Raw genomic sequence first — 115,343 nt, forward strand, 5'->3', positions numbered from 1 at the left:
GCGGGCGCGAGTACCGTTGATCTCATACTCGCTGGCACCGTCACGGAACATGCGTCGGGTGACGGAAACCTCGCGGTAGTCGATTGGCAGCGCGCCGTCAGAATTATCGATAGTGAGCGTGACCTCAGCGCGGCCAAGTGGCTTTCGCTCACCCGCACCGGCGAAGATGACGTCCTCCATCTTGCCACCACGCAAAGTCTTGGCGCCCTGCTCGCCCATCACCCACGCCAGCGCATCGACCACATTGGACTTACCAGACCCATTGGGGCCCACCACCGCGCAGATTCCTGGCTCAAATTTTAGGGTCGTCGCAGACGCAAAGGACTTAAAACCTTTAAGCGTGAGAGACTTCAAATACACAGAGTGGAAGTTTAGCAAACCCCACCGTGAATCTATTGCTGACGAAAACCCTCGATACCCTTTGGCTCGCCCCACAGCTCAACCACGGCGTCAACTCGCCCAGGCCTTGATGCATTGGAGGGATCCCCCAACCGGTGAAGCAACTGCTCGCAACTGGCCTTATCGCCTTCCGCAACCACCTCTACTCTGCCATCAGCCTTATTGGTGGCTCTGCCATGAAGACCAAGCTCCTTGGCCTGCTTGGTGGTCCACCACCGAAACCCAACGCCCTGCACGTGGCCGTGAACAAACGCAGTAAGACGCACACTATCGCCCATCAAATCGATCCTTCCCCCACACAGAACTGAAAACCGATGCGGCCGAACCGCCTGGATGCCTCTAGAGTGTAGCTGCTCAGCCGGCGCCCAGCCGTTCGCAGGCGGTAGAAAGTGGAAAGAATCCACATTGACCTAGGCCAAAAACTTGATTGGGCCCAAGCCGACAGGGACAGTAGCGGGAAATCAATGAAGACCCGCACACCATATTTCAGGTGTGCGGGTCTGGCAAAGTACGTTCACGTTCCTTTAAGTAACGCTGCGTTACTTAAAGCAACGTGAACGATGAGTTGTTTTTCGGGAACTGGGCGTCGCTTATACTTCGCGAACGACCTGGCCGCCGCGTCGAGTTACTGGGTCGCTACCGTCCCAGCACTCAATGTTCTTCAGCTCAGGGAGCATATCGCGGTGGAAAACAGGATCAAGTCCCTTAGCTTTCTGCTGGGAGTAGTTCTTCAGCAGTTTCACGGCAACGCCGCCCAATGGGACGATCGCTATCAGGTTGATGAATACCATGGTTGCTGCCATGGTGTCGCCTAGTGCCCAAACCAGTGGGACGGAGCCGATAGCTCCACCGAAGACGCACAGCATCACGAAGATGCGGAATAGGGTCATGACGCCCTTGTTTTCGGTGAAGTACTCCAGGTTGGCTTGCGCCAAGTAGTAGTTGCCGATCACGGAGGAGAACGCCAGGAAGAAGAGAATGATGGTGACGAAGTGGATGCCCCATTCGCCCACCTCACCGGCGAGGGATTGCTGGGTCAGGGATACGCCTTGAACCTCTTCACCGTACTTAGGTGGCTCGAGCAGGATGATGAACGCGGTCACACTGCAAACGATGATGGTATCGAAGTATACGCCCAGGGTCTGAACCAAGCCCTGCTTCACTGGGTGGGAGACCTGTGCAGTTGCTGCGGCATTAGGAACGGAGCCCTGACCAGCCTCGTTGGAGAACAGGCCACGTCGCATGCCATGCGTGAAGGCAGCGCCCAAGGTAGCGCCAGCGATTTCCTTGAAGCCTAAAGCGTGGGAGAAGATTTCCGCAATCATGCCTGGAACCTGATCAATGCGCAGGATGATGACGAGGATACCTACGCCGATGTACAAGACAGCCATCACAGGCACGATGACCTGAGTGAAGTTAGAAATGCGCTTCAGCCCACCGAAGATGATGATACCGGTCAGTAGTGCCAGTACGCCACCGGTGATTGCCTTCACTTGGAAGGAGTCCGCGGAGTCAAGGGAGGTTCCCATTGCTTCGACGATGGAGTTCGCCTGAATGGCGTTGTACACAAAGCCGTACGTTAACGTGATGGCGATACCGAAGATGACGGCGAGCCACGGAGCGTTGAGGCCACGGGTCATGTAGTAGGCAGGGCCACCACGGTAGGCGCCGTCAGAGTCCTTGGTCTTGTACAGCTGGCCCAAGGTGGATTCGACGAAGGCTGTGGCGCCACCGAGGATAGCGATCATCCACATCCAGAACACGGCGCCTGGGCCGCCCATGGTAATGGCCACCGCCACACCGGCGACGTTACCGGTACCCACGCGAGATGCCGCGGAGATGGTGAAAGCCTTGAACGCAGAGATACCGTCTGCATCGGTCTTTCCGTTTTCTGGCTTCTCGCCTTTTTCCACGACGGAACGGAACATGTCAGGCAGCAAGCGTAGCTGCACTACCACGGTGCGGACACCGAAGTACACGCCGGCGCCAATCAATAGGAATGGGATTACCATCCAAAGATTGTCATTAATCGTCGACGTTACAAACGTTTCGATACTTTCCATGTGCATGAGACTACAGTCGCACTTTATGTAACTCCGAATAGGCTGGCCCTCCGCGAGTGATATCTACCCCCTGTTTGCACCGCCTTAGATCCGCTTCACACTAACTTGTGGCCTTGTGCGAGAGATGGTGACGTCCGTTTTTACCTCGCTGAGGCGTTGGCGCGTTAGGACCGCCATCAAAGATTGACTCCGGCAATAGGCCCGATGATCTCAGCATCCTTGTCGCACTCGGCAAGTTGGGGCTTTCCGACGCCATCAGCGTCCCGCCTTAAGCGACGCACGCTGCGCGGCAACCGGTTCGGAGGCAACGCCATCTGCGATGGCGTTTTCAGCTGTAGGCTCCAGCTTCTCAATTTTGCTTATACGGCCTGGTTCATCAAGGACGCGATCATCGGCGAGAACGGCTTGCTCCGTGGCAAAGCTACCGGAAAAGGAGAACAGAAGGGCCGTAACTCCCTAAGGGGGTTACGGCCACAGGCTAGCGCGGTGTGGCTTATCTAGCTTTCTGGCACTGCGGGCAGAAGTGGCTAGAACGGTTGTGGAACTTCTCCCGCCTTATCTCCGTGCCACAGCGTGGGCAGGGCTTACCGTGCTGACCGTAGGCATTGAGCGAGCGATCGAAGTATCCGGACTGACCGTTGACGTTGACGTACAAATCATCAAAACTCGTGCCACCTTGCGCAAGCGCGCGGTGCATGACTTCCTGGCCTGCGATGAGAAGGTCATGGATCCTCGTCACTGCTACCCTATCGGCACGCTGACGGGGATGGATTCGTGCCTGCCAGAGCATCTCATCGGCGTAGATGTTTCCTATGCCAGACACTATTTCCTGATTAAGCAGCAGCGTTTTCATTGCTAGTTTCTTGGACTTGATCCGGCGAGCTAGGACGTCGAGGTCCAGCGCAGGATCGATCAGGTCCACCGCAATATGGGCTACATGTTCCGGAACCCAGTGGCCTAAGGATTCCACTAGTTCGCATGGCCACCAGTAACCAAAAGTGCGCTGATCCACGAACCACAGCTCGCTGAGATCATCCAAACTCGCATGGATACGTAGGTGGGTGAGGTTCTTGTCAGTGCAGTCAGGGCCAAAACGTTGCGCACCGGATTTGATGAGCATTTGCCCACTCATCCCTAGATGAACAAGCAATGCTTGATCATCGTCTAACAGCAGCCACATGAACTTGCCGCGGCGATCAGTGCCGACAATCCGGCGCCCTTCCAACCTCCCGATCACCTCATGCTCTCCGCCCGGCACGTTGCGAATAGCGCGAGCATGGTGAACGCCCACGGTGGTGATTTTCTTTCCCACCACGTGGGCGTCGAGGCCTGTGCGGACCGTTTCTACTTCTGGTAGCTCAGGCACTGTGACCTAACCACGGAAGGTACGGTTCTCGGAGAGGAACTGCACCGCAATTCGGGCTGCAGCCTGCTCAGCAATTTTCTTGTTAGAGCCCACGCCCTGGCCAAGCAGCTTCTCCCCCACATGCACCTGCGCGGTGAACGTTTGCGCGTGCTCAGGGCCAGTGGAGGTTGCCGTGTACTGTGGCATGGACAACTTGCGTTCTGCTAGCCGTTCCTGCAGGGTGGTTTTCCAGTCTTGGTGAAGGCCACTTGCAGAAGCAATGTCGATCTTGTGTTGGAACAATCGCAGCACCGTGTCGCGGGCAACCTCAAAGCCGTGTGCCAGATACACCGCACCCAAGAGAGCCTCGGTGGTGTCTGCGAGAATTGAGTCCTTATCGGCTCCGTCGGTAGCCTTCTCTCCCCGGCCCAAAAGGATGTATTTACCTAGGCCGATTTCACGAGCGATGTCACTTAAGCCATAACGAGACACAATGGACGCGCGCATCTTCGAGATGTCGGATTCTGGACGGGTGGGGTACTGCTCGTACAGCTTCCCCGCCACAGAGAGCCCCAGCACGGCGTCGCCCAGAAACTCAAGGCGCTCATTATTGGGAAGGTTGCCGTTCTCGTTGGCAAAGGAACGGTGAGTTAATGCGAGAACTAAGAGCTCTCGCGGGATTTCAACACCAAATGCTTCCTGCAGAGGGGCGGTGTCAAGACTGTCGAAGGCAGCTTTGAGGGCTTCAGTACCGGTGATCCGCTTCTTTTTGCTCACAGGAACTTCTCCAGTCCTGCCCAACGAGGATCCACCTTTTCTTCCTCCCCGGAAATACCGTCCGGTGAAGGTACGTGATCGCCGTCATCACCAGCATTCTCGCACTCACCTTCACAGGTGGGGTTAAAAGGAAGATTCAGGCCGGCCTCATCGATGACGGACTGAGTTAGATCAGCCATGTCATCCTCGATCGTTGGCAGTTCGTCTTCTTCTGAATCTGCTTCGTCGCCGGTGATGAAGTCCTCACTCACCGCAAAGATTTGGTTGATCTGAATCTGAGTTGGACGCTCGAGTGGTGCCAAGCAACGGACGCACTCGCCCGTAAGCGTCGCCTTGATTGTGGCATCAACCATGACGGCTTCGCCGAGAGGAGTCAAGCTGGCGTCAACTTCAACTTCACTGCCCTCTGCGATGGCGATCATCTCAGGGCCAATTCGTACCGGTGACGCACCGGTTTTGCTCACATAGTCAGCAGCGCCGGTGCGCACAACGTTTCCTACATCAAAGACGAATGGATTCGCCTCGTTATCGATATTCTTCACGAGGCAAATACTACTAGTTTTTGCTAGTCCCTGTCATAGTCGCGGCCCTCGCCGCGATCAGCGTGCGCACTGGAACCACCTTGGGCGCCGGCGCCGCGTCGCAAAGCATTGCGATCACGGGAAATCATGCGAAGCGTCTGAGACAGGGATTCCTCGAACTCGGCAAGTTTGGTGTCCACGAACCTGTCGCACTCCGAGCGCAGACGGTTCGAATCCGCATGGGCGGAGTCCACAACGCGGTGGGCTTCCTCGTTCGCACGGCGAACTACCTCAGACTCAGAAACGAGGCGATCCTGCTCGGCCTGACCTTCCTCAATGCTGCGCTGGTACTGATCATTTCCAGACGCTATCAGACGATCAGATTCGCTCTTGGCGCGCTCAACAGTCTGGGTTGCTTCGCGGCGGGCATCCTCCACAATGCGGTGTGCCTCATCTTGCGCCTTAGCAACGGTGGCGTTGGCTCGGTTCTCACTATCACGCAGCATATTGTCTGCATCCTCACGAGAACGATCAGAAAGCTCTTTAGCTTCGCGCTCCGCCTCATCCACGATCTCATAAGCGCGGTCTTCAGCGCCGCGGATAATCAGGTCGCGCTTGTCAAGCACATCCTGAGCGTCATCCATTTCAGTGGGCAGAGCATTACGCACGTCATCCAAAAGCGCCAGCATTTCCTGGCGTGGGACCATGCAGTTGGAGGTCATTGGCACACCATAGGCCTGTTCTACGTGGGTAATGAGTTCATCTAGGGCTTCAAAAACGCGGTACATGGCACTCAAGGATACTGGCATTTCACATTTGTGCGATTGTGCCCCTCCGATCACAGGAATAACTTTGCACGAAAAAGGCGCTGCATGTTCGTCGCGAACATGCAGCGCCCTAGTATGCGACTAAGGAGGTTTTAGATGACACCCTGTGCCAGCATTGCGTCGGCAACCTTCTTGAAGCCGGCGATGTTAGCACCTACAACGTAGTCACCCTCGTGACCATATTCCTTTGCGGTCTTCTCGCAGGTCTTGAAGATGTTGATCATGATCTCCTGCAGACGCTCGTCGGTGTACTCGAAGGTCCAAGAATCACGAGAGGCATTCTGCTGCATTTCCAGTGCGGAGGTAGCAACGCCACCTGCATTGGAAGCCTTGCCCGGCGCGAAATGAATGCCTTCCTTCTTGAACACTTCAATAGCGCTTGGAGTAGATGGCATGTTCGCACCCTCAGCAACGAAGCGGCAGCCATTGCTTGCCAGGGTCTTGGCGTGGTCGCCGTCCAGCTCGTTTTGGGTAGCACATGGAAGAGCAACATCACACTTGAGGTCCCAGATGGAGCCATCGGTGTGGAACTGCGCTCCCTCTACTTCCTCTGCATAGACGGATACGCGCTCGCGGCGGACTTCCTTGATGTCCTTGAGCTTGTCCACATCAACACCATCAGGGGTAGATACCCAACCGGAAGAGTCAGAGAAACCGACAACGGTTGCGCCTAGTTCCTGGGCCTTCTGGATTGCGTAGATAGCAACATTGCCGGAACCGGAAACAATTACCTTGGCGCCCTCTAGGGTCTCCCCATGGGCCTTCATCATTTCCTGGGTGAAGTAGACAGTGCCGTAGCCGGTTGCCTCAGTACGGACCAAGGAGCCGCCCCAGGTCAGACCCTTACCAGTCAAGACACCAGACTCGTGCTGGTTGGCAAGGCGACGGTACTGACCAAACAGGTAACCGATCTCGCGACCGCCAACGCCAATGTCACCCGCTGGAACGTCGCGGTACTCGCCGATGTGGCGGTGCAGTTCCGTCATGAAGGACTGGCAGAAGCGCATGATTTCAGCGTCAGACTTGCCCTTAGGATCAAAGTCAGAGCCGCCCTTACCGCCACCAATAGGCAGACCGGTCAGCGAGTTCTTGAAGATCTGCTCGAAGCCGAGGAACTTGATGATGCCCACATTGACGGATGGGTGGAAGCGCAGACCGCCCTTGTAAGGACCGAGCGCTGAGTTGAACTGAACGCGGAAACCACGGTTGACGTGGACTACGCCGTTATCATCGGTCCATGGAACACGGAAGATGAGCTGACGCTCAGGCTCACACAGACGCTGGATCAGGCCCTGATCCGCGTAGTGGGAGTCCTTTTCCAGAACAATCTTTAGGGAGTCTAGAACCTCAGCAACTGCCTGGTGAAACTCTGGCTCGCCAGCATTACGCTGCAAAACGAGGTCATAGTAGCCAGCTACCTGCTCTTCAATAGTGGTCATGGGAACCCTTCCTGGACACATAGATCAGACACCGCAACCCCGAGCGCGCTCCACTGGTTTAAGCACTAAACCTGGTGCCGCTGTGCGGTTAAGGTGCGTAGGCACTCTTCGGGGTATTGATTTACCGAAGCGATTGTACGGCTTCTTGCCATCAAAGGATATGGTGCGTTGTATATTCCACAACCTAGCAACCCCCTTAATCGGGGTGAGTACATAACCGCAGCACAAGTGCAGTAGGACTGTTCTAGCTCTGCCCTGCGCTTCTCCACCCAAGGAACTCCGCATATTTTCTAGTTCCTTCAATACTTTCCAAATATGAGCGGCCTGCGGGTTTACCCCAAGGACCACACTCAGCCCCCTTGATCCCCACCCTTATAGCAGGAAACAAACGCTAGGGTGAAGAATGTGATTTAGCCCACCCCCATGCATTAAATTACCTGCCACCCCTAGAGTTCGGATCGCGCACGCATTCAAAACACACCGGCTTGGCATGAAATAATGAACCCCACACTAGTTTCGCGACAACTACCCTAAAGGACCATCCACGCCCATGCGCATTGTTATTGCACCAGATTCTTTTAAAGGCACAGCCACCAACAAGGAGGCTGCACAGTACTTGGGCAACGGCGTGATGAGGGCACTCAAGGAGCGCGGTATTGCCGACACCGCCGACATCTCCCTTGTTCCCATGGCCGACGGCGGCGAAGGCACCGCTGCCACCTTCACAGGCCAGATGATAACCCTGCCTACGGTGAACGCGAACGGTGGACTCACCAACGCGGAGTACATCTACGACCCCGCAACCACCACCGCTTACATTGATGTGGCCGCCGCATCCGGGCTGCCCGCGGTGGCAGACAACCTCCAGCCTCTAACCGCCGATACCTACGGCACCGGCGTTCTCATTGCCGACGCACAGACCCGCGGCGCCACCCGCGTGGTTCTTTGTCTGGGCGGTTCCGCAACCTTCGACGGAGGCACCGGAATTCTTGTGGCACTGGGTGCCACCCCCATGGACCAGGCTGGCCTCCCACTGCGCCAGGGTGGCGCAGCACTTAAGGACGTTGCGAACATCGATACCGCGCAGTTGAACATCCCCGCTGCTGCCGTTGAGTGGGTACTGCTGTGCGACGTGACCACATCAGCGTTAGACGCGGCCGAGGTATTTGGCCCGCAGAAGGGTGCGAGCGAGTTGGATGTCAAGGCGCTGAGTAACGGCATTTCCGCACTGGTGGAGGTCACCGGTGTGGACCCTCAACTAAGTGGCATGGGTGCGGCGGGCGCGCTGCCAGTGTCGATCGTGTGGCTATCGACCATGCTGCACGGCAACGCTGACCACGTACATTTGCTCCCCGGCGCGCAGGTGGTGGCGCAAAGCATGGGACTGCCGGATTTAGTGGCGGAGGCTGACCTTGTGATCACTGGCGAGGGATCGTTTGATTCTCAGTCACTGAGCGGCAAGGTTGTGGGCCATGTTTTGGAACTCGCGGGAAACAGCACCAGCGTTGTGGTGGTTGCGGGAGCACTCTCCGGTGACCTACCGAGCAACGCGGTGGGCCTTGAACTGGAAAAGTTTGACAACCCTAAGGCCAACGTCCAACAGGCGCTGGAGGATGCCGGCTACCGCGCGATCATGGACGTAACTAACTAGCGCAGAATCTCCACTGTCCACGGGAATGGAGACGTAATCTCAAATGCTTCCTCGTTTTCCATAGCCACGTGATCATTGGGAAGCTTCGCCGGCGGAGTGAGTAGGCGCGCGTAGGTCATGGTGATCTCATTGATGGACTTGGTAGCGCCGTCTACCTGTACATCCCACCGGTTCATGGCGTAGGCCTTCACCAGTTCCTCGGCGTTTACGTCATCTTCCTCGCGCTCATCCACAAACACCTTGCGCAGCTCGCCTTCGATACTAGGGTCCACTGCGGGGGCGTCGTGCCATGTTGTGTCTGCGGAAGACATGACACCGTCGCGTATCATGAGGGCGCTGAGCTGGTCAAAGCGCTCAGTCATCTTGGCTGCGTGCGCTGCATCGATCAGGACGTCAAAACGAATAATAGGCATAGTGCAACCTTAGCTAATAACCTAGAAAGTTATGAGCCAGTCTATTTACTCCCGCCCCACTCCTATCCAGATTCAGGCCGACGGAACAGTTAAACAGGTAAACCCGTTCTCCGGCACTGAGGTGTGGACTGTGCCGGGCAGAGGTAATCGCCCACTGTCTACACCTGCGGAAGACGTAAAACCAATCAGTGCAGCAGATCATGCGAATACATGTTCCTTCTGTTCCGCCCGCACACTGGAGACACCTCCGGAGAAAGCTCGCGTTGTGCATGCCAGTGGGCCGGTCGACAGCGAATTTGATCGCCTGGGTGACAACTACGCTATCAAGCGTCGCGTTCTCTTGGAAGATCAGGGCGTCGAAGTCCCTGAGTTTCGCCGCGTAGCTAATCTGTTTGAGATCCTCTCCTACGATTTCTGGGAGAAGAACTTCGATTTCCGCATGGATGCGGAAGTAGAGCAGTGGCGCCAGCAGTATCTTGCTTCCGATGAGGGCCGCGAGCACGTGCTCAAGACCATTCGAACTAAGCGCAAAGCTGCGGGCAAGACGGATGAGGCCCCAGAGGACGAGCTCATCGAGCAGGCCAAAGCCTTCTTCGGTGGCGGCCACGACCTCATCATTGGCCGCAGGCACTTTGTGGACGGCGCCACGCAGTCAAACCAACTAGCCAGCTCCGGTACACTCACCCCTGACGAGCACGCCGCACTGATCGGTTTCACCGCTGATTCCATCCGTATGCTGTACTCGCGAAATCGCTACGCCCGCTACGTCGCTGTGTTCCAAAACTGGCTGAAACCTGCCGGCGCGTCCTTTGATCACCTGCACAAACAACTCGTAGCCATCGATGACCGCGGCGTGCAAAACGAGTCTGAGATCGCGCTTGTACGTAAGAATCCCAACATTTATAACGAGTGGGCCGTGGACTACGCCTCGCGACGCAATTTGATCATTGCGGAGAATGATCACGCTATCTGCTTCGCGGGATTTGGCCACCGGTACCCAACGCTGGAGATCTTCTCCAAGTCTCCTACCCCCGAACCGTGGTTGCAGACCGCGGAAGAAATCCGTGGCATGAGTGACATCCTTCATGCCTGCCACGCCGCCACCGGCCCAGAGGTCCCATGCAACGAGGAATGGCACCACAAGCCCATCGACGTGGACACGCCTATGCCGTGGCGCATCATGATCAAATGGCGCATCTCCAACCTCGCCGGATTTGAAGGGGGTACCAAGATCTACATCAACACTCTGTCACCGTGGGATATTCGGGACAAGGTAGTGACCGCCATGTACTCGCTGCGCGACGCCGGTAAAATCGCCCCATCCATCCGCATCGCCACCGAATGCCAAGCGGAACGCAACTCGTTGAAGTACAACCCACTTCTCCAGAAGTAACCTCGTCAAGGCGTTTTGTTCTATCCTATTGAGCATGAGTATCGCCGAATTAATGTCCCAGTCACCTGTCGACCTGTCATGGCAGTGGGACATTTACCGGCATCTTCACGCCCATCCGGAACTCTCCGGCCGGGAGGTCAAGACGGCCCAGTTTATCAAGCGCCAACTGGGCCGATTCGACTGTGAAGTCACAACCGGTATAGGTGGCCACGGCATCGTGGCCATCTTCCGCAACGGCGATGGCCCCACAGCCCTATTCCGCGCAGATTTCGACGGCCTCCCCGTCAAGGAACTATCCAACGTGGACTTCGCCTCCAAGGAAATTGTGGAGATCGACGACATCAAGACGCATGTCATGCACGCCTGTGGCCACGACATGCACGTCACTGGCGCGCTGGGTGCATGCGCAATCATGGATGCCCACCGAGACGCGTGGTCTGGCACCTTCGTTGCCTTGTTCCAGCCGTCAGAGGAAAACGGCACCGGCGCGCAGGCCATGGTGGAAGACGGTCTCATGCGACTTATCCCCTGCCCCGACGTCTGCTTCGGCCAGCACATCGTTGCCGGACCTGCCGGCGCCGTGATGTCTAAGCCTGGCCCTGCTCTGGCCGCGTGTGACTCCATTGAGATCATGGTGACCGGACAATCCGCCCACGGATCCATGCCCCACAACTCAATCGACCCCACCTACGCGGCTGCCATGATTGTCATCCGCCTACAGGGCATCGTGGGCCGTGAAATCTCCCCGCAGGACTTTGCGGTGGTGTCTGTAGGCACACTGCAATCAGGTAAGTCCAACAACACCATTCCCGGCGAGGCACGCATCGTGATCAACTGCCGAACCTACTCGGAAAAGGTAAAGACCAAACTCTACTCCGCCATCGAACGCGTGGCTCGCGCCGAATGCCAGGCCTCAAACATGCGCATCGAGCCAAAATTTACCTACTTTGCCCCAGGCCCGCTCACCTTTAACACCCCTGAAGTGTTCTCACGAGTACGCCCCCGCTTCGATGATGTGTTTGGTAAAGACTCTCTAGACGCGAAGCCATGGACTGCCTCGGAAGACTTCTCCAACATCCCTGAAGCTTTCCGTGCACCTTACTTGTTCTGGACTGTTGGTTGCACCCCGCGTGAACGCTGGGAGCGAGCAGTCCAGCAAGACACTGTGGAAAAGACCATTCCCGTCAACCATGGCGGTGACTTCATCCCCGATTACGAGCCAACTGTACGGTCCTGCACCTGGGCGCCGGTAGCGGCGCTGCTAACCTACCTGGGCAATGAGGGTTACCGTGACTAAGGGTTTGTGAGGCCTTGCCTTAGAGTGACTTTTCCTCGTATTTCTTCATCAGTTTGGACACCAGCTCATCGGTGAGTTTCTCGTCCGCCAAGATCAGGTCGAGCATCTTGCGGTGATCCTCAACTTGTACGTCAGTCGTGGTTTCGAGGCGGGACTCGTCATAATCATCGTAAGAGTCACCTGTCAGGTCCACACCAATTCCGGATTCTTCTTCCTTGCGTGCTTCAACCTCGGCCGCAGCGTTTTCTGCCTTCGCAATCTCCGCGAGCTCCACGCTGAACTCTTCCAAGAACTCGTCCGCGTCTGCCATCGCCTCGCTGCGGCGTTTACCTGCGCGAACTTCCGCCTCAATACGGCGCTGCAGCGCTTTCTCCATCTGACGGTGACGCCACGAACGGATTTTCATAGGTTCTAGTTTCCGTCCCACATTCCGGGACTTAGCCTCGGCCTTCTTGGCCAGTACTGCCAGCTGGGCCGCGGTATCGTTTACTGGCGCCCAATCCTCGCGGGCATCCACGCGCCAACCGGCCCAGTATCCCAACAAGGTGAGGAAGATACTGGCGATCGGTCCGAATACCATGCCCCAAGCAAGGACATCCATCTGCTGAGCACCCAGCACAATGAGCGCACACGCTACTGCTGGAATAACAATGGGCTGATTTCCACCAAAGATTTGCGGGACGCGCCCAGTGACAACGTCACGGATCATCGAGCCGCCGGTTGCTGTGAACACACCCATCATCACGCACGGAATGAAGGGCAGACCGTAACTCAATGCCTTCACGGTTCCCGTTGCAGCCCATAGGCCGGAGACGATGGCATCACCATGTGCTTGGAAGTGCTCCCATATTTTTCCCTTGAAGTACACAAAGCGGGCGATCAGCGCACCGGCGAAGGCCAGGTACAGGTATTCCGGCGAACTCATTGCCGCCACGGTGCCTCGGTTGATCAAAACATCGCGGATCATGCCACCACCAAGTGCGGAAAACATAGCGATGAAGAAAAAGCCCACTATGTCATATCCACGGTGGCGCGCTATGGTGCCGCCGATCACGCCCATCAGAAGCACACCTGATACATCTGACCAGCGGTAGAGGTTTTCGATTACGGGATCAAGATCAGCTACGAGCACGCGGTCGAGTATAGGAACTTGCACCTGTTAAGTGCCAACTGTCCACTTTCAGCCCGTCGATTGAACGCATCACCCCAAAGCGTGACGTAAAAAACGATTGCGGACAGAATCCCAACGTGAACAGGCGCAATTGGCTTTACAACCACAGGATTTGGGCTTTTGGGTGCCGGTAAAGGTGTTTTCCCTGTGTAATTACTATCAAGTGCCAGTATGCTGGGCAGGTACGAAATTAACCTCGCAATTACTTCACCGAACGTCAGGAGACACTTTCACCGATGAGTAATTCCTCTAACCTCCCAGCGCTCGGCGTTACTGTAGGCGGTCACGTTCGTGCCGCCGCTGGTTCCGCCCCAGAGAGCGCTACTGATCGTAAATTCTGGTTCGGCCTTTCCTCTGCAGTTATGGAACAGCTGGCTGACAATTGGGAAAAGACCACCAAGGCATACAATGCCACCCGTCAGCAGCATTACTTCTCCGCCGAGTTTCTGATGGGCCGCGCCCTGTTGAACAACCTCACCAACCTAAACTTGGTGTCTGAGGCTGAAGACGCCGTGCGCGCCAATGGCAATGAGCTTGCCGACGTCCTCGAGGCCGAAAACGATGCGGCGCTCGGCAACGGCGGCCTCGGCCGCCTCGCGGCCTGCTTCCTCGACTCCGCTGTCACCCATGACTACCCAGTCACCGGCTACGGCCTCCTGTACCGTTATGGCCTGTTCCGCCAGTCTTTCGACAACGGATTCCAGTCCGAGTCCCCTGACGCATGGAAGGAGGACGGCTACCCATTCACCGTTCGCCGCGAGCAGGAGCAGCGCATCGTCCGCTTTGACGACATGGTTGTGCGCGCTATTCCTTATGACATGCCGATCACCGGTTACGGCACCGGCAACGTAGGCACCCTACGCCTGTGGAAGGCGGAACCACTGGAAGAGTTCGACTACGAGGCATTCAACTCCCAGCGCTTTACCGACGCCATTATTGAGCGCGAACGCGTCATGGATATTTGCCGCGTTCTGTACCCGAACGACACTACTTACGCTGGCAAGGTTTTGCGTGTTCGCCAGCAGTACTTCTTCGTCTCCGCCTCTTTGCAGGGCATGATCGATAACTACATCGCCCACCATGGCAAGGATCTAACGGACTTCCACAAGTACAACTGCATCCAGCTCAATGACACTCACCCTGTTCTGGCTATCCCAGAGCTGATGCGTCTGCTGCTCGACGAGCACGGCATGGGTTGGGATGACGCTTGGAACATCGTGTCCAAGACCTTCGCCTACACGAACCACACCGTCTTGGCTGAAGCGCTTGAACAGTGGCAGTGCTCGATTTTCCAGCAGCTGTTCGGTCGCGTCTTCGAGATCGTGGTGGAAATCGACCGCCGCTTCCGCGAAGAGATGCGCGAAAAGGGTCTGGATGAAAACCGCATCAACTACATGGCGCCAGTCCAGGACGGCACCGTACGCATGGCATGGATCGCCTGCTACGCTGCCTACTCCATCAACGGCGTTGCAGCGCTGCACACTGAGATCATCAAGGCTGACACGCTCTCCGAGTGGCACGAACTGTGGCCTGAGAAGTTCAACAACAAGACCAACGGCGTGACCCCACGTCGCTGGCTAAAGATGTGCAATCCGCGCCTGTCCGATCTTCTCACCGAACTCTCCGGTGACGACGAGTGGGTAACCAACCTGGATAAGCTCAAGGAGCTGCGCACTTATGCTGATGACGACACAGTGATGCAGAAGCTGCTGGACATCAAGGATGCCAACAAGGCTGACTTTGCAACGTGGATCAAGGACCGCCAGGGCCTAGAGGTCGACCCAGAGTCCATCTACGACGTCCAGATCAAGCGACTGCACGAGTACAAACGCCAGCTGATGAACGCGCTCTACATCCTGGACCTGTACTTCCGCATTAAGGAAGACGGCTACACCGACGTTCCAAAGCGCACCTTCATCTTCGGCGCCAAGGCAGCACCAGGCTATGTCCGTGCGAAGGCCATCATTAAGCTGATCAACGCTATTGGAGACCTGGTCAACAATGACCCAGAGGTATCCAAGTACATCACCGTAGTCTTCGTGGAGAACTACAACGTCTCCCCTGCCGAGCGCATCATTCCAGCAGCAGACGTCTCTGAGCAGATCTCCACCGCAGGCAAGGAGGCTTCTGGTACCTCCAATATGAAGTTCATGATGAACGGCGCCCTCACCCTGGGCACCCTAGACGGTGCGAACGTTGAGATCTTGGACTCTGTTGGTGATGAAAACGCCTACATCTTCGGTGCGAAGAACGAGGAGCTCCCAGAGCTCAAGGCGCACTACAACCCAACTCAGACCATGGAGTCCACCCCGGGCCTCAAGCGCGTTATGGACGCCTTGGTTAACGGCACTGTGGATGACAATAACACCGGTCTGTTCCATGACCTCCGCTCCTCCCTTCTGGACGGCGGCGGTTGGGAAACCCCAGATGTCTACTATGTCTTGGGAGATTTCGCGGCATACCGCGAAGCCCGCGATAAGATGGCCGAGGACTTCTATGCCGATCGCCTGCACTGGGCACGCATGTGCTGGGTCAACATCTGCGAGTCCGGTCGCTTCTCCTCTGACCGCACCATTGGCGACTACGCCCGTGAGGTTTGGAAGTTGGAAGCCACCAAGGTTGACTAGCCTCTAGCCACTAAAAAGGCGCTGATCCCCCTGGGAATCAGCGCCTTTTTTACTACCAGCCTGTGGGCCACGCAGCCCGCTTTACTGCTGACTTGTCTCAATCACCGAGACTAAGCAGACCAGTGGGATCGTGGGAACGAGAAAACAGCTCTCACCTCAAATAGGAGCACACCCAGACTTAGGCCTTCAGGCAGCTGGAACGTACTTGCACGACAGCTCGCAGGCAAGCTAAGCCATTGGCGCTGGTGGCAGAAGTTCTCCATCAAGGAGCGCCACCGTCTCATTAATGCACGGGGCTAGTACCCACAGTTCGAGCAGCAGCGCATGAGTGAAGTTCCAGTTTTCTGGGGACCGCGGAAAGCTAATGGCCGGTGCACACTGACGAGCAAGCGAGTCCATGGGAGGAATCAGCCTGCAGGCCTGGGTAACAGCCGCAATGCTTGGCTGAAGATCATCGCGGTGCACACTACCAGCAATCTGGTAGTGCTAAGGATGAGGGCTCGCCGCAGCGTTTTCTTAACACTTCCAGCTCCCAGGGACGCAAAAACCCTAGGCACCGTTCAATGTGCCTAGGGTTTTGGTGTGGTTACCCGACTACTTCGGCTGAGAAGTATCCTCACCAAGCAGGTGGACATGGATCATGTTGGTGTTGCCGGAAACACCTGGAGGGGTACCAGCAACGATAACTACCATGTCATCGCGGTGGTAGCCATCGGCGTCGAGGAGGTACTCATCAATCTGGACGTTAATCTCATCCGTGTTGTGCACCTGATCCACCAGGAAGGTCTCACAACCCCAAGTCAGGGCCAACTGGGAGCGGACTTCCTGGTTCGGGGTGAATGCCAGAAGTGGAAGATAGGAGTGCAGGCGGGCGAGGCGCTTAGCAGTGTCACCAGAAGTGGTGTACGCCACTAGTGCCTTGGCGTTGAGACGCTCAGCAATGTCGCGCGCGGAGTACGAAATCACGCCACGCTTGGTGCGTGGGATGTGGGCTAGGTCTGGTACCTCGCCGTCGGTCTCGGCGTAGGACACGATGCGGCTCATGGTTCGCACAACGTTGTGAGGATCTACGCCCACGGAGGTCTCACCGGAGAGCATGACAGCGTCAGCTCCGTCGAGCACAGCGTTGGCCACGTCGGAAGCCTCCGCGCGGGTTGGGCGAGAATTCTCAATCATGGAGTCCAACATCTGGGTTGCCACGATTACTGGCTTTGCATTCTCACGTGCGATCTGGATTGCGCGCTTCTGAACCAGTGGGACTTGCTCCAGTGGCAGCTCCACGCCTAGGTCACCACGAGCGACCATGATGCCGTCGAATGCCAACACGATGGACTCTAGTGCGTCCACTGCCTCTGGCTTCTCTAGCTTTGCAATGACAGGAACGCGACGGCCTTCCTCATCCATGATGGCTCGCACAAGTTCAACGTCCTGTGGGGAGCGCACGAAGGACAGCGCGATGAAATCGACGCCCAAGTTGAGGGCGAAGCGGAGGTCACGAATATCCTTCTCACTCAGCGCTGGGACGGAGATGTCCATGCCCGGCAGGGACACACCCTTGTTGTTGGAGACTGGGCCGCCTTCAACAACCTCACATACAACGTCATTGCCGTCAACCTCTACGCAGATGAGGGCTACCTTGCCGTCATCGACCAAGAGGCGGTCACCCGGCTTGGCGTCCTTTGCCAAGTTCTTGTAGGTGGTAGATACGCGGTCGTGGGTACCTTCGATATCGTCAACAGTGATGCGGACGGTCTCGCCGTTCTCCCACACCGTTGCGCCGTCAATAAAGCGCCCCAGGCGAATCTTTGGCCCCTGCAAGTCCGCCAGAATGCCTACGGCTTTGCCCGTGCGATCGGTAGCTTCACGAACCCAACGGTAGTTCTGCTCATGGTCTGCGTGATCACCGTGAGACATGTTGAGGCGAGCAACGTTCATGCCGTCCATGACCAAGCGCTGGATGGCGTCTTGGCTAGCCACAGCTGGGCCAAGAGTACAAACAATCTTTGTGCGACGATTCATGGCTTCCACCCTAACCGCATTAGACGCATCCTGCTACTCCAACGTGCCCGAAAACACCGTCTGCAAACGATGGCAGCACCAACGATAACCACATAAAGCGACATAAACAGACAAAAACGGGCATGATTCAACAATCTGAATCACAACCCGTTTTCCCACGCGTTTTTGGTCACACTATTCTTGACGACGATTTCCTAGACCGTTTGAGGCTACCTGCTCCTGCGTCTCAAGGCCCTCAGACTCGTTGGTCGCCCGTGCTCCGCCACGCACCTGCGTGGCGTCTTCGCGCCCCTTTGGGAGCGCGAAGAAGGTAATGACAGCAGCAATGAACACGACCACCGCGACGATGGCGTTGATACGGAAGCCAAAGACCATCGTGGCCTCGTCGGTACGCATGTTCTCAATAAAGAAACGACCCAAGGTGTAACCCGCCACGTACAAAGCGAACACGCGTCCATGTCCCAAGCGCAGCTTCTTGTCCACGAGGATGATGATCGCAAAAATGGCAACGTTCCACACCAGCTCATAGAGGAAGGTCGGGTGAACCACATCCAAGACCTCTCCAGTGGATACACCGTTTACTGGGGAGAGACGGCCATCCTCGTTAACGCGGCGGTAGATCTCCAACCCCCACGGGACGGTGGTGGTCTCACCATAGAGCTCCTGGTTAAAGTAGTTGCCCAGGCGTCCGATACCCTGGGCTAGGATCACACCCGGCGCCATAGCGTCCGCGAACGGCGCAAATGGGATCTTCTTAAACTTCAGGTACGCATACACCGCCAGTGTGCCCAAGACCACCGCGCCCCAGATGCCCAGACCACCATTGGTGATCTTCAGCGCGTCTACCGGATTGCAGTCCTCGCAGAAATACTTCTGGTTGTCCGTGATTACGTGGTAAATGCGGCCGCCAATGATGCCGGCTGGCACCGCGATAATGGCTGCGTCCAGCACTACCTCGTTATCGCCTCCGCGGGCCTGGTAGCGCTTAGATCCAACCCAGATCGCGGCGAGGATACCGGCAATAATGCACAACGCATAGGCGCGGATAGGGATAGGGCCAAGGTGCCACACGCCCTGCGGCGGCGACGGAATGTAAGCCAAGGTAGAGACAGTCATGCACTACAGACTAGCCCACGCAGGCGACCTAATCACGTGATGGGCACGACGGGTGCTGCCCTGCTGCCACCAGTGCGCGGGTTGACAGACGCGGAGAGGCCGCGGTTACCAGCGATTCCCCCACCACCACGGCGTCTGCGCCCACGGACGCGTAGTTGATCAAATCGCGCCCGGAGCGCACGCCGGACAACGCCACCTTAATGATTTCCGAAGGTAGCCCAGGAGCAATCTGGCCAAAGATCTCACGGTCGAGTTCCATCGTGTCGAAGTCACGCGCATTCACACCAATGATGCGCGCACCAGCCTTCACCGCCAACGTAGCCTCCTCCGGTGTGCGCACCTCAACCAAGGCCGCCATTCCCAGCGATTCCACACGGTCAATGAGCGCACTCAGACGGTCGTAGCCCAAGATGGCCACGCGCAGTGGCAACATGTCTGCGCCAAAGCAGCGAGCTTCATGGATTTGGTAGGGATCTACAATGAAGTCAGAACACATCACCGGTACCGAGACGGAATGCTTTACCTCATCCATCTCTTCCAGCGAACCCCGAAAGTTGCGGTGGTCTGAGTGACAGGCCACAATGTCCGCACCGCCCGCCTCGAACTCGCGAGCCAAGTACTGCGGGGAGGAAATATCAGCAATCGCGCGACCGTCAGTATCCGCACGCTTGAGTTCAGCTACTACGGAACAGCCCGGTTTGAGCAGAGCCGCCATAGCATCACGCGGCGGATCACACTGTCGCGAGCGGGCCTTGATGTCTTGAAAAGGCACAATGGCTTCGCGCGCAGCGACGTCCTCCTTGACGCCGGCGACGAGTGTGTCGAAAACTGAAGCCATGTGCAGACAATCCCAATTGCTAGTGCGAATGTTAGCTTGTGCTTAAGGCTAGTCAACCCGACGCACGATGCGAAAACCGCGAGCTAACCCTGCTGCCTATCCGTGGGGTCAATATCAGCATCAATCGCGTCCCAGAGTACACGGCCAGAATCCGGCTCATGGTCCAGATCTTCAATGATGGTGGCCTCGCGCTCCTGCTTACGCTGGTATTTGGTTTTTACTTCCGGGTCTTTGCCAGGGTTCTTAGCCACAATCACCGCGCCGAACAGGGCTAGCGCACACCCCAGCAGCGCAACTACACCCGCGGGGATCTGAATGCTCATCTCCGTTATCTGTGCCCACGAAGATAGCAGAGCTCCCTCAGATTGCTTGGAAGATGCGTTGTCAGAACTTAAAAGACTGAGCGCGCGAGCTGCATCTGGCTCGGAGGTCATGAGCTTCAGCGGCGCCCACTCTCCCCAAGCGGCCACAATGGCGGCCAAAATTGCTACGATCCTGCGACCAAGGCGCTTGAGAACAAGGCATGCCAGGCACGACACAGCCAACACCAGTGCAACAGCAGTTGTCTCGTTAGACCACAGAGCACCCACCACGTCCACGGCCTTCTCACCAGACTTATCATCAAAGGCGGTGACCTTCAGCCACGCCATGCGAGAGGATGCCCACACCATGAGCGCACCCGCGCCCACCATGAGGCTGCCAACTACGTGTGGTTTCGCCATAATCTGCTGCTCGCTTTCGTTGCTTAAAGTAATACGTCTGCGTCAAAGCAGGTGCGGTCACCGGTATGACAGGCGCCGCCTTCTTGGATCACGGTAACTAAAACGGTGTCACCATCGCAGTCCAGTGCCACACCCGTGACCTGTTGGGTGTGCCCAGAAGTAAGGCCCTTGATCCAATACTCGCTCCGAGAACGAGAGTAATAGGTGCCGCGCTTTTCAGCCAACGTGTACGCCAGTGCGTGGGAGTCCATCCACGCCATCATAAGGACCTCGCCGTGCTCGCTCTGAACCACAGCGGGTACAAGTCCAGCGTCATTAAACTTGACGCGGGCTTCAATGTCAGGGTCGAGATTGTAGGTTGATGGATCGTTCTTCTCGCTCATGACAGGCGCACTTCCTGTCCTGCATCCGCCATGGCCTTTTTCACTTCAGCTATGGACACCTCCCCAAAGTGGAAGATTGATGCCGCAAGCACAGCGTTAGCACCAGCCTCAACAGCTGGTGGGAAATGGTCAGCCTGCCCGGCACCGCCGGAGGCGATTACTGGAATGGACACGGCCTCGCGCACTTTTTCGATGAGTTCGATGTCGAAGCCCGCCTTGGTACCGTCACCGTCCATGGAGTTCAAAAGGATTTCTCCTACTCCTAGCTCCTCGCCCTTCTTTGCCCACTCGATGGCATCAATGCCGGCTGATTTAGTACCGCCGTGTGTGGTGACCTCAAAGCCGGAAGGCTGCGGTTGGCCGCCTTCTGGTACGCGACGCGCATCCACCGAAAGAACAATGCACTGCGCACCGAAGCGCTGGGACAGCTCACGTAGCAGCTCCGGGCGTGCGATGGCTGAGGTATTGACGCTTACCTTGTCCGCGCCTGCGCGCAAAAGCTGGTCCACATCCTCCTCGCTACGCACGCCACCGCCCACGGTCAACGGGATGAATACTTGCTCAGCCGTACGGCGCACGACCTCCAACATGGTGCCGCGGCCATCCTTGGACGCGGAGACGTCCAGGAACGTCAGCTCATCGGCGCCCTCGGCGTCGTAACGCGCCGCCAATTCCACTGGGTCACCGGCGTCACGTAAGCCGAGGAAGTTGACTCCCTTGACCACTCGGCCTTGATCAACGTCTAGGCAGGGGATAACACGAATAGCTACAGGCATTTTTCTTCCTTTTCTAGACGCCCATCTTTTTCAAGGTTTCCACGGTATTACGGATAGTGGTGTGCGATACCGGCGCCCCCACTACTACTCCACCGGAATCAATGGCCCAGTCGTTGCCGTTGAGATCAGTTACCGTAGCTCCTGCGGCTCGGCACAAAACTACGCCCGCAGCGTTGTCCCATAGGTATGGGCTGAAGCTGATTGCACCACCAAAAATTCCAGCAGCAGTGTACGCAAGATCCACACCCACAGATCCCGTGATACGCGGGCGCAGGTTTGTCTTCGTCAGCTCATTGAGCAGGCCCTGCCTGATCCTAGAGGAACCAGGTGCAGACACGGATGAGAATCCAACGTGCGAGGCAACGCGCGGGCGCTCCTTCACCGGTGGCTGCGCCTTACCGTTGACAAACAGCGGCGAACCCTTGAAGGCACCAAAACGCTGGCGAGTCACCGGCACGGACGTCAAACCTATGACAGGTTCACCATCCAGAATCAGCGACATCAGAATGGAACTCATTGGGTTACCAGCGGCAAAGTTGGTGGTGCCGTCAATAGGATCCACGATCCAGTACATGCGCCCCTTATCGCCACCGTACTCCTCCCCGATCACAGGGATATCTGTGACGGTGAGCAGCGCTTCACGGAAGAAACGCTCAATCTCCAGATCTACCGCGGTAGCGAAGTCACGCTGGGACTTCATATGCGCAGGATCAGCACCTAAGCCTTCGAGAAACATGGCTTCTGCGGTGTCCATCACCGCCTCGGCCATGTTGTAGAGTTCGCGCAGATCACTCATAGTGCAGCGAGCGCCTCAGTCAGGGTGAAGCGACCTTCGTACAGGGCCTTACCAATAATCACGGAGTCAATGCCCTCGTCCTGGTACTTGGCCACCTCGATCACATCCTCCAGCGTAGATATACCACCAGACGCCGTCACCGCCGCATCTGTAGCCGCGGAGACGTCGCGCAGCAGCTCAATGTTAGGGCCCGCCAGTGTGCCGTCCTTGGATACATCCGTAACCACGAAACGCTTGCACCCCTGGGAATCAAGGCGCTCCAGTACTTCCCAGAGATCTCCGCCATCGGATACCCATCCATTGCCGCGAGTGCGCCACTCACCATCGATTTCCTTGACCGCAATATCCACCGCGATCTGGTCACCATATTGGGCTAGGACCTTGCCAATCCACTCTGGATTCTCCAGTGCAGCAGTACCAATGTTGACGCGCTTCGCGCCCGTAGCCAACGCACGCTCAAGAGAAGCATCATCGCGAATACCACCGGTAAGCTCAACATTGATGTCTAGCTTCTTGGTGATCTCCGCCATCACCTCATGGTTAGAGCCACGACCAAAAGCAGCGTCTAAGTCTACGAAGTGCAGCCACGTGGCGCCCTGCTCCTGCCACTGCAGCGCGGCCTCCAGCGGGGAGCCGTAGGACTTCTCCGTGCCAGCCTCGCCCTTATCTAGGCGGACGGCTTGTCCGTCAACAACATCTACTGCGGGAAGAAGAGTGAAAGTCATAGTTTCCTACCTTATACACTTTTGTGGTTGTTAAAGCTGCTTCAACCAGTTTTCCAACAAGTGCAGGCCTGCATCACCAGACTTCTCAGGGTGGAACTGGGTAGCCCACAGTGCACCGTTTTCCACGGCTGCAACGAAACGGTCGTTTTCATGCTGCGCCCACGTCACGGCCGGCGGGGTGGTCAGCCCGTCTGGCTCGAATTCCCACTGACGAACGGCGTAGGAGTGGACGAAGTAGAAACGAGTATCACTATCGAGGCCAGCAAACATCTCGCTTTCCGCTGGGGAATCCACGGTGTTCCAGCCCATGTGTGGCAAGACGTTGGTCTGCAGCTTCTCCACAACACCAGGCCACTGACCACAACCCTGGGTATCAATGCCGTGTTCTACGCCTCGCTCGAACATGATTTGCTGCCCCACGCAAATGCCCATAACTGGCCGCGATCCCGCGAGCCGCTGCCCGATCATTCGATCCCCCATGACCTTCTTCAGGCCGCGCATGCAGGCATCGTATGCGCCCACGCCCGGCACCAACATGCCATCCGCGTTGGTACAAATCTCGGGGTCGTTAGTCACAGTCACCTCCGCACCCACGCGCTCCAAAGCGCGGTGGGCAGAGCGGAGATTACCGGAGCCATAGTCAAGCAGCGCTACTGTCTTCATGAGGAATAATCCTAGCGCCGTTACATAAAATAATGAACGCGCTACCCCTATCCTCTATCGTTCGTGCTGCTTCTTGGTCACGCGTTCGTAGACTTCCGCAAGCAGACCAATGATGAGAAGCGCCGCGCCTCCGATGAAAGCACCCACGAAGCCAAAGCTCGTGGCCACCACACCCAGCACCATGGAACCGATACCGGTACCCGAATCGATCGACGCATTCCAGATCGTGGATGCGCTGGCAACCTTGTCACGTGGCACGCGCAGGAACATCTCCAGCATAGAGTCGTTCTGAATCATGCCGAATCCTGCGCCAAACAGGATCGCGCCCGTCACTAGGGCGATAACCACAGGAAGGCTCAGACCACCAACAGTAATGGCGGCAACGAATAGAGCCATGCCCACCATGGCCGATACCACTCCGGGGATCATGAACACACCAATGCGGCCCAACTTGTCAGAGATCTGCCCAATCACGAAGCGCACCAGCATCTGAGCACCACCGACGATCGACAGCATCACACCCGCCAGTGTCGCGCCCAGCGCCGCGTCGGCCTCGCGGACCGACGCCGGCAGGAAGCTCGACACCGCACCGTAAGCCATGGCACCGGAGCACAGCACGAGCGCTGGGATTACTGTGACAACGAGGCCGTCGGGACGCGGTCTACGGTAGATACGTTTAACCACACGGCCTGGACGGATCTGCTGAGCTTTCTGCGCAGTCTTTAGTGGCGCACGTACTACCCCGCGGGCCACCTTCTTGGCTGTCGCAACCGGGTGCAGCGCTGAGTCCTTCGCCTTGGCCGACAGACGTGCGCCCTTGATACGCGCTACCTGCTTGGGCGTAAGCTCCTTACCGGTAGCGACATCCACGTGCACACGAACCTCATCCTGCGGGTTCATCTCCACGTCCTCGTCCAACGCCGTTGGCTTGGGATCAGGACAAAACAACGCCATTACGCAGCCAACCACAGCCAGCACCGCGCACAGCACGTAGGCGCCCGCAAAACCCATGGATGAATCTGTGATCGCCAATCCAGCTGGCAGCAAAACCATCTGCGCAGCACCAGTGCCCAGCCCAATCATTCCTGATACTCGGCCCAGTGTGCCCTCCGGCGCCAACTGTCCAGCAAGCGCATACTGCGCCACACAGATAGCCCCGAAACCGACGCCACGAATTGCCGAAATGACCAGCGTGCTCGTGGGATCTGTTAACCAGATATGCCCAAGCGCCGGAACTCCCAACAGTAAGGACGCTGCGAAGATGGTCACCCGGTAGCCCACCGCGCGCACCACCGTCGCCGTTGAAATTTGCGACAGCACACACGCCGCCATGAACACCGCCGTGGCGGTACCCGCCAATGACTGCGAGCCGCCAGCGGCGATAACCCCCAGCGGCACCACCGGCAGCAGGACCGCGTACGTGCCAATGCCCAGCGCGGCACCAATCATTAACGCCTTCATACCGGGGACGTCAAAGATGCTGATTTTCTCACGGTCCACCGGAGGCTTGAAGTCTTCCTCCGTTGCCGTACCCAGCCCCGTTGTCTTGGCCGCGTTGTGTTCCATGAAATCACCAACCCTTCATCATCGTCGCTCACATATGAAAGCCAGCCGCCAGAAAGTGGCCAGACCAACCAACGTAACAGCTCACAGGCAATATTTCAGCCAGCACTAGCCAAAGGTGAGGAACGCTACAAAACCGCGTACAATTCAGGCTTCTCACGCGTGGGTGGACAGCGTACACCCACGCGTGGGTCCAATGGCTGACTTCTGCGCTGAAAGCCCGAATCTGTGGATAAGTTTCGCTCCCAGTTTGGGTTATCCACAGGGTTTTTAAGCCCTAGTTTTCTTCACGCATTTTTGTGTTTAGCGTTGGTGCCATGACCGATGAACACGCAGCACTCAAGGATTACCTCACCGCCATGGGAAGCGGTGCCATCCTGCTGCGCTCATTCCACGGCCGCAAACACTGGCACTTCGACACCATCGCCCCACGCGACGCAAAAGAGTTGATTGGTACCGCCTCTTGGTTGTATGGCAAGACTCGGTACACGATGCAGCAACGCAAGACACGGGAAGCCGCCATTGCCCACGGGTTCTCCCTGTCCGTACTCACCATGATCCGCCGGCACGTAGAAAAACTTTCTTCTGAACGCGAACAATGGGTACTCTGGCGCGAACTCACCAACAAGAAACGCCCTGCCGCGGTGATCAACACACTCGCCCTGAAGCGGGTGAAAGAACTCACACAAACGCCCGCTAAGAGAACAACAGCGATGCGCACCGTCCGTGGTGCAGACGGCATGGGCACCCTCTATTTCACCGCACCACAAGCACAACTCGCCGACATCAACCGTTCACTGGATAAAGCTGTTGCCAGCATCATGGAACACGACTCCGACAAAACGAAGAATCAGGCCCGTGGTGAAGCCTTCGCCGAACTCCTCCGTGGCGACGCCAATGTGCCCCAGGGTGGTTACACACCACTGGTGGTTGTTCCCGTAGAAGAACACGCCAAGATCATCCGCGGCGAGGGTGACGGCATCAAGGTGGTGTGTTCTGATGGCACCGTCCTATCGGATAAAGAATACCTAGAACGCCTACTTATGGACTATGGGCTGGTTGCTCTGGTGGATGAAGAAGAAGGCACACTGAATATGTTCCGCACACAGCGGTTTGCCAACCAGAAACAACGGTTTGCGGCGTTCGCGGAAAACCCCACCTGTGTCGCACCAGGCTGCACGGTAGCGTTCGATGACTGCCAGTTGCACCACGTAGTGGCATGGAAAAACGGAGGCGACACCAACATCACCAACCTGGTGCCGCTGTGTGCCTACCACAATGGGATCAATGATGATGACTGGTGGAACACAATCCACGGCCATATTGAAAAACGTGGGCCGTTTGCCTACTGGGTATCCGCTTACGGGTTACCGGATCGAAGAAACCAACACCCGCTCGCCATGCTCGGTGGCTGCAGAAAAATCTTCGGATAAAGCCCACCAAAAACACACAACAGCCGTAACACCACAAGGTGCTACGGCTACAGGCACGCGCCTAGTAGGCTTCTAGCCCACTAGGCCAACGATCCATGCAACGCCGGCCATGAGCGCGATGGCAGTCAGCGCACCCAGGATGATCACGCCAATGGTGCTGCCGTTCTTGTACATAGACCAGGTACCACCGGCGAAAAGGCCAGCGAAGATGAAGATCAAGTACACCAGCCAGAAGCCAGAGGTGTCAGTGGCCTTGTCTTGGGCGAGGATGAGTGCTTCGGTCATGGCTTACAGGGCTCCCTTGGTAGATGGGATGCCGGTGAGCTTGTCGTCTGCTGACACTGCCTCACGGATGGCACGAGCCACGGCCTTGTATTCGGCCTCAGTGATGTGGTGCGGATCGCGGCCATAGCGGCAGTTCACGTGCAACGTGGTGCGAGAGTTGTACGCCAAAGTTTCAAAGAAGTGCTCATTGATCACGGTGGCGTAATGTCCGCCAATTACGGATGTAACCATGTGGTCAGGCTCGCCATTCATGACAAAGTATGGGCGACCAGAGAAATCGATGACTGCCTCCACGAGGGTCTCGTCCATAGGCAGAAGGAATGACCCGAAGCGCTTGATGCCCTTCTTGTCTCCCACTGCCTGCAGCAGAGCCTGACCCATCACAATCGCGGTGTCCTCCACCGTGTGGTGTGCGTCAATCTGGATGTCACCCTTGGCGTGCACCTTTAGATCAAACGCGCCATGGACGCCAAACGCTGTAAGCATGTGGTCAAAGAATGGTAGACCAGTGTTAATGTCTACCTGGCCGGTGCCGTCCAAGTTGATCTCAACGGTGATGTCTGACTCGCTGGTAGTGCGGGTTACTCTGCCAATGCGATCTGTGTTGCTCACGTACATTCCCTACTTACACAATGCTAGTTTCTGCCAGCTTAGCGGCCGCAGCCACGAAAGCGTCATTTTCATCTGGTAGGCCAATGGTGACACGGAGGTAGCCCGGCACACCCACATCACGAATCAGCACTCCCTCGTCCAAGAACTTCTGCCACGTCACCGCCTGATCGGCGAACTTGCCAAAGAATAGGAAGTTCGACTCAGAATCCACCACGTAGTAGCCCAGTTTCTCCAGCTGTGCTTGGACGCGCTTGCGCTCAGCGATGAGTGTGTCCACGGTGGCTAGGGTGTCGTGGGAGTGCTGCAGCGCAACGATCGCGGCGGTCTGGGACAGGACGGACAAGTGATACGGCAGGCGAACGAGCATGACCGCTTCGATGAAAGCAGGATCCGCCACGAAGTAACCAAGACGGCCACCGGCAAAGTCGAACGCCTTGCTCATGGTGCGAGAGACCACCAACTTGGTTGGGTAATCTGCAAGCAGTTCCACAGCAGATGGGGACTCGGAGAACTCCGCGTAAGCCTCGTCTACGATCACGATGCCTGGCGCGGCCTCAATAAGGCGCTTGATGTTTTCGAGTGGGGTGACATCGCCAGTCGGGTTGTTGGGGGTAGTCACAAAGATGACGTCTGGGGTGTGCTCGTCAATCGCGGCTAGTGCTGCATCCATGTCGATGCGAAAGTCTTCACCGCGCGGGCAGTTAATGAACTCAGTCTGGGTCCCCTTAGACAGGATTGGGTGCATCGAGTAGGAAGGCTGGAAGCCCAGCACCTTGCGCCCAGGCCCGCCAAAGGCCTGCAACAGCTGCTGAAGGACTTCGTTAGAGCCATTAGCTGCCCAGAGATTGTCCTTGGTCAGTTGCACGCCAGTTTGCTTGGTCATGTACTTGGCCAGTGCCTCGCGCAGTTCTACGCAGTCGCGCTCTGGGTATCGATTGAGGTTGAGCGCCTCCTGTGCCACGCGGTGTGCGAGTTCTTCCACCAGTGCGTTTGATGGTGGGTAGGGGTTTTCGTTGGTGTTCAGGCGTACGGCTACGTCAAGTTGTGGCGCGCCGTAGGCGTGTTCACCGCGCAGTTCGTCGCGCAGCGGGAGGTCATTTAGTGAGATATTGCTCATTGGGGTTCTTTGTTCGTTTCCTTGCAGCTAGGCGCCTGCACCGAGGTCTTCAAAGCGGGCACGGATGGCTTCACCGTGGGCTGGGAGGTCTTCTGCATCAGCGAGTGCTATGACGGTGCCGGAGATCTCCTTGAGTGCCGCCTCGTCGTAGTTGATGAGGTTAACGGCACGCAGGAAGGTGTGGGTGGACAGTCCAGAAGAGTAGCGGGCGGAGCCGGAGGTTGGCAGCACGTGGTTGGATCCTGCGGAGTAGTCACCCAGTGGGACTGGGGAGAAACCGCCCACGAAGATGGCGCCGGCGTGGCGGATGCGCTCGGCGACAGCCGGTGCGTTCTCGGTGTGGATCTCAAGGTGCTCGGCTGCGTAAGCGTCAGCGACCTTGATGGCTACCTCTAGGTCGTCGACAAGCACAATGCCGGACTGTTGTCCGGTGAGTGCCTGGGCCACACGGTCAGCGTTACGGGTCACGGCGTACCGCGCCTCCACTTCGCGATTGACGGCCGTAGCAAGTTCTTCCGAATCGGTGATGAGCACGGATGCTGCCATAACATCGTGCTCCGCCTGAGAGATCAGGTCATAGGCAACCCAGACTGGATCCGCGGTGTTATCAGCGAGGATTGCGATTTCAGTAGGCCCCGCCTCAGAGTCGATGCCCACCACGGAGCGCACTAGGCGCTTGGCGGCGGTGACGTAAATGTTGCCTGGGCCAGTGATCATATCAACCGGCTCTAGGCCCGCCTCATCATCACCGTAGGCCATGAGAGCAATTGCTTGGCCTCCACCCACGGCCCAAACCTCGTCTACTCCCAGCAGGTAACATGCAGCAAGGATGGTTGGGTGCGGCCAACCGCCAAAGTTTTTCTGCGGTGGCGACGCCACCACGAGCGTATCCACGCCCGCTTCCTGCGCCGGAACCACGTTCATGATCACGCTGGACGGATATACGGCATTACCGCCTGGCACGTACAGGCCCACGCGCTCCACCGGCAGGAACTTTTCGGTGACTGTGCCACCCGCGGTGAGTTCGGTGGTGTGGGTCTTCGGTAGCTGATCCGCATGAACCTTACGCACGCGGCTAATCGACTCCTCCAAGGCCGCACGAACCTCAGGATCCAGGCCGTCTACGGCCTCCTTGATCACATCAGCCGGCACCTTGATGGAATCAGGCGTGCAGCCGTCAAACTTGGAACCATAGTCCAAGGCTGCTGATGCGCCATGGATACGAATGGTCTCCACCAGCGGAGCAACTACAGGCAGCACGGAGTCAATATCCGTGCCACCGCGTGGCAACTTCCGGCGCAGCTCACTCGTGGTGGCATCATGCCCGCGGAGGTCAATCACATTTAACATAAAATTCCCACATCCTGGCTTAAAAATTTCGTCTGAACTCAGGCCGAATTACAGCACCCAAACAGTATAGAGCCCCAATCGCACCTGCGATAGCCAAACGCGGATGTTTATGAGGCACATGGAATTAAATGCACCCTTGGTTTCACTGAGTGCGAAACCACGTAGGATGATTGAGGTACCAGCAGCACAGGCAGGAAAGGACGGCGCTAGGTAAACGTGGGCAAGGATTACCCAGACTTTGAGAACACCACCCCGCTGGCTGTCGACCACAACCTGCTTGTGACATGCTTAGGCGAGCTGGACTACGCGTTCAGGGTCACGAACTCTAAGCAGGGTGACCGCATCGAGCTTACCTTCGCAACGTACGACACACTCGTGTCCTTCCAGGACGGCTTCTCCCGAAACTTAACGGTGGAGTCTACTATGGCTGGATCCACGGACTTGTCTCGAATTAACGAGCTGGCGGAGAAAGTTTCCGAATGGAACAACGGTTACGTCCGCCCCGGCGCGTACCTCAACTTCAACGGTGACGGCGCCATCCGTTTGAACTTCTTCTGTGCTTTGTCAGTAGATCGCGGCGCCACACAGAAGCAGATTGGCGATTTTCTGTCTGACTCCTTTGGTAGCACCGCAAGAGCTTCGGCGTTCTTCGGGGAATCGTTCCCCGAGCTGCAACGACCGAAAAAGGCAGAAACCATTAACTTTGATGACAATGAAATGGTGATCACCAAGCAGGCGCCAGAAAAACTCACGCTAGAGCGGATTCGGGCAGGCTTAGCCGAACTAGGCATCAACGAGCCAGATCAGATCGGTGACGGATTCGTGCTCAACCTCAACAACGTTCGTTTTAGTTTCGCGGTTGAGTCTGGACAGAGCTTGGAAGTAGCGGGCTACTGGGATACAGACCTAGATCCTGCCACCATGTTCATGCGCACATTCTTAGTGTGCAATGAATTCAACGAAAAACACCAAGAATCAAAAGCGGTGTGTCGAACTATCGCTGATGACATCCTGCAGGTGTACGTCACCCACGATGCCAACTGTGCACCGGGCATTAACGACGAGCAGATCATTCACAATTTGTCCCTTGGCATCCATCGTGTGCTCACCGCAATAGAGCACATAAGCCAGGAACTGACGGGCACCTCAGTTGTACGGTGGCCTAGCTAGTGGCCACGGAGGTGTCTTCTTCCCTTTCGGTGTCGTTGCCTGAGCCTGTATGCATGTCTTCCGCGTCCGAACCGACCACTATGCAGCACCAGTAAACCAAGACTGCCCAAAAAGGCGCCACCGCATGGGCCACAATCCCCGGCGTGAAAGCAGGCACATAAGAGACGGATTCGCCATCTGCGAGTGAGCCTGTCTCGCTGACATCGTTCACAAGGCGCGAAACCCACTCACCGGCGTAGATGAACAGCTGCGCACCCAAAAATACCCAGAGCCCAACCCATAGCAGCATCCACAGGCTACGCGTATGCGGCGCGCGTACGTACGCCATCACAGCCACAGCGCACCCAATGACAAAGCTCGCGATGACAAAAAGGCCGTAAGCGGTGAACTCAACGTTTGCCTCCGTGCCCAACTCGATCTGAGTCCCCTGTTCAACCACCGTCGCGGTGTAGGCAGGGCGCAACAGGGCCCATATAATGCCTGCGCCTAGGAATGAAAGCAGCGATGCCAGCACGACACCTGCGTACGACCCCACTGTGGGGCTGAAACGAGGCAGGGTGACAGATCGCGCCATGAGCTTGGGTCTCCTTATTCCGTTGTCACGAGGTTGAGCAATACACAAAGACAACCAAAAGGCTACCGCGATGGGCGGTAGCCTAAAAGTTTGTCCAATCTAAAGACTAGTCACAGAATGTCCAGCGGTCGCCTTCACGCAAGAAGCGCTGCACACCAGTCTCAGATACGCCATTGTGGCTGGTGGTCACGCTTGCTGAAGCCTGATCACCATTGACCACGATGTTATCGACCGAATCGATGGATGCCTTAGCATTCTGGAACTCTGGGAAGTCAGCCAAGTTGATGTCTGGGATCTGGTTGATATCCAGGTCCTGTGCATTTGCCATCGCTCGGGAGCAGGCATGGTTTGGAATGTAGCCCATGAAACCACGGAGTGTTGTTTCATCGTTAATGCCGTTGATCAACGCGGTAATTGCCTCCGCGTCTTCAGGAGACGCGGCTTGACCACCCTCAATTGGTGTCTGCACGAAAGTCTCCATTGGTAGCTGCTCGGCCTGCGCCGCAATGTCTGATTCAGCATCCTGTGCGCCTGCTTCCGGCTGCTCCTGCGCTGGCTCCTCAACAGGCGCAGGTGCAGGTGCAGCAGTAGGTTCTTCGGTTTCCACCGTGGTGGAGCTGGTTGACGTTACAGAAGACGATGCCACCGTGGAAGAAGACGAGGCGGAGCTAGTAACAGTTTCTGCAGTAGAGTTACCTTCCTCCTCAGAGCCGCAAGCTGCAAGAGCAAGCACAGAAGCGGATACAACTGCAACTGCAGCCTTCCTGTAGTCAGCGCGACGGCGGGTCAGGCTCATGATGGGAATTCTCCTCAGGTTTTCTTTCATTCTCAACGTGTTCAAGACAGCTATTGTCTTTCGAGCTCTGTCGAAGACAGAGCTCGTAACGAGCTCAATTCTTACACACTTTAATTGTGAAGTTAATGCACTAGTTATAGCACTATCCTGTGAATTATCTGAAAGGGGCTCCCAGCTTCCTACGGCAAGTGGGCTAGTGACCCAAAAGCGCTAGAGTAATCCATGTGCAGTTATCTCGTGACGCCATCGTGTCCGCCAGCCTTGAGATTCTCAACGAGTTTGGGCTTGGCGACGTCTCCATGCGACGGCTTGCCACGAAGCTCCAGGTCGCGCCGGGCGCCCTGTACTGGCACATCAAGAACAAGCAGGCCCTGATTCAGGCGATGGCCGGGGCCATCGCTGAGGAATTCTTAAGCCGCGCCGAGGGCGCGGATCTTACCCGAGCCGCAGCCCTATTCCGCGAGGTGGTGCTTTCCTACAGGGACGGCGCTGAGGTGGTAACGGCGGGGTTGTCGTCGGAAAGCCTGAGAAACACCCTAGTGCACCGCTTCGGCGCGGACGACGTGGCGTATGTGCTGCTGCATTTCATGGTGGGAGCGCTAGCAACAGAGCAGGCAAGCACGCAGCTACGCGAGATCGAAGGGCTCGACACAGTTGATGAGAGCGCTCAATTCTATGCAGGTGTAAGGCTGATTTCGAGCGTCAAACCCACAAAGTGACCTAGCACTTGATCTTTTCTAGTCGATCATTGAAACTCCGCAGCTTTGCCTACAACAAAGCAAAAACATGAGGACCCTCTTACCCACAGCATCTAGGCCGGCTCCTTGATATGCGCGCTCACCAGCTCATATTCGTAACTTGAAGGCTCAGCCGAAGACTCCCGCGCACGCCTTCCACCTCGCCAGAAATCTGAATATTTCCCGTGCCGTGAGGTTTAGATTGCGCCCTATTAAGTTCTGATTGACTAAGATGCCTAACCATGACTCATTCTTCTTCGAACTCCCGCATGGTGTGGCCTGGTGAGGCTTACCCACTGGGTTCCACCTACGATGGCGCAGGTACCAACTTCGCTATCTTCTCCTACGTCGCTGACAAGATTGAACTCTGCTTGATTGACGCCGACGGCAATGAGGAGCGCGTCGAACTCACCGAGGTCGATCACCACATCTGGCACGCCTACCTTCCAGGTGTTTTACCTGGCCAGCGTTACGGCTACCGCGTACACGGACCATACGATCCCCACAATGGCAAACGCTGTGACCCATCCAATCTGCTCGTAGACCCATACGCACGCGCCTTTGACGGCGAATTCGATGGCCACGCCTCACTGTTCAGCTACGACATCAACAACCCAGAGGACCCTGACGGTCGCAACACTGAGGACTCCCTGGGGCACACCATGCTATCTGTTGTGGTCAACCCATTCTTTGACTGGGGTTCTGACCGCCCACCACACGTTCCTTACAACGAGACCGTCATCTACGAGGCTCACGTTAAGGGCATGACCATGACCCACCCGGACGTGCCGGAATCCCTCCGTGGCACCTACGCAGGTTTGGCGCATCCGTCCATCATTAACTACCTGAAGGACCTGGGCGTCACCGCGATCGAGCTTCTTCCGGTACACCAGTTCCTGCAGGATGACCGCCTGCGCGATCTGGGTCTGCGCAACTACTGGGGATACAACACCTTCGGTTTCTTCGCACCTCAGGCTGACTACGCCGCTGCCACTGAACCGGATGGCGCCGTCGCCGAATTCAAGGGCATGGTGCGCGCATTCCATGAGGCTGGCATCGAAGTCATCTTGGATGTTGTGTACAACCACACCGCTGAGGGTAACCACATGGGCCCAACCATCGCCTTCCGCGGCATTGACAATGAGGCGTACTACCGCTTGGTCGATGACGACAAGGTCCACTACATGGACTACACCGGCACCGGTAACTCCCTGAACGTGCGCGACCCACACCCACTGCAGATGATCATGGACTCCCTGCGCTACTGGGTAACAGAGATGCACGTGGACGGCTTCCGCTTCGACCTCGCATCCACCTTGGCACGCGAGTTCCACGACGTCGACCGCCTTGCTACCTTCTTCGACCTGGTCCAGCAGGACCCAGTGGTATCACAAGTCAAGCTCATTGCCGAGCCATGGGATATCGGCGAAGGCGGCTACCAGGTGGGCAACTTCCCACCACTGTGGTCCGAGTGGAACGGCAAGTACCGCGACACCGTCCGCGACTTCTGGCGTGGAGAGCCTGCAACCTTGGGCGAATTCGCATCCCGCCTCACCGGATCTTCCGACCTGTACTCCAACAACGGTCGTCGCCCAACCGCGTCGATCAACTTCATCACTGCACACGACGGCTTCACCCTGAACGACCTCGTCTCCTACAACGAGAAGCACAACGAGGAGAATCAGGAAGGCTCTCGCGACGGCGAATCTCATAACCGCTCGTGGAACTGTGGCGTCGAAGGCCCAACCGACGACCCCGAAGTACTGCGCCTGCGTGCACGTCAGCGACGCAACTTCCTCACCACCCTTCTCCTTTCCCAGGGCACCCCAATGATCGCCCACGGTGATGAAATCGCCCGTACCCAAAACGGCAACAACAATGTCTACTGCCAGGACAACGAACTGTCCTGGATGGACTGGAACGATGCCGCGGAGCACACTGACCTGCTTGAGTTCACCAAGCGCTTGATCCGCATCCGCCGCAACCACCCAGTATTCCGCCGACGCCGCTTCCTGGCTGGTGGCCCACTGGGTGCGGACGAAAAGGACCGCGACATCGCGTGGCTGGTTCCATCCGGCACCGTGATGACCCAGGATGACTGGGACTTCGCCTTTGGCAAGGCCCTCATGGTCTACCTGAATGGACACGCCATTGTTGAGCCGGACTCCCGCGGCCAGCGCATTGAGGACGACTCCTTCCTCCTCATGTTCAACGCGCACCACGAGGACATCGAGTTCACCCTACCAACCGCTACTTTCGGCCACGCATGGAAGCTCATCGTTGATACCGACGAGCCAACCGGCTACCCAAAGGAAGAGCAGGTCATCCAGGCAGAGGGCACCATTACCGTCCCTGCACGCGCCGTTTTGATCCTCCGACAGATCGACCAGCCGACCGATTCTGACGAGGACACCAAGGACACAACCGGCTCAGATGACTACGCATCCAGCGAGTACAATAAGTAAAAGCAACGATGCGTTCCTTATACCCCTTCGCGCGGATGTGCGAAGGGGTATTTCTCTGCCTGGCGGGTGGTCAAGGTAGGCTAGAACACGTTTTACGCATCCCCATTGTGAAAGGACACCGTTCCAATGCCAGTAGGTTCCATCGGCGCACATGGAGCAACCCTTGATGTCAACGCGGATTCCGTGACGATCACCCCTACCCTGCTCGCAGGCGCATTGGGCAAGGATGTCACAACAATAAGCGTTGGTGACATCACCGGCGTGTCTACGGTATCCAAACCCACCTCATACCTTCCTGGCGTAAGTACCCTGTCCCTGATCGATGGAAACACCGTCACCATATCTTTCAGCCCCAACAACGCCGACACCCAGCGCAGCTTCGTTTCCCAAATAGAGGCTGCACTGCGCGGCGAGGCACCTGTGGCTCCAACAATTCTCGGCATGAACTTCGTGGCCGTGGACGTGGAAACAGCTAACGATGACTGGGGCTCCATTTGCCAAATAGGCATCACTCACGTGGTTGACGGTAACTGCACCGAAACGAAGACGTGGCTGTGCCAACCACCTGAGCCGATTGAGCATTTTGACGAGTTCAACATCTCAATCCACGGCATCACCGCGCAAGACGTGGCCAACAGCCCCCGCTTTGCTGATGTCCTGCCCGAGGTAGTTGCAGAAATCGGAAGCCAGCCAGTGGTAGCCCACAACGCACAGTTCGACATGACCGCTTTCCTTCGCGCCTGCCTCGCCAGCAACATCAGCCCACCATCGTTCGTCTTCGGCTGCTCCCTAGCGCTAGCACGAGCCGCGAAGCTAGGTATTGACAATCACCGCCTGCCCACCGTTGCACGGCACTTCGGCTATGAGGTGACCAAGCACCACGACGCCGGCGCCGACGCGGAGGCGTGCGCCAAAATCATCGTAGGTTTGGCCAAGTCCGCACAGTTCACTGGTAGTTTCACCGACTTCTTTGACGACCGAGGCTTCGCCACGGGTGAGCTCCGCGAGGATCGGGTATACCCTGTGCTCAAGAAGCCAAGCGCGACCACCGCAGAGGTGACCGAGCCAGAGCCCAAGGGCGAACAAAGTAAAAAACGCACCAGCAACGCCCCATGGGCTAAAGTAGCTACCCCAGATGTGGCGCCGGAAGCGAACCATGACGCCGACCCACAGGGCATGTTCTTCGAACAAAACGTCACACTCACCGGTGACTTCGAGCCGTTTGATAAAGGCATGCTGTGGAAGATGATGGCCGAACGCGGAGCCACCATCGGCAAAAACGTAACCAAGAAAACCACCATGCTCGTAATCGGCCCCTGGACCAGTGTGACCAGCAAGCAAAAGCGCGCCGAAGAGCTGCGTGAAAAAGGACAAGAAATCACCTTCCTCACTGCCGATGAGCTCTTCAGTGTTCTCGGCTTAGACAAGGACGAGCAACCGCCTTTTTAAAGTTATTGGGAACCGCTCATGCGTTTTACCCGTCCAATAGTAAGTGAAGAACGTATTTCACTTACTGGACAGGGTTAGTATCCATGACCAACAGCATCCCTTTTGACACCAACCTCCTCACCCCCACTCTCAAGCCCATGACATGGGCGAGCACACGGGGGCTTAGTTCACCTGACTTCGGGCACGCGAACGCCCACATCGCGTTGTCCAAAGATCTCTGCGTAGGCCTACGCTACGGCAACGTCACCATGACGCACACCGCCGTTGCTCTCTCAGGACTGAGTCTGCGCGAGGCATGGAACTACGCCGCGGATAATCTCCTCAACCGCGCTCATACCGCGCAGGGTATTGCTATTGACATTCGCCCCAGCTCGCACGCCACCCGGCGCGCAGACACCCGTGGGTACCAAATCCGCATTGGCAACGACGTTCCCGCCACCGCGTGGCTGGCGCACCCCGCCACCTTCCGGGCGCTCAATGAGCATTTTGAAAAGCTGTTCTCGAGACCTGTTCACTTCCACGCTCCTACAGAAAACCTCCTCTTTGTCCACCAAGACACCCCTCACCCCACGGCGTTAGATAGATGGGTCTATGATCACTTCATCAAACACCCCAACGTCCAGGTTCTTAGTCCACAGCCGGTAGTTTTCGACAAAGGATTCCCCATTCCACGCCTCATCACACGCCCTGTTTCTGCGCGCCATATGTCAACCCGCAGGGACGTGCTGGGCGCTGCTGCATAGGGCCCCTGGGCGGGGCTATGATGGTTGAGGATTGTCCTCAAGATGGCTGAAAGGATCCCGCGTGCAACAAGCCCCCATCTCCAAGCTGAACAAGCTTTACCGGGAATTCGCAGCACTGCATCCGGAAGTCGAAGATGATTTTTCCGAAGCAATCGAGGACGTACTTGCTGATGCCGGCTTGACTTTTGACCGCGTCAGCGTGCGATTGAAGCGCTGGCAGTCTTTCAAAGCCAAGGCCAAGAAGCGCACCGCTGACGGCGAGCTCATGTACCCCAACCCATGGACCGATATTCACGACCTCATGGGCGTTAGGATCACCACCTTTCACTCCACGGAAATCCCGCAAATCGTGGACGCATTAGATGATGTTTTCAAGATCATCCGATCCGTGGACAAGGCGCAGGAAACGCGCGTGTCCGGTGGCTTCGGCTACGGTTCACTCCACCTCATTTTGGAAGTTGACGAACGCACACCGGAGCTCGATGAGTACGTGGGCTTCCAATTCGAGGTGCAGATCCGCACCGTCCTGCAGCATGCGTGGGCTGAGTTTGAGCACGACATTCGTTACAAACGTTCCCAAGGGCGCCTAGATCCACGGATAGACCGTGCATTCACACTCGCAGCGGGATTAATTGAGCTAGCTGACCAGCAGTTTGACATGATCGCCGCCATTCAGGAGCCCCACCCCGAAGATGATGACGAAATCACCATCACCCCAGAAACCCTCCCCGGCATCATCGCCATGCTGGCTGGCAACCAATTCCCACAGTCTCGAACCGAAGACTACGCATTTCTGCACGAGCTGCTCAATGCCCACGACATCACAAAAGCTGAAACCCTGCGCATGATCTTAAACCCAGAGGACATTGAGTTCATCCGCAAGGCGTTCAATTACAGATTCCCACCGGGGCAGGTGCGCATTGTGGATGATCTGCTCCTCCACCGCTACCGTGGAGCGCACATAGGAAAGACCAAGCGTCTAGGAACGCGCTCGCGCCAGCGCCCCTACAAGCTCAAGCGCAGGTTAGAGCAGATTGTGAAGGCCGAAGAACAGGGGCTCTAAACGTGCGCTAACGGCGCCGGCCCTGCAGACGGTCGATTTCGCGCCGCTCCTTCTTTGTAGGGCGGCCTGCACCACGGTCACGCCGTGGCATGGACATGAGGATTTCTTTGGGCGGAGGTGGCGGCGAGTGGTCCACGTAGCAAGTGCGCGCAATGGCTGCGCCCACACGCTTGCGAATGGTGGCCACCACTTCAACATCTCGTTCATGGTGGTCGACCCACACCCGTACTCGGTCTCCTGGAACCACTTGCTGAGACGGCTTAACAGCTTGGCCGTTGAGTTTGACGTGGCCAGCCTTGCAGCCCTCTGCCGCTAGACTACGGGTTTTCATCAGCCGAACAGCCCATACCCACGCGTCAATACGTACGGGACCAGTGGACTGATCGACAATGTTGTGCTGGCTCATAGCCTTAGTAGTTGTCCTTGTGGTTCACAATCTTTTGAACCTTGGACCAGTAATAGCCGCCGCCAGCAACGGCAATGACCAATCCAAGAATTAACCATGAGAATGACCCGGCAATGATTGACAGTAAGGCCCCGCCTACTACACCACCGCCAGCGCAGATGGCTGCGTTGCGGGTGTACTTGCGGACGTCTTGCTTACGCTGTTCAATCGGGTTACGAGGGCGAGGTTGCATTGTCATAGTGGCTTATTCTACCCAATTAATCCCAGCCTCTTTAACCTGCGCTGCGCCGGCTGTTAGTACGGCGACAGTATCCTCCAATTGAGCACGTTCCCCAGGATCCACCGCGAGGGTGTAGGTCACCTGCTGACCGTAGGCAGTGTCCACTACATCGATGCCACGAGCGCGCATGTCTGCCTCAATCCTTCCGGCATCTGCGTGGGAGAGGTCCACCGTGTATAGCTCCTTGCGCGAACGCGTGACGGTCTCTACGACTTCGAGAGCCTGGGAAACGGAGTCAGAGTAAGCGTGGACGAGCCCACCCGCGCCCAGCTTGATGCCACCGAAGTAACGCACTGTGACGGCTACGATGTCGAGGATTCCGCTGCCGCGGAGCACATCCAGCATTGGGGTGCCCGCGGTGCCTGACGGCTCCCCGTCATCATTGGAGCGTTCAATAGGATTAGAGCCCTCTACGTGCAGGATGAAAGCACTGCAATGGTGGCGGGCGTCGGGATACTCGCGTTTGAGCTCAGCGATCAACTCGCGGGCTTGCTCCTCGGTGGTTGCACGCTTGATGAAGGTAAGAAACTTGGAGCGCTTGATCTCTAGGTCGTGCTGAAAGCGCACGCCTGCACGCGGGCGCGCGTAACTGGTTTGGTTGCCCATGCGTTAGTTGCGCACCAGGTACTGGTATTCGGCTGTCTCTGGCTCTAGGCGGCGGCAGTCGATGCGAGAGGATTCCATGCGTTCCAGTAGTCCTGCCAAATCTTCAGCCTTGCCTAGCTGCAGACCCACCAGCGCGGTTCCGGTTTCGCGGTTGTTGCGCTTGAGGTACTCGAATAGAGTGATGTCATCATCCGGACCCAAGATCTCATTGAGGAAGTGGCGCAGCGCACCCGGCTCTTGCGGGAAGCCCACGAGGAAGTAGTGTTTCAGACCGCGGTGGACGAGGGATCGCTCCATGATCTCGGAGTAACGCAACACATCATTGTTGCCGCCGGAAATGATGCAGACCACCACAGAGCCTGGCTGTAGCTTGAGTTCCTTGAGCCCAGCCACGCTCAAAGCGCCGGCTGGCTCAGCGATAATGCCCTCGTTCTGGTACAAATCCAGCATCTCCGTGCAGACAGACCCCTCGGAGACTTCAATGTTGTGCAGGCGCCCCTGGTGGCGCTCGATGATCGCGTAGTTAATGGTGCCAAGGCGCTTCACCGCCGCGCCGTCCACGAAGCTGTCCACCGTCTCCAACGTGACGGGGCCTCCGGCCTTGAGCGCCTCGCGCATGCTTGGCGCGCCTTGCGGCTCGACGCCCACCACAGCAGTGCGCGGGGACATATCAGCCAAGTAACTCAGGTTTCCGGACAGCAATCCACCGCCGCCGACGGGCACCACGATGGTGTCCAAGGACTTGCCCATGCTGGACAGCTGGGAAAGGATTTCTGCGGCCACGGTACCCTGGCCGATCACGGTCTCGCGGGCGTCGAAAGGCTCCACCATGGTGGCGCCGGTCTTGTCCGCGTCGGCGTGTGCCGCGGCGTTGGCCTCGTCAAAGCTGGCTCCAGTAACCACCAGCTCCACGCGATCACCGCCGTGCACCAAGATGCGGTCGCGCTTTTGCTTCGGCGTTGCCGCCGGAACGTAGATCCGGCCGTCAATGCCCATGGAGCGGCACGCGAAGGCCACGCCCTGGGCGTGGTTGCCTGCCGACGCCGCCACGATGCCCGCCTCGCGCTGCTCTGGGGAGAGCTGGGAGATTGCGTTCACGGCGCCACGGATCTTGTAGGAACGCACGTCCTGCAAATCCTCACGCTTCAGATACACCTCAGCACCTGTGATCTCAGACAGGCGCGGGCAGTACTGCAACGGGGTGGGCGCAATGTAGGCAGAAATTCGGGCCTGTGCCACCTGAATATCGGAAGCGTGAACTTCAAAGTCACTAGCTACATTCTGCTCTACATTTACGCGATTATTCATGAGCACACATCTTAGTCTGCAAACCCGTACAAAGCACCTAACGTGTTTCTACGAGGTGAAACAAATGGGGGAGAAATCATCTCACCCAATGGGATAGTTCGCGCTTAGCCTGTGCAGTTGTAAGAAATATAGGCCTGATCAGAATCCGCTGGAGATGCTCGCTGAATGCCGAATCCCTAGGCCGTGAGGCGCAGTGTCAAGCGGATGAGACCTACTCCCCTCACAGTTTTCGGCTCCTATCCTGCCAGCGATTTCTTAGCAGGCGTGGCTTCCGCAATTGAGGAGCTCGCCAAAAACTCAACCGTCCCCCAACGCACTAAGGCCGCCTTCTCGGCACCCTAGAGGCGTCCAAATTCTGTGCGCAGCGCGTCCTTCCTACTTTCGGTTTCTGCGAGCCGGTCCGTAAACAGTGCGGTCTTAAGCCGAATGACCTCCCTGTGCAACGCGGTGAGACGTGCCTCGGTGGCCTTGATGATCTCACTGCTTGGGTTCGGCTGGGCGTCGATAAGCTGACGCAGGGTGCGGGGCAGGTACAATCCCTTTGGCAAAGGGGCCCTGTCTTACCAGAGCGTCCGAATACATTAAGACCCAATGCCTCAGGCACCCTCGACGTGTGAGCGTCAAGAGTGCCTGAGGTTCACTTTTTAACCGAGAATACCCGGCCCCATGGTGGCCTTAAGGTCCCCCATCAGGCTAGCGGACTTATTTACGCGCAAATGGTCGCCCAAGATCATCATGGAGGTTTCCTCACCACAGACGAGGTTGAGGTACACATCCGATTCGCCCTTGTTGCGCAGTAGCACTTCTTTAAGCTTGGCAATATTTGGCTTGGTGCACTGCTCAGTGCGCATGGTCAGGCGCAGCGGCAGGCCAGCACCGTTGCCGGGGCCAAGCTCAGCGGGATCGAGGAAATCACAAAACAGACTCATGCGCTCATCGCGGATGGACACGTGCGCTTTGGCCACGATGATATTGTCCTCCACAATGTGCTGCGCCACCAAGGAGTAGACCTTAGCAAAGACCAGAAGTTCCACGGACGCGCCGTGGTGATCCTCAATGGTAACGATCGCCCATGGCGAGCCATCCTTCTTGGACACGCGGCGGTCCACGCCGGAGATAATTCCACCGATGGTCACCTCCGCACCATTGCGAAGCTCGCCCGACAAGATGGTGGTGAGCGGGGTATCAGTCTGCGCATCGAGGGCTTCCTCGAATCCGTCCAACGGGTGGCCGGAGACGTAAAGACCAATCATGTCGCGCTCGAGCGCCAACTGCTGCTTGCGGTCAAACTCCGCGTCGGGAACCTGGACGGCAAAGACGTTGTCCACGGGGGACTCTTCCCCACCAAAGCCCGCGAACAGATCAAACTGGCCCTTGTCTGCGGCCTTCTTGGTGGATATGACGGCGTCCACTGCGTCCTCTGCCACGAGAACTAAGCCCTTGCGTGGGTGGCCCATGGAGTCAAACGCGCCCGCCTTGATCAAGGAATCCGTCACACGCTTGTTGCAGGCAACGGTATCAATCTTGTCTAGGTAGTCGGAGAAGTCCTTGAACAGGCCCTTGCTTTCGCGGGCTTCAACGATGGAATTGACCACGTCCTCACCCACATTTCGCACAGCGCCTAGTCCAAAGCGGATATCTTTTCCGACTGGCAGGAAGTTGTACAGGGACTCATTCACGTCCGGCGAGAGCACAGAAATACCCAAGTGGCGGCAGTCCGATAGGTAGATGGCAGACTTGTCCTTGCGGTCAGCCACGGAGGTGAGTAGCGCCGCCATGTACTCGGCGGTGTAGTTCGCCTTGAGGTAAGCAGTCCAGTAGGACACCAAACCGTAGCCTGCCGCGTGAGACTTGTTGAACGCGTAGGACGCGAACGGCTCGATGACGCCCCACAGAGTGTCACAGGCATCACGGGAGTAACCGTTGGCCTTCATGCCACCCCAGAACTTCTCAAATTCCTTGGCCAGCACTTCGGGCTTCTTCTTGCCCATCGCTTTACGGAAGCCGTCTGCTTCACCAGCGGTGTAGTTAGCCACCTTACGAGAGATCGCCATGATCTGCTCCTGGTAGACGATCAAGCCGTAGGTCTCGTCGAGAATGTCTTGGAGGACCTCCTCCAGCTCAGGGTGGATAGGCACAATTGGTTTGCGGCCATTCTTACGATCCGCGTAGTCCATGTGCGCGTTCACGCCCATTGGTCCAGGACGATACAGCGCCAGCGACGCGACAATATCGTTAAAGCCCGTTGGCTGCATGCGCTTGAGCAGCTCCTGCATGCCACCAGAGTCCAGCTGGAACACACCCAGTGTCTCGCCGCGTGACAGCAGCTCGTACACCTTAGGGTCATCAGTATCGAGCGCTTCGAGATTGAATTCTTCGTTGCGGTTGATCTTGATGTTTTCCAGCGCGTCACCGATCACAGTGAGGTTTCTAAGACCCAGGAAGTCCATCTTCAGAAGGCCGATTTCCTCACATGCCGGATACGGCCAGCCCGTGATCAGTGCACCATCAGCAGGACGCTTCCACATAGGGATGCAGTCCAATAGTGGCACAGAGGCCATAATCACCGCACAGGCATGCACGCCTGCCTGTCGGACAACGCCTTCCAGGCCACGAGCGGTCTCATAGATTTTGTTGACATCTGGGTCCTGCTCAATCAGCGCACGGACTTCGCCTGCCTCGTGGTAGCGGGCATGGTCTGGGTCCATAATGCCGGACAGCGGAATGTCCTTGGCCATGATGGCAGGTGGCAGGGCTTTGGTGATGCGGTCCGCGATCTGGTAGCCCGGCTGGCCGTACTGCACGCGCGCAGAGTCTTTCAGAGCTTGCTTGGTCTTGACCGTACCGAAGGTAATCACCTGGGCGATCTTGTCTGCGCCCCAGCGGTCGGAGGCGTAGCGGATCATTTCGCCACGGCGACGATCGTCAAAGTCGATATCAATATCCGGCGCAGATGGTCGCTCTGGGTTCAGGAACCTCTCGAACAGAAGGCCGTGTTCAATGGGGTCGATGTTGGTAATGGTCAGCGCATACGCCACCAGTGCGCCCGCCGCCGAACCACGGCCTGGTCCTACGCGGATGCCGATGGATCGCGCGTGCTTGATGAGCTCCGCCACGATGAGGAAGTAGGACGGGTAGCCCTTCATGTCAATGACGTCGATCTCGAAGTTGGCGCGCTCGATGTATTCCTGTGGAACCTCAGCTCCGGGGAAACGATCCTGCAGGCCACGCATTACTTCCTCGCGCAGCCACGTGGTAGGCGTGTACCCTTCCGGTACGTCTGCGATAGGCATGCGGTCGTGTGGGTGTGGCTCCCAAATCTCGCTGTAGTCCTGCACGCGCTCAGCGATCAGCAGCGTGTTATCACAACCGTCGGGGACGATATCATCCCACAGCTCGCGCATTTGCTCTGCGGTTTTGATGTAGTAACCCGTGCCGTCGAACTTGAAGCGGTCCGGATCAGACAGGGTCTTACCGGTCTGAACGCACAACATCGCCTCGTGTGCTTTCGCTTGGGACTCTAGGACATAGTGGCAGTCATTAGTTACCAGTGGTGGCAGGTCGAGTTTGCGGCCGATCTCCAACAGCTCGCTGCGCACGCGGTTTTCAATCTCAAGTCCGTGATCCATCAGCTCAAGGAAGTAATTGTCCTTGCCGTAGATATCCTGCCACATTGCGGCGGCCTCGAGCGCCTCATCAAACTGGCCTAGGCGCAGGCGGGTTTGCACATCACCTGATGGGCAACCGGTGGTAGCGATGATGCCGGTGGCGTGTTCAGCGATTAGCTCCGCGTCCATGCGGGGATACTTACCCAACTGCCCCTCGTAGGATGCCATGGATGAGAGGTAGAACAGGTTGTGCAGACCCTCGACGGTTTCCGCCAACATGGTCTGGTGAAGGTAGGCTCCGCCACCAGAGACGTCATCGCCCTTCTGGTGCGGGTCACCCCAGCGGATGCGCTTTTTGTTAAAACGGGACTCGGGCGCCATGTAGGTCTCAATACCAATGATCGGCTTGACCCCAGCGGCTTTCATGGCTCTGTAGAAGGCATCAGATCCATACATGTTGCCGTGGTCTGTCATGCCCACAGCGGGCATGCCTTGGCGGGCCACTTCCGCTGACAGCATGTCCACCTTTGCCATGCCGTCCAGCATCGAATACTCGGTGTGGTTATGCAGATGAACAAAGGAAGATTTTTTCGCCATGCCCACAGAGTCTAGAGCACCACATAGTCCCTTCGCACGTACGCATGTCAGGGCATTGATCACATGTGGCCACCTTCGCCGCCATCCGCACGATAGCGCAGTTCAGGAATAATTTTTCACTGATTAGCTGATACATTTCTCCTGCATGGGCGCGGGGGTTTAGCATGAGTGGATGCTGTATTGTCTGCTCGCCTATTTGATGTGGGGTGTGTTCCCGCTTTTCTTCCCACTGCTTGAGCCTTCCACGCCAGTGGAGATTATCGGACACCGGATCGTGTGGACCGCTGTGTTTATGGTTCTGGTGGTGATGCTGACCCGCAAGTGGAAAGAAGTTAAGCAATGCACAGCAAAAGAGTGGATGCTCGTTGCGCTTGCCGGCGTGCTGGTCGCGGTGAACTGGCTGGTGTACGTGTGGTCTGTCAATAACGGGCACGTCGCTGAGGCTGCGCTGGGCTACTTCATCAATCCACTCGTGAGTGTCCTTTTGGGAGTTATCTTCCTTGGTGAGAGTCTGAGCAGGCTGCAGGCAGCATCCGTGGCGTTGGCCGGAATTGCGGTCCTCGTGTTGACCTTCGTTGGCGGAAACTTCCCATTCTTGGCGTTGTCACTGGCGTTTTCCTTTGGTTTCTATGGGCTAGTGAAAAAGCGCATTAGGCTCTCCGCCACCGCTTCCCTCACAGCGGAAACGCTCGTTGTGCTACCAGTGGCGCTAGGATATTTGCTCTATCTGGAGGCGCGAGGCGTTGGCACTTTCGGGCACATCTCAGTGTCCCACTCCCTGTTGTTAATGTCCGCGGGATTAGTGACTGCTCTGCCACTGATTTTCTTTGGCATGGCCACCAAAGTGATTCCGCTGTCCACCATCGGGATCATGCAGTATCTAACGCCCACAATTCAGATGCTCATGGCCGTGTTCTTGTTCGAAGAACAGTTAGAACCCGTTCGGTGGCTGGGCTTTGTCATTATTTGGATATCCGTGGCCCTGTACATCGCAGACGTTGTCCTAACACGCCGACGCTTTCGCCGCATCAGCCGAACACGCAGCGAACACCCAGAGGCTGCAGCTTAGCCCCGAAACACTGGGCGAATGCCAAAACGGCCCCACGCAGCGTCAGCCGGAAGAGCTTCAACCGCGAAGACACCGTCTGCTTGGGCCAGCGCGCGCAGTGTCTCGCCGTCATCACGAACAACGACGGCCTCAATGTGTGCAGGATCCCCATTGTTTCTCAGCTGTTGTTCGAGCACATCTGCTCGGCCAAGGCCCTGGGTGGGTTCCGGCAGGGCAATCGGCAGGTATCGATCAGTCAGCGCAGCACCCACGCGGTCAAGATCGGCATGGTCTAGCAAAAACCCAGCGGCCTGAGGGCTCAAGGCTCGTTGGAATGTCACCAGCGCATAGGCAGGAGCGCCAGCGTTCGCCACGGAAGCGGAGGCACGGGCCAGGTAGTCATCCACGGACTCAGAGGAATCCATGCCCAACTGGTCACCGTTGATAGCCATGGGCTTGGAGGTGCGATCGGATTGAGCCATAACCATAATCAGGCCAATGATCGCCAACACCGCCACCAGCGCAACTGCGTAACGAGTTTTGTCAACGCGATCCATTATCTATCCCTGGCGCAACACGTCGAGTGCATGCTGCAGATCTGCTGGATACGGTGAGGTGATCTCCATCCAGCGACCGTCGGCCGGATGGTGGAACCCCAAGGACACCGCATGCAGCCACTGACGGGTTAGGCCGAGTTTCTCATTTATCTTGTTCGCAGACGTGCCGTACATGGGATCACCAATGCACGGATGTTTCATAGCGGATGTGTGCACGCGGATCTGGTGCGTGCGGCCGGTCTCCAGGTGAATCTCCAGCAACGATGCCTCCGCAAAGGCCTCGATGGTTTCGTAGTGGGTCACCGCGTGCTTACCATCCGAGGTCACAGCGAAGCGCCACCCCGCTGATGGGTGCCTGCCAATGGGTGCCTCAATGGTTCCCTGTAGCGGATCCATGTGCCCTTGCACCAGCGCATGATAGGTTTTGGATACGGTTCGTTCCTTGAACGCACGCTTAAGAACCGTGTAAGCGCGTTCCGACGCCGCCACTACCATCACGCCAGACGTGCCCACGTCCAGGCGCTGCACGATGCCTTTGCGCTCCGGGGGGCCGGAGGTAGAAATGCGGAAACCTGCGGCCGCAAGGCCGCCCACCACCGTAGGGCCGTCCCAGCCAACGGTAGGGTGCGCAGCTACGCCCACCGGCTTGTCGACAGCAATCACGTCATCATCGGAGTACAGGATCTCCATGCCCTCGACCAGCTCCTCTTTAGGAACCAACGGAGCCTCCGGCTCCGGAAGGGTCACATCCAACCAGTCGCCTTCAGAGAGACGATCTGACTTGCCCACCGTCTTGCCGTCGATAGTCACGTCACCATTGAGCGCGAGTTCCGCCGCAACCGTGCGGGAAACGCCCAAAAGCTTGGTCAGGGCGGCGTCGACACGCATGCCAGCAAGCCCCTCAGGAACCGGAAGCATCCGCTGCTCACGCATTCTTACGCTCCTCTCGTTCCTCCAACAGCATGCCGATGATAAAGACTGCCACGCCGCAAGTGATCGCTGAATCCGCGATATTGAACACCGCAAAATCACCCACGGAAATGAAATCCACCACGTGCCCTACAAAAAACTCCGGCGCGCGAAACAAACGATCAATCAAATTGCCCAACGCACCACCAGCAATCAGCGCCAAACCGACCGCGGTAATCCGGTGTTCAATACGCGGTGCGGCAATCGAAATACCCACCACAAACGCAATCTGAATGCAGGTAAACAACCACGTGGAGTTCTCTCCCATGGAAAACGCCGCGCCGGGGTTGAACAGCAGGCGGAAACGAAACCAATCTCCGATCACATAGATGGGGCCATCCTTGAGAATGTTCAGCATCAGGATTTTGGTCAGCTGATCAATGATGGCAACGACCACGATGATCGCTGCCATCAACGATACGAATTGTCCTTTTCGTTTCCTCACTGCTTCAGTCACGGTATCTATCATTCCAAAAGTTCCGCACAAACTACCAACCCCACACACCCAACCGGTAGTCTTTAGGGCGTGAAAAACTTCTCCCGCCTTTCCTTTGCCGCCGTATCCGCCACCGCCGCCCTCCTGCTCGCGGGCTGTTCCAGTGAACCAAGTGTGCCCGTTGACCAGCCCGTTGGTGCGTCAGTGGATCCCGCGCGCGTCACGGTGGTAGAAGCCGGCGCCGACCCAGTGCTGCTGGAATACAAGGACCTCGGCGCTGAGGCACAGAACGTTACCGTGGAGTACGCAACAGGCATGACCCAAGAGGTTCTAGAAGGCGCAGCGGTTGAGAACACTCCCACCCTCGCGGAGGACTTGATGGGAATCACAGCCCCAATGGAAGCCGAAACTGCAGAACCTACCAACTCTGATTCCCAGCGATCCGTCACCGTAAAACTAGGCGATGCAATCGCTGAGGAGCCACAGGTGAACCAGGAATTGGAATCAGTACGGGGATTCCGCTTCGGCTGGTTTGCCAATAATAACGGTCAGATCTCCTCCGTAAACTTTGCCGCCCCAACACAGGCCTCAGACGAAGGCCGCGCCACCGTGGAATCGGTATTCACGGGTATGGTTCCCACCTTTGTTATTTTCCCTACCGAGCCAGTAGGAGTGGGCGGATCCTGGACCGTGGATAACCGAACCTCCGGCGCCTCCACCATGCTGCAGACAGTCACTTACACGGTCTCCGCTATTGATGGAGATAACGTCGAGTTGGACGTCTCAATCTCCCAGCGGCCTTCCATGGGTGCTATCCCCTTCACCGAAGGAGAGGAAGAAAAGACCCTCCAGGTCCTCAACGCAAACACCACCAGCGAGGGCAAGGTTACGGTAAACCTCTCCAAGCCAATCCCAGTAGCCGGATCCATTCACTACACCACCCGCGTGGTCTACGGTGAGAACAACACCTCCACCCGCGTGGTACAAGACTCCACCACCAAGGTGACCTACAAGTAACAACACATACCAAGGCCCGGTGAGCACACACCTCCTGTGCTCACCGGGCTTTGTCTTTTAGCTTTTACCCTTGGCAGGTAGCTGCTGGAATTGCAGATAGCTGCTGGCTGATTCCATCCGCCAACATGTTGATCATTGCCTGTGCGTCGCCGTAGCCGCCCGAACCAGGGCGTGCTGTCAGGGCCACTGCAACTACACCGTGTTTGGTTGGAATGCGGGCCATCTGCCGAAACATCCAGCGACCGTCGCGTGGAGCCCAACCACCCTTGATTTTGGCGCCTGGAATACGGCCAACGCCCCACCGCTGCTCAGGGACAACCTGGCCCATCAAATCAACAACCGCCTTGGCACCTGCCACGCACGGTAAATTAGCCACAAACTTGGCCTGCTGGGAGGTAGACCATGGCGTGTTACCCCACCAACCCGTTACTGGGGCAGCCGTGCGTGAACCAGCCTCGTTCACCACGCGATCAACACTGCCTGCGGGGACGGAACTGCGCATCGTCGTGGCCGCCGCGTTATCTGAGTAGGTGATGGCAGCGCGAACTTTACCCATGTTGGCACGGTTGTGACGCAGTGCAGCTACGGAAATAGGCACCTTCACCGTGGAATACGAGTAATGTGGCGCGTCATCGCCCCACACCCTAAACGTTTTACCGTCGGAGAAAGCAATGGCGGCCGTGCCACCAAATCGCGCCACCGCGCGATCAATAACAGGCTGAAAATTCACCGGCGCCTTAGCCTTTGGCTTCTTGGCTGCAGGCCGGTCAATGTACTGCGAGCTTCCTGGCGGCAGTTTAATCTGGTTGCGCACATTCTTAGGGATCGCCTTCCAGGCATAATTAATCACCTTGCGTGCCTGAGGAGTGTCTAGAGGATCAGACGACGTTGGCACGGCTGGAATACGTGGCAGTTGAGCTACAGCGGGGGCGGCTGGAACCGCGGTTGCTAACAGCGCCACGGCGGCAATGGAAGAAACTACTCGACGAAACACAATTTCAACTTACCCCGCCACGCGCGCAAAATGTTCGAAACCGGCCTGATGCGAAAAAATCCTCGGGGTGCTTACCCCAAGGATTTTCATTGTTGTAAAGCTTACAGCCACAGGCTTTAGGAAGCAGGCGCTGCAGGAGCAGCCGGAGCTGCTGGAGCAGCAGGTGCGCCCTCTGGCGCAGGGGCAGCCGGAGCTGCAGGAGCCGGAGCAGCGGTATCCTCACTACACATTGCTGGAACTTGCTCAGGGGTAACGGTGTTGGTGATCAGGGTACAAGCCCAAGAACGGGACAGCTTCCATACGCCGTCTTCGAATACGAATTCAACGTTGTTCGCTGGTTCTGGTGCCTGATCCGGCAGGGTGAAGTTAACTGTAGCCAGAACGGAATCATTGGAGTAGCCAGGAAGGATAGGCTGAACAACTTGGAAGTCAGCTCCGGACTCAGCCTTGGAAGCAGTCATTACCTCAAACAGCTCTGGCGCAGTTTCACCACCCTGAACGGTCTTAACCTTTTCCTCTACGGAAGCCTTTGGATCCGTGGCTTTGGCCAGTACACCGTTGAGTTCCTCAGCGGATGGCAGAGGAGCAGGTGCGTCGGAGTTAGCTACTGCTGCGGATTCCTCAGTGGTAGTTGCGCCGTCATTGGAGCTCTCATCGTCGCTGGAACATGCGGTCAGGGTGAGCGCAACGGTCGCAGCAGCGGCTGCGGTTACCAACTTAGAAAGTTTGACTGACATTCTTCTCCTCTTTTACTGCTTCACAAGTATTGATCACTCGCTACTTTCATTCGGAACCATTCTAGAGCATGGTGTCACTGAGACCACTATTATCAGGGCGCAGGCTAGCGGTTTACTACTCCAGCACACATATACTTAAAACCCTAAGAATGAACATTGCACACAGCATACTCACAAATACGCCTTGAGGATGCGCGCCGCAGCTCTATAGTGCTAAACGCCACATCACCCCAGCGTATCTTCGGGCATTCGATCCGCGTTCTCGGTGCTCGTGCTGCGCTCGACGGGCGCGGGGACTAAAAGTACAAAAACGACCCTTTAGTGTGGCAATCTAGGTACATGAATTCTGAAGAAACGCAGGGCGAAAACCTCAAGAAAATCGTCGTTCTCACCACCGGTGGCACAATCTCCTGTACCACCGATCCCGATGGAGCGTTGATCCCCACCGTTCAAGGCGAGCAGTTGATCGCTCCGGTCGCAGAGCGATTTGAGGGCACGTTAAACATTGAAGTCCGTGAAATCAACAGGCTTGATTCCTCTTCCATGACTTTCGCAGACATCGATGAAATTGTTACCGCCTGCCATGACGCGCTGGAGGATCCAGAGGTCCTTGGCGTGGTGGTTACTCATGGCACTGACTCCATGGAGGAGACTGCGATCGCGGTGGACACCTTCCACCATGATGATCGCCCAGTAGTTTTCACCGGCTCTCAGCTGTCTTTCGACCACCCAGAGTCAGACGGATTCCAGAACCTGTTCGAAGCGTGCATGATCGCCTCCGACACTTCCGCCCGCGGTATTGGATGCCTCATTGTATTTGGTCGCGCCGTCATACCGGCCCGTGGCTGCGTCAAGTGGCACACGACCGACACACTTGCTTTCGCAACCAACGGCCCCGAAGAACCACTGCGTGCCGATCCCGTCGTCTTTCACCCGCTCGCAGACATCAATGTCGAAATCATCCCAGCCTACCCAGGCGCGTCCCGCACGCTTATCGACGCCGCCATCGCGGCAGGCGCACAGGGCCTCGTTATCGAGGCCATGGGGGCGGGCAACATCGGTACCGCTTTGGCGGCTGGTGTCTCCGATGCCCTAGACAAGGGCATCCCTGTTGTGGTCACCACCCGCGTTCCACGCGGTGACGTCCACGGTTCTTACGGCGGTGCTGGAGGCGGCGCTACTCTTGCTGCCAAGGGAGCTATCGGATCTACCTACTTCCGCGCGGGCCAAGCCCGCGTCATGCTCGCCATTTCCATCGCCTCGGGTGTTCACCCAGCCACGCTGTTCTAAAGGCCTTAGGCCCAAGCCCTCGCTCAATAAGGAGCGAGGGCTTTCTCTTTGCACTTTATCCACAGGCTCCCATGGCGCCTCGGGATGAAACCTCGGGGGATATCCACAGAATCGCCGGTTTTCGGTGCATTCCCTTTGTTGGCCGTGTGTTCGGGTTTACGGTTGATGCCATGACCGATGATCACGCAGCACTCCAGGATTACCTCACCGCCATGGGAAGCGGTGCTGTTGTGCTGCGCGCATTCCACGGCCGCAAACACTGGGAGTTCGACACCATCTCCCCACGCGACGCGAAAGAACTCATCGGCACCGCCTCCTGGTTGTATGGCAAGACTCGGTACACCATGCAACAACGCAAAACACTGGAAGCAGCCATCACCCACGGGTTCTCCTTATCCGTGCTCACCATGATCCGCGCACACGTAGAAAAACTCACCACTGAACGCGAACAATGGGTACTCTGGCGCGAACTCACCAACAAGAAACGCCCTGCCGCGGTGATCAACACACTCGCCCTCAAGCGCGTAAAAGAACTTAAACAACCACCCGCTAAGAGAGAAACAGCAATGCGTATTGTGCGTGGTGCAGACGGCATGGGCACCATGTATTTCACCGCACCCCAAGCACAACTCGCCGACATCAACCGCAGCCTCACAGAAACCGTGACAACACTCATGGAGGCGGATAAGGACCTGACCAAGGACCAAGCCCGGGGTGAAGCCTTCGCCGAACTCCTTCGCGGCGACGCTCACGTGCCCCAAGGCGGTTACACACCACTAGTAGTCGTCCCCGTTGAAGAACACGCCAAGATCATCCGCGGTAAAGGTGACGGCATTAAAGTGGTGTGTTCTGACGGCACCGTCCTAACGGATAAAGAATACCTAGAACGCCTACTAGCAGACTACGGCCTGGTTGCCCTTGTGGATGAAGAAGAAGGCACCCTCAACATGTTCCGCACACAACGGTTCGCCAACCAGAAACAACGCCTAGCGGCGTTCGCGGAAAACCCCACCTGCGTAGCACCAGGATGCACAGTGGCGTTCGATGACTGCCAACTCCACCACGTAGTGGCGTGGAAAAACGGTGGCGACACCAACATCAAGAATTTGGTGCCACTATGCGCCTACCACAACGGGATCAACGATGATGACTGGTGGAACAACATCCACGGCCACATAGAAAAACGCGGACCCTTTGCCTACTGGGTATCAGCCTACGGGTTACCGGATCGACGAAACCAACACCCACTCGCCATGCTCGGAGCCAGCAGAAAAATCTTCGGATAACCCCACCCAAAAACACACAACAGCCGTAACACCACAAGGTGCTACGGCTACAGGCGCTGGCACGGAATCCTACTTCTTCTCCGATGCCTCGCCGTATGCAATTTCTTCCTCACTGAGATCCCAATCCAAGCTACCAAGCGGACTAGCGGCAGTGAGTTCATTGTCATCGATGTCAAATGTCTTGACCGCAGACTTTAGAGTGGTTCGAGTTTCAAACCGCACGGTAACCTTGCCATGTCCCATTCCTTGGACCCAGCCGTGGCCAAATTCTGGGTGTTCGACGTCCTGGGTCACACGGAACCTGCCCTGATAACTGGTCATCGTCGCAAGGGGGTCGTCGGTATGTTCTACGGCGGATTCTGTGCTGCTAACGCTGCGCACGCCTACCTCGAAGTCATCGTCTTTTTCCTTCTCCACTCGGCGCACCTTGAGGTCTAACTCCGGAAACAGCACATCTTGTCGGGCCACTTCTAATCCAGAAAACCCCACACCCACCAAGCGGATAGGGCCCAACTCATCAGGGTAACGAGCCAGTGACATGGCGGAAGCCTTCAGCGTATCGAATTCACTAGTGGCATACGGCAAGGTAATGGAACGCGATTCGATGTGGAAATCCGCCATGCGCAGCTTCACGGAGATAGTGCGGGCGCCGCGACCGTCGACAAGCAAGCGCTTGTGCGCGCCCCGCGCTGCACGATCGATAGCCGCGTCAACTTCATCCTTAGTTCTGAGATCCTGAGGGTAGGTGTGTTCAGCAGAGATTTGCTTTGCGATAGCACGTGGCGCCACCTCCCGGTTGTCCACCCCGCGGGCCATCATCCAGAGTGGACGACCAACGGTAGCACCCAACGTTATATCTATCTCCTTCTCGCTGAGATGGGCCAAGTCACCAATGGTCTCAACACCAATCTGTGCCAGCTTCTGAGCAGTTACGGGGCCCACGCCCCACAGCTCCCCCACCTTGAGAGGGTGAAAAATCTCCTCGTGTTTATCCGATGGTGCAACGAACACGCCATCAGGTTTAGCTAGGCCGGAACCGATCTTCGCGAACTGCTTGCCCGCACCCGCGCCCACGGAGGAAGGAAGGCCGGTTTCCTCGCGGATCCTTGCGCGGAGTTCTTGTGCCCACTCGTTTACTTCCTCCGGGCTCGCCCCTTGAAGTTCTGGTGGCTCCATGAACCCCTCGTCAACGGATACTTGCTCCACCACTCCAGCTACCTCGTTCAAAATTTTGAACACCCTGCGTGAGGCCGTTTTGTAGATGGGAAACCGAGGTGCCACTACCACGCCACGGAATCCGATCATCTTCTTGGCCATGAACATAGGCATGGCTGATTTTGCTCCCAGCTTTCGGGCCTCATACGATGCGCCGGCAACTACTCCCCTACCGCTAACGCCACCCACGAGCACGGGGCGCCCACGCAAAGTAGGCCGGGTGAGCTGCTCACAGGACGCATAAAAAGCATCCATATCGATGTGAAGAACCCAGCGCTGCATAGTTACTAAGGGTAGCTAAGCTTTGGCCGAACATGCGAAAACCCACGCACGGTTCGTGCGTGGGTTCGGCGGTGGCTATTATGCCTTCGCTACATCAGCAGTAACGCCGGTGACTACCTTGTGCGCTCCTTCGCCCTCAGTGAGGACCGTGAAGGAGGTTGCCAGCACCTCGCCAGCGATGTAGTCAGCGTGGCGGTCTGCCCACTCCTGCTTATCTGCTGGAACGTAGACCGTCGCGCTGATTCTGTCGGAAACTTCGAAATCAGAAGCCTTACGGGCGTCCTGTAGGCCACGGACGACGTCCGCTGCCCAGCCCTCAGCCTCGAGATCCTCGGTGACGTTCATGTCGAGGACAACCAGTCCATCCACGCCATCGATCTGAGCGGTGGACTCAGGGTTTGCAGCCACGAGGCGTTCGGTGTACTCGCCGTCGTTAAGCACAACGCCGTCAGCTACAACGGTGCCATCGTCCTTACGCTCGTAGTTGCCAGTCTTGACAGCCTTGATTACTCGCTGAACATCCTTTCCTAAGCGAGGACCAGCAAGCTTGGCATTGACAACAACCTCGAACTTACCAACGGAATCCACATCCGAGGTCAGCTCAACGTCCTTCACGTTGACCTCGTCACGGATGATGGAGGTGAACTCAGTCAAGCGCTCAGAGTCAGGCAACGCCACCGTGAGGTTTGGCAATGGCAAGCGGTTGCGCAGCTTGTGAGCCTTACGGATGGACGAGGTTGCGGAGCAGACGCCACGGATCTCATCCATGGTGCGAACCAGCTCAGGATCCGCCGGGAAGTCCTCAGCTTTAGGGAAGTCCGCCAAGTGTACGGAGCGCTCACCGGTAAGACCACGCCAGATAACCTCGGAGACCATTGGCAGCAAAGGCGCGGTGACGCGGGTCAGGGTCTCCAACACGGTGTAGAGGGTGTTGAAGGCCTCTGGGCACTTATCATCGCCTGCCCAGAATCGATCGCGGGAGCGGCGCACGTACCAGTTGGTCAGGGCGTCAGCGAACCAGCGGACCTCGTCACAGGCCTTAGCGATATCAGTGTTGTCCAGTGCCTCGTTCACGTTAGCAACCAGATCGTGTAGCTTCGCCAAGATGTAGCGGTCGAGCACGTCGGTAGACTCGGTTGACCAGGTGGCTTCCTTGGATGAGTACAGATTCAGGAAGCTGTACGCGTTCCACATTGGCAGCAGCGCCTGGCGCACGCCCTCGCGGATGCCCTGCTCGGTGACAATCAGGTTACCGCCGCGCAAAATTGGGGAGCTCATGAGGAACCAGCGCATGGCATCAGAGCCATCGCGATCAAAGACCTCGTTCACATTAGGGTAATTGCCCTTAGACTTGGACATCTTCAGTCCGTCATCACCGAGCACGATACCGTGAGCGACAACCTTCTTGAAGGCTGGGCGATCAAACAAGGCGGTAGCTAGGACATGCAAGGTGTAGAACCAGCCACGGGTCTGGCCGGAGTACTCCACGATGAAGTCTGCTGGGGAGTGGGTATCGAACCACTCCTTGTTCTCGAACGGGTAGTGCTTCTGTGCGAACGGCATCGAGCCGGACTCGAACCAACAATCCAGCACCTCTGGAACACGGCGCATGGTGGACTTGCCGGTTGGGTCGTCTGGGTTAGGGCGAGTCAGCTCATCGATGTCTGGACGGTGAAGGGACGCAGGGCGCTTGCCAAAGTCACGCTCCAGCTCCTCCAAAGATCCGTATACGTCTACGCGTGGGTAACGGTCATCATCTGAAACCCACACTGGGATTGGGGAACCCCAGTAGCGGTTTCGGGAGATGTTCCAATCGCGCGCGCCTTCCAACCACTTGCCGAACTGGCCGTCGCGGATGTGGGATGGCATCCAGTCGATCTCCTGGTTGAGCTCAACCATGCGATCACGGATGGCGGTGACCTCAACGAACCACGAAGGCAGAGCCATGTAGATCAATGGCTCACCGGAACGCCAAGAGTGTGGGTAGGAGTGCTCAATGGTCTGGTGGCGGACAACGCGCCCCTTTGCCTTCAGGTCTTTGATGATGTCCTTGTTGGCATCAAAGACCAGTTGGCCTTCGTATTCTGGAACTTGCGCGGTGAACTTGCCGTCCAGATCAACTGGGATGACAACCTCAATGCCATAGTTCTTGCAGGTATTCATATCGTCCTCACCGAAGGCAGGTGCCTGGTGGACGATACCGGTGCCGTCTTCGGTGGTGACGTACTCGGCAGCGATGACTTGGAATGCGTTCTCGTGGTCCGCGAAGTAGTCGAAGATAGGCTGGTAAGTGATACCCACCAGCTTCTCGCCTGGGAAGGTGCACAGAACTTGGTGATCCTCGCCAAGCTCCTTAGCATATGCACCGATCAGGTTGTTCGCCAGCAGGAATACTTGGCCTTCGAACGCGGAGCCTGCCCCAACCTTGACTGCTGCATACTCAACCTCAGGGTTTACCGCTAGCGCAAGGTTAGATGGCAGGGTCCATGGGGTGGTAGTCCATGCCAGCAGGGAGACCTGACCCATAGCTTCGTGGTTAGTAAAGATCTCCGCCGCAGGCGAGCCCTCAAGGGCACCAGTAACTGGGAATGTGACGGTCAGGGTTGGGTCCTGACGCATCTTGTAAGAATCATCCAGACGGGTTTCCTGGTTGGACAGCGGGGTGTGCTCAGCCCAAGAGTAAGGGAGCACGCGGAAGCCCTGGTAGATCAGTCCCTTGTCATACAACGTCTTGAAAGCCCACATGACGGACTCCATGAAGTCCTGGTCCATAGTCTTGTAGCCGTTGTCAAAATCCACCCAACGTGCTTGGCGAGTGACGTAATCTTTCCACTCTTGGGTGTACTCGAGAACGGACTTCGCACAGTACTCGTTGAAGGCTTCGAGGCCCATTGAATCGATTTCCGCGCGGTCCTTGATGCCTAGCTGCTTTTCAGCCTCCAACTCAGCGGGCAGACCGTGGCAGTCCCAGCCAAAAACGCGACCAACGAGGTTGCCCTTCATGGTTTGGTAGCGAGGGATGATGTCCTTGACGTAGCCGGTCAGCAGGTGGCCGTAGTGCGGCAAGCCATTAGCAAACGGTGGACCATCGTAGAACACATACTCGTCAGCCTCAGAACGGTTCTGCAGAGATGCCTGGAACGTTTCATCGTTCTTCCAGTAGGACAGGACTTCCTGCTCCATGTCTGGAAAGCGATTGGATCCGCCAGTCATGTCAACGCGTGGGTAAACGCCACCAACGTTAGTCATGGAATAGATACTCCTTCACAAGCCAGCCAGCATTAGGGCTGGCATTTTTGGTTTCGCTGCAGGGACGCAATAATCGCGCGGTACCACCCTGCTTGGGCAGATGATCCTGCCCCGCTTCATTGGTGAAGGAGATGACGGTCTTACCCGGCCGGTTCTACTAAGAGTTCCTACCCTGTTCTTCCGGCGGCTCCCCGGTGATTGCCGGATCAGTGCCTTGTCGTTTGATTATAACGACAGGGGTCAAATCACGCTACTTCTTTGCTTTCTTCTTCGCTTTTGTGTCTGCCCAGAGAGCAAGAATTCCGACCAATACAGCCACCCCTAGGATCATCAGCCACAAAGTCTCCCCCGTTGAGACCGCCAGCACCAGCATGAAAAAGCCCACAAAGGCGCTCAAGATAGCAAGAATCAACATGGCGAGGGAGCCTTTCGGAAAAGAATGAACAAGCAACAGGACACATTCTATTTCAGTTGCAGGCGTAATACTAGCAACAGAAAAGGGCCAAGCACGTGATAGTGCTTGGCCTTTCCAAGGTGGTGATGTTACTTGTTGTCGACTTCACCGTTAGCGACTGGAGCAGTGGTGCCACGGGACTCGAGCTCATCCAGCTGGGACTGCAGAAGAGTCTTCAGGCGAGTACGGTACTCGCGCTCGAAGGTACGCAGCTCAGCAATACGGGTCTCAAGTGCGGTCTGCTGCTGCTTCACAGTAGCCATGATCTCGGTGTGCTTACGTTCCGCATCTGCCTGCAGAGCGTTTGCCTTGTCCTCAGCCTGCTTGATCTGGGCCTCGGCGCGAGAGTTGGCATCGTTGATGGTCTGCTCAGACTTCTTCTCGGCCTCAGAAACGAGGGTCTTGGCGCGGTAATCAGCGTCAGCCAGCTGCTTCTCAGAGCGAACTCGCGCATCCTCAAGGGTTTCCTTGGACTTCAGGTCTGCGTCTGCGATCTGCTTTTCAGCTGCAGCACGTGCCTCATCCAGCATGGACTTGGACTCAGACTGTGCCTCGGAGGTGAGGCGATCTGCCATCTCCTGTGCAAGGCCAAGTACCTTAGCTGCCTGCATGTGAGTCTCAGCGGTGGCGACACCGGATGCCGCACCGGCAGCAGCAGGTGCTACAGCAGCAGCGGCCTGTGGCTTGTTGTTTGCGTCAGCGGAAGCTGCAGCCTTCTTAGCCTCAGCCTTAGCGTCCTCAGCTTCTTGGCGCGCCTTCGATGCGTCAGCCTCAGCCTTTTCTTGCGCCTTCTTGGCGTCAGCCAGCTTAGCGTCGTACTCAGCCTTCAGCTTCGCCTCGATATCCTTGCGGATTGCGGCCTCGTCTACAGACGTGCCAGCAGCAACTGGTGCGGAACCGGTAGTTGGCTTATCAGCCTTCTCACCGGCCTTAGCCTTCTCCAGTTCAGCGGTAAGGTCCTCAACCTGCTGGCGGAGGTCATCGTTCTCATCTTGGAGCTCTTCCAAGCTTTCCTCAATGAGATCGAGGAACTGATCTACCTCATCCTCGGCGTAGCCGCGCTTGCCAATAGGTGGCTTATTAAAAGCGATGTTACGCACGTCTGCCTGAGTCAACGGCATGGAGCTTATCCCTTCAAGATTCTTTCAGCGTGTGAATTCTTGTTGTTTACACGCTTGTCTATCTCTAATAACACTATCTGATACTTACACATAGTATGACATGAAAGGCCATAACCATTCCAACAAGGTTACGGCCCATTTCCTAGGAACGCTGCCCTGTCACTGTCATTGGGTCCGCACAATTTTGCATTGCACGCTAGATGTTAACACTGGTAGAGGCCCTATGAAACCCTTTTTCTTGGAAACCCAGGGCTGCAACTTTCCTATCGCACAAGGGAAAAATTTCTTTCCCTCTGAATGCAGAAAAGTCGCCCTCCTACCCCAAAAGTATGAGGTGTTTTAAAGGAAAGCGACCGTAGAAAAATTAAATCATAGCTAGGCGGACAACAATTTGGAGCACCTGCAGGCCAAAAAAGAGCACCAGAACGCTCAAATCCAGCGCTACCCCACCCATCTGCAGCGGTGGAATAACCTTGCGCAGCGCCTTAACTGGTGGGTCGGTGATGACGAACAAAAACTCCGAGATCACTATAAACCAGCGTGGAGCACGGAAATTACGGGAGAAAGCGTGGATCATTTCCACCAGGATGCGGCCAATGAGAGCCAGGACGTATAGCTGAATCGCCCAGTAGGCAATCGCTAGAACTGTCGACATAGAAATGTTTTCCTAACCAAGAAGCTCTTGTTTTTTGAGGTTAAGCTTAAAGCCCCGTCCGTAAACCTTCCAAGGATTACGGACGCAACATGGAAGATAACGAACGGGGCTTTAATTAAGTTTCCTGTGGGATTGCTTTAGATCTGACCGGCAGCGCGCTTTAGCTCGTCAGAGCTAATGGTCGAGTTCTTTGGTACTACGGCGAAGATGCCGTTGTCCAGCTTCTGCATGCCACAGTACAGGGCAAAACACAGGCCAGCTGCGAAGTCCACAATGCGCTTCGCTTCATCGTGGCCGAGGTTGTTGAGGTCGAACACTACTGCGTCACCGTCGCGAACCGGCTTGCCAATTGCGGTTGCATCGGAGAAAGATTCAACAACGACAGGAACGATAGTTGGAGCGTAGTTTCGCTCATCGTCGTGGCCGTAGGAGGAGCCTGCGGTGTAGCTATGTGGCTCATCGTAGCGTGGCGCGTACGCAACGTTGCCGTCATAACGTGGCTCGTCAAAGTATGCCTCGTCTGGGCCACCTTCGAATGGCTCCAGGCCAAAGAATGCTTTCGTCTTCTTTACAAATGACATGATGCGTCCCTTCAAGATTTGTGTGTTGGTGCGCCGTGCCGGTTCCCCGCCACATGCAAACGGAAGTTAATTTGTGTGAAAAGTGTGACTGATTTTAACCGTTGTTACGCTTTTCTTTGTGATCGTTTCCCCAACCATACGTGCTGCATGAAGCGGGTTTTAGATTCGACACGGCGTGTTATTTAGTTAGTTTTCCGGAAGCCAAATCAATCCGGCTTGGCGTCCAGTGACACCTTCCCTACGGTAGGAGAAGAATTCCTTAGACTCGATAGTGCACCGTGGGTCCGCATCAATGGAGCGCACCCCTAGACTCAGTAGTTGGCGTACCAACCCGGCGCGAATATCAACACCCGTGGTTCCCTTGGTCGTTTTAGTTTTGCTGCCCGGCAGATGCGCTTCTACATCGTCGGCCATCTGTGGGGGAACCTCGTAGTTCTTGCCTGATGCTGCAGGCCCCAGTAGGGCGTGGATATTGATAGGCGTAGCCCCAAGCTCGACCATCTTTTCCACAGTTTTCTTGACAATCCCGTTTCGGGCGCCCGGGCGGCCAGCATGCACTGCAGCGATGACGCCGGCATCGGTATCTGAAAGTAGTACCGGCACGCAATCCGCCACGACCACCGCCAGGGCAAGCCCTCGCTGGGTGGTGACCACGGCGTCGGTGGCCTCCACCGGTTCAGCCTGCGGCTTGTCGACGACAGTCACCGTGTTCGTGTGGAGCTGCTCCATCCACACGATCTGGGATCCATTCAACCCCACAGCGTTGGCCAACCGCGCGCGGTTGGCCGCCACTGCGGCGGGGTCATCCCCAACATGGTCACCTAGATTGAAGGATTCGTACGGTGGCTTGGACTCACCACCGAAGCGGGTGGTGAAGACCTTGCGCACAGGGCGCTCGTCGAGATTCGTCATGGCCTAGCGCAGAAAGTCTGGAACGTCCAGGTCGTCCACGCCACCGCGGCGGTTGTCGCGGTAAGAATCGCGGCGATCATCACGATCACGGTTGGTGAACAGGCCACCACGGCCGTCGCGAGAGTCGCGACGCTCGTCGCGGTAATCGCGGCGGTCGAGTTCACGCTCGCGCTCTGCAGCGTAGCGGTCGCGCTCGTCCTCTAGACGGTGACGGCCGCCCTCATCGTTACCAAACAGTGAGCCAGAGTCTTGAGACGGTGCTGGCGTTGGGTTGGACTCTGGGCGAGCCTCCTCAGCTGCTGGCTGCGCCGCAGGCGCAGCGTTCTTGTTGGCGTCGAAACCTGTTGCAATGACGGTAACGCGAACCTCGTCGCCCAAGTTGTCGTCGAAAATGGTTCCGAAAATGAGGTTAACGTCCTCGTCAGCCTTCTCCTCAACCATGGAGGCGGCATCGTTAACTTCCTGAAGACCAAGATCAGAGCCACCAGCAATGGAGAGAAGCACTCCCTTTGCGCCCTCCATAGTGGACTCCAGCAGTGGAGAGTTGATTGCTTCCTGAGCTGCGGTCATGACTCGGTTGTCACCGCGTGCGGAGCCAACACCCATGAGCGCAGAGCCAGCGTCAGCCATGACGGAGCGAACGTCCGCGAAGTCAACGTTAATGAGGCCAGGGATGGTGATCAGGTCAGTAATACCCTGCACACCGTTGTGGAGTACCTGATCCGCTGCACGGAAGGCGTTCATCATGGTCAGCGAGGCATCGCCCAACTGCAGGAGGCGGTCATTAGGGATAACGATCAGGGTGTCACAGACTTCCTTCAGAGACTCGATGCCCTGAAGTGCTTGGCGGGTACGCTTCTGGCCCTCGAACTTGAATGGGCGAGTAACGACACCAACGGTGAGTGCCCCCATCTTCTTAGCAATGCCAGCAACTACTGGGGCTGCGCCAGTACCAGTACCGCCGCCTTCGCCCGCGGTAACGAAGACCATGTCTGCGCCCTTGAGGGTCTCTTCGATTTCAGACTTGTGGTCTTCTGCTGATTGGCGGCCAACCTCAGGGTTAGCACCAGCACCAAGGCCGCGGGTGGCTTCGCGGCCGATGTCAAGCTTGACGTCTGCGTCGGAGAACATCAGAGCCTGGGAGTCGGTGTTTACTGCAATGAATTCGACACCCTTGAGGCCTTCTTCGATCATTCGGTTAACAGCGTTAACACCACCGCCGCCGACACCGACGACCTTGATAACGGCGAGGTAGTTATCTGGGGAAGTCATTAAAAGACTCGCCTTTCGTAAAGATTGGGGAAGTACGTAAAAAGAGGAAATTGCAGCCGGTATAACGACCAGTATCCAAGCGGCAATTTCTGTCGCCTTCAATCATGAGTGAAAAAGTTGAAAAAGTGCGGCACATTTTTGGCGGCGTGTCGGTACTCTCAACCTCAACTTTAGGGTTTGACATGCGCAAACACCACGCCCCTCTACCTTGCCCTTAAGTGTTAGGGCACCCTCCCCCAACGGCTTAAAAATGGGCAAAATAAGGCTAAAAATAGTGCGAAAAATAATTCCATGCGACGCACTTTTCTTAGCGCAATCCACCTTGTGTGAATCGTCTCTGACGCACAAACCTGAAGTACTGGGACGTTGGGGCTAATCGTTCGAAACTGAGTGCTTAGTGAGATAGCTTTTCGAGCCGGATGAAAACACGTCCAAGAGTGGAGAAAAGACCGAGCGCATGAGCACTCGGTCTTGTTATTAGTTTTTGACGGCTATCACCGGCGCACCGGAGATGTCCAGGTTAGCTTCCCCACGCTCCAACGCATACTTCAAGGTAATAGCTTTATCTTTGGCGTTGTCCACTGATCCCCAGTAGATTCGCTTTCCGTCTTTGGTGACAATAGTCATCTCGTTGCGCCGTGGCACATCGATCTCAACGATCTTGTCGCGCGTGTCCTTTTCCAGAGCCTTAATGAGGGTGATCACGCCTTGGAAGGCCCTCTGGTCATCCTCATTGCTGCCGGTGATCTTTATCAGGCCCGCAGGTGCAGGTTGGATAACGAAAGCTCGGCCATCCTCGTCAATGAGGTGGTCCCCATCTGAACGCTGCACAAATGCCTGCGCTTCTACCTCAGTGATACTGACGTTGACAGTGCCCGGTAGCGAGGTATTCACAGACACACTATCCACCCACGGCAACTTCGCTACTCCCATGGCCGCGGACTGCGGGGAAACACGCACTAAGTTGGAGCCACGGTCGATGCCGGTTGCATCTTCTACTTCTTTCGCCGTGGATTGCGCCAGGCCCTGTATTTCAAAGTGGTTGACTTTGAAAACAGGGAAGGCATAGCAGATACCAAAGGCCAGCGCAGCCGCCATGATGATGCCTACCACTAGCGCTAGGCCCTTTTTCACACTCATGCCTTACTCCGGAACCTTTCTCTCAAAGCCGCGCTTAGACGGCGCCCTCTAGTTTTATCAAGATCTCGTTAGCTAGCATGGTGACTGAACCTGCACCCATGGTCATGATGATGTCGTTTGGCTTAGCTATCTCAGCGATACGGTCTGGCACTGCTGAGAAGTCTGGCTCAAAGATCACAGGCTTGGTCACGTGGTCCGTAATGATGCGGGAATCCACACCCTCCACGGTTTTCTCGCGGGCGCCAAAGATATCCAACACCACCACTTCATCAGCGATCGAAAGTGCCTGGGCAAATTCCTTGGCAAATTCCATCGTGCGGGAGTACAGATGTGGCTGGAAAGCAACCACTACTCTGCCCTTGCCTCGCGCTTCGATCTTCTCCTGCGCTGCCTTCAGTACCGCGGTGACCTCTGTTGGGTGGTGGGCGTAGTCATCATAGACCTCAGCACCGGCGTACTTCTCAGCCTCAATGCGGCCACGGAACTCAAAACGACGGCGGACGCCCGAGAAGTCTGAGATTCCCTCCGCCAGCTTCTCCAAGTTTCCACCAGCAATGACGCCTGCAGTCAGGGACGCAAGTGCGTTAAGCACCATATGATCACCTGGGATCTGCAGATCGAAGCTGATCTCTTCATCGAAAACCTTCGCGGTCACGCGGGTTGCCTGATCATGGATTTCGGTGGAGACCACGGTAGCGGCGGTGATATCGGGGTGCTTGGCGGCGGCTTCGGCGGTGCCATAGCCGGAGACCGTGACGCGGTCTTTGACACGCTCGCCGAGCTGGGCCGCGGTGTCGTCGTCAAGGCACACCACGAGATGCCCGGTATCAGTAAGGCGATCAGCGAAATCCTCAAATACTTGGAAGTAGGCCTCTGGAGTTTTGAAGAAGTCAAGGTGATCCGGCTCAATATTGGTAACCACCGCAACATGTGGGTTGTAACGCAGAAGAGACGCGTCAGATTCATCGGCCTCAGCCACGAAGCACTCGCCGGTGCCATGGTGGGCATTGGTACCGGCCTTATTAAGTTGGCCGCCAATAGCGAAGCTTGGATCCATGCCGGCCGCCTGCATGGCCACCACGGTCATGGAGGTGGTGGAGGTCTTGCCGTGAGTGCCAGCAATCAACACCTGAGTGTGACCTTCGAGCAGTTCCCCCAGCAGGTCGGAGCGACGGATGATGGGGATGTTGTTTTCCTTCGCTGCCACCAACTCAGGGTTGTCCTGAGGGATCGCAGCGAATGAGGTTACGACCACGGTCGGCAGCTCACCTGTCATGGTGAGATTCTCCGCGGCGTGCCCCACCGCAATCTTTGCGCCCATGGAACGCAACGCCAGCAGTGGTCGGGAGTCCTTCATGTCAGAGCCGGACACGGTCGCGCCGCGTGCCAGCAGAATGCGGGCGACACCGGACATACCAGCACCGCCGATACCAATGAGGTGAACGCGGGAGAGGTCGATTGAAATCTGTTCGGTCATTGTCTGCATCTTTCCAAGGACGTGTTCTACTTGCGGGCTGCTTCTTCAAGCTTATTTGCAATGACTACCGCGGCGTTACCCAAGCCGGATAGCTTCGTGGCATCTGCCATGGTTTGGTGTTTGTTCTCGAGAATGTCCGTGACCTTCTCTACCAGCAGCACAGGGTTCAAGTCGTGGTCATTCACAATCTCAGCGCCGCCGGCGTTCACGATAGATTTGGCGTTCAGGCCTTGCTCACCGTTGCCGTGTGGCAATGGAACGTAGATTGCAGGCACGTTCGCCGCAGTGGTTTCAGCTACCGTCATGGCGCCTGAGCGGCCCACATACAGGTCCGCTACCGCATATGCGGCACCCATATCTTCGATATAAGGCACGGGGTGATAAAACGCCTTGGCGTGCGGTGCTTGATTCTTCTTTCCATATGCATGGATGATCTGATATCCCGCATCCGTCAGCTGATCCACTGCTCCGGCTACTGCCTTGTTCACGCTCTGCGCACCTTGGGAACCGCCGGTGATCAGGATGGTTTTGCGGCTGTCGTCGAGATTCCATAGGTCCTTAGCGCGAGCTGCAAGTTGTTCTTGGTTGCCGTACAGCGTCTTACGCAGCGGGATACCCACAATCTCACCTTTGAGCCCAGAATCCGCAACGGAGTTCAACCCAATGCCACCAAGAGCGACACCCAATTTATTGGCCATACCTGCGCGGGCATTTGCCTCGTGAACAAAGAATGGTATACCCAGAGCCCGGGCCGCGAGGTAGGCAGGTGCGGACACGTATCCACCGAAGCCAATGAGCACGTCAGTGTTGTGCTCGGCGAGGATCTCCTTGGTCTCCTTTATGGTGGATGCCAGTTTGGCTGGAAGCTTTAAAAGCTCCACGCTTGGTTTGCGCGGTACTGGCACTGGCTTGATCAGCTTGAGCTCAAATCCGCGCGCAGGAACAATGTCTGTTTCCAAACCTCTAGCTGTGCCCAACGCAATAACATTATGGCTGCGGTCGCGGAGTTCTTCAGCGACCGCCATTGCCGGTTCAATGTGGCCTGCAGTGCCACCTCCGGCTACTACTACGTTAAGAGTCATCTAGCGTCGTCTCCTATCATCACGTGAATTCGTTCCGTGTCCAGTTCCTTGTTGCCGACCACGGTAGTCCGCCCGCTGCGGGCGATGAGCGTGGCTGTGCTGAGTGCGTGATTGGGTCTTGGTGTCACGGCCGTGAGATACCACGCGGATGGAACCGGTGGACTGTGGTCGTGGCGCGGGCCGCGATTGCACCGTCTCAGCGCGATCGTATCCCGCTGGGCGTGTCCCGCGAACCCCGCGTGATTCACGGACGCCTGGGTGCTGCGGGCGGGGGTCGACGTCGTCAAGTGTAGGCTCTGCGAGGAACAACATGTGGTCCACACTTGGTCGACCGTAACTGGCCATGTAAGAAATGGCCTGTGGTTCATGGCGCGCACAGTTAGCGAGCAATCCCATCGCACCTAAGGTGATGATCGCTGAGGTACCGCCGGAGGATAGTAGCGGTAACTGAATACCGGTAACTGGGAACAGTCCTACCACGTAACCCATGTTGATGAATGCTTGGAGAACGATGGCGGTAGTCAGGGTCGCTGCCATAAGCGTAGTGAATTGGTTAGCGCCGTAGCGTGCAGTGCGCAGGCCAAAGAAGCCCAGCAAGCAAAACATGATGACTACTAGTGATGCGCCTACCACCCCAAGCTCCTCGCCCACAATGGCGAAGATGAAGTCATTCTTTGCCTCCGGCAGGTAGAACCACTTGGCGCGGGACTGGCCAAGGCCCATACCGAACAGCTCGCCGTCCGCCAGCGACAGGAATCCTTGGTAGCTCTGGAACGCGGTGCCCTTCGTGTCCTCGAAGTGCCCAAAGAGAGCATCAAAGTACACAGTGAAGCGCGCGGAGCGGAAGCCGCCTGCCAGCATCAGGGTCAACAAACCAGCTGCACCAACGGCCGCAGTGTAAAGCATCACCTTGATGGGCATGCCTGCGAAGATACCCAGGACGAAGGCAACCAGGAAGAATGAAATACCCATACCCATGTCGCGTTCGAAGAAGATGAGCAGGGTCATGACCATGGCCACCACGCCGTACGTGATGAACTTTTTGCGACGTTCAGCGGCGTCCTTGGTGCGTTCAGACAAATAAGCTGCACCCCATACAGCGATCGCGATACGCGCAATCTCACTGGGCTGCAGGCGGATCGGGCCGAGGACGATCCACGACTGCGATCCGGTTTCTGCTAAGCCAGTACCGATACCAGGAATGAGGACGGCTACCAGCAATAAGATGGATACTCCCAGCAACATGCCGGAGTAGCGGCGCACGGTAACGAGCTTGGTTTTCATAGCTACCCACATCACTATCAGACCAAGACCCACCATCATTGCTTGCCTCGATGCCTGCGCCCACGCGGAGCTGGTTTCCACGATGGACATGCTCATGGACGAGGACATAGCCATGACTACTCCGAGGACGGTAAGCATGGCTACCAGCATCAGGATCATGATGTAGTTTGCGAGGGGCGCTACATGCATCCGTGCGAATTTTTCCCCAACATTATGCAAGAAGGTGCGCTTGCGCTGCGGAATGCGTGACTGCACAGCGTCTTGCTTGATTGTGGGAGCATCATCAACACTGCGCCGACGACTGCGTGGCGTATTCGGCAGCTGCGGTGGGTTCGTCATAGCCGTATCCCCTTACAAAAAGGTGTGTAGTGGTGCTTTTCGCCCAGTGTGCCAAGCGAGAAGAAGTTGTGAAAAGAAGTATTTAGTTAACGCGTTGTTGGACGGCTTCAGCAAACATCATGCCTCGCTGCCCCATGCCGGTGTACATATCTAAGCTGGCTGCAGCAGGCGCTAGAATGACGGCGTCATTGCCACTGGCCTGCGCCACGGCAAAATCCACTACCTCTTCCATGGCCTGCTTCGGATCGGTGGAGTCCGTGGCAAACACCACTGCTTCCGGCGCCCAGCGTGCCACGGAATCAGCAATAATGTCGCGATCAACACCCAAAAGCGCAACAGCCTTGAGGCGGTGAGCGTGGGTCCGGATAAGATCATCAACCTCAGCGCCCTTGAGTTGGCCACCGGCTACCCAGATGACACTGTCATGCCCAGCCAAAGCGGTGTCTGCCGCGTGAGGGTTCGTGGCCTTGGAATTATCGATAGCTACATTGCCGTCCCAGGCTGCTACCACCTGACCGCGGTGACCAGCCACCTCAAAACCTCGGAGGGCGCTCGCAATGGCTTCGCTTCCGACGCCCGCAGCGCGCGCTGCGGCCGATGCTGCCAAGGCATCGTAGATGCCGGCGGGGCCTGGGGGCTGAATGCCCTCGGCCGGAGCCACCGCAACCGGTGCGGCGGTAGTGGCCGCGTCGATAAGCTCACCGTCTTTGACTCCAAACTGGCCCTCTTTTGGCTGGTTCAACGTGAAGCCAATGGGTGCTACACCAAGGCGCTCGATTTGGGCGCGCACGTGCTCGTCATCAATCCCCGCCACTGCCTTTGGTGCCTTGAGCACCTTAGCCTTGGCTTCTGCGTACGCGCCGAAGCTACCGTGCCAGTCAATGTGGTCATCCGCTAAGTTCAACAGCACGCCCACATCAGGTGTGAGCTCGCTAGACCAGTGCAACTGAAAGCTGGACAGCTCCGCTACCAGTGTGTCGACGCGGTCTTGGGAAACAAGCGCATCTGCAACGGAAATGCCAATGTTACCCACGGCCTCTGCCTTATGACCGCCGTGTGTCATCATGGACGCTAGCATGGCAGTGGTAGTGGTCTTACCGTTTGTTCCCGTAACCACCATCCAGAACCGCTTAGGCCCAAAAACCTCTGCAGCATCTAGGCGGTAGCATAATTCCACGTCGCCAATAACCGGCACACCCGCGCTACCCGCGGCAATGAACAGCTCGCTGTCCGGGCGCCAACCCGGCGAGGTAACGATGATCGAGTACTCTCCCACTACCTCTAAGGCATCACCAACCAGGATGGTACCCACACCCGTTGCCTCCGCAGCGCGTGACAGGGCGGTATCGGAGGAGTCAGCGATAGTGACGTCAACGCCCAAGTCCGACAGTAAGCGGGCCACACCCACTCCGGAGATACCGGCTCCAGTGACAAGGACCTTCCCACCGAGCTCTGTGAAAGCGTCAACCAAGTTAGTCATGAACCTACACTCCTACGAAAGACAGCCATTCACCATAGAAGGCTGAGATGCCGATTAGCGCAGCAAGAGCCGCCACCAACCAAAAACGGATAACAACTGTGGTCTCCGCCCAGCCACCATTTTCGAAGTGGTGGTGAATAGGCGCCATGCGGAGGATGCGGATCTTCTTAGTGCGGTAGCCAATCACCTGGACCACAACAGAGGCCGCCTCGATCACGAACAGCGCTCCGATGATCACCATCAGAAGTTCGGTGCGGGACGCGACGGACAGGCCTGCCACTAGGCCGCCCAATGCGAGGGAGCCGGTGTCACCCATAAAGATTTTTGCAGGGGCCGCGTTCCACCACAGGAAGCCGAGGCATGCACCCAAACCGGCGGCAGAAAGGACCGCCAAATCCAGTGGGTCTCGCACGTCGTAGCAACCAGGTGCGGCGCCAGCGGTGCAGGCGTTGCGGAACTGCCAGAAAGTAATCAAGGCGTATGCGCCCATGACGAGCGAGGTTGCACCAGCAGCGAGCCCGTCGAGGCCGTCGGTGAGGTTCACCGCGTTAGACCACGCGGAAATCAGAATGTACATGAAGAGCAGGAACAAGATAAGCCCCACTACTCCGCCACCTAGCGCAAGGTCTACCGTATCAATGTCACGGATAAATGACAGGTGGGTGGAGCCTGGTGTCAGCCCGTTCTCATCTGGGAACTGTAGGATCAGGTATCCGAACAGCATTGCAGCGGCAAACTGACCAATCAGTTTTGCCTTCTTGTTCAGGCCTAGGTTGCGACCTTTGTACAGCTTGATGAAGTCATCCGCAAAACCCAAACCGCCCAGAGCTAGGGTAAGGCCGAGAACGAGCACGCCGGAGGCCGTGAAACCACCGTTACCCGTGACCTCGCCCACGATACCTACGACCACATAGGCAACGGTGATACCCGCAAGGATGGCGATACCACCCATGGTTGGCGTACCGCGTTTGCGGAGGTGTGACTTTGGGCCGTCCTCACGAATCTCCTGACCAATTCCCTCCGCGGAGAAGCGGCGAATCAGGACGGGGGTGGTGAAAATGGACACGAGTAAACCAATGACTCCGGCCATGATGATTTGGGTCATTAGTTCCTCACCTGCTGTTCTAGTAGTTCAAGTTGGTTCACTGTTGTTTGTATTCTTTTGTGCATCAGCTATGCAATCGACTGCATACTCGGAAAACTAAGTACGGAAAGTAAGAATTCTAGCCGTTTTTACGTGAGAAGTTTTTCCGCCACTTCCCAGAGCCTGAAAGAGTTAGATGCTTTCACAAGCACTACATCTGCCTCTTTCAACTCACCTGCCACAATACTAGCGGCTGCATCGTTGTCTTTTGCGAGGGAGGTCTCGGTGCCGAGCTTCGTCGCGGCAGATGCAAGGGCCTTGGAGTACTCGTTATCCCCCACAGCGACAAGCCTATCCACGCCGAGTTCAGCAATGACTTGGGCTAGCTTCTCATGCTGTGCCACACCGTCATCACCCAGCTCTCCCATCGGCCCCAGCACCGCGAAGCTGCGCGCACCGTCACGTCCCGTGGCTGTAGCAACCAGTGCGTTCAATCCCGCACGCATGGATTCTGGGTTGGCGTTGTAGGCATCATTGATGATCGTCGCTCCATCGGCGCGCGACTGCACATCCATCCGGTGCGCAGAGACGTTAGTGTGTCCCTGCACCGCAGCGACGATGAGGTCCAGATCCAGTCCTGCTCCCACACCTGCGGCAATCGCGGCTAGGGCGTTGTCCACCTGGTGAAGACCATAAATACCCAGGGTGACTTGCCGTGGATCTTGCCCCTCAACGTGCAAGGTGAAATGTGGCCGGGCCTGCGCGTCCAAGCTGATGTTAGTTGCGCGCACCTGCGCGCGCTCATCGCCCACTGCAGAAAAGTACAGAATCTTGGCCGAGGTGCGTGGGGCCATGCCAGCCACGACGTCGTCGTCGAGATTCAAAACGGCCACGCCACCATTGTCAGCCGAAGGCAGTGCCTCAACCAACTCACCCTTGGCCTGCGCAATGACTTCACGCGAGCCGAACTCCCCGATGTGTGCCGATCCCACGTTCAGCACCACGCCAATTCGAGGGGGCGCGATCCGCGCCAAGTGTGCCACGTGGCCTAGCCCGCGAGCCGACATTTCAGCAATCAAGAACTGGGTGGTTTCATCGCACTTCAGTGCCGTGTACGGGTGACCGATCTCGTTGTTGAAGGACCCAGGCGGAGCAATAGTCTCACCCGCCGCAGAGAAGATTGACGCCATAATGTCCTTGGTGGAGGTCTTTCCCGCCGAACCAGTCACGCCCACAACGAGCATGTCGTGTTCGGCCACCAGCGTATCCACCACGTGACGAGCCAGCTTACCCATGGCCGCGAGGACCGCTTCTACGGCACCATCGGTGTCGTGCTCAAGAGCGTAACTTTTTGCCGCGGCGGCATTCTTTTCAACTGGAGGAACAATCACGCTAGGGGCATCCACGTCACGGAAGGCAAGCACTCCAGCAGCGCCATTTTCAATAGTCTGCGCAGCAAACGTATGCCCGTCCACCTTCGCCCCCGCTAGGGCAATGAACAACCCTCCCTGCTCGATCCTGCGGGAGTCAAATTCAACACCACCAGTAACCTCAATGTCCGGATCACCGTGGACCTTTCCGCCGGTGATCTGCGCAATCTGGGAAAGAGATAGCGTGATCATTTATTTCTCCCTCGCAATCTTGCCAATGGCAGCTCGCACTTCCTCACGATCATCAAAGTGGTGATTCACATCGCCAATTAACTGGCCCACTTCGTGGCCCTTGCCAGCAACGACCACACCATCTCCTGCTTGCGCCCAGCGCATCGCGGCTTCGATTGCTTCTCGACGATCCCCAACCTCGAGGATCTCCACCTCGTGCTCAACCTTCTTCTGCGCCTCCAACGCGCCGGCCATGACCTGACTGCGGATGGTTGCCGGATCCTCCGTGCGTGGGTTGTCATCAGTGATGACAACAAAATCCGCGCCCTTGACAGCTTCCGCGCCCATTATTGGGCGCTTAGAATTGTCTCGGTCACCACCGGCACCAACGACCACACCCACTCGGCCAGATACCTGGCCGCGCAGGGTATTCAGAACGGCCGCCACGGCGGCCGGTTTGTGGGCGTAGTCCACCACCGCCAGGAAATCCTGGCCGGCGTCGATACGCTCCATGCGTCCAGGAACGCCCACGGACTCCATGCCTTTAATAAATGCAGCAACATCACTGCCCGTCACGTGAGCCAACGCAGCAGCTAAGGTGGCATTAGCTACATTGAATGCGCCTGGGAGCGGAAGGTTAACCGTGGCAGATGTGCCGTCGATGGTGAGTGTGAAGGTTTGTGCTCCAGTATCAAACGCCACAACCTCGGACGCCATGACGTCAGCCTGTTTTTCGGTGGCCACCGTGGTAAGAACCCCATCACCACCTGTACGCTCAGCCATTTTCTCGCCCCAAGAGTCGTCGATACAGACGACAGACTGCTGAGCATGAATTGGGCTTCGAGGGTCAAAGAACAGAGCCTTAGCCTCGAAGTACTCATCCATCGTGTCATGGAAATCTAAGTGGTCTTGGCTCAAGTTGGTAAAGCCCGCAGCAGCGAAGTGCGTACCGGTAACACGGCCCAGCATCAGCGCATGGGAGGACACTTCCATAACCACGTGTGTGACGCCCTCTTCCACCATGCGGGCGAACAGAGCCTGAAGTTTTGGTGCCTCAGGGGTAGTAAGTTTAGTTGGTACCGGCTTCGCATTGATGCGGGTTCCGGTAGTGCCGATGAGTCCAACCTTCTTGCCCTCTGCAAGCAATCCTGCTTCCACCAGGTAGCTGGTTGTAGTCTTGCCACTCGTACCGGTAATGCCAATGATCGTCAGCTTCTTGGATGGGTGATCAAAAATCTCCGCAGCTACTTTTCCTAATACCGCGCGGATATCTTCCACCACCAGAATTGGTCGCTTCTCTCCGGCAGCATCGAGGATCTCTTTGCCCGCGTGGTCAGTCAAAATAGCAGTAGCGCTGGTACCAGCCGCAAACATTGCGCCATGCTGGCGAGTGCCTGGCAATGCCGCGAACATAGCGCCTTGGGTTACCTCATTGGAATCCAAGGTGATATCAGTTACCTCAAGATCAGTTCCTTGCTCACCGGCAATGAGCTCACCACCGGAAATCTCTGCAAGCTTGGAAAGAGTTACTGCCACGTTGACTACTCCTTGGATTGTGTTGAAACTTCTGTCTATTCAGTTATCACAGGCGGGGAATATCCCATGCAGCTATTCGGTAGCTTCCAAAATCAACTTGCCTTCCTTCGGAGGAGACAGTGGAACATTGTCACGGTTGAGGAGCCAACTAGCAATATCTGCAAACAACGGCGCGGCGGACTGACCACCTTCACCGTGAACGCCACGCTGTGGCTGGTCCAGCTGGATGGCGATCACGTAACGCGGATCATCCGCGGGAGCAATACCCGCGAACGTAATCCAGTAAGCCGAATTAGAGTAGGCGCCGGTATTTGGATCCACCTGCTGCGCAGTGCCGGTCTTACCCGAAATCTGGTAGCCCTCCACCGCGCCATTCGCACCAGTTCCCTGCTGCACGCCCGTTGGATCCGACTGCACAACAGACTGGAACATGTCTACAACAGTGCGGGCGGTTTCTGGTGAAACCACCTCGACCTGCTTTGGATCAGGCTGATCGATGACGTTGCCATCCTGATCCTTGACTTCCTTGATCAGGCGTGGCTCAATACGGACGCCGTCATTGGCCAATGCCTGATAGACGCTGGCCATTTGCAGCACCGTCCAACTCATGCCTTGGCCGATAGGCAAGTTTGCCCACGTTCCACCAGACCACTGCTGTCGCGCTGGCAAAAGACCAGCAGACTCTCCGGGAAGCTCCACACCAGTTGCTTGCCCCACACCAAACTTGTTGAGCAGATCAGCGTAGCGATCTTCACCCAAGCGCTGGGCAAGCATCAACGTACCCACGTTAGAGGACTTACCAAAAACACCGGTGGTGGTATACGGAACAACACCATGATCCCAAGCATCCTTCACCGAAACGCCAGCCATATCGATGGAACCTGGAACCTGGAGCACCTCATCAGGAGTGGACTTACCGTCCTCGATCACACCAGCAGCGGTAATAATCTTGGCCACAGAACCAGGTTCAAATGGAGAAGAAATTGCCGTGTTGGTGAAATCCTTGCCGCGCTCAACCTGCTGCTCAATATTGCCCATTGGGTTAATGGAGCCAGAGTTCGCCATCGCTAAAATTTGGCCGGTGGCGGAGTCAAGCACCACTGCCTCACCGCTCTTAGCCTTCGAGTTAGCCACCGCCTGCTCAATCTGCTGCTGCACGTAGGTCTGCAAATCCAGATCAAGGGTAAGAGTTACGTCCTTACCGTCCTGCGCTGGCACTTGATCACGCAAGGAGCCAGGAATCTCTTGGCCGTCTGCAGATACCTCGTACCTAGCTCGGCCGTCTGTACCCGCAAGCAAACGCTCATTGGCCACCTCAAAGCCAAACTGCCCCATGCCGTCCTGATTGATCTTGCCAATCACAGGGCTAGCCACCGCACCGTTCGGGTACTGGCGGACCTTCTGTAGCTCAGGCGTAATACCCCAGAACTTCTCACCAATTTGCTGCGCCAGATCCGGATCAACGTTTCGCACCAAAACGGTGTACGTAGTATCAGAATTGAGCTTGTCTACGAGCTCTTGAGGGCGAATTTCCTGCTCAGAGTTAGAGGACTCGCTGATGATACGAGTGATCTCATTGGCATAGTACTCAAGGCGCTCTGGTACACGATCCTGTGCGGCCTGCTTGATCTCCTGGTACGACATCGTCTCATCCGCACCCTCGTTGATCATCTCCTGCTCAATGACCCACGGCAACTCCGCACGCAACACCACAGGAGAAGCAGTCAACGAGCGCGCCTCAAATGTGTACGCCAGCTTCTTGCCCGTCCGATCTAGGATCTCACCGCGACGAGCAGGATCTGTGTAAGTAGCAGACCGCTGCTCAGAAGCGGCGAGCTTGAGCTCATCACCCCAAAGTGCTTGAACGAACACCATGCGGCCAATAATTGCGACCGCAAGGCAGATAGCAATAATGCTCGCGACCTTGATGCGATTGAAACTCGTGGCCCTATTTGAGGCGGGGTTTGTTGGCTTATTTACTCTGCGGGCTAGGCCGAGTTCACTTTCGCGTTCACGGCGCCTGCTCGTTTCACGCGCCGAAACCCGGGACGCATGATCACGCCCCGGGAATTCACGACCATTTCGCGGTCCGGTCACTACTCGTTTCCACCCTCATTTGACTGTGCAGTTGCAGCGTACGGTGCACCTACATAACCCGGAGCTGGGTTGTGGTTACCGGTACCTGGCACAGCGTGTAGGTCGTCCACTACTTCATCAGTCTTTTTTGGATCAGACGAAGCAACATTGGAACGGACACGCTGACCATTCACATCAACTATAGGACGGGTAACGTCACCGGCCGGTCGCTGCTCTACTGTGTCGCCCTTGGAATTTGTTACCAAGATGCCAGGCTGCTCCGGGACAACCATCTTCATTTCAGACGCACGACGAGCAATCTCTGAAGAAGATGAAACGCTTTCTAGGTCCCGATTCAGTGTTTCAACCTGGTTCAACAAAGTGGTTTCTTGGGCCTTTAGATCCTTCATCTCGAAGGTTTGCTGGGCAGTGACACCCGACAGAAACATCGATACGAAAATGCCCACCACCAATGTCAGGGTCGTAAGCACTACGAAGCGCAGCGTGCGCGGATCAATCTTCTTGATGTTGGTGCGCAAACGACGACCGCGGTGAGACAGACGATTACCCGAAGCAGACGTGGTAGTGACGCTCACACCGGAGCGTGGCAGTACGCGCTCAGTACGGCGAGGAAGAACAGGTTGCGAAGTACGAGATGCACGCGCAGCACGCTCTGGGCGCTGCGCGGAGTAGTCACGTGAGGAGTACGAACGCTGCTTCTGCCTATCCAGGCGATCCGTCATTGTCATGATAGGTAGCTTCCTCGGTAGTAATTGAATGTCTGTGCAGTTCGTATGTACTTATAGAGCTTCAATGGCGCGAACCCTGACCGATGCGGCCCTAGGATTCTCAGCGATCTCGTCTTGATTAGCCTTCTCCGCACCCCTAGTAATGAGTTTGAACTTAGGGGCAGTACCCGGCAGATCGATCGGGAGGCCAGGCGGAGTCTTTGATGTGGTCAGGTCCTTAAAGAACGCCTTCACGATCTTGTCCTCCAGTGACTGATAAGACATGAACACCGCCCTACCACCAGGAGCCAGCTGCTGCGTAATCACTGGGAGCACCTGCTCGATCGACTCGAGCTCCTTATTGACCTCAACGCGCAGCGCTTGGAACGTACGCTTAGCAGGATGTCCACCCGTGCGGCGCGTAGCCGCCGGAATGGTGCTGTAGAGCAAGTCCACCAAACGCGCAGACGTCTCGAACGGAGCCTTTTCCCGCTCGCGTACGATCGCTGAAGCAATCTTGCCGGCAAAGCGCTCATCGCCGTAAGTTTTCAAGATTCGAGCAATCTCACCATGGGAGTAGGTGTTCAGCACGTCCGCAGCAGTGAGACCGGAGGAAGGATCCATCCGCATATCCAGTGGCGAATCCACCGAGTAAGCGAAACCACGCTCGACCTGATCCAACTGCATAGAGGACACGCCCAGATCAAACAGCGCCCCTGCGATTCCGTTAGCTAACGCGCACTCGGCGATGGCGTCACCCTCAGCTGCCAACTCCTCCACCAACGGGGCGTAGTGATCAAACCGGGTGTGGATACCGAGGAAGCGATCACCAAAACGAGCGAGGCGCTCGCGGGCTTCTCCCAATGATTTAGTGTCTCGATCAAGACCAATAACCTTGGCCTGGGGAAAGCTCTCCAGGAAGAACTCCGAGTGGCCACCGGCACCCAACGTGCCATCAATAATCACTGCATCCTCCCCCATTCGCTCCACGCAGGGCGCAATGAGGGCGGCCATCCGAGCACGCATCACGGGAACATGACCGTGGTTTTCCTCGAGGTCATAGCTCACAGAATCGACCGACTCAGAAGAAGTCATTAAGAGTCCATCCTTTCCATCAAAAGAGGTAGAGCCACAAACGTGAGGTGCAGATACAACGAAGGTGTGCACAGAGCCCCGTTGGAGAAAGGGATCTGATATCGGGGAAGTACACCAGATCCCTAAACTCTCCGAACGGAGTTCCTACGCACACCTTTAAGCACGCGTGCTGCCACTACAGCAGCTGATCAAGCATGGCACCATCCGCAGACGAGAAGGAAGCTTCCGTCTCCGCCTGGTAAGCCTTCCAGGACTCCGCGTCCCAGATTTCCAGAAAATCAACCGAGCCAATCACGACACACTCTTTTGTCAACCCAGCGTATTCGCGGTGCGCTGGAGACAATTTGATGCGTCCCTGACCGTCTGGTCGCTGCTCATCCGCACTAGCTGCCAAGTTACGAATAAACGCACGCGCCTCAGGATTCGTCCTCGAAACAGCCGCCGCTTTCCGTGCCCTAGCCGCGAATTCCTCGCGTGGATACACAGCCAACGAATGGTCCTGCCCCTTGGTAACCATGAGTCCACCCGCCAAGTCTTCGCGGAACTTGGCAGGAAGCGTCAATCGTCCCTTGTCATCAAGTTTTGGAGTGTAGGTGCCAAGAAACATCTCGCCCCTACCTCCAATCCCTGTGCATGAAAAGCGATCTTCCAAAAAGGTCGTGCATCAAGGATTGAAATACTCATGCTTATCCCAATCACCTGTTGCCTGCTGACCACTTTACCCCACTTTCCCCCACTTTAAACACCCAGAGCCAAAAAACACTGAATTTTTTACCCCTTTTCACCCTCTGAACAGGGAATATACTAGGTGGGGAAATTTCCTACAATTAACAAGAAAACAAACCACAGCAGCAACAAAAGACCCACTAAGTAACTAAAAACACGGTCAACACTCTCATAAGCAAGGTTCACAATAAAGGCTATTAACCAGCAATAACACCAAAATTCTCACCATCAACCAATCAGGACCAAGAGAAAAGGTGGGGAGAAGTGGGGAGAGTGGTGAAAAGTGGGGCAAACAACAAAAGGCCGGTATCGCTTTCGCGATACCGGCCTAAAACCTAGGTTCTACTGCTCAAAACGCTTGCGGAAATTATCTTCCATACGGTTAGCAATCCCATTGCCATTCTTAGCCTTGGCCTTTCCACTACCTAGGGATGCGCTTTCCCGCCTTACCCCATCCGAAGGCATACTACGCAACATCCAAATAGCCCCAGCCAGCATGACCAAAAAACCAGCAATGGATAGGACAACAAACCAAAGGGACACCTGACTGAGTGCCACACCACTAACGAGCATCACCAAACCGATGACAATGACAGCAATTCCGCGAAGCGTCAAAGCCCCGCCACCACCAAATCCATCACCAGAAACGGCCGCACCAAACTTGGGATCATCGTTCATGAGCGAACGCTCGATCTCGCGCAGTGCCCGCTGCTCCTGCTCTGAAAGCGCCACGGTGGCCTCCCCTTTGCTACATCGTTTGAAGCGTAAGTTTTGGACTAAGTAAGTGCACCAGGACAAAAACTGACTACCACTTTGTTACTTAGTGTGGAGAGAAAGGTCTTCCCTCTCTACCTAACAACTCCAACGATAGTAGCAAAGTTCCCATTCCATCTGAATAGGGTAATTTCACTCTTCAGCCTCCCCCTTACGAGGCTTTTTAGGCCGCGGCAGGCAACCAACCCGCTTCCTTTTCAACTTCCGCAAGAAACTCTTCCACATGGACAATAAGGCGAGCCACAATCAGCGGTTCCACATTGAAATCCAGCCCTGAAGCTACCCGTGAACGTGTGCGGGAAAAGGCCTCAAAAACCTCCGCCCACTGCTTGCCATCTTCATCAACAAGCTTGAGCTGCTCCCAAGCTCCCTGAGGTTTGCGAACACGCTTGGCAACCTTAGAGGCTGCAATTCGAGCACCAGCGGTACGCAAAGCCGCGCGATAAGCACTTTCCAGTGCTACATCATGATTACCCGCGGCATGTTGCGCTCGAGCCTCCGCAAGGAGGGCGTCAGCCTTGGAGATAAACTCCTCACGCTTGGTTGAACGTCCCCTGAACTTGGTTGTTGCTGAAACTACATTGGACATGATGGCTAATCTCCCTCCTCATGAAGATTCGATCTGCACAAGGCGCCGTGTGCGCTTGCGTTGGTTCGTACTCTAAGATGCCTTGGCGACATTGCGAACCATAATTAGAACACTCGTTCGATTTTTCCCTGCAACTGTGACAGCCACCATGTTGTACAGACAGATCACAGCCTTAACTGGTTGGATGGAAAACTGTGAATGTTCATTTTCAGCCCCTAAACGCTAGGGAGTTCTGCCAATTAGCTCCCGTGTCAGTTGAGCTATACCTGCGCGCAATGGACTACTCCCCCGACATGCTGGAGTCGAGGAAGAAAGTGTGGATCAGTGATTCATTAAGAGCAGGATTTAAAGCGGCCTGCGCTCACGACGGTGAGTACCTGCTGGGAATCGCATACGGCTTTTCCGGCGACCCTGAACACTGGTGGACGCGGCAGATTGCACGCGGGTTGTACGAGAAAGGCGGACCAAACGAAGAAGATCGCAGCGTTTTATCCAACTTCTTCGAGCTGGCCGAAATCCATGTCGCCCCCAATTTTCAGGGTCAAGGCATAGGCAGGAATCTCTTTCACGAGCTAATTACCCAGACCAGCCACCCTCACATTCTCCTATCAACCCCAGAAGTAGAGGGCGAGGCCAACAATGCCTTCGCCCTATACCGAAGCCTAGGCTTCAAAGACTTCCTCCGCGGGTTCCAGTTCCTAGGCGATCCCCGCCACTTTGCGGTTCTACACAGCAGTAATTAGCGAACGGCGTCGTGACCGTGCTCGGTCCCCCAAGCCGGAGCCATACCCAAGTTATGCAGAACTTCCTGCGTGGCGCGCGCGTTGTTCAAAGTCATGAAGTGCAAATCTGGAGCCCCCTCAGCAATGAGACGATCAGCCATTTCCGTGCTGATTTCAATGCCCACCTTACGGATAGCTGCCGCATTGGCCTCCTCATCACCTGCTGCGGCTGCCTGCAGGCGCTCCATGAGCCCTGCGGGCAGGTGAGCGTCGGAAAGCTCTACCTGACGACGCACACTGCGGAGACTAGTGATTGGCATAATTCCCGGGATGATGGGTTTAGCACCGTGTTCGGGATCAGCCGCAACGAGACGGTCACGAAGGCGCAGGTAATACTCAATATCAAAGAACATCTGCGTAATGGAAAAGTCAGCACCAGCGCGCAGTTTTTCGAGCGTGTGTTGCGTATCAGCCTCAAGACTGCGAGCGCGGAAGTGCCCCTCAGGAAAAGAAGCAATGCCTATTTCAAAATGCCGAGTTTCAGGCATGGACTTCGCCAGCTCAATTAGCTCACGCGCGTAATGCAAACCGCCGTCAGTGGGAATCCACTCCCCCAGGGGGTCTCCGCCGGGAGGGTCACCGCGCAACGCGAGAAGATTGGACAGCCCGTTCGCAGCGTAATCCCGAAGAATATCCTCCAGCTCTTCTACCGTGTGATCGACAAGGGTCAGATGAACCAACGTAGTAAGCGGGTGCCGAGCCAACTCCCGGGCGACTCGCGCGGTGCGCTCCCGAGTAGATCCACCCGCACCATACGTGACAGAAACGAATGCAGCACCAAGGTCATGGAACGTCTCCGCAGCCTTCCACAAGCGCTGCTCGGCAGCGTCATTACGCGGCGGCATAAACTCAACAGAAAAGGGCACCCTGCCCGGGGCAGGGGAATTAATAACATCCGTAATGGCGCGCTGATACGCGGCGTGAGCGGCAGATGACTCCATGGCGGGTATTTTATTTAGGAGAAGCAAAAAGAGAGAAATGCATATTTCTCGCCCACTGCATAAAGTGACGATTAGGCTGAAAACTGCTTCGCCCGTGTGCACAAAAACAACCTTGAAGGAACTGTAAGAACGTGACCCAAAAGCCACCAGAGATCACCCACGCACCGTATTCTCTCGGAGAGATCCCCACCAAGGTTGAAGACTCCCTACGGGAATTCTTTGCAGCTAGAAGCCCTGAAGTTGCAGCTATCGGCGGTCCAGTAACGGAAGCCGTACAGTTCCTTGAGGACTTCACCCTCAACGGTGGCAAACGAATCCGACCACTGTTCGCGTGGTGCGGATTTGGCGCCGCCGGCGGATGGGAAAAGCGTGAATATAATCCAGCCCAAGTACTCGATGCCATTAGCTCTCTGGAGCTTATCCAAGCGTGCGCACTGATCCACGACGATTACATAGACTCCTCCGACACCCGCCGGGGCGCGCCCACAGTCCACCGCCGAGCCGAACGTCTCCACGCTGAACGTGACTACAACGGGTCCAGCGAGCACTTTGGCGCTTCCACCTGCATCCTCGCCGGCGACATGGCAATGGTATGGGCAGACGACATGTTCCACGGCTGTGGCCTTGAAGCAGAGGCCATTGCACGCGCGTTTGAACCGTGGCGCGCGATGCGCACCGAGGTGATCGGTGGACAGCTTCTGGACATCCACAACGAGGCCGCCGGCACCGAGTCTCTTGAACTGGCACAGAATGTGAACCGTTTCAAAACCGCCGCGTACACCATCGAGCGACCGCTTCACATCGGCGCAGCGTTAGCGGGGGCAAATGCAGACACTATCGAGGCATTACGTGCCTACGGCCGTGACATTGGTATCGCCTTCCAGCTCCGCGACGACCTCCTCGGCGTCTTCGGTGACCCGGCGGTCACCGGCAAGCCGGCGGGCGACGACCTCCGCGAAGGTAAGCGAACCGTCCTGATCGCGCTAGCGCTTCAGTCTGCAGACGACTCCACCGCTGAACTCATCCGGTCAGGCGTAGGCACCGTTTCCTCGACCGCTGATATCGCCAACTTGGCGGATGCAATTAAATCCACCGGTGCTGCCGATGAAGTCGAGGCACTCATTGAGGATCTAACAGCCTCAGGCCTCGCCCACCTAGGCGACGTTGAACTCGCCGAAGGAGCCAAGCAAAACTTATTGGCGCTCGCCCACAAAGCCACCGCACGACGCACCTAAACTATGACAGACTTATCCACCCCCACCCGCACTACTGCTCGTACACCGTCGCCTGCCATTATTGGCCTCATCGCCGGTACACTCATCCTGCTTGGATCATTTGGTGGCGGCGCCACGCGCAGCCGCGGAGGTGTATTGGAGTACCTGGGTCTTGAGTTCATGTCATTTGGTCACGGCGCTGCAATCAGCAATGTGGTCCTGTGGACAGGCACCATTCTCCTCATTTTGGCGTGGGTCGTTCAGGGAAAACGCCTCATTAGCGACGCTGCCACCACAGTTAGTGAGCTGACCCGCACGCTATGCCTCTGGGTAGTTCCCCTGGCACTGGCCGCACCTATCATGTCCCGCGACGTGTACTCCTATCTCGTGCAAGGTGCGCTTCTGAGAGAAGGTTTTGACCCATACACACAAGGTGCCGCTACTACCACCGGCCCTTACCTAGTGGAGGTCTCACACGACTGGCGCAACACCACCACTCCCTATGGCCCGCTGCACCTGTGGATCGGTGAGGGAGTAACTCGGATCGCTGGTGAGAACGTCACCATCGGTGTATACCTTTTCAAGCTCATATCACTGCTAGGCTTCGCGGCTATAGTCTGGGCTGTTCCACGCATCGCGCAGCAACTGAATAGCAACCCCAAGCTAGCGCTATGGCTGGGCGTTATGAATCCCGTAATGATCATCCACTTGATTGGTGGTATGCACAATGAGTCGATAATGGTCGGCCTTGTAAGCGTGGGCATCCTATTAGCACTACGCCAGAAGGTCGTGCTGGGAATCGCTATCATCGCCGTGGGCATGTCCCTAAAGGCGACTGCGGCATTCGCCCTACCTTTTGTCGTGTGGATTGCGGTGGCTCATGCACGCAACAAAGGCAAGTCTGCACTAGGCGCATTCTTGGGCTACGCCTTCGGTGGAGCTGCCGTTACAGTCATTGTGCTGGCGGTTATTACTTTCTTGTCCGGCACCAGTTGGGGCTGGATTGCTGAACTTACGGGAAATAGCAAAGTGATCAACCCACTTGCTTTCCCAAGTTTGGTCACCGGAGTACTAAGCGCGGTCAGCGGCGTATGGACCGACGCGTTTCCTTACAATGAAGTCATCACCGTCGTGCGCTCCATCTCCATGGCTATAATGGGACTAGGGATGATCGCCTGCTGGTGGTTCTTTAGAAAGACACCCATCAGCGCCGTTCGTGGCACGGCAGCAGCCTACGCCGTGGCGTTTGTCTTCAATTCCGTGACCTTGCCGTGGTACTACGCATCGATTATTTCCCTCGTGGGTACTTTTAAACCGCCTGTATGGCTGCAGAAACTCACGACCGGTTTGTCCATCATCATCGCCTTAGCTTTTACTGGCAGCGGCAATCATCAGCTCTACAATGTCGTGTGGATGACACTATCCTTCATTGCCGCATGGTGGTGCGTGCAATGGATCTTCAACGATAAAACTCCCCGGATACCCGGCAAGATCATGCAATAGCCCGCACCTGTAGCCGCATAACCTTATAGGTTGTGCGGCTGTTGTGTGTTTTGGGTGGGGTTATCCGAAGATTTTTCTGCAGCCGCCGAGCATGGCGAGCGGGTGCTGGTTTCTTCTATCCGGTAACCCATAAGCAGATACCCAGTACGCGAAGGGTCCGCGTTTTTCAATATGCCCGTGGATGTTGTTCCACCAGTCATCATCGTTGATCCCGTTGTGGTAGGCACACAGTGGCACCAAATTCTTGATGTTGGTGTCGCCACCGTTTTTCCATGCCACTACGTGGTGGAGTTGGCAGTCATCGAACGCCACCGTGCATCCTGGTGCTACGCAGGTGGGGTTTTCCGCGAACGCCGCAAACCGTTGTTTCTGGTTGGCAAACCGTTGTGTGCGGAACATGTTGAGGGTGCCTTCTTCTTCATCCACCAGAGCATATAGCCCATAGTCTGCTAGTAGGCGTTCTAGGTATTCTTTATCTGTTAGGACGGTGCCATCAGAACACACCACCTTGATACCGTCACCCTCACCACGAATGATTTTGGCGTGTTCTTCTACGGGGACTACTACTAGTGGTGTGTAACCACCTTGGGGCACACCGCCTTCGCTGCGAAGGAGTTCGGCGAAGGCTTCACCCCGGGCCTGATTCTTCGTTTTGTCGGAGTCGTGTTCCATGATGGTGGCAACAGACTCTTTGAGGCTGCGGTTGATGTCGGCGAGTTGTGCTTGGGGTGCGGTGAAGTACAGGGTGCCCATGCCGTCTGCCCCACGCACAATACGCATTGCTGTTGTTCTCTTAGCGGGTGGTTGTGTGAGTTCTTTTACGCGCTTGAGGGCGAGTGTGTTGATCACCGCTGCGGGGCGTTTCTTTTCGGTGAGTTCGCGCCAGAGTACCCATTGTTCGCGTTCAGAGGTGAGTTTTTCGACGTGCCGGCGGATCATGGTGAGTACGGAGAGGGAGAACCCGTGTTCAACGGCTGCTTCGAGGGTGCGGCGTTGCTGGAGACGGTAGCGGGTGGTGCCATACAACCAAGAGGCGGTGCCGATGAGTTCTTGTGCGTCGCGTGGGGAGATCGTGTCGAACTCCCAGTGTTTGCGGCCGTGGAATGCTCGCAGCAGAATGGCACCGCTGTTTAGGGCGGTGAGGTAATCCTGGAGTGCTGCGTGTTCATCGGTCATGGCATCAACCGTAAACGCACACACAAGGCAAGAACAGCGGCCCCTAGGAAAACCGGCGATTCTGTGGATAACCCTAGAGGTTTCACCCCGAGGCGCCATAGGCGCCTGTGGATAACTTAGAAGCCGGAGGCTTGCGCGCGACGCATGACCTCACGGGCGAGGTGACCGTGGAGCGCATCGATGGGACGCCCTGGGAGGGATTCGTCTTTGGTGAAGAGATACCGGAGGATTTCGGCGTCGCTGTAGCCACCGTCGGAAAGCAGCGCGATGACACCTGGCACGAACTTGTTGGTTGAGCCCTTTTCAGAGAGGAAGGCCTCAGGGATTTTCTTGATCTTCTCATCGAGGACGAAGATCAGCTTGTGTTCACCGATCATGTCAAAGACGCGTGTCACTGGGACGCCAAGGCGCTCGGCGTATTCGGGGACGGTCAACAGTGGCTCGTCGGCGGGCAGGACAGACCTTGGTGCTGGTTTGTTACTCACATCTACTTAATGTAGCCGATTTTTCGGTTCGCCTGTAGAGAACTACCGGTGAGGGGGTTAGCACAATTGTCCATGAGTGCACCATACTGTAGGTCATGAGTTCCATTCAGGTCGGAGATATTCTCGAGGGCCGCTACTCCATTGAGGCGCCCATCGCCAGCGGAGGCATGTCCACTGTCTACCGCAGCGTCGACCTGCGTTTGGGGCGCTACGTGGCCGCCAAGGTCATGCACCAGAAGTACGTGAACGATCCCGTTTTCCGCCAACGCTTCCGCCGCGAGGCGAGGTCCATGGCAAAGCTCTCCCACCCAAACTTAGTGGGAGTGTATGACTTCTCATCTGATGGCGAGAACGTCTTCCTCATCATGGAACTCATTACAGGCGGAACTTTGCGCGAACTTCTTGCTGAGCGTGGGCCTATGCCACCGCATGCCGCAACCGCTGTCATGAAGGCAGTTCTTACGGGTCTCGAGGCTGCGCACGCAAAGGGCATGGTCCACCGTGATATCAAGCCAGACAATGTTTTGATCAATGGTGATCACCAGGTGAAACTGGCGGACTTTGGCCTAGTACGCGCAGCATCAGCATCAGCTGCCACAAGCAACCAAATCGTAGGTACGGTCAGCTACCTGTCCCCTGAACAGGTCACTGGCGACGACATCACCCCGGCTTCCGACGTTTATTCCGCCGGCATTCTCCTGTTCGAACTCCTCACCGGCGAACGGCCCTTCGACGGAGATTCCCAGCTAGCGCACGCCTACGCTCGCTTAGACCGCGATGTTCCCGCGCCATCCACTCGGATCGGTGGTGTGCCACGCGCCTTTGATGAGCTGGTGGCTATCGCCACCGCACGCGATCCGCAGGATCGCTTTGAAGATGCCGGCGAGTTCCTCACCGCGCTCAATGACGCAGCTAGTCAGCTGCGCCTTCCAAGCTTCACCGTACCGGTGCCAAAGAACTCTGCGGCGCACAGAGCTTCCGAAGGTCTCAACGAGCACGCCCACAATACAGAGCTTTTCACCACCGACATCTCACCGGACGCGAACAATCACCAGGCCGAGGGGCTCTTCGCAGATCTTGACGAGCCATCAACCCGAGTCTTTGAAAAAGAGGCCGCTGACCGGCGTGCCAATCGCGAGGAAGAACACGGTCTACCAAGTTTGGGTTCGCCGGAAACACGGCAATTTGGCGTTCCCACGCCCCCTGTGCCCCCGCAGGTGCCAAGCCGCGCGCCTAGTCCTATCCCCGTTTCCTCATCCCCTCCAGCACCTCAGCGGCGTCCAGCACAACCGGCGCGGGTGGCACGGCAAGAACCTAAGGTTTCCAACCGAAATAAAACTGGTTTCATCGCCTGGCTTATCACGGTAGCGCTGTTTACTACAGCTGTAGCCATTGGGGCGTGGTGGTTTGGATCTGGACGCTATGGTGAAATCCCCCAAGTGCTAGGCATGGATGAAGTTCAAGCCGTGGCGGTTGTGGAAGACGCGGGGTTTGGCGTCATTAAAGAAGGCGTGTACAGCGATAATGTCGCCCCAAACCAGTTGGTAGGTACCCAGCCGGGTTTTGGTGAACGGGCTGTCAAAGGAGACAACATCACTCTCTTAGTCTCGCTTGGGCAGCCCACCGTGCCAGAAATTCCATCCACACCCAGCGTTGCGGCCATGAAAGCCGCGCTTGAGGAACGAACCCTCACCATGGTGCCCGGCGGTGAAGAGTATTCAGACACCGTGGACGAGGGAGACGTCGTCAGAGTTGAACCTAAACCAGGTGATACCGTTCCGGTTGGAAGCAACGTAACTGTATTTACTTCCAAGGGAGCGGCCCCAGTAAACATGCCTCACCTCAGTGGTACAAGCGAAGAGAAGGCCCGTAAACAGCTCGAGGGCCTAGGACTCGTAGTCACTGTGGAACACGGATTCTCCCCAGACGAAGAATCCGGCGATGTGTTTGCCACGGAACCGCCAGCCGGGACTTCTCTACCCAAGGGATCCACCGTAATACTCAAGGTCTCAACCGCTGTAGAGATTCCCGACGTAGTTGGTGATAGCGAGAGCCAAGCCAAAAGGAAGCTCGCCGACGCCGGCTTGCGTGTAGGCGATGTCACGCGTTCCACAACAGAAAGCGCAAAAAACATCGACGACGTAGTTGGCACATCCCCTGAGGCCGGAAGCTTGGTGGACCCGTCGCAGACGGACATCACGATCGTTTTAGCAGGCAACGTGGACGTTCCCTACGTCGTAGGGAAACGATACAGTGAGGCACGGGAAATCCTGCGGGACGCAGGGTTCGATTACGAGGTAATCTCCGGCCGATCATCAGCTGATGCTCTAGTCATTACCCAGTCCCCTCTCACCGGAGACCGTGAAGCTGGGACAACAGTCCAACTACGACTCATCGGAGGATAAACCAAAGCCGCGTTCGCATACGAACGCGGCTTTCAGGTTTGAGTTGGAGTTAATTACGCAGCATCTCTGCCACTAGGAACGCCAGCTCCAAGGACTGCTGGGTGTTCAGTCGTGGATCACAGGCGGATTCGTAACGGCCAGGCAGGTCCAAGTCCGTGATGTCCTCGGCGCCGCCAAGGCACTCGGTGACGTCCTCACCAGTGAGCTCAATGTGAATGCCACCTGGGTGGGTGCCCAGCGCACGGTGTACTTCGAAGAAGCCCTGAACCTCATCGATCACCTTGTCAAAGTGGCGAGTCTTGTAGCCGTTAGAAGCGGTGAAAGTGTTGCCATGCATTGGGTCGGACTGCCAAATGACCTTGTGGCCGGCATCCTCGACAGCCCGCACGATACCAGGAAGGACATCGCGCACCTTATCGTGCCCCATACGAGCAACGATAGTAAGACGGCCTGGCTCGCGATTAGGATCAAGCTTCTCAGCGTAAGCAACCGCTTCATCAGGAGTGATGCTTGGGCCGATCTTAATCCCCACAGGGTTAGCGATCAGGGAAGCGAAGTTCACGTGGAAATCATCGATTCCGCGGGTACGCTCACCAATCCACAGCTGGTGCGCGGATAGATCATATAGCTCCAGCTCGCCCTCATCGGTCTCAGCAAGACGCAGCATAGCGCGCTCGTAATCCACCAACAAAGCCTCGTGGGAAGCGTAGATATCTGCAGTACGCAAGGACTCATCAGAGACGCCACAGGCGTTCATGAACTGCAGTCCGCGCTCGATCTCCTGGGACAGGGCCTCATAACGAGCACCTGCTGGAGAGTTGGCTACGAACTCGCGGTTCCACTCATTTAGCCGAGACAGATCAGCTGTGCCGGAATTAGTGAGTGCACGCACCAAGTTCATCGCAGCAGACGCGTTAGCATAGGCACGAATCATGCGTGCTGGGTCGTGCTTACGAGATTCCTCTGTAGCCTCCACACCGTTGACAATGTCACCGCGGTAGTTAGGCAAGCCATTTTCATCCAGGTCAGAAGAACGTGGCTTAGCGTACTGACCAGCAATACGAGCCATTTTCACCACTGGAGTGGACGCGCCATACGTCAACACAACTGCCATCTGAAGGAGCGTCTTAATGTTTGCTCGGATGTGTGGCTCGGTGTTGGACTCAAACGTCTCAGCACAGTCGCCGCCCTGTAGCAGGAACGCCTTGCCCAGAGCCACATCCGCAAGACGTTTTTTAAGCTCACGCACTTCAGGGGCCACCACGATTGGTGGAACTGACTCCAGAATCTTGCGAACCTGAGACGCCAACTCTGGGTCCCACGAAGGCTGCTGCTTCGCATCACGCTTGATGATGTCTTGGAAACGATCGTTCATCTCCCCCGGCAGCGGAGGCAGGTCTGGGAGAACTTCTCTAGGGATATCTACTGTCCAACTCACACCCCTATTTCTAGCACGTTAAACAGGGCTAATGAAATGATATGAATTGAAAAGAATTAACGCTGGACTTTATTTCGGTGCCCGAGCGGTAAAACCTTTGCGCAAACCTTGAACTTTTCCACGTTGTGGCGGGCATCCACAATGGCGTCATGATTGCCTTCCGGCAGCTCGGGTAGCTTCGGACGGCCTGCCATCTCCCAGTACTGGCGAAGCTCGCGCGTGTAGCGCGGAAGCTCGCGGGGCAGACCAGACATGTCACCCCATAACTGGGCAAGAACAACGTGATCGTATGCGCCTACCCATGCCCACAACTCGGGGAATCCAGCGTCTTGAGTGAGAAACTCAAAAACTTCCTCGCGAATCGTTGCGTTGGATTTCCACGCCGCATCACTTGGGTTGGGCAGCTGGTTCAACACATTCTCACGCACCCACTTATTAGCCTTCGAATGATCCGCATCAGTGGACACCGCATAGTACTCACGGCCATCCTCTGACACGATACCGATGGAAACCAGGTCTATAGTGTGACCATCCTCAATGAACTCGGTGTCGTAGAAAAACCGCATGCCTACCCTACTTCCTGAAAAAATTAGTCCCCTACAGCCTAAACCATAGGGGAGCCAAAATTTTAACTGTGCTTGTGCTCAGGAAGCTCACTAGGTGGTTGCTTATCCCTAGGCATCGGCCAAAACATCACTAGTGCAATAGCCAAGCAGAATATTGGGGCGATCACCTCTCGGTGGAATTCCACAAAGGCCAAAATGAGGTACAAGATAATCAGCAATGCTGCTATGAGTGCTCTTTTACGCATAATAAAAATTGATCCTACTACTTTGCGTGCGCAGAAACAGAAGGCTCCTGTTGAGCTTTATGCCTAGAAGCATTAGGCAAAACCTCCTTGAGCTGAGACAGCGCCGGAGGCTTTATAGTCCAACCTAGGTATGGGACCTTCTGAAGGTGATGGAGGAACAGGCCACCCATGAGGCACGCCAAGATTCCATAGAAAACCCAGAATGTCGGGCGATCCAAGAACGTGGTGGCATCGACCTCGAAAGCGAAGTCCGCGTAAGCGAAAATAAAGCCAAACAACGCTGTGAGGCCAATCTGATGCCCCAAGTAGATCGGCAAAGTATTTCGACCTATGATTTGCAAGCCGCTACCGATGAAGGGGAGTTTAGCCAGCAACACGGACGCCACGATGGCTGCAGGCAGATGCAGAAGCGATCCAATGGCTTGAATGGTTCCGTCCCAGTACTCAGTGTCCCATTCCAGAATCGTTCGGCCGGCGTACAGGGCTACGCCTGCTGCTGCAATAGTCAACGGGTTTCGAGCTTTCTCCGCAAACTTTGTAATACCGGGCCTGCAGAACGCACCCAAGAGGAAAATAGGCAGATACGTGAGATACTTGGACACATATGGCAACGCTTCATTATTAAGAAGCCCAGCTGCCAACGGAAAATGGGTGGCAGTCCAGTCCATGCTCAATAGCCCAGGAGCTAAGATCATGGCTACTACAAGCGCGTATCGCGCCCAAACAGGGACGAAACGACACGCCCACAACACGATGGTGAAAGCAATCAGTGCATGTAGGAACCAATACATGCTGCGACCGTTGAGGATCTGGTCCATGTAGAAAGCAGAGTCCGGCATTCCCTCACCCGTACCGTAAGCACGCTCGAGGGATTTGAACCAGAGCTCAGCTGGACCCCACAAAAGGTAAGGTACTGCCAAGAACCAGATGCGCTTTGCCAATACATCGTTCAGTGACATATTCATGACCTTGAGGGCAAAGAAGCCGGAGATCATGAAAAACAACGGCATGCGCAGTGGCAAGAGGTTGTCATTGAATTGGTAGATGCCGGTGCTTTCACCGTTCGGGACAGTAAGACCGACATGCAAGACGATAACTCCCAAGATGGAGATACCTCGAGCTACGTCCGGCCAGGGCATCCGTTGTGGCATGCTCTTTATCCCTTCAACCTATGAATTTTTATATTCCCGCTGCGCGGACATTAATAACATTCCAACAGCTGAAAAGAATACACTGCTTCCTTCTTGAAAATAAATGGAAAAGGCAGGTTAGACAACTAATTAGCCCCGATTGCGCCACGGAGCGGCAGGCAAAGGAATAGTCCCCGCTGTTACTCGGCCCCCTCTGGGTAACCGTGTCCTGCCTCCAGAGACTTCTTCACATCCGCAGCGTACATGTCCACATACGGTTGTTCAGCAAGTTCTGCCAGCAGTCGCATGACGTGGTCAGTGAGGACGCGGGCGGCCTCGTGAGATTTAGGATCCAAGCCCTTGTTTTTAACAAATTCCAGTGGATCAATCGGATCACCAATACGAACGCCCACCTTCACTGGCCGTGGGAATACTGATCCAATTGGGTTGGCTTTGCGGGTGTCAATCATGGCTACTGGGATAACGGTCTCGCCGGTTTCCAAAGCAATTCGGGCCATGCCCGTTTTACCTTTGTAGATTCGCCCATCAGGAGAGCGAGTTCCCTCTGGGTAAATGCCAAAGAGCTCCCCCGCATCGAACACCTTCTTTGCTGCTGCCAGAATAGAGTCACCGGCATTCTTGTCGTCTCGGTCAACTGGGATCTGATTGACGGACTCGAAGAAGAAGCGCTTAAAACGTCCCTTGATACCAGGAGACGTAAAGTATTCCTTTTTGGCAGGGAAAACGAGCTCGCGAGGACACAACAACGGAAGGTAGAAGGAATCCATCACGGCTTGGTGATTGGAGACCAGAATTGCGGAACCGGTGGCTGGGATCTTGTCTGCGCCTTCGATCCACGGACGGTTGTACACGCGAAGGAAGGGGCCGATGAGAACGTACTTGTAAAACCGGTACCACTTGTTGTTGATAGTCATTATGTTCTCGCCTTTGTAGATAAGATTCTTACCCCGCCCGCATTCTTACAGCGCACTGAGCGGGAGTGCACAACAAAATTATGCGTTTTTAGCTGATCTGTCGCGCTAAATCCGCAACGCCAATCATACCCGCGTCAGCACCAAGTTCTGCGCATATAACCTTTGGGGTTGGCCTGTGTCCTGAACCAACCATGTTTGCCTTCATTTCCGAGATAGCTTTGTCTAGGTAGAGGTCACTAGCTGTACTAACGCCACCAGCAATGGCGATCAGGCCCGGGTCAAGGACATCAGCCACCATGGATAGACCAACACCTAGCCAGGAGGCAAAATCATCTACAACCCGCAACGCCAGCTCGTCCCCTTGGCGGGCACACTGAGCAATGTGCTTACCCGTGATATCCCCCGCCTCGGCGGCGCTGCGCAAACAAGAGAGTTCGTTGGGATGACGTTCAAGCATCTCCATGGCTGTCTCCACCAGCGCAGTACCGGAGCAGTAGCGCTCAAGACAGCCCCTCTTTCCACACGCGCACGGACGTCCGTTACGCACCACCGTGAGGTGGCCGAACTCTGGGGCCGTTCCAAAGGCACCGCGGTAAATGTCGCCTTTCTCCATAAGAGTTGCACCGATACCAGTACCCAAAGCAAAAAGTACCCAGTTTTCGTGACCGCGAGCAGCGCCGAAACGGTACTCTCCCCACGCCGCAGAGTTCGCGTCATGCTCAATACGCACCGGAATACCTAAGAGCTGCTCGAGCTCTTTACGGACTGGCTTATCACGCCAAGGAAGATGTGGCGCAAAACGTACAATTTCGCACGCTGGGTCAATGAAACCGGCGATAGCCAACCCCACCGCTTTCACCGTAAAGCGCTGCTTCATCTGCTCAACGAGCTCGATGATGCCGTGGTCAAGGGCTTCATCAGTGTGGGGAGTTGGAATTGCGGTGGTGTGGATAATGGTGCCGGATGCGTCAACCGCGGCCGCACGCATATTGGTTCCACCAATGTCAAAACCTACGGTGACATCGAGGTTGCGATTTCCCTCGGCTTGCCCCAATGTCACAAATACACCCTCTTCAATAAAAAACTCATTCAGACTTGTCAGAATGGTTAACACTTAGACCAGAATTATAACGCTCTGCACTCTGTTGACCTAAATGGACAGGATGCGACGAAGACGCTTACCCATAATCTCCCACGTCCAGTTCTGCTCAACGTGAGCTCGCCCGGCGACGCCCATCGCGCGGGCCCGCGCGGGGTCGGCAAGCAAAGAAATGAGCGTGCGTGAGCACGCAGACACATCCCGCCCCGAAATCACCACGCCAGATTCATCAGTAACGGTTTCTGGCGCCCCTCCGGAATCACCCGCAAGCACCGGAATACCACACGCCTGCGCCTCTAGGTACACGATGCCTAGGCCTTCAACGTCCAATCCACCCCCACGAGTACGCGCAGGCATAGCGAAGACATCTGCCGCCTGCAACGAAGCAAGCATTTCATCCTCGCTCACCCGACCAGCAAAGCGGATGGAGTCTTGATGCGGAGCGGCGAGCTCCTTTAGCCTGCTTTCGTAGTGGCCACCGCCAATAAAATGCAGGCGTGCGTCCGGATGAGCCGCTATCACGTCCGGCCACGCCTTAATCAGCAGATCTTGCCCTTTGCGGGGCACCAACCTGGAAATGCAAACGACTACTTTGGCATGAGGATCCCAAGCGAGCTTACGGCGGAGTTCAGCCCGCTGGATTTCATCGGCTGGGGTGAAACGGTCAACGTCCACGCCCGAAGGAAGGTGTTCAAAAGTTACATCGCCAAAAGCTGGCCCAAAACGACGCAAAGTGTAATCCGCAATATAGGTGACGATATCTGTATGCCTACCGATGAGCCCAAGGACCTGGCGCGCACCAGGAAGCATAGACCACCCAACCTCATGCCCATGCGTCGACGCCACCACCTTCTTAGCTCCCGCAGCCTTGGCGGCCTTGGCCATCACCGCTAGCGGCGCTGCGGCACCGAACCAAACAGTCTCAATGCCACGAGACGAGATGATGTGCTGCATCTGACGGACGATACTGGGCGTTGGCAACATAACCTTCACGCCAGCTCGGATGACTTCATATGGAACGTGCTCATCCCATGCGCGCGCCGCGTCAACATCCTGGGTAGACGCAAACACCACAATGTCCTCTGCTGGGTAAGTAGCAATGTAATCGCGCAGGTACGACTGGATACCACCCAACGTGGGTGGAAAATCATTAGTCACCAGAAGCGTCTTAGTCATAACCTAAAAACCTATCACCTAATACTGCTCACAACCCCAGTGGCACGAAAGGCGCTCTCCTTACCTGCTGGAAGGAGAGCGCCCAAGGAACGTAACGCGCCTAGCTATAACGGCGAGCACCATAGACAGGCATGGAATCCACAGGTACAACTTGCAGAGGAATACCGTAATCAGAAGCGTGAGCAAGCATACCGTTGCCCACATAGATACCAACGTGGGTTGCTCCTGGGTAGTAGCCGATTACGTCACCTGGCTGCAGCTGATCCATGCTTACTGGAGTTCCACCAGCCATCTGCGCTTGAGATGTACGAGGAATAGTAATCCCCTGCTGCTGGTAAGCCCAGTAGACCAAGCCAGAGCAGTCAAATACGTCTGGGCCAGCTGCACCCCAACCGTAAGGAGCTCCTACCTTGCTCAGGGCCGCACCCACAGCGCTGTTCGCGGCCGCAGAACCACCGGCGATCATGTCAATGTTGTAGCCTTCCACCGGACCATTCTTCTCTACCCAGCGCCTGCGCTGCTCTGGTGTGAGAGCTTCAACCTGACGCATGATCTGGTCAATGCGATTATCCAGATCAGCTTTTTCCTGCTCGAACTTAGCTTTTTCCTTCTGCATGACCACACGCTTGAACTTCTGCTCAGCTACGGCCCGGGAGGCGCTAGACTGCTTATCCGCGGCATCCTTAGTTGCCTCTTGCAGACGCCGGAGTGCTGCTTCTGTATTAGCAGAAAGAGTGCCCAAGTACGCGGCGCGGTCAATGGCGTTCTGAGGATTCTCAGCACCAATAGCGCTGGTGATGGGATCTACAGTTGAGGTGCGGTACTTAGCATCAGCGATGCGGTTTACTTCGGATCGGTAATTCTTCTCCGCTTCCTTCGCTTTGTTCGCAACCTCAGTGGCCTGCGCTACCGTACGCTCGAGATTCGCGAGCCGTTTTTCTGACTGAGCAATCTCATCCTGCAGAGTTTTGACTTCTTCATTCTTGGCGCTTGCCTGACGCGAGACTTCCTCCATGCGTGCCAGCAAATCATCAACCTCGTCAGCACTAGCCACTGGCGACATAACGAAGATGGTCGCAGCAGCAACAAAGCCAGAAATCACACGAGCGTAACGATACTTGTGGACATGAGAAGCCACAATTAACCCCTTTTGAAGCGTAGAAATGTTGACCGAGGAAGTACTTGGCTCGAGGCTGCCAATTCTTTGAAGATACTATAGCCCTAAAGCGCGAAAAAGCCCAATGACCAGTGTAAGTACCAGCCAGCGATAAATGGTATTGGTGTAATTCTTAACATAATGTCAACGCCCGCGCCGCCACGATACGTGGAGACGCGGGCGTTGTTAATGCATTCCGTCTAGCTGTCCAATTAGAAACGAACTGCGGAGTGGAACGGCATGTAGTCGATGCTGTCCTCGGACAGCGGGGTGCCGGAGTTTAGTGCGTGAATGATGCGTCCATTACCAGCGTAAATGCCCACGTGGGATGCGCCAGAGTAGAAGGCAACGATGTCACCTGGCTGCAGGTTTTCACGGGAAACTGGGGTACCCTCTGCAGCCTGAGCGTAGGAGGTACGAGGAATAGCCTTACCAACCTGTGCGTACGCCCAAGTGGTGAGACCAGAGCAGTCGAACGCGTTAGGACCTGCTGCGCCCCAAACGTAAGGGGAGCCAATCTTGGAACGAGCAGCGTCAACGATACGCTGACCCACAGACTTTACCGCAGGCTTTACTGCAGGCTTTGCCGCAGCTGGAGTGCGAACTACTGCGGAGTAGTTTGCGGTCTTACCCTGCTGAGCCAAGGATGGAATCCACTGCTCAATGTTAGGAACGTGCTGGATATTAGGCACATTCTCAATGCCATTAACCTGGAAAGAGAGGCCAGTGTTAGGTACCACAACCTCAGCAGCTTGTGCCGGAACGGCCAGAGCAGCGGTAGCGCCTACAACAGCTGCGGAAGCCGTTGCGGTGGTGCGTACGGTGTTCTGGTTACGGCGACGGTGCTTAGCCACGAATGAATCTCCAAACTTTGTGTGTGCCTACCGTGTAAGCCTGGCGGGGAAGTTTGTAACTCTCCATTCGCAGTGAGCGTTACTGCCAAAAAAAGTTTCTCACACACCGAAACTTTGACTTAACGGCTCAGCTCCCATTAAAACCCGCGGTATGCGGTGCCTTTTTGAGAACTGACTCGACTTTTCGATTTTCTTCTGGACGCAACGACTGCTGCGGTCGTTGTTTTTGTCTCAGTTAGGTTACGAAATCACAACAAGTCCTGTCCACTAGTCCAACCGTTTCCGTACCGTTATCAACCTGTTATTCGCCATTTGCCGATAAAACCAGAAGACGTTCCACCTCAGGCCGCAAATATTAGTGCACCACATAATATGAAGGTAAACACCCCGTAAACTGGCATTACTCAACGCGTCTACCGGCGAGCCCGTGCATATTTTTCCATCGCAGGCACATAACAAGTGCGTCGCAAAAATATTTTGTGACATATGGCACATTATCCAGTTATGACATTAACCTAGGGCCATTTGGCAATTATTTTGGCGAAAAATAACAGAAAGATAACCAGTGACGGAGTAACAACTCCCCTACCACGCGCCACATTAGCCACTAGACCAACTCTGCCGCTGCCTATCTATAGCTGAGCTACCGCCGCTCTGCCGTTCACGGCAGTCAGATAACAGGTCAATTTTCACAACTTGGAAACGAGACTCCTGTTTTAACCAATGACCGTCTAGAACACTCAGGTAACAATTCCCTTATCCACGTGCTGCCTTTATGTAGGACGTGGCTACTGCCCAATGAGAGCCTGCGAATCACCTCATTGCTAGTACATAACGATCGATCGCTTTTGATAACGGCGCACTAGTGACTGGCAAACCGGATGTGGAAAGAAGGCACGACAAAAACCAGGGCGAACGTCAACTCGCGCTCACGCGAATGCCATAACTCCTATGACGGATACCACCAAGGCGCCTTCACTCACCCCAAGATAAATCTTCTGGAGCCCGACTCTACTTCTCCCAACGGAGGGCGCAGGCGGGCGCATGAAGAAGGAGGCTCCCCAAGGACAGTGATCAACCATGTCAGAGTTACCCGACTGGCTTTCGGTCATGCGGATTAAGGCATTTTAAGGCTACGGCTGATGAACATCGTTGAGTCTGCGCCAAACAGGAATGGCTAAGAAAACAAATACCGGAGCCGCATTCTCACACCGTCCGAACATTCCAAGTATCTACAGGACTTAAACACCAATAAGGCGACACCTTGGTGGCCGTGGGACTTCCCACCGGAAGGGTGCCTTTGCCATCCCTTTCCTATCAAGGCGGAATTATTCTGCGTCGAGAAAAAGAATCTTCTCAGCGAAGCCTGGCTCGCTAGGACAAGACGAGAAGAACGAGGAGCGTTAAAACCTGTAACCGTGACTTACTACGCAAAGGATCTACATAGCTACAAGAACGCCGCCCCATTAATTAAGCCGCCCCTTGTAGATAGTACAAATCCATTACCATAACGCTCCTCTTGCCAGTGACTTACAACTTTGTTGAAAACAATCAGTGCCGAAGATACTTGATGAGTTATGTGCGAATTCATCGCTAGGGATTGTGGCCCTTGAAACAGACTCTGTGAAGAGCGTGAATAAACTCTTCGTTAGAGTTCATCAACTAGGCGGGCATTCTCGCGAGGCTATAGAGCGTGAAGAAAAAGAAGCAAAAACCAATCTTGAGATTCCACCACCTCTCCCCTGACCGCATGGTTAATAGGAGAAGATGTCGCGGGAATAGCACAGAAGCGCAGGAACGCCTCCAACGCAACTGCAAGCTCGTGCCGCTGGCGGCTGTCTACCCCACCACTCGTCAACGAGCGTCACTACGATAGGCACCTAGGCTCCTCGCCGGAACTTGAAGAATCCTATGACGCATAAACGCCTAACACACCTGAATTATCAAGCAGAGCATCAGCCTCGTGCGGCTGCGCGAAGTCACGTGCGAGTACGCATCTCGCGCGGCGCTTCCGTAAAGCGCATACTCTTGCTCATCAAGGCGTACGTGCGGTTAGCAAAGCGAAATATCTCGGTACTCCCATATGGATGGGTTTGCTTCATTTCTGGGTAGCTAATATGTAGCAATGGAATGGGGCTAGTCCACCAAGACGCAGTCGTTACAGCAGTTTTCAAAGACTAAATTCTAAGACCGCCGTAAATCGCAGCGTCCAGCGAACTCCACGCGGCAAATTCCATCGACAACATTAACGTTGGCACCTCTGCTCAAGACTTTGCCTCGTCTTGGTAGTCAGAATTCTTCCCCTCTAATACAGAAGCGATTCACTTTTCTGTGTGGGAACCAGAACTTTTAATTAAACAGTTCCTGTTCTTACGATCAGCTTCTTTACTACCAGAGTGTGGTCTGCATCCTCGACGTCCGAAGACGAGAGAACCACTGCCGGTTAAAACAAGACACAAGCTTTGCCAACTAAGCGGCGCTCAGGGGCCAGCCGGCCAGTGACCCGAACGTCTGGGTGACGCCGGCAGCAAAAGCCACCAAACTACAGCGAAATGGATCGACTCAAACCCTACGAGGGGAGGAAGACTGCCAAAGTAGCTCCGCGCCTTTACCTGTAAATACGGCAAAATGCGCGCTCCCCATATTCAGTGGGGAGCGCGCATCGTGCTTAGCACCCAAATGAGTTACAGAAGCGCTCAATGGGGCTTAAGTTAAAAGTGCTAAACAAGCAGCGAGTCCCACCGAAGCAAACTTCGGTGGGACTTATGTGAGCGCTACTTGGAGCAGAGTCTGATTAGCTCAGACCCTTAAGACCATTCTCCTGGTCTTTTGCACGGTTAGCCTCGTTGAGGTTGCGGAGCATCTCTGCTTCCTCAGCGTGGTTAGCATGCTCAATCTCAGCTGCGCGGCGAGCGATCTCTGGGGAATCCGCCTTGAATGCACCGCCACGACCTGGGTGGCCGGAGAAGCCGAGCTGGTTCATCTGCTTTGGAACCGCTGCACCGCCGTAAGGCAGCGGAATTGGGTGACCGTGCTCATCCACTGGGCCGAGAGGCTGGTGGATTTCAACGAATGCACCGTTAGGCATGGTCTTGATGATACCGGTCTCAATACCGTGCTCCAGTACCTCGCGATCGGAGCGCTGGAGACCCAGGCAGATGCGGTAGGTGATGAAGTAGGTCAGAGGTGGCAGGATGATCAAGCCGATGCGACCAACCCAAGTCATAGCGTTAAGGGAGATCTGGAAGAAGTGTGCTACGTGGTCGTTACCACCAGAGAGGGTAACGAGGAAGTAGAACATGATCGCCATAGCGCCGATTGCCGTACGAACTGGTACGTCGCGAGGACGCTGCAGCAGGTTGTGATGAGCATCGTCCTTAGTAACAGCCTTCTCAAGGAATGGGTAGGCAACCAAGAGGACAACCATGATGCCACACATCAGGGCTACCCAGAATGCACCAGGGATGGTGTAGTTACCGAGGTAGAGCTCCCACGCAGGCATGACACGTGCTGCACCGTCAGTCCAGAGCATGTAAATATCTGGCTGAGAACCAGCAGAGACCTGAGATGGGTTGTATGGGCCAAGAACCCAAATTGCGTTAATGGTGGTCAGACCCGCCATGAGCGCAAGAACACCAGCGGTAACCAAACCAAATGCGGCAGCCTTCAGGCCGAACAATGGCAGAATGCGAACGCCTACAACGTTGTTTTCGGTGCGACCTGGTCCAGGGAACTGGGTGTGCTTCTGGTACCAAACCAGAGCCAGGTGAGCAGCGATCAGCGCCAGGATGATTGCTGGGATGATCAGAACGTGAGCGATGTAGAAGCGATCAAGCATGATCTCAGATGGGAAGTCTCCACCGAAGATCAACCAGTGCAGCCAGGTACCAACAATTGGGATACCAACGATAATTGCGGACATGATTCGCAGACCGACGCCGGAGAGCAGATCGTCAGGCAGGGAGTAACCCATGAAGCCTTCGACCATGCCCAGCAGGAGCAGGAAGGAACCGATGATCCAGTTTGCTTCACGTGGGCGACGGAATGCGCCGGTGAAGAAGATACGCGCCATGTGTACACACATGGAGACCATGAACATCAGTGCAGCCCAGTGGTGCATCTGACGAACGAACAGGCCGCCGCGAACCTCGAAGGAAATGTTCAGTGCGGTCTCGTATGCACGAGACATTTCAACACCGTTAAGTGGAAGGTAATCACCTTTGTAGATGACCTTGGTGATCGAAGGATCGAAGAACAGGGTCAGGTAAACACCGGTCAGCAGCAGAATGAGGAAGCTGTACAGTGCGATCTCACCGAGCATGAAAGACCAGTGAGTTGGGAACACCTTGTTGATCTGCCGGCGAATGCCGGAAGCAGCGGTGTACCGAGAATCAATGTTGTTGCCGATTTCGGCGAGTTTAGTGCTCATTATGACTTACGCTCCCAGAATGCTGCTCCAACAGGCTCACGGAAGTCGCCTGCGGCGATGAGGTAACCCTCTTCGTCAACGGTAATTGGCAGCTGTGGCAAAGCACGCGCAGCTGGTCCGAAGACCGGCTTACCGTAGTGCAAAGCGTCGAACTGCGACTGGTGGCAAGGGCACAGAATGCGGTTGGTCTGAGCCTCGTAGAGAGAGGTTGGGCAACCGATGTGCGTACAGATTTTAGAGAATGCGTAGTAATCGCCGTAGTGGAAGTCTTCCTGACCCTGGCGCTCAACAACCTTCTCCGCGTCGCGGGAACGAAGGCGGATGAGCATGACAGGGTTACGAGGACCGTGTACGGAGTGCATGTGCTCCTCGTAAACGACACGGGTCTCGTCGTAACGATCACCATCGTTTACCAAGCTCTCAGGGAGTGGGAAAACAGTCTCCATGGAAGCTGCAGCCAGATCCTCAGGGCGAACACGAACCAAACGGGAAATGCCCTGGGTAGTCCAGTGTCCATCGTGCTCTTCAGCAATAGCGCCGGTGTCGCGACCGAGGTAGATCTTCTCACCGTTCTTGGTAAGAGTCCAACCGGAGTGCCAGAGAGTACCGTCACCCTGGATACCGAGCTTGCCGGCCTTCCATGGGTTCTTCACCATGCCACCCAGCGGAGCGACGATTACCAAGCCAGCCAGTACGCCGCCTACACCGAGAAGGGACTTCAGCACCTTACGGCGACCAAGAGTGGAGGTTTCCCAAGAGTCGTTGAGAAGTGCGACGATGGTACGGCGGTCCACCTCTTCGGAAGGGCCGTCGTGACGACGCTGAACTGCAATCTCTTCAGGGACGATGGTCTTGATGTAGAGAACTACAGCAATACCCAGAGAGAGGATGGCCAAACCAGAGGTCAAGCCGAGCAATGGGGTGTACAGGGTGTAAATCCACTGTCCCTCATCGCCGTGTGCCTTGTAGTTCCATGGCCAGAACAGGTAAGTAGCCAGGAATCCGAGGGCAGCGACAATTGCGATAACCAGCCAGACGCCGACGGTGCGTGCAGCGCGCTTTTCAGCAGGGTCATTGGCAATTGGGAAGCGCTCCTTGCGGTATGCAACGGTAACGCCATCAAGCTCGGTGCCGAGGCGCGCAAGCTCGTCATTGCTCATTGCGTTGAGCTCTTTGTCGGTGTATTTCATCTCATTGTTACTCATGAACGTGATCCAATCCAGAGAGCTGCAGCGATGACAAGAACAATGCCGCAGAGCCACATGAACATACCCTCAGCTACTGGGCCGAGGCCGCCGAGGCCCCAACCACCTGGAGAAGGTGATTCCTTGGTCTCCTTGATGAATGCGATGATGTCCTTCTTCTCATCAGCGGTTAGCTGACGGTCGGAGAACTTAGGCATGTTCTGAGGACCGGTAAGCATAGCCTGGTAGATCTCCTGCTCGTTTGCAGGATCCAGAGGTGGTGCGAACTTGCCGGAGGATAGTGCGCCACCACGGCCAGTGAAGTTGTGGCAGGATGCACAATTCAAACGGAAGAGATCAGATCCACGTGCAACGTCGAGTGGGTCAATCTGACCGTCGTAGTTCTTACCACGCAGGGTCTCGAGGGCGACGGTGCCGTCCTCATTCTTAACGATGCCAGGTCCGCCACCATTAGCCTCAACGTATGCAGCAAGTGCAAGAGTCTGAGACTCGTTGTAGCGGGCAGGCTTGCGCTGTGCCTGAGCTTCGTTGCGCAGCATTGGCATGCGGCCGGAGTGTACCTGGAAGTACACAGCGCCAGAACCAACACCGATCAACGAAGGGCCACGATCCTGAACACCCTGAAGGTTAGCGCCGTGGCAGGTGATGCAGGCGACGTCGTAAAGGTCCTTGCCTTCTTGGATCAACGCTTGCTCATCACGCTGAGCGGTAGCTACCTGAGCATCAGGGGTAACTGCGCTGACGAAAACGCCAGCACCGGTTAGGCCGAATGCCAGGGCCATAGCACCAGCAACGGTACGGCGTACCTTGCGACGGCTTTTTACCTTCTTCGCATTCTTAGCCGAAGCAGTATCAACTGCTTCCGGGGTGTGTGGGTTAATTTCCATCATTTCCCTTATGTCTCGTTACGGAAAGTGAAGGGCTGTAGGCCAAAGCGTAAAGACCGCTAAGGCCTTTACGGCCTACTGAATGAAGTAAACAGTGATGAACAGGGCGATCCAAACGACGTCAACGAAGTGCCAGTAGTAGGACACAACCATTGCCGCGGTTGCCTGTGCCGGGGTGAACTTCGCCTTACCGATTCGCAGCAATACAACTACGAAAGCCAGGACACCAGCAAGCACGTGTGCTGCGTGGAAGCCCGTGGTAATGAAGAATACGGAGCCGTAGACACTGCTTGGGATGGTCATGCCGTGGTGAATGAGTTCGTAGTACTCATACGACTGACCAAGCAAGAAGATCGCGCCGAGGAGAATGGTGATACCAAACCAACGGCGAACTCCGAATACATCACCGCGCTCTGCCGCGTACACGCCCTTTTGTGCGGTAAAGGAAGAAGACACAAGGATCACGGTGATCACAAGTGCGTAAGGGACGTTGAGGTGCTCTGTTCCCTCTGCCCATGATCCATTACCTACACCATTAGCGCGTGACACGAAGTACATCGCGAACAGGCCGGCGAAGAACATCAATTCCTGAGACAGGAACACAATCGTGCCGACACTGACCATATTTGGACGGTTCAGTGCCGCAACACGTTGTGGTGCTGCCATATCTTTATTTCCAATTGCGCTCGTCACGCTTTCTAGTATGACTGTTTGAACGCTCTTAGTCACGTCGTTTACCCCGTTTTTTTTTCGGCTCAAAATACCGTGTTTTGACAGATATATGTAAGGGATCTTCCGAAATCTTTTTCCTCGTTGCCGGGAACTTTTTCCCCTCTTTTTCCGACGCACTGTTTTTGCAGGTCAAAAGGCCCAGACTTTACCGGCCTTAGCAATTTCGGGAATACACCGCGAAAAACTGAACGCACGAGAAAGAATCTGCTACTTACAAATCACAAACTCAAGTGTGGACTATCTCACAGTAAGATAAAGCCTTCTCATCCCCACTTACAACTTTCGTATGCCCCAAGTTGACCTGCGGTTTTATCCTCAAGCCACCCACTTTCCACCCACGTAAAAAAATTTTGTTGCTCTGGGAACTTTTCTATTTCATCATCCGACGGGCTGCAGACATGCCAAAAGGGCCACTCCTTTTAGGAGTGACCCTTTACAAGACGCGTGGCCCTATTCTCGGCTGTTTCTCCGCCGAGGAGAGGATAGGAATTCTAGTGCTTTTCCTTAGGCATGCCGTACTGCAGGTTGAGCATCGTGGTAGTCCAGATGAGGAGGACAGCGCCGAACGCAATCAGCCACCAGTGGAGGTAGATGACACCGAGGCCCAAAACCAGCACTGCCAAGGACATTGCGAAAGGCCAGATGGAGTGAGGGCTGAAGAAGCCCAGGGTACCTGCACCGTCAGAGATCTCAGCTTCCTCCCAGTCTTCAGGAAGAACGTCAGCGTGACGGTCGGTGATCTGGAGGTATCCACCTAGCATGAGAGCGAAGATGGTAGCCAGGATCATTGCTACGCCGCCGGCCCACTCGTAGTTAAAGCTTCCGGCGCCCTCCAAGTACAGGTTGCCAGCATCTTGAACGTTGAGGGTAATGAAGATGTAGAACACGGAAACAATGCCTAGGAAGGCAGCGAAGCCGTACATGATTTTCGCGGTTGCATTCATGCTAAATACTCCTCTCCCTTTTAAGCGTTGTTGTCGACGTAGTTGTTATCTACGCCAGTCTTGCGGTCAGAGTTGAATGGAGCGGTAGAGGTTGCGTATGGCTCCTCACCGATCTGGGACAGTGCATCAGAGTTAGTCATGCCTGGGTTAGCATCACGAATCTCCATGTACTGCTGGAACTTCTCTCGAGATACTGCGCGAATCTCGAAGTTCATCATTGCGTGGTAGGTACCACACATTTCTGCACAGCGACCAACGTAAGCGCCTTCTTCCTCGATTGCCTCAATCTGGAAGGAGCGGTTCTGTTTGTTCTCTTCTGGGTGAGCGTAAGCGTCACGCTTGAAGAGGAACTCTGGTACCCAGAACGCGTGGGATACGTCAGCAGATGCTAGATCGAACTGAATTGGGGTGTTGGTTGGAAGAACCAGTACTGGAATCTCTTCAGTGGTTCCCAAGGTCTCAATCTGGTTGAAACGGAGGTATGAAACGTCAGACTTAGAACGACCATTAACTGGGTTCTCGTGCTTGACGGATCCTGGCTCGTCGTAGGTAGATGCCTCTGCAATGTCCTGACGATCCTGATCTACGCCGTTGTAGTCAGAACCGTTTGGAGAAAGATCAGCGGATACCTTCTGGTAACCGAACTTCCAGTTCCACTGGTATGCCGTTACGTCAACGACTACCTCTGGATCCTTGTCCATAGCGGTTACCTTGTCCTGGGTCTGAACGGTGAAGAAGAACAGAACCATGACAATAACGATTGGGACGATGGTGAGTACAAGCTCCAAAGGAATGTTGTACTGAGTCTGGCGAGGGAATTCATCCTTGCCGGCCTTCTCCGCCTTCTTGGCGCTCCAAGAGAAGCTGCCCCAAAGGAAGAGAACCCACATAACGATACCGATAACCCAAGCGGCAACCCAGGTCCAAGACCAGAAGTTGTACATTGCGGTTGCCTCTGGAGTTACACCCTTTGGCCAACCGAATGCGAGAAAGTCACCGATTGCGCCACCTGGGGCGTCAACGTCACATCCTGCAAGAGCGAGTGCACCGGTACCGAGGACACCGCCTAGCAGTGCCTTGCGACCAAAGCCACGCTTGTGCTGCTGTTCCACGCGCGTCTGCCTTTCCTGTAAAACACTAGATTTCTTCGAACTTCCCATTCCGGTAGCCGATATCTCGGTTGATTATTGGCACCGTTATAGAAGAGTCCACGTCTAATTAGGCAGAATAGCGCACTTTTGGCCGTTTTCCTTAACTTTTAAAAATCCTCTCAGAGCCTATAAACAGCGGTTGAGCACGTTGCAATTTGCTGAAATGCCAGTAACTTGCACGTTTAGAAATACACTCCAATGAATGCTGTTACCCATTTCACAATTGGGATGTTCCGTATCAACCTTATGGATACCCACAACCTGAGCGACGGTCACCCCCACCCCTAAGGGCCCCGCTTAGGGCCGAGTTTTACTTAACCAACAACGAGGGCTGTGTTTCACCTATTAACTCTCACCCAGTTTTGATGGGTCATCTTGAGCAGGTTGCCGTTACAGGCAGTTACTGCTTTGTGCTGTAGTGTTGTGCAAAAGATCGCTGTCGTTTCTGACAGTTTAGATTGGGGCATCGCTTTGATGTAGAGCCTGCTCAATACGTCTATTACTAAATCCTTAGGAGGATTCCCGTACATGTGCGGTCTTCTAGGCTTTCTAAGCGCCAACTCTGAAGCACAACGCTTTGTAACTTCTATCGAGAAAGCGCTGCCTTGCATGCGCCACCGCGGCCCAGACGAGGCCGGATCTTGGCATGATGATTCAGCCATCTTCGGCTTTAACCGTCTTTCCATCATTGACTTAGAACATTCCCATCAGCCATTGCGATGGGGCCCAGATGGCGAGCCTGACCGCTATGCCATGACATTCAATGGAGAGATATACAACTATCTTGAACTCCGCAAAGAACTCGGCGATCTTGGTTACTCCTTTAATACCTCCGGTGATGGCGAGCCAATCGTTGTCGGCTTCCACCACTGGGGCGCAGATGTTGTCAATCATCTGCGTGGCATGTTCGGCATTGCCATCTGGGACACCAAGGAGCAGAAGCTTTTCCTAGCGCGCGATCAGTTCGGTATTAAGCCGCTCTACTATGCAACCACTAACCAGGGCACTGCATTTTCTTCAGAGAAAAAGTGCATCTTGTCCCTCGCTGAAGACATGGGTCTAGGACTGGATCTTGATTTCCGGGCCATCGAGCACTACGTGGATCTTCAGTATGTTCCTGAGCCGGAAAGCCTTCACAAGCAAATTCGCCGCCTTGAATCAGGAAGCTATGCTTTCGTCTCCCCTGGCGGCGAGCTCGAAGAACACCGTTATTTCAAGCCGCAGTTCAATGTGAAGCCCGTTCCAAAGGGTAAGGAACAGGAGTTGTTCGACCGCATTGCTCGGGCATTGGAAGACTCCGTCGAGAAGCACATGCGTGCGGACGTCACTGTTGGATCATTCCTGTCAGGTGGCATTGACTCCACCGCTATCGCTACCTTGGCCAAGCGCCACAACCCTAACTTGCTCACGTTCACCACTGGATTTGAGCGTGAGGGCTACTCAGAGGTTGACGTAGCAGCGGAATCCGCGGAAGCCATCGGTGTCGAGCACATTGTAAAGATTGTGTCTCCTGAGGAATACGCGAACGCAATTCCAAAGATCATGTGGTACCTAGATGATCCGGTAGCGGATCCTTCCCTAGTGCCTCTGTTCTTCGTTGCTCAGGAAGCACGCAAGCATGTCAAGGTTGTTCTCTCCGGCGAGGGCGCAGATGAGCTCTTCGGTGGTTACACCATTTACAAGGAGCCTTTGTCTCTAGCACCGTTTGACAAGATTCCATCTCCTTTACGTAAGGGATTGGGCCAACTATCGAAGGTGCTGCCGGATGGCGTTAAGGGCAAATCCTTGCTGGAGCGCGGCTCCATGACCATGGAGGATCGCTACTACGGCAATGCGCGTTCCTTCAATTTTGATCAGATCCAGCGAGTACTGCCGTGGGCTAAGCGCGAGTGGGATCACCGCGAGGTTACTGCTCCTATCTACGCACACTCTCAGAATATGGATGTCGTTGCTCGCATGCAGCACCTGGACCTATTCACGTGGATGCGAGGCGACATCCTCGTCAAGGCAGACAAAATCAACATGGCTCACTCACTGGAGCTTCGCGTTCCATTCCTTGACAAGGTTGTCTTCGAGGTCGCTGAAACGATTCCTCATGAGCTGAAGATTGCCAACGGCACCACCAAGTACGCATTGCGCAAGGCTATGGAGCAGATCGTTCCTCCACACGTACTTCACCGCAAGAAGTTGGGCTTCCCAGTACCAATGCGTCACTGGCTTGCCGGCGATGAGTTGTTTGGTTGGGCTCAAGACACCATCAATGATTCTCAGACCGAATCCATCTTTAACAAGAAAGCCGTTCTGGAGATGCTGAATGAGCACCGTGATGGTGTATCAGACCACTCCCGTCGTTTGTGGACCGTTCTGGCGTTCATGGTGTGGCACGGAATCTTCGTCGAACACCGCATCGATCCAGGCATTGAAGATCGGGACTACCCTGTCTACCTGTAACTGCCATTAGGCGTTCGTTGAGGAAGCGGTAAACCCGCTTCCCCACCCCCTCCTGAATGCACAAAAGGTTCAGCATCTTTAGATGCTGAACCTTTTGTTTTTGCCGAGTGTTTAGTTGAAGGAATCACCACAAGCGCAGGAACCGGAAGCGTTAGGGTTATCAATGGTGAAGCCCTGTGCTTCGATGGTGTCTGCAAAGTCAATGCGAGCACCGGTGAGGTAAGGAACGCTCATCTTGTCCACTACCAAGCGAACGCCACCAACTTCATCGGCCTTGTCACCGTCGAGGGTGCGATCATCAAAGTAGAGCTGGTAACGCAGACCTGCGCAGCCACCTGGCTGTACTGCAATACGCAGTGCGAGGTCGTCACGACCTTCCTGATCCAAAAGCGCCTTAGCCTTTGCAGCGGCAGCATCGGTCAGGATGACTCCAGTGTTGGTGGAAGGTGCAGTCATCTTTACAACTCCTTTGGTAAAAGTCTTGTTCAGGTATGTCGGCACTTGTGAAGTGTCGCAATAAATGCCACAACTCTAGCAGCTTTTGGTGCACGCTCTCACGTGCATCATGTCCTTGGAACTCTCGGGTAAGGACACGATGCAAGGTTTCACTCGTGCTTCTTGAGCTAAAACGTCAGCGGTACCCTTGTTTATTCCATTTCTCTTCTTAGTCGTTCCGGAAGTTGCCGTACCTATGACTTAATGGTGTGCCAAATAGGGGTTTTGACGTGTTGTTGGTAGCCTATTGTGGTGAAAAGCCCGAAGGTCACGGTGTTTTTAACTCCATGCGTTTTCGGGCGTGGAAAGTTACTGAATTTAACCCCGAGGAAGCCACTTACTGTGTCCACATCTAGGCCAACCACTGACTCTGCTGATCAGCCAGACAACACAACTTCTCACGCGAAGCTTTCTAAGGCGTACACCCCAAAGAAGGGCCACGCTACCCCTTCTCGTAAGCAGGCTCAGCAGCACAGTGGCTCCTTTGAGTCCCGCTTTGCGCCAGGCGCTACTTATGGCGAGACCCGGAAGGCTCGTAAAGAGCTCAAGAACTCCATGTCGTCCGCAGAATGGAAGCAGTATAAAGCCAAGGAGAAACAGGAACGCCGTGAGCGCTCCCGGCAGGCACAAGCTGCCATGGACCGCGGTGAAGAACGCTACTTGCTGCCGCGCGATAAAGGCGAAGAACGACGTTTCATCCGCGATTTTGTTGACTCTCGTCGCTATTTAAACAACTGGGTCATGCCGTTCGCCATCATTTTGCTGGTATTCCTCCTGTTTGGACAGGCGTACCCAACCTTCGGAGGTATCGTTTCCATGATCGCCATGGTGATCATGTTTATCTTCTTCGTAGAAGGAGTATGGCTAGGCAAGGCTGCCTCGAAGGCAACCCGTGAAAAGTTCCCTAACACTTCTGAGCGTGGATTCTCAATGGGCTTCTACGCGTATGGTCGAGCTACCCAACCACGAAAGTGGCGCACCCCTAAGCCTCGCGTAAACATCGGAGACAAAGTCAACTAAGTTATTCAACTCTCAGGGCCAGGAGCGATGATCCAGATCACCGCTCCTGGCCCTTTTTCCTTGCTGCGGTGACTCAGAGTGGATTGAGATTGCGTGGGGAACATAGAATTGACGGCGGTATCCCTTAGCTCGATGTGCAATAAAGGTAGGCAAGGCAACTTCATGCAGCCAACAGATTTTTTCCCGCAGGTTCAAGCACCAGCATTCGGCCGTGAGGGTGAGGTACGAGATCTGGTTTTAGCTTCCGGCCATAACAAGGATGCTTTGGGGCGCCTCGTAGGACTAGGCGCGTGGTTGGCGGCCTGCTATGACTGCATGCCACCTCACCGAATTGAAAACCCCAAGTTAGTGGTATTCGCTGGCGATCATGGTGTAGCAAGCAAAGGTGTCTCGGCTCTGGAAGAGGGCGCGTCTGTTTCCATGGTGGAAGCCATTAACAGCGGCTCATCTCCTACTTCTACCGCCGCTCGGGTCGTGGATGTACCAGTTCGCATTGTGGATATCTCTCTCGATCATGATGTGTTCGGTGACGAGAGAGTTTCGAAAAGTTGTGGCTCCATCGACATCGAAGATGCTATGAGCGAGGACGAATTTCGGCGATCACTGGAGATTGGCATGAGAATTGCTGACCAGGAGATCGATTCCGGCGCTGACTTGCTTCTGGTGGGCGATATCGGTGTAGGCAGCACCACCGCAGCGGCTGTCATTTCTGGTATTTATTCCAATACTGAACCCGTGGTTGTTGTCGGACGTGGCTCAGGCATTGACGACGAAGGGTGGAAGCGCAAGGTTGCTGCGGTGCGCGACGCAATGTTCCGCGTCCGCGGAGCGCACGCGGACATTTTTACGGTAGCGCGTAAGGTCACGTCACCAGACATGGTGGCGATGGCTGGCTTCATCGCGCAGGCTGCTTGCCGACGCACCCCCGTGGTGATAGACGGGGTCACCTCGACCGCAGCCGCAATCATGGCCGACAGGATGGCGCCCGGCGCGCGCAAGTGGATGCAAGCAGGGCAGCTCACCATGGAACCGGCACATGCATTGGCGTTGCAGTACTTGAATTTGGAGGCCATTAGTCTGCTGCGCATTAACGTCGGCGGTGGTGTTGGTGCGTTATCGGCAGTGCCGTTGTTGCGGATGGCGGCTGATCTTCTTAATGATCTGGGCCCTAGGCCTCAAGCTTCATCTATCCCCTCTGCTGAGAAAGAATCCTAGTACCCCTTGCATTGTGCGCGAAGGCCCCCATTCACATGGTGATTGGGGGCCTCTAGTCTTTGTTTAGCGTGATTATGCCTCTACAAGGGTGGTGAGCCAGCCATGGGTATCTTCGACGCTACCGCGCTGGATGCCGGTGAGTTTTTCACGCAACGCCATGGTGATGGTCCCTGCCTCATTGTTGTTGACTGTGAAGTCAATGCCATTACCCTTGACAGAGCCAACTGGGGTAATGACGGCAGCGGTACCACAGGCGAAGGCCTCGCTCATCTCGCCTGAGGTGGCGGCTTCTTCCCATTCCTTCTTCGAGACCAAGCGCTCCTCGGTGGTGTATCCGGAGTCCTTGGCTACCTGGAGCAGGGAGTCTCGGGTAATGCCCGGCAGCAAGGAGCCGGATAGCTGCGGTGTAACAATGTGGGCGTCGTCGCCCTCACCCATAACGAAGAAGAGGTTCATGCCACCCATTTCTTCAATGTAGTTACGCTCGATAGCATCCAGCCATACAACCTGGTCGCAACCTTTTTCGGAAGCTTGAGCTTGGGCTAGCAGGGAGGCCGCGTAGTTGCCAGCAAACTTGGCGGCACCGGTGCCACCTGGGCAAGCGCGAACGTAATCTTCACACAGCCATACAGATACCGGCTGGATGCCACCTGAGAAGTATGCGCCTGCAGGCGATGCGATAACAACGTACTTGTAAGTAGCTGATGGGTGAACACCCAGAGACTCCTCGGTGGAAATCATGAATGGGCGTAAGTAGAGGGCTTCTTCGCCTCCGGCAGCTGGAACCCACGCCTTGTCAATCGTGACGAGTTGGCGAAGGGACTCCACAAACAGTTCCGTTGGCAGCTGTGGCATTGCCATGCGCTCTGCGGAACGCTGCATACGCTCTGCGTTAGCCTCTGGGCGGAAAGTTTTAATGGTTCCGTCTGCGTGACGGTAGGCCTTAATGCCTTCGAAGATTGCCTGCCCGTAGTGAAGTACGGAGGTAGCAGGATCGATGGAGAGATTCTGGTAAGGAACTACCTTAGCGTCATGCCATCCTTGGTCCGTGGACCACTCGATGGTGACCATGTGGTCAGTGAAGTACCTACCAAAGCCTGGGTTAGCCAGGATCTCTGCCACACGCTCAGCAGGGGTGGGGTTAGAAGACTGCTCAATCTTGAATTCAACGTTAGCCATGCAATACAAAGTACACCTGACACGGGCAAAGACAAGAGCAGAAACTTTGTTTTAGGGTAGAAGTGTTGTTCTTTTACGGACTTTTTATTCATAGACGTCCCGAATGAACTTAAATCTCAATAACCCAATGGAGGTCAAGAACACGTGAGCACCAAGAACACCGTGCCTATTAAAGGAAATGTCACCACCGCAGAACTAATCAAAAAGCTACCTAAGGATTATGACGCACTCGTTATTCCTGTATTCAAGGGCGAGGATGGCCTGGAACTAGCTGCCACCGGCCTGTTTGATGAAGCTGTTGAAGTTGGCATGTGGGAACTGCTCGCTGCGGTAGGCGCAAAGGGCAACGCTGGCGAAATCACCCGCATCCCCGCAATTGAGGGCTTGAACTGTGACTTTATCGTGGCTGTTGGCCTCGGAGAGAACGAGAAGCTCAATGATGAAACTCTGCGTCGCGCGACTGGCGCCGCTGCGCGTTCCTTGGCAGGTGTGGGCACCGTAGTAACCACCGTGGGCACCTTCGGCCTGGCACCAGCAGTAGAGGGCTTTGTTTTGGGCTCCTATAACTACCGTGGCGTCCGAAGCGAGGACAAGGCTGATCCAGCACTTGGTCGAGTACTTTTCTTGGACGATCGCAAGGGGTCCAAGGATGAGTTCGAAACAGCAGTTATTACTGCTGAGTCCGTGATCCTCGCACGTAACTTTGTCAACACCCCTTCTTCACACCTTTACCCAGAGTCCTACGCCAATGCGATTGCCGACGAGGCTGTTGCAGCAAAGCTCAAGGTGGAGATTCTGGACGAGAAGCAACTAGCTAAACAGGGCTTCGGCGGTATCTTGGCCGTGGGTATGGGCTCTGCCCGCAAGCCACGCCTGGTCCGCATTACCTACAAGGGCAAGAAGGCTAAGAAGCATGTCGCTCTGGTAGGTAAGGGCATCACCTTCGACACGGGCGGTATCTCTCTCAAGCCAGGCGCCCAGATGGACAACATGATTTCTGACATGGGCGGATCTGCCGCGATGGTTGCCACTATCATCGGCGCCGCCCGCCTTGGCTTAGCAATCAACATCACAGCCACCCTCCCACTGGCGGAGAATATGCCTGGCGGCAATGCCTACCGCCCTGGTGACGTAATCACCCATTACGGTGGCAAGACCTCTGAGATCCTCAACACAGACGCCGAAGGCCGTCTGGTGCTCTCAGACGCCATCGCACGGGCTTCGGAGGACGAGCCAGACTACCTCCTCGAGGTCGCAACGCTCACTGGTGCGCAGATGGTTGCTCTGGGTGACCGTACCTCCGGTGTCATGGGCTCGGAGA

General features: G+C 55.8%; 103 protein-coding genes (2 of these 103 only partly in view). 23 read left to right on the forward strand and 80 right to left on the reverse strand.

Annotated features, from left to right (window positions below):
• The 9 genes from smc to gdhA form a co-directional block, all read right to left on the reverse strand.
• Nucleotides 1-360: the start of a chromosome segregation protein SMC gene (gene smc, locus ACXM2N_RS07620; protein WP_458487451.1), read on the reverse strand. Its footprint begins 3,168 nt before the window's first position; the window shows 360 of its 3,528 coding nt (coding positions 1-360); it begins with the start codon at nucleotides 358-360; its stop codon lies beyond the left edge, outside the window.
• Between the two features lie 32 nt (nucleotides 361-392).
• Nucleotides 393-677 (reverse strand): acylphosphatase, encoded by a 285-nt coding sequence (locus ACXM2N_RS07625; protein WP_458487453.1) that lies wholly within the window; start codon nucleotides 675-677, stop codon nucleotides 393-395.
• A 312-nt stretch (nucleotides 678-989) separates the two neighbouring features.
• Nucleotides 990-2,462, reverse strand: coding sequence for an alanine/glycine:cation symporter family protein (locus ACXM2N_RS07630; protein ID WP_458487455.1), 1,473 nt, complete (start codon nucleotides 2,460-2,462; stop codon nucleotides 990-992).
• A gap of 176 nt (nucleotides 2,463-2,638) precedes the next feature.
• Nucleotides 2,639-2,776, reverse strand: coding sequence for a hypothetical protein (locus ACXM2N_RS07635; protein WP_458487457.1), 138 nt, complete (start codon nucleotides 2,774-2,776; stop codon nucleotides 2,639-2,641).
• 179 nt (nucleotides 2,777-2,955) lie between these two features.
• Nucleotides 2,956-3,828, reverse strand: coding sequence for a bifunctional DNA-formamidopyrimidine glycosylase/DNA-(apurinic or apyrimidinic site) lyase (gene mutM / locus ACXM2N_RS07640; RefSeq protein ID WP_458487459.1), 873 nt, complete (start codon nucleotides 3,826-3,828; stop codon nucleotides 2,956-2,958).
• 6 nt (nucleotides 3,829-3,834) lie between these two features.
• Nucleotides 3,835-4,584 carry a ribonuclease III gene (rnc, locus tag ACXM2N_RS07645; RefSeq protein WP_458487461.1) on the reverse strand — a complete coding sequence of 250 codons (750 nt, stop codon included), beginning with the start codon at nucleotides 4,582-4,584 and terminating at the stop codon, nucleotides 3,835-3,837.
• Nucleotides 4,581-5,117: a YceD family protein gene (locus ACXM2N_RS07650; protein WP_458491078.1), complete on the reverse strand. Its 537-nt coding sequence runs from the start codon at nucleotides 5,115-5,117 to the stop codon at nucleotides 4,581-4,583. Before ACXM2N_RS07650 ends, rnc begins: the two co-directional genes overlap by 4 nt.
• Nucleotides 5,118-5,149: 32 nt before the next feature.
• Nucleotides 5,150-5,893, reverse strand: coding sequence for a DivIVA domain-containing protein (locus ACXM2N_RS07655; protein WP_458487463.1), 744 nt, complete (start codon nucleotides 5,891-5,893; stop codon nucleotides 5,150-5,152).
• Nucleotides 5,894-6,024: 131 nt separating this feature from the next.
• Nucleotides 6,025-7,371 carry an NADP-specific glutamate dehydrogenase gene (gene gdhA / locus ACXM2N_RS07660; protein ID WP_458487465.1) on the reverse strand — a complete coding sequence of 449 codons (1,347 nt, stop codon included), beginning with the start codon at nucleotides 7,369-7,371 and terminating at the stop codon, nucleotides 6,025-6,027.
• A gap of 550 nt (nucleotides 7,372-7,921) precedes the next feature.
• On the opposite strand from gdhA, the gene ACXM2N_RS07665 reads away from it, so the two are divergent.
• Nucleotides 7,922-9,022: a glycerate kinase gene (locus tag ACXM2N_RS07665; RefSeq protein WP_458487467.1), complete on the forward strand. Its 1,101-nt coding sequence runs from the start codon at nucleotides 7,922-7,924 to the stop codon at nucleotides 9,020-9,022.
• On the opposite strand, the gene ACXM2N_RS07670 is transcribed toward ACXM2N_RS07665, so the two are convergent.
• Nucleotides 9,019-9,435: a hypothetical protein gene (locus tag ACXM2N_RS07670; protein ID WP_458487469.1), complete on the reverse strand. Its 417-nt coding sequence runs from the start codon at nucleotides 9,433-9,435 to the stop codon at nucleotides 9,019-9,021. The genes ACXM2N_RS07665 and ACXM2N_RS07670 overlap by 4 nt on opposite strands.
• Before the next feature lie 31 nt (nucleotides 9,436-9,466).
• Between ACXM2N_RS07670 and ACXM2N_RS07675 the strand changes: the two genes are divergently transcribed.
• A complete protein-coding gene (locus tag ACXM2N_RS07675; protein ID WP_458487471.1) occupies nucleotides 9,467-10,828 on the forward strand; it encodes a DUF4921 family protein in 1,362 nt (453 codons plus the stop codon).
• 34 nt (nucleotides 10,829-10,862) lie between these two features.
• Nucleotides 10,863-12,125, forward strand: coding sequence for an amidohydrolase (locus tag ACXM2N_RS07680; protein ID WP_458487473.1), 1,263 nt, complete (start codon nucleotides 10,863-10,865; stop codon nucleotides 12,123-12,125).
• Between the two features lie 19 nt (nucleotides 12,126-12,144).
• Here the strand turns inward: ACXM2N_RS07680 and ACXM2N_RS07685 are convergent, their stop codons facing one another.
• Nucleotides 12,145-13,257, reverse strand: a complete 1,113-nt coding sequence (locus tag ACXM2N_RS07685) for a trimeric intracellular cation channel family protein (protein ID WP_458487475.1) — start codon at nucleotides 13,255-13,257, stop codon at nucleotides 12,145-12,147.
• 275 nt (nucleotides 13,258-13,532) lie between these two features.
• Here ACXM2N_RS07685 and ACXM2N_RS07690 point away from each other — a divergent pair, with 275 nt between their 5' ends.
• The gene (locus tag ACXM2N_RS07690; RefSeq protein ID WP_458487477.1) at nucleotides 13,533-15,923 is read left to right on the forward strand and encodes a glycogen/starch/alpha-glucan phosphorylase; all 2,391 of its coding nucleotides are present in this window, start codon (nucleotides 13,533-13,535) and stop codon (nucleotides 15,921-15,923) included.
• A 228-nt stretch (nucleotides 15,924-16,151) separates the two neighbouring features.
• On the opposite strand, the gene ACXM2N_RS07695 is transcribed toward ACXM2N_RS07690, so the two are convergent.
• From ACXM2N_RS07695 to ACXM2N_RS07745, 11 genes are all read right to left on the reverse strand, one after another.
• Nucleotides 16,152-16,388, reverse strand: coding sequence for a hypothetical protein (locus ACXM2N_RS07695; RefSeq protein ID WP_458487479.1), 237 nt, complete (start codon nucleotides 16,386-16,388; stop codon nucleotides 16,152-16,154).
• Between the two features lie 129 nt (nucleotides 16,389-16,517).
• A complete protein-coding gene (gene pyk, locus ACXM2N_RS07700; RefSeq protein WP_458487481.1) occupies nucleotides 16,518-17,942 on the reverse strand; it encodes a pyruvate kinase in 1,425 nt (474 codons plus the stop codon).
• 174 nt (nucleotides 17,943-18,116) lie between these two features.
• Nucleotides 18,117-19,058 carry a prolipoprotein diacylglyceryl transferase gene (lgt, locus tag ACXM2N_RS07705; protein WP_458487483.1) on the reverse strand — a complete coding sequence of 314 codons (942 nt, stop codon included), beginning with the start codon at nucleotides 19,056-19,058 and terminating at the stop codon, nucleotides 18,117-18,119.
• A gap of 28 nt (nucleotides 19,059-19,086) precedes the next feature.
• Complete coding sequence (gene trpC, locus ACXM2N_RS07710) at nucleotides 19,087-19,896, reverse strand: indole-3-glycerol phosphate synthase TrpC (RefSeq protein ID WP_458487485.1); 810 nt, start codon at nucleotides 19,894-19,896, stop codon at nucleotides 19,087-19,089.
• Nucleotides 19,897-19,979: 83 nt separating this feature from the next.
• A complete protein-coding gene (locus ACXM2N_RS07715; RefSeq protein WP_458487487.1) occupies nucleotides 19,980-20,618 on the reverse strand; it encodes a TIGR02234 family membrane protein in 639 nt (212 codons plus the stop codon).
• Between the two features lie 23 nt (nucleotides 20,619-20,641).
• Nucleotides 20,642-21,001, reverse strand: coding sequence for a phosphoribosyl-AMP cyclohydrolase (hisI, locus tag ACXM2N_RS07720; protein ID WP_458487489.1), 360 nt, complete (start codon nucleotides 20,999-21,001; stop codon nucleotides 20,642-20,644).
• The gene (gene hisF / locus ACXM2N_RS07725) at nucleotides 20,998-21,777 is read right to left on the reverse strand and encodes an imidazole glycerol phosphate synthase subunit HisF (RefSeq protein ID WP_458487491.1); all 780 of its coding nucleotides are present in this window, start codon (nucleotides 21,775-21,777) and stop codon (nucleotides 20,998-21,000) included. Before hisF ends, hisI begins: the two co-directional genes overlap by 4 nt.
• 13 nt (nucleotides 21,778-21,790) lie before the next feature.
• Nucleotides 21,791-22,573: an inositol monophosphatase family protein gene (locus tag ACXM2N_RS07730; RefSeq protein WP_458487492.1), complete on the reverse strand. Its 783-nt coding sequence runs from the start codon at nucleotides 22,571-22,573 to the stop codon at nucleotides 21,791-21,793.
• Entirely contained in the window at nucleotides 22,570-23,298 is a 729-nt protein-coding gene (priA, locus tag ACXM2N_RS07735; RefSeq protein ID WP_458487494.1) for a bifunctional 1-(5-phosphoribosyl)-5-((5-phosphoribosylamino)methylideneamino)imidazole-4-carboxamide isomerase/phosphoribosylanthranilate isomerase PriA, read from the reverse strand. Before priA ends, ACXM2N_RS07730 begins: the two co-directional genes overlap by 4 nt.
• A 30-nt stretch (nucleotides 23,299-23,328) precedes the next feature.
• A complete protein-coding gene (hisH, locus tag ACXM2N_RS07740; RefSeq protein ID WP_458487496.1) occupies nucleotides 23,329-23,961 on the reverse strand; it encodes an imidazole glycerol phosphate synthase subunit HisH in 633 nt (210 codons plus the stop codon).
• A gap of 54 nt (nucleotides 23,962-24,015) precedes the next feature.
• A complete protein-coding gene (locus ACXM2N_RS07745; RefSeq protein WP_458487498.1) occupies nucleotides 24,016-25,527 on the reverse strand; it encodes an MFS transporter in 1,512 nt (503 codons plus the stop codon).
• Nucleotides 25,528-25,841: 314 nt separating this feature from the next.
• Here ACXM2N_RS07745 and ACXM2N_RS07750 point away from each other — a divergent pair, with 314 nt between their 5' ends.
• The gene (locus ACXM2N_RS07750) at nucleotides 25,842-26,957 is read left to right on the forward strand and encodes an HNH endonuclease signature motif containing protein (RefSeq protein ID WP_458487500.1); all 1,116 of its coding nucleotides are present in this window, start codon (nucleotides 25,842-25,844) and stop codon (nucleotides 26,955-26,957) included.
• Nucleotides 26,958-27,029: 72 nt separating this feature from the next.
• On the opposite strand, the gene ACXM2N_RS07755 is transcribed toward ACXM2N_RS07750, so the two are convergent.
• The 4 genes from ACXM2N_RS07755 to hisD are packed head-to-tail and all read right to left on the reverse strand — an operon-like array spanning nucleotide 27,030 to nucleotide 30,321.
• Nucleotides 27,030-27,242, reverse strand: coding sequence for a hypothetical protein (locus ACXM2N_RS07755; protein ID WP_458487502.1), 213 nt, complete (start codon nucleotides 27,240-27,242; stop codon nucleotides 27,030-27,032).
• 3 nt (nucleotides 27,243-27,245) lie between these two features.
• Complete coding sequence (gene hisB, locus ACXM2N_RS07760; RefSeq protein WP_458487504.1) at nucleotides 27,246-27,854, reverse strand: imidazoleglycerol-phosphate dehydratase HisB; 609 nt, start codon at nucleotides 27,852-27,854, stop codon at nucleotides 27,246-27,248.
• Between the two features lie 13 nt (nucleotides 27,855-27,867).
• The gene (locus ACXM2N_RS07765; RefSeq protein ID WP_458487506.1) at nucleotides 27,868-28,971 is read right to left on the reverse strand and encodes a histidinol-phosphate transaminase; all 1,104 of its coding nucleotides are present in this window, start codon (nucleotides 28,969-28,971) and stop codon (nucleotides 27,868-27,870) included.
• Nucleotides 28,972-28,998: 27 nt separating this feature from the next.
• The gene (hisD, locus tag ACXM2N_RS07770; RefSeq protein ID WP_458487508.1) at nucleotides 28,999-30,321 is read right to left on the reverse strand and encodes a histidinol dehydrogenase; all 1,323 of its coding nucleotides are present in this window, start codon (nucleotides 30,319-30,321) and stop codon (nucleotides 28,999-29,001) included.
• Between the two features lie 216 nt (nucleotides 30,322-30,537).
• Here hisD and ACXM2N_RS07775 point away from each other — a divergent pair, with 216 nt between their 5' ends.
• A complete protein-coding gene (locus tag ACXM2N_RS07775; protein WP_458487510.1) occupies nucleotides 30,538-31,491 on the forward strand; it encodes a YbjN domain-containing protein in 954 nt (317 codons plus the stop codon).
• Here ACXM2N_RS07775 and ACXM2N_RS07780 read toward each other — a convergent pair.
• Both ACXM2N_RS07780 and ACXM2N_RS07785 read right to left on the reverse strand, forming a co-directional pair.
• On the reverse strand, nucleotides 31,484-32,065 hold the full coding sequence (locus ACXM2N_RS07780) for a hypothetical protein (protein WP_458487512.1): 582 nt from the start codon (nucleotides 32,063-32,065) through the stop codon (nucleotides 31,484-31,486). The two genes, ACXM2N_RS07775 and ACXM2N_RS07780, sit on opposite strands and share 8 nt — an antisense overlap.
• Nucleotides 32,066-32,171: 106 nt before the next feature.
• The gene (locus ACXM2N_RS07785; protein WP_458487514.1) at nucleotides 32,172-32,861 is read right to left on the reverse strand and encodes an Rv0361 family membrane protein; all 690 of its coding nucleotides are present in this window, start codon (nucleotides 32,859-32,861) and stop codon (nucleotides 32,172-32,174) included.
• Between the two features lie 224 nt (nucleotides 32,862-33,085).
• On the opposite strand from ACXM2N_RS07785, the gene ACXM2N_RS07790 reads away from it, so the two are divergent.
• The 5 genes from ACXM2N_RS07790 to ACXM2N_RS07810 all read left to right on the forward strand — a co-directional run bounded on the left by ACXM2N_RS07790 (nucleotide 33,086) and on the right by ACXM2N_RS07810 (nucleotide 39,318).
• Complete coding sequence (locus ACXM2N_RS07790; RefSeq protein ID WP_458487516.1) at nucleotides 33,086-33,580, forward strand: TetR family transcriptional regulator; 495 nt, start codon at nucleotides 33,086-33,088, stop codon at nucleotides 33,578-33,580.
• Nucleotides 33,581-33,840: 260 nt separating this feature from the next.
• Entirely contained in the window at nucleotides 33,841-36,063 is a 2,223-nt protein-coding gene (gene glgX / locus ACXM2N_RS07795) for a glycogen debranching protein GlgX (RefSeq protein ID WP_458487518.1), read from the forward strand.
• A gap of 126 nt (nucleotides 36,064-36,189) precedes the next feature.
• A complete protein-coding gene (locus ACXM2N_RS07800; RefSeq protein WP_458487520.1) occupies nucleotides 36,190-37,512 on the forward strand; it encodes an exonuclease domain-containing protein in 1,323 nt (440 codons plus the stop codon).
• An 83-nt stretch (nucleotides 37,513-37,595) separates the two neighbouring features.
• Entirely contained in the window at nucleotides 37,596-38,255 is a 660-nt protein-coding gene (locus ACXM2N_RS07805; RefSeq protein WP_458487522.1) for a hypothetical protein, read from the forward strand.
• A gap of 61 nt (nucleotides 38,256-38,316) precedes the next feature.
• Nucleotides 38,317-39,318, forward strand: coding sequence for a GTP pyrophosphokinase (locus tag ACXM2N_RS07810; protein WP_458487524.1), 1,002 nt, complete (start codon nucleotides 38,317-38,319; stop codon nucleotides 39,316-39,318).
• A gap of 7 nt (nucleotides 39,319-39,325) precedes the next feature.
• On the opposite strand, the gene ACXM2N_RS07815 is transcribed toward ACXM2N_RS07810, so the two are convergent.
• The 6 genes from ACXM2N_RS07815 to dnaE form a co-directional block, all read right to left on the reverse strand.
• The gene (locus ACXM2N_RS07815; protein ID WP_458487526.1) at nucleotides 39,326-39,724 is read right to left on the reverse strand and encodes an RNA-binding S4 domain-containing protein; all 399 of its coding nucleotides are present in this window, start codon (nucleotides 39,722-39,724) and stop codon (nucleotides 39,326-39,328) included.
• Between the two features lie 4 nt (nucleotides 39,725-39,728).
• Nucleotides 39,729-39,962 (reverse strand): hypothetical protein, encoded by a 234-nt coding sequence (locus ACXM2N_RS07820; protein WP_458487528.1) that lies wholly within the window; start codon nucleotides 39,960-39,962, stop codon nucleotides 39,729-39,731.
• A 6-nt stretch (nucleotides 39,963-39,968) separates the two neighbouring features.
• Nucleotides 39,969-40,610 (reverse strand): YigZ family protein, encoded by a 642-nt coding sequence (locus ACXM2N_RS07825; protein ID WP_458487530.1) that lies wholly within the window; start codon nucleotides 40,608-40,610, stop codon nucleotides 39,969-39,971.
• Between the two features lie 3 nt (nucleotides 40,611-40,613).
• The gene (gene ilvA / locus ACXM2N_RS07830) at nucleotides 40,614-41,918 is read right to left on the reverse strand and encodes a threonine ammonia-lyase IlvA (RefSeq protein WP_458487532.1); all 1,305 of its coding nucleotides are present in this window, start codon (nucleotides 41,916-41,918) and stop codon (nucleotides 40,614-40,616) included.
• A gap of 338 nt (nucleotides 41,919-42,256) precedes the next feature.
• Nucleotides 42,257-42,466 carry a hypothetical protein gene (locus ACXM2N_RS07835; protein ID WP_458487534.1) on the reverse strand — a complete coding sequence of 70 codons (210 nt, stop codon included), beginning with the start codon at nucleotides 42,464-42,466 and terminating at the stop codon, nucleotides 42,257-42,259.
• Between the two features lie 96 nt (nucleotides 42,467-42,562).
• Nucleotides 42,563-46,123 (reverse strand): DNA polymerase III subunit alpha, encoded by a 3,561-nt coding sequence (dnaE, locus tag ACXM2N_RS07840; protein WP_458487536.1) that lies wholly within the window; start codon nucleotides 46,121-46,123, stop codon nucleotides 42,563-42,565.
• Between the two features lie 172 nt (nucleotides 46,124-46,295).
• On the opposite strand from dnaE, the gene rarD reads away from it, so the two are divergent.
• Nucleotides 46,296-47,192 (forward strand): EamA family transporter RarD, encoded by an 897-nt coding sequence (gene rarD / locus ACXM2N_RS07845; protein ID WP_458487538.1) that lies wholly within the window; start codon nucleotides 46,296-46,298, stop codon nucleotides 47,190-47,192.
• Here rarD and ACXM2N_RS07850 read toward each other — a convergent pair.
• From ACXM2N_RS07850 to lspA, 3 genes are read right to left on the reverse strand one after another with little or no spacing between them, the layout of a single operon-like run.
• Entirely contained in the window at nucleotides 47,189-47,728 is a 540-nt protein-coding gene (locus tag ACXM2N_RS07850; protein ID WP_458487540.1) for a hypothetical protein, read from the reverse strand. The two genes, rarD and ACXM2N_RS07850, sit on opposite strands and share 4 nt — an antisense overlap.
• 3 nt (nucleotides 47,729-47,731) lie before the next feature.
• On the reverse strand, nucleotides 47,732-48,661 hold the full coding sequence (locus ACXM2N_RS07855) for an RluA family pseudouridine synthase (RefSeq protein ID WP_458487542.1): 930 nt from the start codon (nucleotides 48,659-48,661) through the stop codon (nucleotides 47,732-47,734).
• Complete coding sequence (gene lspA / locus ACXM2N_RS07860) at nucleotides 48,654-49,166, reverse strand: signal peptidase II (RefSeq protein ID WP_458487544.1); 513 nt, start codon at nucleotides 49,164-49,166, stop codon at nucleotides 48,654-48,656. The genes ACXM2N_RS07855 and lspA overlap by 8 nt, the downstream gene beginning before the upstream one ends.
• A 57-nt stretch (nucleotides 49,167-49,223) precedes the next feature.
• Between lspA and ACXM2N_RS07865 the strand changes: the two genes are divergently transcribed.
• A complete protein-coding gene (locus ACXM2N_RS07865; protein WP_458487546.1) occupies nucleotides 49,224-50,150 on the forward strand; it encodes a DUF6263 family protein in 927 nt (308 codons plus the stop codon).
• A gap of 64 nt (nucleotides 50,151-50,214) precedes the next feature.
• On the opposite strand, the gene ACXM2N_RS07870 is transcribed toward ACXM2N_RS07865, so the two are convergent.
• On the reverse strand, nucleotides 50,215-51,144 hold the full coding sequence (locus ACXM2N_RS07870; protein WP_458487548.1) for a hypothetical protein: 930 nt from the start codon (nucleotides 51,142-51,144) through the stop codon (nucleotides 50,215-50,217).
• A gap of 116 nt (nucleotides 51,145-51,260) precedes the next feature.
• Nucleotides 51,261-51,881, reverse strand: coding sequence for a hypothetical protein (locus ACXM2N_RS07875; RefSeq protein WP_458487550.1), 621 nt, complete (start codon nucleotides 51,879-51,881; stop codon nucleotides 51,261-51,263).
• A gap of 339 nt (nucleotides 51,882-52,220) precedes the next feature.
• Here ACXM2N_RS07875 and ACXM2N_RS07880 point away from each other — a divergent pair, with 339 nt between their 5' ends.
• Complete coding sequence (locus tag ACXM2N_RS07880) at nucleotides 52,221-53,171, forward strand: asparaginase (protein WP_458487552.1); 951 nt, start codon at nucleotides 52,221-52,223, stop codon at nucleotides 53,169-53,171.
• 170 nt (nucleotides 53,172-53,341) lie between these two features.
• Nucleotides 53,342-54,457, forward strand: coding sequence for an HNH endonuclease signature motif containing protein (locus ACXM2N_RS07885; RefSeq protein WP_458487554.1), 1,116 nt, complete (start codon nucleotides 53,342-53,344; stop codon nucleotides 54,455-54,457).
• A gap of 69 nt (nucleotides 54,458-54,526) precedes the next feature.
• Here the strand turns inward: ACXM2N_RS07885 and ACXM2N_RS07890 are convergent, their stop codons facing one another.
• The 22 genes from ACXM2N_RS07890 to ACXM2N_RS07995 form a co-directional block, all read right to left on the reverse strand.
• Nucleotides 54,527-55,954, reverse strand: coding sequence for a DNA polymerase IV (locus ACXM2N_RS07890; protein WP_458487556.1), 1,428 nt, complete (start codon nucleotides 55,952-55,954; stop codon nucleotides 54,527-54,529).
• Nucleotides 55,955-56,032: 78 nt separating this feature from the next.
• Nucleotides 56,033-59,203, reverse strand: a complete 3,171-nt coding sequence (gene ileS / locus ACXM2N_RS07895; protein ID WP_458487558.1) for an isoleucine--tRNA ligase — start codon at nucleotides 59,201-59,203, stop codon at nucleotides 56,033-56,035.
• A 250-nt stretch (nucleotides 59,204-59,453) separates the two neighbouring features.
• Nucleotides 59,454-59,618: a hypothetical protein gene (locus tag ACXM2N_RS07900; protein ID WP_458487560.1), complete on the reverse strand. Its 165-nt coding sequence runs from the start codon at nucleotides 59,616-59,618 to the stop codon at nucleotides 59,454-59,456.
• A 128-nt stretch (nucleotides 59,619-59,746) separates the two neighbouring features.
• Nucleotides 59,747-60,778, reverse strand: a complete 1,032-nt coding sequence (locus ACXM2N_RS07905; protein WP_458487562.1) for a DivIVA domain-containing protein — start codon at nucleotides 60,776-60,778, stop codon at nucleotides 59,747-59,749.
• A 364-nt stretch (nucleotides 60,779-61,142) separates the two neighbouring features.
• A complete protein-coding gene (locus ACXM2N_RS07910; protein ID WP_458487564.1) occupies nucleotides 61,143-61,433 on the reverse strand; it encodes a YggT family protein in 291 nt (96 codons plus the stop codon).
• Between the two features lie 137 nt (nucleotides 61,434-61,570).
• The gene (locus tag ACXM2N_RS07915; protein ID WP_458487566.1) at nucleotides 61,571-62,014 is read right to left on the reverse strand and encodes a cell division protein SepF; all 444 of its coding nucleotides are present in this window, start codon (nucleotides 62,012-62,014) and stop codon (nucleotides 61,571-61,573) included.
• A gap of 186 nt (nucleotides 62,015-62,200) precedes the next feature.
• Complete coding sequence (pgeF, locus tag ACXM2N_RS07920; RefSeq protein ID WP_458487568.1) at nucleotides 62,201-62,926, reverse strand: peptidoglycan editing factor PgeF; 726 nt, start codon at nucleotides 62,924-62,926, stop codon at nucleotides 62,201-62,203.
• A gap of 3 nt (nucleotides 62,927-62,929) precedes the next feature.
• Nucleotides 62,930-64,198, reverse strand: coding sequence for a cell division protein FtsZ (gene ftsZ / locus ACXM2N_RS07925; protein ID WP_458487570.1), 1,269 nt, complete (start codon nucleotides 64,196-64,198; stop codon nucleotides 62,930-62,932).
• 477 nt (nucleotides 64,199-64,675) lie between these two features.
• Nucleotides 64,676-65,338 (reverse strand): cell division protein FtsQ/DivIB, encoded by a 663-nt coding sequence (locus tag ACXM2N_RS07930; protein WP_458487572.1) that lies wholly within the window; start codon nucleotides 65,336-65,338, stop codon nucleotides 64,676-64,678.
• A gap of 34 nt (nucleotides 65,339-65,372) precedes the next feature.
• A complete protein-coding gene (gene murC, locus ACXM2N_RS07935) occupies nucleotides 65,373-66,824 on the reverse strand; it encodes a UDP-N-acetylmuramate--L-alanine ligase (RefSeq protein WP_458487574.1) in 1,452 nt (483 codons plus the stop codon).
• A 17-nt stretch (nucleotides 66,825-66,841) separates the two neighbouring features.
• Nucleotides 66,842-67,897 (reverse strand): undecaprenyldiphospho-muramoylpentapeptide beta-N-acetylglucosaminyltransferase, encoded by a 1,056-nt coding sequence (gene murG / locus ACXM2N_RS07940; protein ID WP_458487576.1) that lies wholly within the window; start codon nucleotides 67,895-67,897, stop codon nucleotides 66,842-66,844.
• Nucleotides 67,898-69,520, reverse strand: coding sequence for an FtsW/RodA/SpoVE family cell cycle protein (locus ACXM2N_RS07945; RefSeq protein ID WP_458487578.1), 1,623 nt, complete (start codon nucleotides 69,518-69,520; stop codon nucleotides 67,898-67,900).
• Between the two features lie 82 nt (nucleotides 69,521-69,602).
• A complete protein-coding gene (gene murD / locus ACXM2N_RS07950) occupies nucleotides 69,603-71,000 on the reverse strand; it encodes a UDP-N-acetylmuramoyl-L-alanine--D-glutamate ligase (protein ID WP_458487580.1) in 1,398 nt (465 codons plus the stop codon).
• Between the two features lie 4 nt (nucleotides 71,001-71,004).
• Nucleotides 71,005-72,105 (reverse strand): phospho-N-acetylmuramoyl-pentapeptide-transferase, encoded by a 1,101-nt coding sequence (mraY, locus tag ACXM2N_RS07955; RefSeq protein WP_458487582.1) that lies wholly within the window; start codon nucleotides 72,103-72,105, stop codon nucleotides 71,005-71,007.
• Between the two features lie 128 nt (nucleotides 72,106-72,233).
• The gene (locus tag ACXM2N_RS07960) at nucleotides 72,234-73,706 is read right to left on the reverse strand and encodes a UDP-N-acetylmuramoyl-tripeptide--D-alanyl-D-alanine ligase (protein WP_458487584.1); all 1,473 of its coding nucleotides are present in this window, start codon (nucleotides 73,704-73,706) and stop codon (nucleotides 72,234-72,236) included.
• Nucleotides 73,707-75,239, reverse strand: a complete 1,533-nt coding sequence (locus ACXM2N_RS07965; protein ID WP_458491080.1) for a UDP-N-acetylmuramoyl-L-alanyl-D-glutamate--2,6-diaminopimelate ligase — start codon at nucleotides 75,237-75,239, stop codon at nucleotides 73,707-73,709.
• Nucleotides 75,240-75,293: 54 nt separating this feature from the next.
• Nucleotides 75,294-77,096 carry a peptidoglycan D,D-transpeptidase FtsI family protein gene (locus ACXM2N_RS07970; RefSeq protein ID WP_458491082.1) on the reverse strand — a complete coding sequence of 601 codons (1,803 nt, stop codon included), beginning with the start codon at nucleotides 77,094-77,096 and terminating at the stop codon, nucleotides 75,294-75,296.
• 221 nt (nucleotides 77,097-77,317) lie between these two features.
• On the reverse strand, nucleotides 77,318-78,046 hold the full coding sequence (locus ACXM2N_RS07975; protein WP_458487586.1) for a hypothetical protein: 729 nt from the start codon (nucleotides 78,044-78,046) through the stop codon (nucleotides 77,318-77,320).
• A 51-nt stretch (nucleotides 78,047-78,097) separates the two neighbouring features.
• Nucleotides 78,098-79,120, reverse strand: coding sequence for a 16S rRNA (cytosine(1402)-N(4))-methyltransferase RsmH (rsmH, locus tag ACXM2N_RS07980; RefSeq protein ID WP_458487588.1), 1,023 nt, complete (start codon nucleotides 79,118-79,120; stop codon nucleotides 78,098-78,100).
• A gap of 175 nt (nucleotides 79,121-79,295) precedes the next feature.
• Nucleotides 79,296-79,727 (reverse strand): division/cell wall cluster transcriptional repressor MraZ, encoded by a 432-nt coding sequence (gene mraZ, locus ACXM2N_RS07985; protein WP_458487590.1) that lies wholly within the window; start codon nucleotides 79,725-79,727, stop codon nucleotides 79,296-79,298.
• 461 nt (nucleotides 79,728-80,188) lie between these two features.
• The gene (locus tag ACXM2N_RS07990) at nucleotides 80,189-80,578 is read right to left on the reverse strand and encodes a DUF3040 domain-containing protein (protein ID WP_458487592.1); all 390 of its coding nucleotides are present in this window, start codon (nucleotides 80,576-80,578) and stop codon (nucleotides 80,189-80,191) included.
• A 205-nt stretch (nucleotides 80,579-80,783) separates the two neighbouring features.
• A complete protein-coding gene (locus ACXM2N_RS07995) occupies nucleotides 80,784-81,209 on the reverse strand; it encodes an SAV_6107 family HEPN domain-containing protein (RefSeq protein ID WP_458487594.1) in 426 nt (141 codons plus the stop codon).
• A 248-nt stretch (nucleotides 81,210-81,457) separates the two neighbouring features.
• Between ACXM2N_RS07995 and ACXM2N_RS08000 the strand changes: the two genes are divergently transcribed.
• Nucleotides 81,458-81,952: a GNAT family N-acetyltransferase gene (locus ACXM2N_RS08000; protein ID WP_458487596.1), complete on the forward strand. Its 495-nt coding sequence runs from the start codon at nucleotides 81,458-81,460 to the stop codon at nucleotides 81,950-81,952.
• Here ACXM2N_RS08000 and metF read toward each other — a convergent pair.
• Nucleotides 81,949-82,932, reverse strand: coding sequence for a methylenetetrahydrofolate reductase [NAD(P)H] (gene metF, locus ACXM2N_RS08005; protein WP_458487598.1), 984 nt, complete (start codon nucleotides 82,930-82,932; stop codon nucleotides 81,949-81,951). The two genes, ACXM2N_RS08000 and metF, sit on opposite strands and share 4 nt — an antisense overlap.
• 131 nt (nucleotides 82,933-83,063) lie before the next feature.
• Here metF and ACXM2N_RS08010 point away from each other — a divergent pair, with 131 nt between their 5' ends.
• Nucleotides 83,064-84,167: a polyprenyl synthetase family protein gene (locus ACXM2N_RS08010; protein WP_458487600.1), complete on the forward strand. Its 1,104-nt coding sequence runs from the start codon at nucleotides 83,064-83,066 to the stop codon at nucleotides 84,165-84,167.
• 3 nt (nucleotides 84,168-84,170) lie between these two features.
• A complete protein-coding gene (locus tag ACXM2N_RS08015) occupies nucleotides 84,171-85,649 on the forward strand; it encodes an alpha-(1->6)-mannopyranosyltransferase A (RefSeq protein ID WP_458487602.1) in 1,479 nt (492 codons plus the stop codon).
• 60 nt (nucleotides 85,650-85,709) lie between these two features.
• Here ACXM2N_RS08015 and ACXM2N_RS08020 read toward each other — a convergent pair whose 3' ends face one another.
• Nucleotides 85,710-86,825, reverse strand: a complete 1,116-nt coding sequence (locus ACXM2N_RS08020) for an HNH endonuclease signature motif containing protein (RefSeq protein WP_458487604.1) — start codon at nucleotides 86,823-86,825, stop codon at nucleotides 85,710-85,712.
• A gap of 116 nt (nucleotides 86,826-86,941) precedes the next feature.
• Nucleotides 86,942-87,310: an Rv2175c family DNA-binding protein gene (locus ACXM2N_RS08025; RefSeq protein WP_458487606.1), complete on the reverse strand. Its 369-nt coding sequence runs from the start codon at nucleotides 87,308-87,310 to the stop codon at nucleotides 86,942-86,944.
• A 95-nt stretch (nucleotides 87,311-87,405) separates the two neighbouring features.
• Between ACXM2N_RS08025 and pknB the strand changes: the two genes are divergently transcribed.
• Nucleotides 87,406-89,715 carry a Stk1 family PASTA domain-containing Ser/Thr kinase gene (gene pknB / locus ACXM2N_RS08030; protein WP_458487608.1) on the forward strand — a complete coding sequence of 770 codons (2,310 nt, stop codon included), beginning with the start codon at nucleotides 87,406-87,408 and terminating at the stop codon, nucleotides 89,713-89,715.
• 49 nt (nucleotides 89,716-89,764) lie between these two features.
• Here the strand turns inward: pknB and ACXM2N_RS08035 are convergent, their stop codons facing one another.
• The 14 genes from ACXM2N_RS08035 to ctaC all read right to left on the reverse strand — a co-directional run bounded on the left by ACXM2N_RS08035 (nucleotide 89,765) and on the right by ctaC (nucleotide 107,623).
• Nucleotides 89,765-91,153 carry a class II 3-deoxy-7-phosphoheptulonate synthase gene (locus ACXM2N_RS08035; protein ID WP_458487610.1) on the reverse strand — a complete coding sequence of 463 codons (1,389 nt, stop codon included), beginning with the start codon at nucleotides 91,151-91,153 and terminating at the stop codon, nucleotides 89,765-89,767.
• A 56-nt stretch (nucleotides 91,154-91,209) separates the two neighbouring features.
• Complete coding sequence (locus ACXM2N_RS08040; protein WP_458487612.1) at nucleotides 91,210-91,719, reverse strand: polyadenylate-specific 3'-exoribonuclease AS; 510 nt, start codon at nucleotides 91,717-91,719, stop codon at nucleotides 91,210-91,212.
• 262 nt (nucleotides 91,720-91,981) lie between these two features.
• On the reverse strand, nucleotides 91,982-93,115 hold the full coding sequence (locus ACXM2N_RS08045) for an acyltransferase family protein (RefSeq protein WP_458487614.1): 1,134 nt from the start codon (nucleotides 93,113-93,115) through the stop codon (nucleotides 91,982-91,984).
• A gap of 179 nt (nucleotides 93,116-93,294) precedes the next feature.
• A complete protein-coding gene (locus ACXM2N_RS08050) occupies nucleotides 93,295-94,023 on the reverse strand; it encodes a lysophospholipid acyltransferase family protein (RefSeq protein ID WP_458491084.1) in 729 nt (242 codons plus the stop codon).
• Nucleotides 94,024-94,117: 94 nt separating this feature from the next.
• Entirely contained in the window at nucleotides 94,118-95,017 is a 900-nt protein-coding gene (locus ACXM2N_RS08055) for an ROK family protein (RefSeq protein WP_458491086.1), read from the reverse strand.
• A gap of 162 nt (nucleotides 95,018-95,179) precedes the next feature.
• Nucleotides 95,180-96,304, reverse strand: a complete 1,125-nt coding sequence (locus tag ACXM2N_RS08060) for a glycosyltransferase family 4 protein (protein WP_458487616.1) — start codon at nucleotides 96,302-96,304, stop codon at nucleotides 95,180-95,182.
• A gap of 100 nt (nucleotides 96,305-96,404) precedes the next feature.
• A complete protein-coding gene (locus ACXM2N_RS08065; RefSeq protein WP_458491088.1) occupies nucleotides 96,405-97,367 on the reverse strand; it encodes an NlpC/P60 family protein in 963 nt (320 codons plus the stop codon).
• Nucleotides 97,368-97,672: 305 nt separating this feature from the next.
• Nucleotides 97,673-98,314: a C40 family peptidase gene (locus tag ACXM2N_RS08070; protein ID WP_458487618.1), complete on the reverse strand. Its 642-nt coding sequence runs from the start codon at nucleotides 98,312-98,314 to the stop codon at nucleotides 97,673-97,675.
• A gap of 2,794 nt (nucleotides 98,315-101,108) precedes the next feature.
• Nucleotides 101,109-102,743, reverse strand: a complete 1,635-nt coding sequence (qcrB, locus tag ACXM2N_RS08075) for a cytochrome bc1 complex cytochrome b subunit (RefSeq protein ID WP_458487620.1) — start codon at nucleotides 102,741-102,743, stop codon at nucleotides 101,109-101,111.
• On the reverse strand, nucleotides 102,743-103,948 hold the full coding sequence (qcrA, locus tag ACXM2N_RS08080; protein ID WP_458487622.1) for a cytochrome bc1 complex Rieske iron-sulfur subunit: 1,206 nt from the start codon (nucleotides 103,946-103,948) through the stop codon (nucleotides 102,743-102,745). The genes qcrB and qcrA overlap by 1 nt, the downstream gene beginning before the upstream one ends.
• The gene (gene qcrC / locus ACXM2N_RS08085; RefSeq protein ID WP_458487624.1) at nucleotides 103,945-104,838 is read right to left on the reverse strand and encodes a cytochrome bc1 complex diheme cytochrome c subunit; all 894 of its coding nucleotides are present in this window, start codon (nucleotides 104,836-104,838) and stop codon (nucleotides 103,945-103,947) included. The genes qcrA and qcrC overlap by 4 nt, the downstream gene beginning before the upstream one ends.
• Before the next feature lie 72 nt (nucleotides 104,839-104,910).
• Nucleotides 104,911-105,528, reverse strand: a complete 618-nt coding sequence (gene ctaE, locus ACXM2N_RS08090; RefSeq protein WP_458487626.1) for an aa3-type cytochrome oxidase subunit III — start codon at nucleotides 105,526-105,528, stop codon at nucleotides 104,911-104,913.
• Between the two features lie 530 nt (nucleotides 105,529-106,058).
• Nucleotides 106,059-106,511, reverse strand: coding sequence for an aa3-type cytochrome oxidase subunit IV (gene ctaF / locus ACXM2N_RS08095; protein ID WP_458487628.1), 453 nt, complete (start codon nucleotides 106,509-106,511; stop codon nucleotides 106,059-106,061).
• Nucleotides 106,512-106,531: 20 nt separating this feature from the next.
• Complete coding sequence (ctaC, locus tag ACXM2N_RS08100; protein WP_458487630.1) at nucleotides 106,532-107,623, reverse strand: aa3-type cytochrome oxidase subunit II; 1,092 nt, start codon at nucleotides 107,621-107,623, stop codon at nucleotides 106,532-106,534.
• Nucleotides 107,624-108,190: 567 nt separating this feature from the next.
• Here ctaC and asnB point away from each other — a divergent pair.
• Nucleotides 108,191-110,113: an asparagine synthase (glutamine-hydrolyzing) gene (gene asnB / locus ACXM2N_RS08105; RefSeq protein WP_458487632.1), complete on the forward strand. Its 1,923-nt coding sequence runs from the start codon at nucleotides 108,191-108,193 to the stop codon at nucleotides 110,111-110,113.
• 111 nt (nucleotides 110,114-110,224) lie between these two features.
• Here asnB and ACXM2N_RS08110 read toward each other — a convergent pair whose 3' ends face one another.
• Complete coding sequence (locus ACXM2N_RS08110; RefSeq protein WP_458487634.1) at nucleotides 110,225-110,569, reverse strand: HesB/IscA family protein; 345 nt, start codon at nucleotides 110,567-110,569, stop codon at nucleotides 110,225-110,227.
• A 381-nt stretch (nucleotides 110,570-110,950) separates the two neighbouring features.
• Between ACXM2N_RS08110 and ACXM2N_RS08115 the strand changes: the two genes are divergently transcribed.
• Together ACXM2N_RS08115 and ACXM2N_RS08120 are read left to right on the forward strand one after the other, a co-directional pair.
• Complete coding sequence (locus tag ACXM2N_RS08115; RefSeq protein WP_458487636.1) at nucleotides 110,951-111,628, forward strand: DUF3043 domain-containing protein; 678 nt, start codon at nucleotides 110,951-110,953, stop codon at nucleotides 111,626-111,628.
• Between the two features lie 162 nt (nucleotides 111,629-111,790).
• The gene (locus ACXM2N_RS08120) at nucleotides 111,791-112,843 is read left to right on the forward strand and encodes a nicotinate-nucleotide--dimethylbenzimidazole phosphoribosyltransferase (RefSeq protein WP_458487638.1); all 1,053 of its coding nucleotides are present in this window, start codon (nucleotides 111,791-111,793) and stop codon (nucleotides 112,841-112,843) included.
• A 72-nt stretch (nucleotides 112,844-112,915) separates the two neighbouring features.
• Here ACXM2N_RS08120 and ACXM2N_RS08125 read toward each other — a convergent pair whose 3' ends face one another.
• Nucleotides 112,916-114,022: a branched-chain amino acid aminotransferase gene (locus ACXM2N_RS08125; RefSeq protein WP_458487640.1), complete on the reverse strand. Its 1,107-nt coding sequence runs from the start codon at nucleotides 114,020-114,022 to the stop codon at nucleotides 112,916-112,918.
• A 144-nt stretch (nucleotides 114,023-114,166) separates the two neighbouring features.
• Between ACXM2N_RS08125 and ACXM2N_RS08130 the strand changes: the two genes are divergently transcribed.
• Nucleotides 114,167-115,343 carry the 5' portion of a leucyl aminopeptidase gene (locus ACXM2N_RS08130; RefSeq protein WP_458487642.1) on the forward strand. 326 nt of this gene lie beyond the right edge of the window, so 1,177 of the gene's 1,503 nt are visible here — the first part of the coding sequence; its start codon is at nucleotides 114,167-114,169; its stop codon lies off the right edge, out of view.

This window comes from Corynebacterium sp. ZY180755, assembly GCF_054331495.1.

Bases quoted from the DNA above. Each gene is read 5' to 3' on its own strand.
- ACXM2N_RS07730 (WP_458487492.1), bottom strand. From the start codon at position 22,573: ATGAGTGATCTGCGCGAACTCTACAACATGGCCGAGGCGGTGATGGAC.
- metF (WP_458487598.1), bottom strand. From the start codon at position 82,932: ATGGAGTCATCTGCCGCTCACGCCGCGTATCAGCGCGCCATTACGGAT.
- pyk (WP_458487481.1), bottom strand. From the start codon at position 17,942: ATGAATCGTCGCACAAAGATTGTTTGTACTCTTGGCCCAGCTGTGGCT.
- gdhA (WP_458487465.1), bottom strand. From the start codon at position 7,371: ATGACCACTATTGAAGAGCAGGTAGCTGGCTACTATGACCTCGTTTTG.
- ACXM2N_RS07630 (WP_458487455.1), bottom strand. From the start codon at position 2,462: ATGGAAAGTATCGAAACGTTTGTAACGTCGACGATTAATGACAATCTT.
- ACXM2N_RS07885 (WP_458487554.1), top strand. From the start codon at position 53,342: ATGACCGATGATCACGCAGCACTCCAGGATTACCTCACCGCCATGGGA.
- ACXM2N_RS07900 (WP_458487560.1), bottom strand. From the start codon at position 59,618: ATGTTGATTCTTGCTATCTTGAGCGCCTTTGTGGGCTTTTTCATGCTG.
- ACXM2N_RS07905 (WP_458487562.1), bottom strand. From the start codon at position 60,778: ATGCCGTTGACTCAGGCAGACGTGCGTAACATCGCTTTTAATAAGCCA.
- ACXM2N_RS07910 (WP_458487564.1), bottom strand. From the start codon at position 61,433: ATGTCGACAGTTCTAGCGATTGCCTACTGGGCGATTCAGCTATACGTC.
- qcrB (WP_458487620.1), bottom strand. From the start codon at position 102,743: ATGAGCACTAAACTCGCCGAAATCGGCAACAACATTGATTCTCGGTAC.
- ACXM2N_RS08120 (WP_458487638.1), top strand. From the start codon at position 111,791: ATGCAGCCAACAGATTTTTTCCCGCAGGTTCAAGCACCAGCATTCGGC.
- pgeF (WP_458487568.1), bottom strand. From the start codon at position 62,926: ATGACGAATCTCGACGAGCGCCCTGTGCGCAAGGTCTTCACCACCCGC.
- hisD (WP_458487508.1), bottom strand. From the start codon at position 30,321: ATGTTAAATGTGATTGACCTCCGCGGGCATGATGCCACCACGAGTGAG.
- ACXM2N_RS07780 (WP_458487512.1), bottom strand. From the start codon at position 32,065: ATGGCGCGATCTGTCACCCTGCCTCGTTTCAGCCCCACAGTGGGGTCG.
- hisI (WP_458487489.1), bottom strand. From the start codon at position 21,001: ATGAGCGAGAAGAACGATCCATCAACCTACAATCTCGACCCTGACATT.
- ACXM2N_RS07820 (WP_458487528.1), bottom strand. From the start codon at position 39,962: ATGACAATGCAACCTCGCCCTCGTAACCCGATTGAACAGCGTAAGCAA.
- ACXM2N_RS07745 (WP_458487498.1), bottom strand. From the start codon at position 25,527: ATGGAACACAACGCGGCCAAGACAACGGGGCTGGGTACGGCAACGGAG.
- ACXM2N_RS07665 (WP_458487467.1), top strand. From the start codon at position 7,922: ATGCGCATTGTTATTGCACCAGATTCTTTTAAAGGCACAGCCACCAAC.
- hisH (WP_458487496.1), bottom strand. From the start codon at position 23,961: ATGAAGACAGTAGCGCTGCTTGACTATGGCTCCGGTAATCTCCGCTCT.
- ACXM2N_RS07715 (WP_458487487.1), bottom strand. From the start codon at position 20,618: ATGGCGAAACCACACGTAGTTGGCAGCCTCATGGTGGGCGCGGGTGCG.
- ACXM2N_RS07675 (WP_458487471.1), top strand. From the start codon at position 9,467: ATGAGCCAGTCTATTTACTCCCGCCCCACTCCTATCCAGATTCAGGCC.
- priA (WP_458487494.1), bottom strand. From the start codon at position 23,298: ATGACTTTCACTCTTCTTCCCGCAGTAGATGTTGTTGACGGACAAGCC.
- trpC (WP_458487485.1), bottom strand. From the start codon at position 19,896: ATGGCTTCAGTTTTCGACACACTCGTCGCCGGCGTCAAGGAGGACGTC.
- qcrA (WP_458487622.1), bottom strand. From the start codon at position 103,948: ATGAGTAACAATGAGATGAAATACACCGACAAAGAGCTCAACGCAATG.
- ACXM2N_RS07975 (WP_458487586.1), bottom strand. From the start codon at position 78,046: ATGACAATGACGGATCGCCTGGATAGGCAGAAGCAGCGTTCGTACTCC.
- lgt (WP_458487483.1), bottom strand. From the start codon at position 19,058: ATGACTGTCTCTACCTTGGCTTACATTCCGTCGCCGCCGCAGGGCGTG.
- ACXM2N_RS07765 (WP_458487506.1), bottom strand. From the start codon at position 28,971: ATGAGCAATATCTCACTAAATGACCTCCCGCTGCGCGACGAACTGCGC.
- ACXM2N_RS08040 (WP_458487612.1), bottom strand. From the start codon at position 91,719: ATGCGGTTTTTCTACGACACCGAGTTCATTGAGGATGGTCACACTATA.
- murD (WP_458487580.1), bottom strand. From the start codon at position 71,000: ATGACTAACTTGGTTGACGCTTTCACAGAGCTCGGTGGGAAGGTCCTT.
- ACXM2N_RS07915 (WP_458487566.1), bottom strand. From the start codon at position 62,014: ATGTCATTTGTAAAGAAGACGAAAGCATTCTTTGGCCTGGAGCCATTC.
- rsmH (WP_458487588.1), bottom strand. From the start codon at position 79,120: ATGACTTCTTCTGAGTCGGTCGATTCTGTGAGCTATGACCTCGAGGAA.
- mraY (WP_458487582.1), bottom strand. From the start codon at position 72,105: ATGACCCAAATCATCATGGCCGGAGTCATTGGTTTACTCGTGTCCATT.
- ilvA (WP_458487532.1), bottom strand. From the start codon at position 41,918: ATGAATAATCGCGTAAATGTAGAGCAGAATGTAGCTAGTGACTTTGAA.
- ACXM2N_RS08060 (WP_458487616.1), bottom strand. From the start codon at position 96,304: ATGACTAAGACGCTTCTGGTGACTAATGATTTTCCACCCACGTTGGGT.
- ACXM2N_RS07880 (WP_458487552.1), top strand. From the start codon at position 52,221: ATGAATTCTGAAGAAACGCAGGGCGAAAACCTCAAGAAAATCGTCGTT.
- ileS (WP_458487558.1), bottom strand. From the start codon at position 59,203: ATGACTAACGTTGGTGGCGTTTACCCACGCGTTGACATGACTGGCGGA.
- ACXM2N_RS07680 (WP_458487473.1), top strand. From the start codon at position 10,863: ATGAGTATCGCCGAATTAATGTCCCAGTCACCTGTCGACCTGTCATGG.
- ACXM2N_RS07825 (WP_458487530.1), bottom strand. From the start codon at position 40,610: ATGGGCAACCAAACCAGTTACGCGCGCCCGCGTGCAGGCGTGCGCTTT.
- ACXM2N_RS07970 (WP_458491082.1), bottom strand. From the start codon at position 77,096: ATGGTGTTCGTTCAAGCACTTTGGGGTGATGAGCTCAAGCTCGCCGCT.
- ACXM2N_RS07995 (WP_458487594.1), bottom strand. From the start codon at position 81,209: ATGTCCAATGTAGTTTCAGCAACAACCAAGTTCAGGGGACGTTCAACC.
- ACXM2N_RS08020 (WP_458487604.1), bottom strand. From the start codon at position 86,825: ATGACCGATGAACACGCAGCACTCCAGGATTACCTCACCGCCCTAAAC.
- ACXM2N_RS07750 (WP_458487500.1), top strand. From the start codon at position 25,842: ATGACCGATGAACACGCAGCACTCAAGGATTACCTCACCGCCATGGGA.
- murC (WP_458487574.1), bottom strand. From the start codon at position 66,824: ATGCAGACAATGACCGAACAGATTTCAATCGACCTCTCCCGCGTTCAC.
- ACXM2N_RS07805 (WP_458487522.1), top strand. From the start codon at position 37,596: ATGACCAACAGCATCCCTTTTGACACCAACCTCCTCACCCCCACTCTC.
- ACXM2N_RS07890 (WP_458487556.1), bottom strand. From the start codon at position 55,954: ATGCAGCGCTGGGTTCTTCACATCGATATGGATGCTTTTTATGCGTCC.
- ACXM2N_RS07690 (WP_458487477.1), top strand. From the start codon at position 13,533: ATGAGTAATTCCTCTAACCTCCCAGCGCTCGGCGTTACTGTAGGCGGT.
- ACXM2N_RS08055 (WP_458491086.1), bottom strand. From the start codon at position 95,017: ATGCGTGCGGCCGCGGTTGACGCATCCGGCACCATTATCCACACCACC.
- murG (WP_458487576.1), bottom strand. From the start codon at position 67,897: ATGACTCTTAACGTAGTAGTAGCCGGAGGTGGCACTGCAGGCCACATT.
- qcrC (WP_458487624.1), bottom strand. From the start codon at position 104,838: ATGATGGAAATTAACCCACACACCCCGGAAGCAGTTGATACTGCTTCG.
- ACXM2N_RS08125 (WP_458487640.1), bottom strand. From the start codon at position 114,022: ATGGCTAACGTTGAATTCAAGATTGAGCAGTCTTCTAACCCCACCCCT.
- ACXM2N_RS07635 (WP_458487457.1), bottom strand. From the start codon at position 2,776: ATGGCGTTGCCTCCGAACCGGTTGCCGCGCAGCGTGCGTCGCTTAAGG.
- ACXM2N_RS08045 (WP_458487614.1), bottom strand. From the start codon at position 93,115: ATGCCACAACGGATGCCCTGGCCGGACGTAGCTCGAGGTATCTCCATC.
- ACXM2N_RS08065 (WP_458491088.1), bottom strand. From the start codon at position 97,367: ATGTCGCCAGTGGCTAGTGCTGACGAGGTTGATGATTTGCTGGCACGC.
- ACXM2N_RS07625 (WP_458487453.1), bottom strand. From the start codon at position 677: ATGGGCGATAGTGTGCGTCTTACTGCGTTTGTTCACGGCCACGTGCAG.
- ACXM2N_RS07785 (WP_458487514.1), bottom strand. From the start codon at position 32,861: ATGAGCCTGACCCGCCGTCGCGCTGACTACAGGAAGGCTGCAGTTGCA.
- ftsZ (WP_458487570.1), bottom strand. From the start codon at position 64,198: ATGACTTCCCCAGATAACTACCTCGCCGTTATCAAGGTCGTCGGTGTC.
- ACXM2N_RS07815 (WP_458487526.1), bottom strand. From the start codon at position 39,724: ATGAGCCAGCACAACATTGTCGATCAGTCCACTGGTCCCGTACGTATT.
- ctaF (WP_458487628.1), bottom strand. From the start codon at position 106,511: ATGAATGCAACCGCGAAAATCATGTACGGCTTCGCTGCCTTCCTAGGC.
- rarD (WP_458487538.1), top strand. From the start codon at position 46,296: ATGCTGTATTGTCTGCTCGCCTATTTGATGTGGGGTGTGTTCCCGCTT.
- mraZ (WP_458487590.1), bottom strand. From the start codon at position 79,727: ATGTTTCTTGGCACCTACACTCCAAAACTTGATGACAAGGGACGATTG.
- ACXM2N_RS07655 (WP_458487463.1), bottom strand. From the start codon at position 5,893: ATGTACCGCGTTTTTGAAGCCCTAGATGAACTCATTACCCACGTAGAA.
- ACXM2N_RS07670 (WP_458487469.1), bottom strand. From the start codon at position 9,435: ATGCCTATTATTCGTTTTGACGTCCTGATCGATGCAGCGCACGCAGCC.
- hisF (WP_458487491.1), bottom strand. From the start codon at position 21,777: ATGCCTGTAGCTATTCGTGTTATCCCCTGCCTAGACGTTGATCAAGGC.
- ACXM2N_RS08110 (WP_458487634.1), bottom strand. From the start codon at position 110,569: ATGACTGCACCTTCCACCAACACTGGAGTCATCCTGACCGATGCTGCC.
- asnB (WP_458487632.1), top strand. From the start codon at position 108,191: ATGTGCGGTCTTCTAGGCTTTCTAAGCGCCAACTCTGAAGCACAACGC.
- ACXM2N_RS08015 (WP_458487602.1), top strand. From the start codon at position 84,171: ATGACAGACTTATCCACCCCCACCCGCACTACTGCTCGTACACCGTCG.
- ACXM2N_RS07800 (WP_458487520.1), top strand. From the start codon at position 36,190: ATGCCAGTAGGTTCCATCGGCGCACATGGAGCAACCCTTGATGTCAAC.
- dnaE (WP_458487536.1), bottom strand. From the start codon at position 46,123: ATGGCGAAAAAATCTTCCTTTGTTCATCTGCATAACCACACCGAGTAT.
- pknB (WP_458487608.1), top strand. From the start codon at position 87,406: ATGAGTTCCATTCAGGTCGGAGATATTCTCGAGGGCCGCTACTCCATT.
- ACXM2N_RS07945 (WP_458487578.1), bottom strand. From the start codon at position 69,520: ATGACGAACCCACCGCAGCTGCCGAATACGCCACGCAGTCGTCGGCGC.
- glgX (WP_458487518.1), top strand. From the start codon at position 33,841: ATGACTCATTCTTCTTCGAACTCCCGCATGGTGTGGCCTGGTGAGGCT.
- lspA (WP_458487544.1), bottom strand. From the start codon at position 49,166: ATGATAGATACCGTGACTGAAGCAGTGAGGAAACGAAAAGGACAATTC.
- ACXM2N_RS07850 (WP_458487540.1), bottom strand. From the start codon at position 47,728: ATGGATCGCGTTGACAAAACTCGTTACGCAGTTGCGCTGGTGGCGGTG.
- ACXM2N_RS07755 (WP_458487502.1), bottom strand. From the start codon at position 27,242: ATGACCGAAGCACTCATCCTCGCCCAAGACAAGGCCACTGACACCTCT.
- ACXM2N_RS07960 (WP_458487584.1), bottom strand. From the start codon at position 73,706: ATGATCACGCTATCTCTTTCCCAGATTGCGCAGATCACCGGCGGAAAG.
- ACXM2N_RS07875 (WP_458487550.1), bottom strand. From the start codon at position 51,881: ATGTCAGTCAAACTTTCTAAGTTGGTAACCGCAGCCGCTGCTGCGACC.
- ACXM2N_RS07855 (WP_458487542.1), bottom strand. From the start codon at position 48,661: ATGCGTGAGCAGCGGATGCTTCCGGTTCCTGAGGGGCTTGCTGGCATG.
- ACXM2N_RS07930 (WP_458487572.1), bottom strand. From the start codon at position 65,338: ATGAGTGTGAAAAAGGGCCTAGCGCTAGTGGTAGGCATCATCATGGCG.